This window comes from Dinghuibacter silviterrae, from assembly GCF_004366355.1.
Lineage (GTDB): Bacteria > Bacteroidota > Bacteroidia > Chitinophagales > Chitinophagaceae > Dinghuibacter > Dinghuibacter silviterrae.
This window is the reverse complement of record NZ_SODV01000001.1, coordinates 1,261,928-1,377,270: the sequence shown is the minus strand read 5'-3', so window position 1 is coordinate 1,377,270 and position 115,343 is coordinate 1,261,928. Positions and strand designations below refer to the sequence as shown.

Sequence of the window (115,343 nt, the reverse complement as noted above, 5' to 3'; positions counted from 1 at the left end):
CCCTGCGAACGGGTTGTACCGTCACCGCGGTCGCCTTTGACGACTCGGGCTTTATGATCGAAGCCGGTGGAGAAACCACCAGGGCGCTGGCGGCCGTCGGCAGCTTTGGCAAACGCAGTAACCTCGACGTCCGGATGCAACGGCCTTTTGTACAGCGCAAGGACCGGCGGCTCGACAATTTTATCGGGGTGAAATACCACATACGTGTGGATCTTCCCCCCGGTCAGATCGCCCTTCATAATTTCCGGGACGGCTATTGCGGTGTATCCGCCGTCGAAAACGGCCTACACTGTTTATGCTACCTGACCACCGCGGCCAACCTCAAACGGGGCGGCGGGTCCATCCGTCAGATGGAGGAAAACATCCTATGCGCCAATCCCCACCTCCGCGCCCTTTTCACAAAAGCGCATTTTGAATGGGACAAACCCGTGACCATCGCCCAGATCAGCTTTGCTCCAAAGGATCCCGTAGAAGGACACCTACTCATGGTGGGTGACGCGGCGGGGCTGATATCCCCCCTTTGCGGAAACGGGATGAGCATGGCCTTCCGGGCGGGACAGCTCGCCGAAGCCGTCCTGATCCCTTTTTTAAGGGGTGACATTACCCGCGCGGAAATGGAGAAACAATACCGCCTGGCATGGAATATGCACTTCTCCAACCGGTTAAAGGCTGGTCGTCTTATCCAGTCGCTTTTCGGCAAACCCTGGACGACCAAATTATTTTTAAAAGTATTAAAGCCTTTTCCGATATTAACGAGGGGAATTATACGCAAAACGCATGGAAACGCGTTTTAGCCGATACTATACTTGGATGCGCTCATGAAGAAATTACTGGTGGTCATGCTGGGAATGTCGGCCCTATCCCATGCCCTGGCCCAAAACTATCAGGCTTTGCACGGGTCTCCCTATTCCGGGAGCTTGAGCAATGACTACAATCCGGCCGCCATTCTTAATTCCCCGTATACCTGGGACCTTACGCTTTTGGGTGTGCAGGGGAAGTTCCTGACCAACTCCTTCAACGTCACCAACGCATCCCTGCTCCATATACCGGATACCTTTGTCGTCAAGGTCCACAGCGGCACTTTTTCACGGAATTTTATGGGCTCGGTGGACCTTCACCTGTTGAACGGTCGTATATCCATCAACCGGCGCTCCGCATTCGGGTTTGGGCTAAACATGCGTAATTATGTACGGGTCAGTACCAGTTCCTTTAATTATAACGACAGCACCAAAAAAACGGGGAGCTTTTTTACCGCCAACGAAGGCAACCTTCCCTTAAGCGCCAACGTGGTCCAGTCCAGCTGGCTGGAGGGCTACCTTACCTACGCCCACGTGTTGTACGAGGACGACGGTGCCCGTTTGCAGATCGGGGGTACCCTGAACATCACCCGTTCCTTATCAGGGGGATATGCTTTTGCATCCAGCGGCACCTATATCCCTGATGCCAGCGGCGGTTACCAGATCACCAATATTGCCGCCCAATACGGTTATTCCTCCAACTACAACAACTGGAAAAACGGCAGTCCGGCGACCGACGAAATAAAAGAGGCCGTCAAGAGGGGCCGCATGGGCGCCTCCGTAAGCATAGGCGGCGAATACGTTCAAAAGAGCGGAGAAGACTGGGGCAAAGAAGAAAAATCGGGGACAGACGCCTACATCTGGAAACTAGGCGTCGCGCTGCTCGACATGGGCACCAACCAATACACCTACGGGAACGCAAGCGCCGTCTTCTCCGGGATCAAGGGCGTCGTTACCGACTCGATGCTCAACACCACCTTTGGCAAAATCCAGTCTGTCCCGCAGTTCTCCGACTCTGTCCGGGCCAAGGTCGCCAACTTCAACTATATCGGCGGCCGTTTCAACATCGCGACGCCCGCCCGCCTGGTCGTCAACCTGGACGAGCGATTCAGCGGCTACTGGGCCGTCGACGGCGAACTGTCCATCAACATGACGGGTATCCACTCCACTCTTGCCAGCGTCCAGGAGCTCAACCTGCTGACCATTACGCCGCGCTGGGAGAAATCCAGTCTCGGCGCTTACCTCCCCATCGAGGTGACCGACCAGGGTCACTTCTGGGTCGGCGGTGCGATCAAGGCCGGTCCGGTTCTGCTGGGCTTTCACAACCTCGCGTGGCTGGTGTCCAAAAAAGCTATGCCTAACGGGGGCGGGTATCTCGCCATCATCATCCACCCGGGCGCCCACGAAGGGGATGGGCTGGCGTGCCCAAGAGTCAAATTCTGACCTTTTATTTGTCGTATCTTTGCCCTATGGCGAAGAAAACATTGGTCATCGGCGCCTCGGACAATCCCACCCGGTACAGCTACCTGGCGGTTCATAAGCTGGTGGAACACGGGCAACCCGTGGTCGCGCTGGGGAAACACACGGGGACCGTCTCCGGCGTACCCATCGTGACAGAAAGACCGGCCGACAATGACTTCGACACGGTCACCCTTTACCTCAACCCCGAGCATCAAAAAGAGTACTACGACTATGTACTTTCGCTGAAGCCGAAACGTCTTATCTTCAACCCCGGCGCCGAGAACGAACCGTTCGCTGAAATGGCCGCCGCTGCCGGGATTCAGCCCATGGAGGCGTGCACGTTAGTGCTCCTCAGCACCGGGCAGTTTTAGCCCGTGTCATATTACCATTCCGTTAAAGTGAGGCTGGCGTTAGTTTTTTCCGTAAATTGGGGAAACCCATTAATACTATGAAGTGGCGCAGATTTAATGGAGAACCCATTCATCTGCCCATCAAAGAGGAAGTCGCAGGCGCTATTATCCGCGAAACGAAGAAGGGCTATCACCTGAAAGTTTGTATCGGCACGGACTCACAAGTAAAGGGTATTGAAACGGAATTTGCAACCGTCATCGTTTTCCTCCGCGAAGGGCATGGTGGATTTATGTTCATCCACAACGAAAAAACCAAGCAGTCGTTTACCATCCGGGAGCGCATGCTGGTGGAAGTGGCCAAAAGTATCGAGATTGCTTACGAGCTTTGTGACCTGTTCAATCAGTTCGATGTTGACATGGAAGTGCATGCAGACATCAACACCAATCCCCACTTTAAAAGCAACGAAGCACTCCGGGAAGCCATGGGCTACATCCTGGGGATGGGTTTTGCCTTCAAGGCCAAACCCGAGGCTTTTGCCAGCAGCAGTTGCGCGAACAAGATCGTGAACTAGCGCGCCGCCCATCTGAGCAGCGTCGCGCCTACGATACCGGCCGTTTCCGTACGCAGCCGCGTATCGCCCAGTGTCACGGGGATCCAACCCCGGGAGAGGGCTTCTGTCACTTCATTCGGGGTGAAATCGCCCTCGGGGCCGATGAGCAATGTGGCCGCCTTATCGTCGGCGGTCCCTGCTGCGGTGCTTTCAGCGGCCTGACCTACGTCGGCGCCCGCGCCCGTGGCGCCTCCAAGCGCCAGCGTCCGCTTCTCCCCTTCCTCACAATGCGCGATATACCGAACGCCGCCCGCCGTAGCCAGCACGCCGCTGAACACCTGCGGCTCCCGCAATTCCGGCAGCCACACCTGTTGCGACTGGAGCATCGCCGACACCAGGATGTGTTCCAGCCGGTCCAGCCGGAGCGCGCTGCGTTCCGTGCGCTCGCACAACAGCGGGATGATTCCCGCCACCCCGATCTCCGTTGCTTTTTCCAGGAACCATTCGAAGCGGCTGGTGTTTTTTACCGGGGATATACCTATATATACATCGGGCCCCGTACGGGGATGCTGCACGGGGGCCTCCAGTGCTACTGAAGAGCGGCGTTTGTCCGCCTCCAGGAGCCTGGCCTCCACGCGAAGACCCCGGCCATCAGTGAGGATGAGACGGTCGCCTGTGCGCATCCGCAGGACCTGTACGCAATGACGGCTGGTGGGCTCGTCCAGGTCGGTCACGCGGTTCGTAGCGGTCAGACCGGGGGCATAAAAAAAGGGCAATGACATTAGAAAGGCGGTTCTGCATCGAAGCCGTCGTCAAACTGGGGATCGTTCATCCGGCTGCCTTTTTGGATATACAGTTTGGCGCCGCCGTCTCCCCCGCCGGCCCCGGGGCCCAGGGGTTTCCAGCCGCCACCGCCGCCGGAGGGCGGAAGACCCGGACCGAAGTCGCTGGACTCGTCCTCGACAAATTTCTGGATGTGCAGCAGCGCGCGGAGCTTGATCGTCTCCAGGGAACCGTTACGGTGTTTGGCGATGCGGACGTGGGTTTCCCCCTTGTTGCTCTCGCCCATTTCGTTGGCCGTAATATCGTAGTATTCAGGACGGTAAAGGAACATGACCATGTCCGCGTCCTGTTCGATGGCGCCGGATTCCCGAAGGTCGCTCAGCTGGGGCATTTTGTTGCCGTCCTTCCGTTTTTCCACTTCGCGACTCAACTGGGACAGGGCAATGACGGGGATGTTGAGTTCTTTTGCCAACCCCTTGAGGTCCCGGGAGATGCGGCTGATTTCCTGTTCCCGGTTCATGTTCCGGTTCTCGCCCCCCCCGCTCATGAGCTGGAGGTAGTCGATGATGATCATCCCGAGGTTGTGCTTGTTTTTTAGACGGCGGCACTTGGCCCTGAGCTCGAAGATGTTCAGGGCGGCCGAGTCGTCGATAAAGATAGGGGCGTTGGCCAGGCGTTGGATACCCTTAGCGTACAACTGCTTCATCTCATGCTCCTCCAGCTTGCCCCGGGAAATCTTTTCCAGCCAGATTTCGGACTCCGCGGCCAGAATACGCTGGACGATCTGACCGGCACTCATTTCCAGGCTAAAGAACGCCACCGGCGTCGGCCGGGTCGGGTTCAGGGCGGCCGTCCGGATCAGGTTCAACGCGAAGGCGGTTTTACCCACGGCAGGACGGGCGGCGAGGATGATCAGGTCGGTGTTTTGCCATCCGTAGGTGACCTTGTCCAGGCTCGGGAAGCCGCTCGGGATCCCGGTGATGTCCTCTTTACGGTTGCGCATATCCTCGATCCGCTGGATGGTCTTGACCAGGACGGTGTCGATGGTATCGAAGTTCTTGCGAAGGTGGCTGTTGGTGATCTCGAAAAGTTTGCTTTCCGCGTCGTCCAAAAGGTCAAACACGTCGGTGGAATCCTCATAGGCCTCCCCGATGATCTCCCCGCTTACCCGGATCAGCTCCCGTTGGATGAATTTTTGCAAAATAATCCGCGCGTGCGCCTCGATGTTGGCTGCAGACACCACGGAATTGGTCAGCCGGGTCACATAATAAGGTCCGCCGACCATTTCCAGCTCTTCCCGGAACCGAAGCTCTTCCACCACGGTCAGCAGGTCGATGGGCAATCCTTTTTGGGCCAGCCCCTGCATCGCCCGGAAGATGCGCTGGTGGGCGTCCACATAAAAACACTCCCCTTTAAGGATTTCTATGACCACGTCGAACGCCGATTTCTCCAGCATGATTGCTCCCAACACTGCCTCTTCTAAATCTTTTGCCTGAGGAGGGACCTTTCCATACACCATGGTGGTTAGGTCTAGGGCCGGCTTTCTCCGGGGCTTCCGGTCCTTGTTGAGGTTAGTGAGGTCCATCGTGCGACAGTTCGGTTTTATTGTAGAGATTGAAGAGTAAAAGTCCGCTTCCGCCGGTCACGCCAATGTTACCGCAATGTTAAGTGACCGGGCAGGGGAGGTCGAAGGTAAAGGCAAAAAACTCGATGGGAAAATTAAATTCGATTCAAAGTATCGCACAAGCGTTCCCCACGTTATCCACCGGAATACCCAGCTTGTTCACGGAATACCCCCTGTTTATCCCCAAAATAAAGATTTTTTCCGCGCCAGGCCCAGAGATTTTCACACCGTTTGTGCAAAAAAAAAGAGGCCCATTTCTGATCCGAAAAGGGCCTCTTCTGCGGGGATTTCACGTATCCTGATCCGTGAGTTTGTTTACAATTAGTTCATACAGGTAACAATTCCTTCACATTGCTTTGCGGGCACGTGGTTGCCGCGGAGGCGCCCATCGTCCCATCGCAACGGCGGCTGTCACGGAGGCGCCCGCGCGGCAGCGGCGACCGCTAGTTCCCGCGGCCCCTTCCCCGGCTCGTGTCCATCGCCTGCCGGCCATTATTGCCACCGGGTTTGAACCGGCCCTGACCGGCCCCCTGACCAGGCGCGGTGCGCGGCTGCGGCTGGGGCTGCGGTTGCTGGCGCGCGCCCTGCGGATTCTGTTGGTTGGGCTGCGGCTGATTTTGAGCGGGTTGCGCCTGCGTTTGCGCTGGACGCCGGAACGCAGGTTGCGGCTGATTTTGAGCGGGTTGCTGCTGCGGCTGCGTTTGTGTGGGCTGCGGACGGTTAGGAAAGCCTTGCAAGTGAGGGGGCTGGTTTTGAGCTGGCTGGGCTTGGTTCTGCGGCTGCCCCTGGTAGCGGTTCGGCTGTGCCGGCTGCCCCTGGCTCTGCGGCTGCCCTTGATTCTGCGGCTGCCCCTGGTAGCGATTCGGCTGTGCCGGTTGCCCCTGGCTCTGCGGCTGCCCTTGATTCTGCGGCTGCCCCTGGTAGCGGTTCGGCTGCGCCGGCTGACCCTGGTTCTGCGGTTGCGCCGCAGGCTGCCCCTGGATCCGGTTGGGCGCCCCGTTAGGATTGCCGTTCCCGGCACCGCGGAAGGGCGTCACCCGGGTGGGTGCGGGAGCCGGGGCCGTCGTGGCCTGGTTGGCAGGCACCGATCTAACCGGCGGCCGGTACATGGTCACCTGGTTGTTGTTGACCTGCGCGGAACCCGGGGTGGCGCTTTCGCGGAAGGTCACGGGGCGGATCGTGGTATGGGTGACCGCCTCTACTTCAGCGCGGGGCGGGCCCGAAACATATACGTTCCGGTTATTGATGACCGTATTGTTATATGTATTGTTATTGTTGATGGTCGTGTTGTTGGTCACCCGGTTATTAATGACCGTATAGTTGTTGATCACCGTCGTTTTATTGATGATCGTCACGTTGTTGGTCTCGTTCACCGCATAGGTATTGATGCGGGGGCTGGCCACATATTGACGGGGCACGAAACACCATGTGCGGGGCGGCGGGTTATAGGCGACGATGGACACGCTCACCCCAACGGTGGGTCCGAGCGGCGCCCATCCATAATAATCGGGGCTCGTTCTCCAGGAAACCCAGGCGGGGGCCCATTCGTAGCCAGGGACCCAGCACCATCCGTAGTTGTCGTCAAAGAACCAGCGGCCATAGTGGAAGGGCGCCCAGCCCCAGGAATAATCACTGACCCAGGTCCAACCCTGGTCGGAATAGACCCAGCGGCCGTCCGTGCTATAAGGCTTGAAATCGGGGCCGGCATTGGGGATCCAGACATAGCCGACATTGGGATAGTCGGTCCATTGGCCATAAGGGCTGAGGGCGTCATAAAAGGTTTGATAGGTGATCGCGGGTGGTGGCGCGGGCTCAGGCTCGGGGGGAGGAGCAGGAGCAGGGGCGGGCGCGGGGGTATCGGTCTGCACGTATACGTGGGTAGGGCCACAGGCTGCCAGAAGGGATACCAGGCCTAGCAAGGAGAGCGTTCGTTTCATAAAAGATCGATAATAGTGTTATGTAATGGACTGGTACAATTGCGCCAGGTAAAACCATTCGCATGCAATTAACGTTATCTTTGCCGCATGACAATCTCCTATCACTGGCTGCACGACTATCTGCCCGTCCGGATTGACCCTGAAAGGCTATCGAATATACTGACTTCCATCGGACTAGAAGTAGAATCCCTGCACCTTTATGAAGAGGTGCCGGGGAACCTGGGGGGATTGATCACGGGCAAGGTGCTGGCGTGTGATCCGCACCCGAACGCGGATAAGTTAAAAGTGACGCAGGTCGATACGGGGTCGGGCGACCCGCTACAGATCGTGTGCGGTGCGTCGAACGTGGCGAAGGGCCAGGCCGTGGTGGTAGCGCTTCCGGGGGTAACCATCCACCCGGTCAAGGGGGAGCCGCTGACCCTGAAGGTGACCAAGATCCGGGGCGTCGAGAGCCACGGGATGCTTTGTGCGGAAGACGAGATCGGGTGGGGGGAAAGCCACGCCGGAATCATGGTGCTTCCGGAAAATACGGTCCCTGGCACGCCCCTGGCGCAACTCCTGGAACCTTATACCGATTGGGTATATGAGATCGGGCTGACGCCCAACCGGATGGACGCTATGAGCCATTTGGGCACCGCCAGGGATGTCTGCGCCTACCTGACGCACCACGAAGGGAAGCCGCATACCATAAAGTCGCCCTTTACCGGCGACTTCAAGCCGGACGATCAAAGCCAGCCGATAGCCGTGAACGTCGAGAACACGGATGCCTGCCGCCGTTATTCAGGCGTTAGCCTGAAAGGCCTCCAGTTCGGGCCAGCGCCGAAATGGATGCGCGACCGGTTGAAAGCCATAGGGGTACGGCCCATTAGCAATATCGTCGACATTACAAACTATATCCTCCACGAGACGGGGCAACCCCTCCATGCTTTCGACCGCGCCCACTTAAAAGGGGGCAAAATCATCGTGAAAAACCTGCCCGAAGGCACCCCTTTTACCACCCTCGACGGGAAGGAACGGAAACTCAGCGCAGAGGACCTCATGATCTGTGACGCAGAAGGTGGCGTGTGCATAGCCGGTGTTTACGGCGGCCTGGACAGCGGTGTCAGCGACCAGACAAAGGACATCTTCCTGGAGAGCGCCTGGTTCGATCCGGCAACCATAAGAAAAACCTCTTTCCGTCACGGTTTACGAACGGACGCCGCCCTCCGGTTCGAAAAGGGGGTGGATATCAGCAATACGAAAGTGGTCCTTCAAAGAGCCGCCCAGTTGATAAAGGAGGTCGCCAACGGAAAAATTAGTTCGAACGTCATCGACATCTATCCAAAGATCCCCGCGCCCGTTGTGGTTACCCTGGACTACAGTTACCTGCACAAGCTCAGCGGGAAGGCCTATCCCAAAACCACCGCGGCGGACATTTTAAAAGCCCTGGGTTTCAAAGTCGAACAGGAAACCGGCAACAGCATCACCGTGGCGGTGCCCACCAGCAAAACCGACATCCGTCTTCCCGCCGACCTGGTGGAGGAAATCATGCGGATAGACGGCCTGGACAATATAGAGATCCCTGCCGGGATCACCATTACACCGGCGGTGGAAGCCGACCGGGCCGTAGCCGCCCTTAAGGAAAAGGCCGCAGGTTTCCTGGTCGGGCTTGGTTTTAACGAGATCATGACCAACTCGATCTCCAACAGTGCCTGGTACGGGGGCTATGACGACAAAGTCGCCCTCCTGAACAGCCTCAGCTCCGAGCTGGACGTGATGCGCCCCTCCATGCTGGAGACCGGTCTGGAAGTCCTGGCGTATAACCTGAACCGTAAGAACCTTTCGCTAAAGATGTTCGAGTTTGGGAAAACGTATGGTCACGACCGGGAGGGAAAGGGGAAAACGCCGTTCAGGGAGAACGACCATCTTTGTCTATACCTGACGGGGGCCGCCGGGGAGGATACCTGGCACCACAAAGCCACGCCGGTAGATCTTTATTATGCCAAAGGCGCTACGGAAGCCCTGCTAAAGTTGTGCGGCATAGCCGCTACCGGGCAAGCGGCGGGCGAGGCGGGAGCGGGCACCGGTATCGTCTACCTGCACAACGGCCACCCGGTAGCCCGGACCAGCCAGGTCCCTGCAAAAACCGCCGATCGATTCGGTATTCGCCAGCCCGTCTTCTTCGTAGACATTGACTGGGGACAGGTCACGGCCCTCTATAACCGCCAACCCGTCAAATACCGGGAAGTCGCCCGCTTCCCCTCCGTTCAGCGGGACCTCGCCATGGTCATGGACGAAGGGATCGCCTACGACCGGATCAAAGCCGCCGCCTTCGGGGGAAAGTTGAAGAAACTCCGGTCGGTGGATCTGTTTGACGTTTTCCGGAGCGATAAGATCGGGGCCGGCAAAAAATCCGTGGCCCTGGCCTTCACCTTCCAGGACGAAGAAAAGACCTTGACCGATAAGGAAATCGACGCGATGATGCAGCAGCTGGCGCAGACATTTTCAAAGGAGCTGGGCGCCGAGGTGCGCAAATAGCGCCGCGGCCTACAAACAAAAACGCATGTCTGAGACGCAGGAACATATCGAACGCCTCCGCCAGAAAATCGGCCTTTTGCTCCGGCAATGGCAGACCTTGCGCAAGGACAACGAGCGGCTCCAAAAGGAGAACACCCTGTTGCGCCAGCAGGAGTTGGCCTACCAGGAGACCATCGCCCGCCTGGACCACCAGGTAGAGGCGTTGAAAGTGTCCGGAACGGACGTCCTGAGCGAAACAGACAAAAAGGGGCTGGAAAAGAAGATCAACGGCTACATCCGCGAGATCGACCGCTGTATCGCCCTTTTAACCGAATAGCTATGCCCGCAGAACTCATCCCTGTCAATATCGTCTTAGGCGACAGGACCTACCGGATCAAAATCGCGACCGGGGACGAAGAGCACGTCCGCCGGACGATCAAGATCATCAACGAAAAGATCCTGGAGTTCAAAACCCAGTTTGCGGGCCAGGACATGCAGGACTATGTCGCCATGGTCCTGGTGTGGTATGCCACCCAAGTGGGGGGCGCAGCCCCCGCGTCCATGGTGGAAAGCACGGTCATCAAAGAGCTGGCGATACTGGAAGAACAACTCGACCGGGCCATTGCCCAGGGAGAATCCGTGCTGCCGGAGGTCAACCCGAGGCGGCAGCCTCCGGAATAGGCACGGGGCCGCGACGCCGGAATAAGCACGGGGCCGCGAATAAACGGCGCACGCGCGCCAAACTAGCCGGTTTTTCTATACCTTCGCAACTTACCCGCCCGGTTTGGCAGCAGCGTGTCTGCAACACCCGCGCGCGTGTTGGATTGTGAACCATTAAAAGAGGAAAAACATGGAATCTTCCCTACTCGTTTCTATCATATTAGGCATCGTTGGACTGGCAGCAGGGGTCATCGCAGGTAAATTTATTTTTGCAAAAAATACCCAAAGCAGGATTGACGAAGCGGACAAACAAGCCCAAAAGATCCTGAACGACGCCAAGACCAATGCGGAGACCATCAAACGGGAAAAACAGCTGGAGGCCAAAGAACGTTTCGTCCAACTAAAGGCGGAACACGACAAAGAGGTCCTGCAGCGCAACCAAAAGCTATCCGAGTCGGAAAACCGGATCCGGCAGAAAGAACAGGCCCTGGACCAGAAAACCGCCGGCCTGGACAAACAGTCCAAAGAAAACGACGCCATCAAGGAAAACCTCAACAAGCAGATCGAGGTCGTCAACCACAAACGCTCCGAGCTGGAAAAACACCAGGAGGAGCACATCCGCCGGCTTGAAAAGATCGCCGCCCTGACCGCGGACGAGGCCAAGGCTCAGTTGATCGAGTCGCTAAAGAACGAGGCCCAGACGCAAGCCCTGTCGCTCCAGCAGGAAATCATCGACGAGGCCAAGCAAAAAGCCAACAAGGAAGCCCGCAAGATCATCATACAAACCATCCAGCGGACGGCCGCGGAACAAACCATCGAGAACGCCATCACGGTCTTTAACCTGGAAACAGACGAGATCAAGGGGCAGATTATCGGTCGCGAGGGCCGGAACATCCGGGCCATCGAAGCGGCCACGGGGGTCGACCTGATCGTGGACGACACCCCCGAGGCCATCGTCCTGTCGTCTTTCGACCCGCTGCGCCGGGAAATCGCCCGTTTGTCGCTGCAACGCCTGGTGACGGACGGCCGTATCCACCCCGCCCGTATCGAGGAAGTGGTCGAAAAAACCCGTAAGCAGATAGAGGAACAGGTCATGGAGATCGGGGAACGGACCGTCATCGAACTGGGGATCCACGGGCTACACAAGGAGCTCGTCCGGATCGTGGGGAAGATGCGCTTCCGCTCGTCTTATGGTCAGAACTTATTGATGCACAGCCGGGAAGTAGCCAATCTTTGCTCCATCATGGCGTCCGAGCTGGGGATGAACCCCAAGCTGGCGAAAAGGGCCGGGTTGCTGCACGACATCGGCAAAGTACCGGACGAAGAAACCGAGCTGAGCCACGCCCTCTTAGGCGCCCGCCTGGCCGAAAAATACGGGGAAAACCCCGCCGTGGTCAATGCCATCGGCGCCCACCACGATGAAATGGAGATGCAATATGTCATTTCCCCCATCGTCCAGGCCTGTGACGCCATCAGCGGCGCCCGCCCAGGCGCCCGGCGTGAAATCATGCAGCAGTACCTGCAACGGATCAAGGACCTGGAAAACCTGGCCATGGGCTATACCGGTGTGGAAAAGGCGTACGCCATCCAGGCCGGCCGCGAGCTCCGGGTGATCGTGGAGGCCGACAAGATCTCCGACGGGGACAGCGACAAGCTTTCCTTCGAGATCGCCCAGAAGATCCAGACCGAGATGACCTACCCGGGTCAGATCAAGGTCACTGTTATTCGCGAAAAAAGAGCCGTCAATGTAGCGCGGTAATCATTTTTCCGTTACCTTTGCACTCCTTAAATTTTTGAATCATGAACGCCGTAGCATTTGTCCACGAGCAGTTGACCCCCAAAAAGGAGTTCCCGAAGTTTAAAGCCGGGGACAACGTTACCGTCAATTATAAGATCATCGAAGGCAATAAAGAGCGTATCCAGAGCTTCAAAGGAGACGTGATCAAACGCCAGGGTACTGGTTTTACCGCTTCCTTTACCGTCCGCAAGATTTCCGACGGTGTAGGCGTGGAAAGGCTGTTCCCCATATATTCCCCCAACATCGAGTCCATCCTCGTCCACAAGGTCGGTAAGGTCCGTCGTGCCAAGCTCTTCTACCAACGCGAACGCAGCGGTAAGAGCGCCCGCATTAGGGAAAAGCGCAAAGTATAATTCATTCACTAACACCAAGATTACAGGATTTGTGCGTTTGGTGTTGTTTTGTATGTACCTTTAGCTTTCAATCTTAAAAAGAAAAACCATGGGCGATTTATTTGCACCGCAGCACTTGCTCCTGATCATGTTGATCCTCCTGTTGCTGTTCGGTGGTAAGAAAATCCCTGAGCTGATGCGTGGCTTAGGCAAGGGGATTCGGGAGTTCAAAGATGCAAAAGACAATGTGCGTAAGGAATTCGAAGACCATCTTCGTGACGAGCCCACGGCGAAGGCTACTCCCCAGGCACCGAAATCCATCGATTCTCCCTCGAACTAATTTTCACGAAGTATACGTGATAGACCCCGCAGTGAAACTCCCTGCGGGGTTTTGTTTTATTTGCAATATTTTTGGCCCTCAGTTTTGGTTTCATGAAACTATTTAGAAGCAAGTCACGAGAGGACAGCGGAGCCGAGATGTCCTTCGTAGAGCATCTGGAAGAATTGAGGAGTCATCTTTTTAAGTCGGCTGTCGCGGTCCTTATCGGGAGCGTCGTCGTCGGGATCTACAGCAAATTCATTTTCCGGCACATATTGATGGGGCCCGCCCACGCGGATTTCCCCACCTACGCCATTCTTTGCAAGCTCAGTCAGCACCTGGGTCTGGGGTCGAAGCTGTGCATGGACGAGCTGACCATCAAGATGCAAAGCAATACCGTGGCGGGACAGTTCGGCGTCTATTTCAACGTGATCATCATCGGCGGGTTTATCCTTGCCTTTCCCTACGTCTTCTACCAGTTTTGGAAATTCTTCCGGCCGGCCCTTACCAAAAGGGAGTTGAGAAGCACAAGGGGGGTGATCTTCTGGGTGTCCTTCCTGTTTTTCCTGGGCGTCTTTTTCGGATATTTCGTCATCGCCCCGTACACGGTGAGTTTTTTCTCCAAATTCCAGGTGGACGAAACCATCACCAATTTCTGGACGATCTCCAGTTATTTCGGTACCCTTGCCCCCATCATCCTGGGAGCGGGTCTGGCCTTCCAACTGCCGCTGGTCTTATTTTTCCTTGCCAAAGCGGGGATCGTCAGCTCGGCCTTTCTAAAACGCAGCCGTAAATACGCCATCATCATCATCCTGGTCCTCTGCGGCATCATCACACCCCCGGACATGTTGAGCCAGATCGTGTGCAGCGTCCCCCTGATCCTTTTGTACGAGGTGGGACTTATCCTGACCAAACGGGTGGAAAAACGGGAGGCTAAACAGGAAATTGCCGAATGGAGCTGATGTTTTCCTTTACGACCATAGAAAATTACCACGCCTTCCTAAAGGAGACACCCGACGGGTGTCTCCAGGCGGTGCGTTATTATCTTGCCCGGATCGCGGACCACGCCTCCCTCAATGCCTACCTCGAAGTGTTCTCAGAAGAGGCGGAGGCAAGGGCAGCCGAACTGGACAAAGCCCGCCAGGCAGGCGCCCCCATGGAGGCCCTTCATGGGGTCGTGATCGCCCTCAAGGACGTCATCGCCTATAAGGGGCACACGCTCTCCGCCGGTTCGAAAATGCTGGAGGGCTTTACGTCCCTTTTTAACGCCACCGCCGTCGATCGGCTCCTGGCGGAGGGCGCCATCATTATCGGCCGCAACAACTGCGACGAGTTTGCCATGGGGTCTACCAACGAAAACTCCGCTTATGGCCTCGTCCGGAACGCCCTGGACCCCAACCGGGTGCCGGGGGGATCTTCGGGAGGGTCCGCGGTCGCTGTCCAGGCCGACCTTTGTATGCTCTCGCTGGGGAGCGATACCGGGGGCTCGGTCCGGCAACCCGCCGATTTTTGCGGTATTATAGGATACAAGCCTACGTATGGCGCCATATCCCGTTACGGGTTGGTCGCCTATGGCTCCAGCCTCGACCAGATCGGCATCTTTGGCAAGGTTATTGAAGATGTCGCCCGAGTTTTGGCCGTCATTGGCGGCCCGGATGACTATGACAGTACAGCACTTAGTAACAAGCTGGCAATCAATATTCCATCACTCGATCCATCCAATATCCGCCCTCCCAGGGTGGCCTACTTCCGGGAAGCCATAGCGCATCCCAGCCTGGACCCAGAAATCCGGTATACCTTACAAAAGTTCATTGACACATTGCAGCAAGACGGAGCTGTGGTGGAAGCGGTACCATTCGACCTGCTGGACTTTATCGTCCCGGCCTATTACGTACTCTCCACCGCCGAAGCTTCCTCCAACCTTTCCCGCTACGACGGGGTCAAATACGGCCATCAAAGCCAGACCCCGCCGGAATCCCTGGACGCCTTTTATAAGGCGAACCGGAGCAGCGGTTTTGGACGGGAGGTCCAACGACGCATCCTTCTGGGCACCTTCGTACTCAGCGCCGGTTACTACGACGCTTACTTTACCAAGGCCCAACAAGTGCGTAAATTGCTGGTGGACAAGACGAATGAGGTATTTCAAGGATACGATGCCCTGATTCTCCCCACCGCACCGACCCCCGCCTTCCCCCTGGGATCCGGTTCGGACGACCCCATTGCCCTTTATCTGGCCGACATCTATACGGTGTTCGCCAACCTGACGGGGCTGCCGGGGATCTCCCTTCCCTTGTTCCAACATACAAACGGTATGCCGTTCGGACTCCAGGTGTTGTCCGATCGGGGTACAGATTCCGCCTTATTGCAATTGTCCTTCAATTGGTTATCCCGTTATCGGGCTTAGACTTGCAAGTATTGTAAAATATTTGTATGTTTGTGGGCTTGTTTCGGTATTATATGGCTTAAAACTTGGATAATGGTACGTATTGCATCGCTATGGGTGTGTGGCGTGATATCGTGTACGATGAGCGTGGCTGGTCCTGTTGGTAACCAACAAAATCCGTCCCTTTCTTCGGTCAAAGGCGTAAAAGATACGCCCGTAGCCGGAACCACCGCTACCCCCCCATCCGACCCCTATGGGTTCAAACCTCTGCTGGCAGACAACGTCGTTTCGGCGTCGGCTGCCGCCACCGCTGCCACGTCAACGGCAGCCCATTCCCTGACCTACACCGCCCAGGCACATGCCCTGGTCGCTGGTTATCAAAGGGAGTTCATCCGGTCAGACAAAGAGAAGCTCACCAATATGAAAAACTGGGGAGCCCCTTACTTCGCAAGGATCGAAAAGATCCTGGCTGACCACAACATGCCTAAACAGCTGGAATACCTGGCCGTCATCGAATCGGAGCTGAAACACTCAGCAACCTCCCGGGTCGGCGCCAAGGGTTACTGGCAATTCATGCCGGGTACTGCCCGCTTGTATGGGCTGACGGTCAACAGTCGCCGGGATGACCGGACCGACCTGGAGAAAAGCACCCGGGCCGCCGCCCGTTACCTCCAGGACATGTATGACGAGCTCCATGACTGGCTCTTGGTCATAGCCGCCTACGACGGGGGTACCGTCCGGATCCACAGCGCCATCCGCAAGGCTGGCAGCCGGGATTTCTTCGACATCCAGTATTATCTCCCCATGGAGTGCCGCAACCACGTCAAACGCTTCATCGCCACCAACTTCTTTATGGAAGATGTGCCGGCGACGGCAGCTGACCTGTTGCCCGGCGGGCCCCAGGAGCTGACCTCGGCGCTGACGGAGGAAGACCTGGAAAATACGGAGGTGGAGACCATCAGCGGCCACTACACGGCCGCCGCGATCGCCCACCACCTGTCGATCCCCCTGCCGGAATTCATCCGTCTGAATCCCAACTTCGACGCCCAGCTCACTGGAGCCGAAGAATGCTATAACCTCCGTCTTCCAAAGGATAAGATGACCCTCTTCAACGAAGAGAAAAAGGCCATCCTCAACGAGTCTGTAAAGGCTTTGCTGAACGAAGAAGAGGAAGAGCAAAAATAGGAGGCCTCTGCGGGCGCATGAATTCGAAACAAGCGGCGCCCATCATGCCGAAGCGCTGGAGAGTACGCTCTCCAGCGTTTTTTTTATGGCGCCAGCCTTGAGCAGGCATTCCTGATACTCCGCCTCCGGATCGGCGGCGGCCGTGATGGCTGACCCTACAGAAAAGGAAAGGTACTTTCCGGCCCGGTTGTACAGGAGGCTGCGGATCACCACCGCGAAGTCGAAATTCCCTTCCGGGTCGATATAACCTATGGCACCGGAGTACAATCCCCTTTTTGTCCGCTCGTACTGCTCTATGAGTTCCAGGACCCGCCTTTTAGGGGCCCCGGTCATCGAGCCCATGGGGAAGGTAGCTTTCAAAGCGTCGACCCAGATCCGGTCTTTGGCGAGGTCCCCTTCTATAGAGGAGATCATCTGGAACACCTGGGGAAAAGCATAAATCCCCCACAGTTCGTTAACCCGTACGCTTCCCTCCGCGCACACCCGGGATAGATCGTTCCGGACCAGGTCCACGATCATGACGTTTTCGCTTTTTTCTTTAGGGCTCGCCAACAGTGCATCCCTAAGCGCCTGGTCCTTCTCCGGGTCTTCGGGGGCCCGCGCCGCCGTGCCCTTGATCGGTTGGGATAGGAGATGCCCTTTTTCGTTTTGCAGGTATCGCTCCGGGCTGGCGCATAGCAGGAACCGGTCGCCCAGTTTGTAGTAAGCCGCATGGGGCTGTGGGGAGAGTGCGTCCAGCGCCTGAAAGGTTTGCAGCGGTTCGATGTCCACCCCTTCCATAAAGAATTCCTGGCAAAAGGTGACTTCGTAACAGTCGCCGCGGGCGATGTGACGCTGCAGGTGGTGGACGGTGTCCAGGTAGTCGTCGTGGGTGAAGCGGGCCTGCAGCGGCGGAGCCGCGGCGGCAGCGAGCGGCAACGGCCTGGTGCCGGCCGGCACTGCGCGCGGCGAGGCAGCCGCCTGTGGCGGTGCCACCGGCTCCGCGCAGATAGCCGCCCATATCGCCTCCGGCGACTCCCCGGGCAGCACGCCGATCTGTAGCCCCTCTGCGGACAGCAGAAACACATACCGCGGCACGAAGAAGCGCAGGTCGGGGAAACCAAGCGAATCGGGCAGGCCCGATGTGCGCTGCTCGGTCTCGTTTTTAAGGTCGTAGCCGAGGTGCCCAAATACCCAGTCCTTATGGTAACGGTGAAAAACTTCGAGGGCGGAAAACGCGCCGCCGGCGCCTACGGATATCGACGCCATTTCGCCGGCGCCGGCGAGGCATTCGAGGCGCCCGCCCGGCATGGCATACCCATGATTGTCCAAAAAGCAACAACTGCTGAACCGGTTGACCCAGCTCAGCAGTTGCTGCTTACAAGTAAGAATATCTTCTACAGGAAATGTAGTGAAGGTTCGCTTAGAAGTCATCCTCTTCTTCTTCAAAACCGGAGTCGTTGAAGAGGTCCATGTCTTTGAAGTCGTCATCGAATTTGAAGTCGTCATCCTCCTCTTCCTTGCCTTTACGGGCACCCGTTCCGGCAGTACCGCCGCCGGCGGAGGGGCCTTTCTTGGCCTTGGATTTGGGCAAGTCGAATTCTTCGAAGTCGGGATCGTAGTCGTCCTCTTCGTCTGCTTTTTCCCAATCATCCTCTTCCTCTTCTACATCCTCGTCGTCATCGTCATCGTCGTCGTCTGACTTGGACTTGGAGGTAGCGGCGGATTTGGTCGCGGCTTTTTTCTTGGGCGTAGCCTCGTCCTGGTCCAGATCGTCATCCTCGTCGTCGTCGTCTTCCTCCTCCTTTGCCTTAGGTTTGGGGGTCGCTTTTTTGGACGCTTCGGGAGCACTGCTTTTTGGTTTTTTTTCAGGGCTCTTTTTGTCCTTATCAGATTTTGCAGCCATAGTCTAACAGGATTGTCGTTGTAAAATTTCTTCGAGTTTTTTAATTGTCCAAATTTTTTTTAGCCCCTTTTACAACCCGCAACCGTTAAGGGACGGATATGATCTGATCCCTTCCGGGACCGTTTGAAATGTACTTCACTTTAGCGCCCACGGCATTATCAATATACTGAATATATGAACGCAGCGCACCCGGCAAAGATGTAAAATCTTTGCAATTTTCAATAGAGGAATTCCACCCATTTATCTGTTTGTACACGGGGGAAATCGATAACCGGGTCATCTGGAAGGGGATGCGGTCCACCTCCTTTCCATCCACCTCGTATTTTTCGCAGGCATAAATATCGGCGAAAGGGTCGAGTACGTCCGTTTTGGTCATCACCAGCTGGGTGACGCCGTTCACCATACAGGCAAAGCGCAGGGCGACCAGGTCGATCCACCCGCAACGGCGGGGCCGGCCGGTGGTCGCACCAAATTCGTTACCGACGGCGCGAAGACGCTCCCCGGTCTGATCCATGAGCTCGGTGGGGAAGGGGCCGCTGCCGACGCGTGTGCAGTAGGCCTTTGTAACCCCGATGACTTCCCGGATCGTTTGCGGCGCCACGCCAAGACCGGTGCAAACACCGGCGGAAATCGTGTTGGAAGAAGTGACAAATGGGAAAGTTCCGAAGTCCACATCCAGCATGCTCCCCTGGGCGCCTTCGGCCAGGATGCGCTGACCTGCCCGGACGCGTTCGTTGATAAAGTATTCGCCGTTGACGATATTGAGCTGTTTCAGGAATTCCACAGCGTCGAAGAATTCTTCCTCCCATTCCGAGATGTCCTCGTTGAAGTGGAGGCTGTCCAGCATCTTCTGGTGCTTCAGGCGCAGCTTGATGTACTGGGTGGTAAAGGATTTATCCAGGAGGTCGCCCACCCGCAGGCCATTACGGCCGGTTTTGTCCATATAGGCGGGGCCGATCCCTTTGAGGGTGGACCCGATCTTGTCGTTGCCCTTGGAGAGTTCGCTGGCTTTGTCAAGGGCCCGGTGGGTCGGCAGGATCAGATGGGTCCGTTCGCTGATGAAGAGGTTCTTGCGGACATCTACGCCAAAATCAGCCACCGTCTGGCACTCCTTACGCAGGGTGACCGGGTCGAGCACCACCCCGCTCCCGATCAGGTTGACCGTTTTCTCGTGGAATACACCCGAAGGGATCTGGTGCAGTACCACTTTCCTGTCCCCGACATACAAGGTGTGACCGGCGTTGGGTCCACCCTGGAAGCGTGCGATAACATCGTATTGGGGCGCAAAATAATCAACGATCTTGCCTTTTCCCTCGTCGCCCCATTGGAGGCCCAGGATAACATCAACCATGATAGCGTTATTTTTCTAACAAAGAAGGGGCAAAACTCGCCCTATATTGGGTTCGCCCCAAATTTTTTTGGTGCCCTAGACCGAATCGGTGTCGTAGCGCTCAACGGACTGGATCCCGGTCAGCGCCTTGAGGCGCACCACCAGCTCGTCTAACTCCTCTTTGTCATGGACATACAAGCGTATGTTTCCCCTGAAGATCCCTTCTTCCGCTTCGATCGTGAGCGCGCTGATGTTGATCCGCATTTCACCGGAGATGAGGTTGGTGATCTTGTTGATGACCCCTACGTCGTCCAGACCGACGATCCTGATCCCGGTGAGGAAGGATATCTCCTTGTTCTTTGCCCACTTGGTCTTGACCACGCGGTGCCCGTAGTGAGACAGCAGCCGGGCGGCATTGGGGCAGTTGGTCCGGTGGATCTTGAGTCCCTCGGTGGCCGTTATAAACCCGAACACGTCGTCCCCGGGGATCGGTTTACAGCAATTGGCCAGCGTATAGAGGATCTTGTCGCTGCTTTCGCCGAAGATAATCAGCTCCGAATCCTTGCCGCCGGAATGCTCTTTGACCGGCACTTCTACCGGTTTTACGGGGCGGGGCGGCTCCAGCCTGTCCCCCAACACCTGGAATTCCGCCAGGTCCTTAAGGTCGATCGTCTTGATCGCGATCTTATAGAACAGGTCGAGCTGGGAATTGGTTTTGTAAAATGACACCAGTTCGTCCACGTTGTGTACGTTGAACGCAACGCCCATCTGCTCCAGCTTGCGTTGCAGGAGGTACTTGCCCTCGTCGGCGATCTTGCGCTTCTCCTCCTTCAGGCTGTCCTTGATCTTCGACTTGGCCTTGGCCGTAACCACGATGTTCAGCCAGTCCTCGTTGGGCCGTTGTTTGGAGGAAGTGATGATCTCGATCTGGTCCCCGCTGCGCAGCTTATGACCGATGGGCACCAACTTGTGGTTCACCTTGGCGCCGATACACCGGCTCCCGATATCGGAGTGCACCGCAAAAGCAAAATCCAGCGCCGTCGCCCCTTTGGGCAGCATCTTGACGTCCCCCTTCGGGGTATAGACATAGATCTCCTCCGTCAAAAATGACGTCTTGAACTCCTGGAGGAAATCAATGGAGTTGGTATCCTGGTTCGAAAGCACCTCCCGGATCTGGGAAAACCATTGGTCGAAACGGCTTTCGTCCCCGGCACCCTCCTTATACTTATAGTGGGCCGCCAATCCTTTTTCCGCAATCTCGTTCATGCGTTTGGTACGGATCTGTACCTCCACCCACTTCCCCTGGGGACCCATAACGGTGGTGTGCAGGGCCTCATACCCGTTGCTTTTGGGGTTGCTCAGCCAGTCCCTCAGGCGCTCCGGGGAAGGGTTGTACATGTCCGTGATCAGCGAATAGACCTTCCAGCACTCCTCTTTCTCCCGCTCCAGCGTTGGGTTGAGGATGATCCGGATGGCAAAAAGGTCATACACCTCGTCAAAGGTCACGTCCTTTTTACGCATCTTGTTCCAGATGGAGTGGATGGATTTGGGCCGTCCGTAAATCTCGAAGTCCACCACGCCGGCCTGTTCCAGCTTTTCCTTGATCGGGCGGATAAACTCGTTGATGTACCGGGTCCGTTCCCGTTTGGTCTCCGATAGCTTGCGGGCGATCTCCCGGTAGGTATCGGGTTCCAGGAACTTCATCGACAGGTCCTCCATTTCGGTCTTGATGGCATACAACCCCATCCGGTGCGCCAGGGGCGCGTATACATACACCGTTTCGGAGGAAATTTTGAGCTGCTTCTCGCGCTTCATGCTGTCCAGGGTCCGCATGTTGTGGAGCCTGTCGGCCAGCTTGATGAGGATGACGCGAGGGTCGTCGGTCAGGGTCAGGAGGATCTTTTTGAAGTTCTCCGCCTGTTGGGTGGTATTGGTATCGACGACATTGGCGATCTTGGTGAGCCCGTCGATGATGCGGGCGATCTCACTGCCAAACTCGCGCTCCACGTCATCCAGCGTTACGTCCGTGTCCTCGACCGTATCGTGGAGAAGCGCACAAATGGTGGAACGCACCCCCAGCCCGATCTCTTCCACACAGATCATGGCAACGGCCAGGGGATGGGTAATATAAGGTTCACCGCTTTTGCGCCGCATAGTTTTGTGCGCTTCCGCAGCCATTTCAAAGGCATGGCGGACCAGTTCCTTGTCCCCCTTTTTGAGCTTGGTCTTCAAAGCCCTCAGGAGGGCGCGGTACTGACGGATAATTTCCTTCCTCTCCTGCGCCTCAGTAAGATTATACTTTGGTAACGTAACAATACTATCCATACTCCCCAAATTTACTTATCTTGCGAGCATCCCCCAAAACAACCCAATGTAGACCCCTTATTTTCATTCCCGTTCCTGTGAAAAGGGATTCAAGTCCCACTGCTTACCGGCTAACTTACTAAATGGCTAATGATGTTAAAAGTGCTCTGTTTAGCGATGGGGATGTCGCTTCTTGTATCAACTGCTTATGCTCAATCCCACCTTGGAATAGAAGGAGCGTGCATAGCCGGGAACTTACCGGGGAACTCCGCCGGAGGTCCCTCTGAAATCCTAAGTCAGACAAGAGGCCCGCGCCTGGCCCCGGGCGGCGGGATTTGGGCCGACTTTCGATGGAGCGATTATATTGATTTCCAACCACATATTAATATCACCCCCAAGGGAGCCGAAATCTGGCAAAATGGCCAGAACACCGGGCACGTCCATGTGACATACCTGGACGTTCCCCTCCGGCTGATGTACCGGGTACCTGTGGGCTACGACGACTTTTTTTTCGGGGGGGGCGTCTATGGCGCCCTTGGGCTCCGGGGGACCTACCAGGTCTCCACCAACACCCTGCCCATGCACGACCTGGGCGGGGACATCCAGTTCAATGACCCCGACGGTATCACCGGACTCCACATGAAACCCTGGGATGCCGGGTATACCGCCGCCCTTTCGTATCAATTCTCCTTTGGCCTGACCCTTCACCTCGATTACGAACACGGGTTTGTCAACATCGCCCCCGAAGGCACTGGCCGGATACAAAACCAAGGGCTTAGCCTTGGTATAGGGTATCTTTTTCACTATAATACCCGCGATTAGTTGTACTTTTGACCCCCGCCAGCGGATGTGGCGAAACTGGCAGACGCGTCAGACTTAGGATCTGATGCCGCAAGGCTTGGGGGTTCGAGTCCCTTCATCCGCACAAAAAGGGGGTTTTCCCCCTTTTGGCATTTCGGGAGTTTGTGTACTTTACCGTCAAACCCGCTTGCCTCATGAAGCTACTGATCGCCAGTCTGCTTACCTTCTCTATTCTGGGCATCACGACTACTGCCGCGGCTCAGCCGCAGCAAGACGATATCCTCTTAAAAGTGAACGGCAGTCTTACGGACATGGAGATTGCCCTGGACGGCCGGGACTTCCAGGGCGATTCGGCCAGGATCAACCATGTTAAAAGGGACGAAGCCTCCATCAACACCCTCCTGAGAAACCTGGTCATCGCCCTCAGGAATGAAAACAATACAGAAGCCCCCCTCCGTTCCGACCAATACCTCGGCTTACACAACTACCGGGACCTGTTTGAACTGGTGGCGGAGACAGCCAGCCTGGACTCCATTGCCGATATTCTGACGTTTGTAAAAAAAGACCTCGCCTTAAAATTTCCCCGTCAATTGGGTTCTTCAACCGGCGCCGCGGATGTGTACGTCAATGTACAGGTCCGTGTATTCGACGAGGCCAGCATGAAGGAACTTCCGGGATATATACCCTTTGTCAAGCCCGAATGGTCGGTCAACCCGGAGCAGCAGCAACAGTTCAACCCTACCCTGAATGCCTTCAAGGACCTGCTTCCCGGCCAAAAGCTGTTTTGGATCACCAAGGACGGCGTCCGTATCCAGGAGAAGAAGCAAAGCGTCGACATCGACGGCGCGCATACGGTTGACTTTGTCGTTAAAACGGGAAACAAATGAAGGTGGTGTCTTTTTTAAAAGAAAAATGGAACCTGTTGGTCAGCGTAAGCGCTATGATCGTGGTGCTGCTGACCAAGGTCATCGTTCCGCCGCACATAGACCTGGAGGCGACCATTGGTGCGACGGATAACATGTATCTCGCCCGGATTGTCGTTATAGCCGCCCTGTTGTTGACCATGTACCCGTTCGCCCTGTTTAACCAAAAGAAGCACGGCTGGTTCTGGTGGGTGGGCGCAGTGGCCTGTCTGATGGCAGCGGTAATCCTTTATGGGGCGTACATCCGGTTTTCCGACAGGACAACGGGCTATCTCGAAGAAGGCAAACAGCGGGAAGTTGTCGGCAACCACCTTTATCCCGGGGTCCTGAAGACACTGGATTCCATTAAGCTCGCGGAGCACCTGGATACCGTTACCAACGATGACATCGTGGAAAATCTGGGCGCACCGAAGGATAACTATCCGCCATCGGAAATCGAGCACAATTCCAACAGACTGGTCATGCTGTTTGCCCTGGATATCCTGTTTGTGGCGCTCTTTATTGTCTTTTGCTGTCAGGCGCTTTTTTGTTCATCCTCCAAAAAATGACCATGTCCTCCGTAAGGATCGCTTTGTTGCTGCTGCTGCTCGCCCATGGTTTCCGGGCTTTGGCCCAGTCCGACCCCATGGACAAACTCGTGTCCATAAATGCCCAACGGGTGCTGAGCATCGCAGGCTTGTCTGTGCCCGTCTCGCTCATGAACATACCCGTCGATATTTCCAAACCCGGCGACGGCATCTTGATCAGCAGACCGAAATTAAACACATTGCTGGCGGACAGTACGACAGCCCCCTTCTGCGGGTTGATCATCCAGTTCCTGGTCGCTCACGAATTGGCCCACCAGATTCAATTCAAACACTACAGGGATGAAATGGCGGGTGCCGTGTCCTGCGAACTCAGGAGGCTTTACGAATGCCAGGCCGATATACTGGCCGGGGTATATGTCTCGGAGTTGTATGACCTTCCGGACTCTGTCCAGGCCGATGCCAGGCTACACCCCGGCGTATTACACGCCCTGGAATTCGTCTACAGCATAGGGGACGAAGAACAAAGTGAAAGCATGCACCCCTCTTTTTCGGAGCGCCGTACGGCCTTCAGGCTGGGGCTTGCCTATCCCCTGGAGAGGGGCCGCGAGGACAGCATCACCTGGAGCCTTCGCATGGCAAAATACATCATCCACTACCCGGGTAAAGTCACCGGGAACGTCCTCTTCAGCCCCGTATATTGGAACGCCAACAACGACAACACAGTCCGCTGGGATACCAGCCGGCTGGTACACAAGGTATATTATCAGTTGGGCTCGTTCAAAAACGTCAATCCATTCCCCATCGACCTGTTTCTTCAATGTAAGCTCGTCGGCCAATACAGGGACGTTATGCAGCAGGACCCCAAAAAAATCCTGTTGCAGGGCAGCAGCACGAGCCAGGTCTTTCACCTGGCCCCGGGGGATAGTGTATTCGTTACCGGATCCTTGGACTGGGCCAGCGTCGCCACCGAAGAATTCATGCCCAGATTTATCGCTCCTCCCCGCCCGGAAGCGCTCTTTTCCGCTCAGCCGTCGGACGGCAGGGCCATCCCATCCGATGAGGGCTGCCCCGCAACCGGTTTTGGCTCCAGGGACACAGCAGCCCTTTCGGAAGACCTCGCGATAGACCTGGCCGATGCGCTGCGTGAGTCCCGGCACCTCTTCCAAGGTATAGAAACGGGGATGGGCAAATCCAGTTCCGATGGCAGCATCGAATACGATACGTATATGCACTTTTTTGAAAACGCCCTTGTGTGGCAGTACCCGTCCGAACACAAGGCGTCGCTTTATATTACCCTGTACGACGGTAAGGACAGCCTGGCCGCCAGAGACGCCTTTGCCAGGGGCGATAGTGCATGGAAGCAGTTGCGGTCATCTACCGGCTTATCCATCGAGGACGACTACTGGAAGAGGTACGACGACGGTCCCGATAGTTCCACGGATGCATCCATCAAGCGTGGCCAGGTCTATCATATCGTGGGGGACGACATATTGGTCAGTATCGACCATCTTCATGAGACCTGGCTCCTCCAGGGGACGGACCATAAGACCGGGGCCGAATGGAGACTGACCTACGAACGCATGCCCTTGCCAAAAAACCGTACGGTCCGTTATTCCGTCGACATCATTGTGGATTCCCCTAACCCGTAAATATCCATCGATGCTTATCCGACGCCTGCTGATCATACCCGCCGTCATGCTTGCTTCCGCGGCATTTGGCCAACAGGGGTCATGGACGTCGCTGGTAAAAATCGAGTCCGGCCGGCTTTTTGACTGGACCGGGCTACACCCGGCCCTGTTGTTTGCGGACAATGCGACGAATATTTCCACGCCGGACCACCAGATTATCCTGGGGGAAACCTACTTCCGGAAAAACGCGGAGACGATGGATCCCGACCAGTTCCTTTTTGTCCTCCGGTACATTGTGTCCCATGAGCTGGGCCACCAGATTCAGTTCAATACCTACGGAGCCGGTATGGTGCAGGCGTCCTGTGAATTGAAAAGACTGTACGAATGCCAGGCGGATATCCTCAGCGGCATGCTGTTGGGAAGGATGTACGACCTGTCCGATACGATGGCGGAGACCCGCGACTTCCGCATCATCACCAGAGGCCTGGCCTACATCTACGACAACGGGGACGACGAGGACGGACTGGCCTTGCACCCTACACCGATGCAACGCCGGGCCGCCTTCCGGTATGGCCTCGGTTACCGCCCGGCCAACCTCAACCGGCTGCTGATCGAAGAGCGCCCCTCCTGTCTGCCGCGGACGGCCGACTCCGTGGCCTGGAGCCTGGAAATCGCCAAGCTGATCATGCACTATCCTTTGGTCAATACCCAGTCTATCCTCCGCACAGATGCCTCCATCGATTGGGATACGAGCGTACGGCGCCCCTTCACCGTTATCAGCGAGGACTACGTAAACACCGGGTCCAAACCGCTCCGAATGACAATTTTGTATCAAGTCTCCGGAAGTCCATCCTATCACAACCGGCAGTGGAAGGATACGAATTTTTTTCAACCGCTTTTGTCCGGCCCTACGGTCTGCGCCTCGGCCATTCTACAGCCGGGGGAAAAGCACACCTTCGAAGCGAGGCTCAACTGGAGAACCGTCAGCACCACCCGGTATTTTCCCTACGCTATTCTTCCCAACGCCGAGGAGGCCCTCTTTAATGCAACGGACATCGGTGGGGAGACTGTCCTGGACCAGGGTCGTGACAAATGCCTGGGCAATTTTGCCGGCCTGGATAGTGAGAACCGGTCGGGAAGAGATGACACGACATTCAGGATCGACCTGGGAAATGCCATGAATACGCTGATCGAGGGCGACTGGGCCGCCCTGGAGGCCGGATTCGGTGAGGATTTATTCAATGATAAATTAATCACCTACAGATCCACCCTGAAATTCCCCTTTTCAACCGGGACTACCCTGTTTATCAATAAAGGGGTCCGCAGCGGCATCGAAGGATGGTTGTCCATCGATTTTTACGACGACCGCGACGTGGGCTATGCCTATCAGAAATATGATAAGATCGCCGGCTTGCTCCAGGAGCACTTTGGACAGAACATATCATGGGACACGGTCGGGGAAAACGAAGACACCAAAAAGGGCCTCCTGGGGACGTATAAAAATGCGATCATTGTCGACCTGGCGTTGCGTGTCCGGCAAGACACCTGTTCACTCAATCTGCTTCTTAGCCGCAAGCGGCGCATCCTCCCCAGGTATTCTCCCCCCATAACCGGTCAGGAGGGGGTAACGGATACGTGGCTTCAAAGCCTTATTTCCGGCACGTACGACTCAACGGTCAGCCTTCCTTCATTTGTTTATTATAAAGAAAGTAGCAACGAGAGGGGCTTCTTTTTGTGTAAGAATGCGGACCCGGGCGCAACGATCCGCAAATGCGATACGATCGAGTCCAGGATCGAAAAGCTGTTGGCCGGCCGCGGCATCACCGACAGCGTCAGCCTGGTGCAGATCAAAGACTCCGCCCATGAGTACAAAATATACTATGCCGGTAACCACAATCCGTACCACCCCAACGTGGTGTTGCGGGTATTCTTTCCCGATACCTCCATGAAATACGCCTTCATATCGCTTGATTTTTACCCAGTCCCCAAGCCCACCGACACTTATTAAATATATACTATATGAAAAAGATCGTTTTGCTCCTCTGTTTGGCCGGCCTTGAATACACCTCCGCCGTCGCCCAGTATCCACCGCCCCAATATGTCGGCATCCCCAGAAATGTCTTTAATTTCTATGCCGCCAGACAAGTCGAGGACGAATGGTGCTGGGCCGCGTCTATTCAAATGATACTCAACTACTATGGCGTTTCTATTACCCAGGCGGACATCGCCGCGCGGACCTTCGGCCTGGACGAAAACGGAAATATCGTCAATTCGGGGGCGTCGCCGGACGTCATCAACGCCAACCTGAATAACTGGAGCATCGACCACCAAGGCCGCCGTTATGTCGTCCGGTCGTCCTACGTCCCGGGAGCGCCCGCCCCATCGGACCTGTTGGGTTGGTTGTCCAACAGGAGACCCCTGCTCATCACCTATGCCAATGAAACCACTTCGGGTCACGCCATCGTGCTCACCGGCTGCAGCTTCTATCCCACCGTGGCGGGCCCCAACATCCAATCGCTCATATTCAGGGACCCCTGGCCAAGCGACGAAAATGTCGCCAATGCCGGGCGGGTGGAGTACCCGGCCCCTTTCGCCCAGGACATTACCGGGTGCTGGTTCGTGACGGTCAGTTATTACTAAAAGCTGGAATCCGGCAAAAACCCCTACCTTTGTGCCCCAGTTTTAAAAAATATGGCTACAATAACGCGCGAGAACATCGGTTTGCTGAATGACAAACTGACCGTCAAAGTGGAAAAGGAAGACTACCTTTCTTCGTTTGAAAAAACACTGAAGCAGTATAGCAAATCGGCAAACATACCCGGCTTTCGCAAGGGGATGGTTCCGGCCGGTGTGATCAAAAGGATGCATGGCCCCGCGATCTTCAAGGACGAGGTGGTCAAGTCCGTCGAAAAGGAATTGGGGCGTTTCATCTCGGAAGAAAAGCCCGATATTTTTGCCCAGCCGCTTCCGCTGGAAACGGACGTGCCTTCCCTCGACATGAACCAGCCCGCCGGATATACGTTCCAGTTTGAAATCGGGCTCAAGCCGAACCCGTCGATCGACCTGGGCAGCATCAAGGCGACCCGCTACGAGATCAACGTCACCGACGAGATGATCGAGGCGGAAGTCGACCGGCTCCGGAACCGTTTTGGCAAGGTGACCGATAAAGAAGAGGCAGATACGGAAGAAGACATCCTTACCCTGACCTTTGTGGAAAGCGATGCCGAAGGCAACCCGCTGGAAGACGCGCCCTCCAAGACGAACTCTCTCCTGGTAAAATATTTTGCCGACACCACCCAGGCGCTGGGCAAACGCGCAGGCGACAAAATGGTGCTGCAACTGGGCAAGGCTTTCGAGGACAAGGAAAGGGAATGGCTGGTCAAGGACCTCAACCTGAACCCTGACGACCCTGCAGAGCTGGAACGCTTTTTCGCCGTCACGGTCGACAAGGTGGGCCTGCTCCAAAAGCGCGACCTGGGTGAAGAATTCTATAACGAAGTGTATCCCGGGCAAGGCATTGCGACCGAAGCCGCCTTCCGCGAAAAGATCGTTTCCGAGATCCGCCTGTACTGGGAAAGGCAAACCAAAGATTTCCTCCACCACGAGCTGTACCACCAGCTCCTGGACAAGACCCACTTCGACCTCCCGGAAGCCTTCCTGAAACGCTGGCTCCAGGTGGGCGGTGAAAAACCGAAAACCGCCGATGAAGTGGAGGAAGAGTTCCCGACCTTCCGCTCCCAACTGCGCTGGACCCTGATCAGCGACCAGTTGATCCGTCAAAACCAACTGGACGTAACCCCGGATGAGCTGCGGGAATACATGCGCCAGCAGGTCCTCGGGTACTTCGGCCAGATGAACCTGGGGGACGGCAATACCGAATGGATCGACAGCTATGTCGACCGGATGACCAAGGACGAGCAGCAGGTCGAAAGCGCCTACCGCCGGATCGTCACCGAAAAGATGTTCAACTGGGCGGAAGACAAGGTAAGCGTTTCCCCCAAGGCGATCTCCTTTGAGGAGTTTTCGGAGATGCAGCATGCGCATAGCCACGAGCACTAGGCAGCGCCTCATATAACTAAAGGGCAGCCCCGATGGGCTGCCTTTTTTTGTGGCCCGCCGGCCGGTGCGGCGCCATTTTGGCGGATTTTAACCTTAGCACAGATTTTGGGCTCAAGAGCCTATATTTGATGAACTTTAACTTGACAAGCGTATGGACTTTGGTAAAGAATTCGACCGGTACGCAGTAAAACACCAGGGCATCTCCAGTGCCACCCTGCACAACTACCGGACACATTTTCCGACAAACCTTACCCCTTATATCATAGAGGAAAGGCCCCTGAATGTAGCCTCCATGGACGTTTTCTCCCGGTTGATGATGGACCGCATCATCTTCTTAGGCGAAGGCATCAATGACTACGTAGCCAATATCGTGACCGCGCAGCTGTTGTTCCTGGACTCCACCGACCGGAGCCGGGACATCCAGATGTACATCAATAGCCCCGGCGGGGCCGTGTATGCCGGTCTTGGTATTTATGACACGATGCAATTCGTCACCCCGGACGTAGCCACCATTTGTACGGGTATTGCGGCGTCGATGGCCGCGGTGCTGATGCTGGCCGGTGTTTCGGGTAAGCGCTCTGCACTCAAACACTCCCGGATCATGCTCCACCAACCTTCGGCGGGCGCGGGCGGACAGGCTTCGGACATCGAGATCACCGTCAACGAGGTGCGTAAGATCAAACAGGAGCTGTACGAAGTGATCGCCTACCACACCAACCAGGACGTGGAAAAGATCGCCAAGGACTGCGACCGCGACTACTGGATGAGCGCACAGGAGGCAAAAGCCTATGGGATCGTGGACGAGGTGCTTTTCGTGAACCCCAAAAAACCGAAAAAAGATGCTTAGGTACAGACTCCCGATACGACTGGACGACGAAGAAGAAAACCCGAAGGAGATCGAGAACCCCATGGAGAAGATGGTCTCCTCCTGGCAGTTCGACAAGAAATTTATCGAGCAGCGCAAAATATTCCTGTGGGGTGTCGTCGATGACAAAAGTGCTAAGGACATCACTGCCAGGTTGTTGTACCTGGATGCCCTGGACCCCAAAAAGGAGATCCAGTTTTACATCAACAGCCCCGGCGGTATGGTGACCAGCGGTATGGTGATCTATGACACCATGCAGATGATCTCCTCGCCCGTCAGCACGATTTGTATGGGGATGGCCGCTTCGATGGGGTCCATCCTCCTGAGCGGGGGCAAAAAAGGCCGCCGCTTTATCTTCCCGCACGGGGAAGTCATGATCCACCAGCCTAGCGGTGGGGGTCAGGGTACGTCCGCCGACCTGGAAATCATGGCCGAACAGATGCGGAAGACAAAGCTGCTGGGGGCCGAAATCCTGGCCAAAAACTGTGGAAAAACCACCGAACAGATCCTAAAGGACTTCGACCGCGACTACTGGATGGACGCCAAGGAGTCGGTCGCCTACGGGATCGTCGACGGGACCATGGAAAAATTATAGGGAGAAGCCAACGGCAACAGGCCGTTCAGCGTATTTAACTAAAGAAAAACCGCTCCACGGGGCGGTTTTTCGTACTTTTACAGACGGAATTATTTCCTCACTTATCTTAGGAAAACATGGCAAAGCAACCCACCCTACACTGCTCCTTTTGCGGGCGCAGCAGGGACGAAGTGAAGATCTTGATCGCCGGGCAGGAAGCGCACATCTGCGAGAATTGCGTAGACCATGCCCAGGAGATCATTTCCCAGGAATTGTTGATCCGGAATGACCAATACCCCTCCAACTACAAATTGTCCGTCAAAAAACCCGCGGAGCTAAAGCGTTTCCTGGACGAATATGTCATTGGCCAGGACGAAGCCAAAAAAGTGCTCGCCGTAGCTGTGTACAACCACTACAAACGGTTGAACCAGGGGCAAAAGGTGGAGAACGACGTGGAGATCGAGAAGAGCAATATTGTCATGGTGGGCGAAACAGGTACGGGTAAGACCCTCCTGGCCAAAACCATCGCAAAGCTGCTCAACGTCCCCTTCACCATCGTCGACGCGACGGTCTTTACGGAAGCGGGGTATGTGGGCGAGGACGTGGAAAGCATCCTGACCCGTTTGCTCCAGGTGTGTAACTACGACGTACCGGCTGCAGAGAAAGGCATCGTATACATCGACGAGATCGACAAGATCGCGCGCAAGGGGGACAATCCCTCCATCACCCGGGACGTCAGCGGTGAAGGCGTACAACAGGGTTTGCTCAAACTCCTGGAAGGGACAGAGGTCCTGGTACCCCCGCAAGGCGGACGCAAACACCCTGAGCAAAAGCTCATCAAGGTCAATACCCAGAACATTCTCTTTATCTGCGGGGGGGCCTTCGACGGCATCGACAAGGTCATCGCGCGACGCATCAATACCCATGCCATCGGGTTCAACGTCAATAAGGAAATGCAAGAGCACCAGCGCAGGAACCTGCTGCAGTTCGTCAACGCGCAAGACCTCAAAGGGTTCGGGCTCATCCCCGAGCTGCTGGGCCGTTTGCCCGTGGTCACCTACCTCACCCCCCTGGACGCAACGACCCTGCGCTCCATCCTCGTAGAGCCGAAAAACGCGTTGATGAAACAGTACAAAAAGCTGTTCGAGATGGAAGGCATAGACCTGGTCGTAGAAGAAGACGTCCTCGACTTCATGGTCTCAAAGGCCATCGAGTACAAACTCGGCGCCCGCGGCCTGCGGAGCATCTGCGAGGGGATCCTCACCGACGCCATGTTCGAGTTGCCGGGCACATCGGAGACGCGCTTCAACCTGACGCTGGAATATGCACAGCACAAGTTTGAAAAGAACGGAAGGAATTTCCTGAAAGTCGCGTAATTTGGCAACAAACACCTCTTATGCAAGAACTCATTGATCGCCTCACGGAAAAGGCCGGCATCACCGCCGAACAAGCCCAGCATGCCCTCGAAGTCGTGAAGGACTTCGTCAAGGAAAAGTTCCCCATGCTCGAAGGAGCCGTGGAGAACATCTTCAATGAAGGCAAGGCCAAGGGGGAAGACCTTTTGGACGGGCTGAAGGATAAGATGGGCAGCTTTTTTAGTTAAAAGGGGGCTCACGCCCCCTTTTTTATTTCGCGCGCTATCACAATCTTCTGTATCTCCGATGTGCCCTCGCCTATCGTGCACAACTTACTGTCGCGATAAAATTTCTCCACCGGAAAGTCTTTGGTGTACCCATACCCCCCGAATATCTGCACTGCATCGGTGGCCACCCGGACACACACCTCGCTGGCGTAATACTTCGCCATAGCCGCCTCCTTTGTCATCGGCAGACCGCGATCCTTGAGGGAAGCCGCCTGCAGTGTCAGGAGCTCGGCGGCGGCAATCTCCGTAGCCATGTCGGCCAGCTTGAAAGAGATCGCCTGGAAAGATGAGATGGGTTTGCCAAACTGGTGGCGCTCGGAAGCATACTTGACCGAGGCTTCGTAGGCCCCCTTGGCAATGCCGAGGGAGAGCGCCGCAATGGAAATGCGCCCCCCGTCCAGCACCTTCATCGCCTGGTAGAAGCCTTCGCCGACGCCGCCAAGCCTTTGTGTATCGGGAATCCGGCAATTGTCAAAAATCATTTCGGCGGTTTCGGAGGCGCGCATCCCCAGCTTGTTTTCCTTTTTCCCACCGGAAAAACCCTTTGTCCCGCGTTCGACGACAAAGGCGGTGCTGTTTTCGCGAGCCCCGGGTTCACCGGTTCTGGCAATGACGACCGCCACGTGTCCGCTGGCGCCGTGGGTGATCCAGCACTTGGTCCCGTTCAGGACCCAGTCGTTCCCTTCCCGGACAGCGGTGCACCGCATATTCCCGGCGTCGCTGCCGGTTCCCGGTTCGGTCAGCCCCCAGGCGCCCAGCCACTGGCCGCTGGCGAGCAAGGGGAGGTAGCGTTTCTTTTGCTCCTCGCTGCCAAAAAGATTGATGTGGCCGGTACATAATGAATTGTGGGCCGCCAGGCTTAGCCCGATCGAGCCGCAGACCTTGGCGATCTCCTGTATGACCGCTACATAATCGACATACGTCAGACCGGCGCCCCCATAGGCTTCGGACACGGTGACGCCCATCAGCCCCAGCGCACCGAGCGCGGGGAAAAGGTCCTTTGGAAAGGTCTGTGCCTCGTCCCATTCCATGACGTGGGGCAGGATACGGGTCCGCGCGAAATCCCTGGCGCTTTGCGCCACTTGAAGCGTCCATTCGGGTGTTGAGAAGTCCATACCCCCAAATTACTAACATTTGTTAGTGTCACCAAATTTTGTGGATAAAATCCGCTACGCGGCCCTACAGGGCAATTTGTAACCCGTCATACGCCAGTGCCCGCCCCGGCGGTAACTCCGCGGATACCTCCGCATGTAGTCCTAACTGATGGCTGATGTGCGTGAAATAGGCCTGTTCAACGCCAAGCTCGTCGGCCAGGTGGATCGCTTCGGCAAGGGTAAAATGGGAGATGTGGCTTTCGCGGCGAAGGGCATTCAGGACGAGCACCTTGCTCCCGCGGATCTTCTCGCGTTCGGCCTCTTCGATGCGGTTCGCATCGGTGATGTACGTGAAATCGCCAATGCGGAAACCGTAGACGGGCATCTTGTAGTGCCAGACCTGGATAGGGATAAAGGTGAGCTCCCGGACGTCGAAGGGCCGGTCGTCGATGGTATGGAGGATGATCTCGGGAACACCGGGATACCGTTTATCGGCAAACGCATAGGCGAACTCCCGTTTTAGGGTTTCCTCCGTCATGGCGTTGGCATAGACGTGCATGGGTGCATGCATAAAAAAGTTGAAGGCCCGCACGTCGTCCAGACCGGCGATGTGGTCTTTGTGGGGATGGGTAAACACGACGGCGTTCAGCGAAGTCAACCCGATCCGGAGCATCTGCGTGCGAAAATCCGGGGTCGTGTCGATGACGATCGAGGTGTCTTCCGTCTGGAGCAGGATGCTGCTCCGGAGCCGCTTGTCCATCGGATCGGGGGAATGGCAGACGTTGCAGGGGCAGGCGATCATCGGCACACCCGTGGAGGTGCCCGTACCGAGAAAAGTAACCGTCATTGCTCCGCGTGCTTGGTCATGACCTCGTCGTACATCTTCTGGCTATCGGTGGTGAGCAGTTCGTACGTGATGGTCAGTTGGGGGATGAGTTCGATCAGGGTATTGATCTTTCCTTCGACGTCGAGGAATTTGTTCAGCACCACCACCCTTTTTTGCTCCAGGATGCAATACCCGCTTTGGAAATTGCCCCGTTCATAGCGCAGGATGTAGGACGCTTCGTCCAGGATCTTTTCTATCCGGTTCAAGGTCGCCTGATTGTACCGCATGCTACAAAATTAAGGATTATTGGGCTTGCTGGACATCCGCACCACCGGCACGATCATTTCCTCCAGGCTGACCCCGCCGTGTTGGAAGGTGTTGCGGTAGTAATTGGCGTAGTGGTTATAGTTGTTGGGGTAGCACAGAAAGCTGTCTTCCCGGGCAAAAATATAGGATGAGTTGAGGTTGGGGGCGGGCAGCCCGGCTTCCCGGGGGTCCTTGAAAGCCAGCACTTCCTTCGGGTCGTAGTTGAGGTTCCGCCCGTGTTTGTACCGGAGGTTGGTCGTCGTCTGCCGGTCCCCCACGACCTTGACGGGGGTTTTCACCCGGACGCTGCCGTGGTCGGTCGCCAGGATGAGGTGGTATTTCCGGTCGGCGATCTTTTTCAGCGCCTGGTAAAGGGGGGAATGCTCGAACCAACTGGCCGTGATCGAGCGGTAGGAAACTTCGTCCGCCGCCAGTTCCTTTAGCACCTCCATTTCCGTCCGGGCATGGCTTAGCATGTCAACGAAGTTGTAGATCACGATGCTGAGCGGATATTGGAGCAGGTTGTGGATATTGTCCACGAGGCGTTGCCCGTCCTGGTAGTGCAGCACCTTGGTATAGCTGAAGCGGATATCTTCCCGCCGGAGGGCCTTTAGTTGCAACCGGAACAGCTCTTCTTCATAGGCGTTTTTGGAACCCTCGTCTTCCTCGCTTTTCCAAAGGGAGGGATGGCGCTTCTCGATGTCCACCGGCAACAGACCGGCAAAAATGGCGTTCCGCGCATATTGGGTGGCGGTGGGCAGGATGGAATAGAAAGTATCTTCCTCTACCAGCCGGAGGATCTCTGCAAAAAAGGGCTGGAGCACCTTCCACTGATCGTAGCGCAGGTTGTCGATGAGCACCAGGAGGGTGGGGGTTTCCTTGTCGAGGTGCGGCAGGACCTTCCGGCGGATCAGGTTATGACTCATGACGGGCCCATCCTCTCGCCCCTTGATCCAGGAGAGGTAGTTCCGGGTGATGTATTTGGAAAACTCCGTATTCGCTTCCTGCTTTTGGGTCTGAAAAACCTCCTGCATCTCCGGGCTGTCGCTTTTCTTCATCTCCAGCTCCCAAAAGGTGAGCTTTTTGTAGATCTCCATCCACTCGTTGTAGTCAGGATTGCTGTTGAGCGCGATAAAAAGATTCCGGAATTGCTGTTGATAGGCCGCGGTGGTTTTCTCCGCCACCAGGCGTTTGTTGTCGAGGATCTTCTTCAGGCTTAGCAGCACCTGGTTGGGGTTCACGGGTTTGATCAGGTAGTCGCTGATCTGGGAACCGATGGCCTCGTCCATGACGTTCTCGGTCTCGTTCTTGGTGATCATCACGACGGGAATGTGCCGGTTGACTTCCTTTATTTTAGAGAGGGTTTCCAGACCGGTGATCCCCGGCATGCTCTCGTCGAGCAAAACGACGTCGGGCGTATTTTCTTTTACGAAGTCGATGGCGTCGAAGCCGTTGGTGAGCGTGTGGACCAGGTAACCCTTATTTTCCAGGAATAATTTTTGAGACTGTAAGCTTTCTATTTCATCGTCCACCCAAAGTATGGTCGCTATCATACGATCAATCTACAATTTAAAATCTGCATGGGGAAATATAATTTACCTTTACCGGATGCGGAAAATCATCAACGACCCCGTCTACGGTTTTATTACCATCGATCACCCGTTGATCTTTTCCATCCTCAATCATCCCTGGTACCAACGACTCCGGCGGATACAGCAAATGGCCCTGGCGAGCCTGGTGTATCCGGGAGCGGTGCACACCCGCTTTCACCATTCATTGGGCGCTTACCACCTGATGCATTGCGCCCTTACGGAACTCCGCAACAAAGGCGTGGACATCAGTCCGGAAGAGGAGCTCGCGGCAAAGGTGGGTATCTTGCTGCACGACATCGGCCACGGTCCGTTCAGCCACGCCCTGGAACACGTCCTGATCGAGGGCGCCAGCCATGAATCCATTTCCCGGATGATCATGCAACGGCTGAACGAGGATTTTAACGGTTCTTTAGATTTAACCATTTTAATTTTCAACGGTCAATACCCGAAGCGTTTTTTGCACCAGCTGATCTCCGGGCAACTGGATGTGGATAGAATGGACTATTTGACAAGGGACAGTTTTTTCACCGGGGTATCGGAAGGGGTGATCGGGTACGATCGTATCCTCAAGATGCTCACGGTCCACGAGGGAGAGCTGATGGTGGAGGAAAAAGGAATCTATTCGATCGAAAAGTTCCTGGTGGCGCGCCGGTTGATGTACTGGCAGGTTTACCTGCACAAGACCGTCCTCAGCGCAGAGCAGATGTTGGTCAGGATCCTGACCCGGGCCAAAGAGCTGGTGGCGTCGGGGGCACTCCGGCCCGATCCGGAGGTCCCGTTGTATGGTTTCCTGGAGGGTATGAAAACGTTGGACCTCGACCGGTTTTGCCGGTTGGATGACTCGGATGTGGAAGGGTTGTTAAAACGCTGGCGGTTTCACCCGGACAGGGTCCTATCCACCCTGTCCAGTTGGCTGATTGACAGGCGTTTATTAAAGATCCGGCTGGGCGCGTCGCCGTATGGCGTCACCGAGTTGGGTGAGATGAAGGAGGCGGTGGCACGGAACTTGGGCATCACCGAAAGGGAGGCGGGTTTCTTTGTTTTTGAGGGGACGGCGTCCAACAGCACCTATGACGCCCGGGATGAAATGATCCGGGTCCTTTTTAAGACCGGAGAGGTCAGGGACATCTCAGGAGTCGACAACGCCCTTATTCATCAAACTTTAGCAACCCCTGTAAAAAAATTCTACTTTTGCTACCCAAGATGACGGGCTGGAGGACCAGTCCCCCCAAAATGGACGCTTCAAATAAATTTAGAATATTTACGTTATTTTAGAATCAAATCCGATCGCGAGGATAAACACGGAACTATGCAATTTTCAGCTGCGCAGATCGCGCTCCTCATACAGGGTAAAATTGACGGCAATCCCGATGCCGTGGTGGAATCTTTCGGCAAGATCGAAGAAGCCCGGAGCGGGCAGCTGACCTTCCTGGCGAATCCGAAATACGAGGACTACCTATATACCACCGAAGCGTCCGTGGTGATCATCAACGCCGCGCAGGAACTCCGCCAGATCGTAAAATCGACGCTGATCCGGGTACCGGATGCGTACTCCGCCTTTGCCACCCTGCTGGCCAAATACCAGGAGATCCAGAACCAACAGATGGTCGGCATACAACAACCGAGCTTTATTTCCGACAAGGCCACCCTCGGCATGCACGTGTTCGTCGGTGCTTTTTCCTATATCTCCGACCACGTTACCATCGGGAAGAATGTAAAAATCTATCCCCATGTATTTTTGGGTCAGGGGGTCATCATCGGGGACAACACGATCCTCTACCCCGGCGTCCGGATCTATCATGGTTGTAAGGTGGGGGAAAACGTCACCATCCATGCCGGCACGGTGATCGGCGGGGACGGTTTCGGTTTCGCCCCCCAGGCGGACGGTACGTTCAAAAAAGTACCCCAGATCGGGAATGTGGTCATAGAAGATAATGTCGAAATCGGCTCGAACGCCACCATCGACCGCGCCACCATCGGCAGCACCATCATCCACCGGGGCGCCAAGCTGGACAACCTCATCCAGATCGCCCACAACGCGGAGATCGGGGAAAATACGGTCATCGCCGCCCAAACCGGCGTATCCGGAAGCACCAAGATCGGCAAGAACGTAATGATGGGTGGACAGGCCGGTATCGTAGGCCATATCACCATCGCCGACGGGACCCGCATCAATGCCCAAAGCGGGGTCACGAAGTCGGTCAAATCCCCCAATTCCGCCATCTCCGGGTCACCCGCGTTCGACTACACGAGCACCCTCCGGAGCCAGGCCATCTTCCGGAACCTGCCGGAACTGGAAAAACGGATTGCCGACCTGGAGCACGCGCTCAGGCAACTCCTGGCGGAAAAAGAAAGTATCTCTTGAATCCCCGGAGATTAGCCAGTTTTTCCTACTTTCGTGCCCATGGAAAGCACGAACGGGGCTAGTCAGCACTTTCAGCACACGATTAAAGAGAGGATTACCATTTCAGGCGTAGGCATTCATACAGGGAAATTTGTTAATATGACCCTTGTTCCTGCTGATCCGGGCCATGGCGTGGTTTTTAAACGGACGGACCTCCCGGGGGGCCCCACGGTAAAGGCGGATTGTGATTATGTCGTCGATACGACCCGTTGCACGGCTTTGGAACACAACGGGGCACGGGTATCTACCGTGGAACACCTGATGGCGGCCCTTTTTGGGACACAGGTGGACAACGTCCTGGTGGAGCTCGACGGACCGGAAATTCCCATCCTGGACGGGAGCGCCAAGCCGTTTGTGGAAGCGCTGGAACTGGTGGGGCTGGAAAAACAAAATGCACGCAAAGTCTACTACTCGATCGAGAATAATATTTCATTCGTAGACGACCAGAAGAAGGTAGAGATGGTGGCTATGCCCTACAACGAATTCAGGGTAAACGCCCTGATCGACTTCAATAGCCCCGTCCTGGGGACCCAGCACGCCGCCCTCAGGCACGTGGGCGATTTCAATACCGAGATCGCACCCTGCCGCACTTTCTCTTTTTTCCATGAACTCGAATTCCTTTTTGAAAATAACCTGATCAAGGGAGGAGACATCAACAACGCCATCGTTGTGGTGGATCGTCCTGTCACCCCCGGCCAACTGGAAAAGCTGGCCAAGGTATTCAACAGGGAAAGCATTTCGGTCAACAGCGGGGGCTACCTCAACAACCTGGAACTCCGCTTCCCGACGGAACCCGCCCGGCACAAGCTCCTCGACGTCGTGGGCGACCTGGCCCTGGTGGGTTTCCCCTTCAAGGCCCACATCATCGCCAACCGGCCCGGGCACTCTTCCAACGTGGCTTTTGCCAGGAAGATCAAGGAGCACATCAAGAAAAACAAATTCAAGGCGGGTATTCCCTCCTATGACCCCAATAAAACCCCGGTGTTCGACATCCACCGGATCGAAAAAATATTACCCCACCGCTACCCTTTTCTGCTGATCGACAAGGTCATAGAGATGACGTCCCAGCACGTGATCGCCGTCAAGAACGTGACCTACAACGAGGCCTTCTTCCAGGGGCATTTCCCCGGCAACTGCGTGGTGCCGGGCGTTTTGCAAGTGGAAGCCCTGGCCCAGGCCGGGGGCATACTGGCCATCCCGAAAGACAATCCCGAAGACCACTATGAAACCTACTTTCTAAAAATCGACAACTGCCGCTTCAAACAAAAGGTCGTTCCCGGGGACACGATGATCCTCAAGATGGAACTGACCGCACCTATTCGGCGCGGCATTTGCGAGATGAAAGGAACCATTTACGTGGGCAACAAGGTGGTCACCGAAGCAGACCTGGTAGCTCAAATTGTAAAAAGTACAAAGTAACATGATCAGCCCGTTAGCCCAAGTACACCCCAATGCGAAAATAAGCCCGAACGTAAAGATCGATGCGTTTGCGGTAGTGGAAGAGAACGTTGAAATCGGGGAAGGTAGTCATATCATGTCGCACGCCATCATCATGGATGGCGCGCGGATCGGCAAGGATTGCAAGATATTCCCCGGGGCGGTGATCAGCGCCGTGCCCCAGGACCTCAAATTTGTCGGCGAAGAAACCCTGGCCATCATTGGCGACCATACGACCATCCGGGAGTGCGTGACCATCAACCGGGGCACCGTCGACAAGTGGAAAACCGTGGTCGGCAGCCACTGCCTGCTCATGGCCTACGTGCACGTCGCCCACGACTGTATCATCGGCAACCACGTCATCCTTGTCAACGGCGTTACCCTGGCCGGACACATCACGGTGGACGACTACGCCATCATCAACGGCCTGACCGGCGTACAACAATTCATCCACATCGGCGCGCATTCTTACATCGGTGGGCAAAGCTCCATCCGCAAGGACGTGCCGCCTTTCGTCAAGGCCGCCCGCGAGCCCCTCAGCTATGCCGGCATCAACAAGGTAGGCCTCGTCCGCCGCGGCTTCAGCAAGGAAGCCCTGGAAGAAATATCCAACATTTACCACATCCTTTTCATACAAGGGCATACAACATCCACCGCCCTGAGCGTCATCAAAGAAAGAATCCCCGACACCCCCATCCGGGCAAACATCATTTCCTTCATCGAAAACTCGAAAGCCGGCATCATCCGACGGTATATCAAAGAGAGCGCCGATGAGGATATCACTCTCTGATATAGGAAAACGCTACAACCGCGACTGGATCTTCCGCCGGTGCACCTATACCTTTTCCCCCGGCGTCGCCTACGCCATCACCGGGCCAAACGGCTCGGGTAAGTCGACGTTGCTCCAGATCCTGGCGGGGGTGCTCGTGCCCAGCGAAGGGACCATCTTATGGGAGGTGGCTGCGCCAGACGGCAGCCCTTCTCCGCCCGCCGCCGTCGCGCCCGACCGCGTCTTCGAGCACATCGCGCTGGCGGCCCCCTACCTGGAGGTGATCGAGGAAATGACCCTGATCGAATTCCTGACGTTCCATGGCGGCTTTAAATCCTGGCGCCCGGGTGTGACGCCTTCTTTGATCATTACCGAGCTTGGGCTGGAGGCGGCGCGGGACAAACAGATACGCTATTTCTCCAGCGGCATGAAGCAGCGCGTCAAGCTCGCCCAGGCGATCTTCTCCGACACGTTCGCGCTGTTGCTCGACGAGCCTTGCACCAACTTCGACCAGGCGGGGTACGACTTATACCACCGGCTGATCGCAACCCACGGGGCGGGGCGTACGATTATCGTCAGCAGCAACGATCCGGATGAATACGATTTCTGCACGCAGGTGATGTCGATCGCCGGGTTCAAGACTAGCGCTGGCTCGCGATGAGCAGGTTCAGGTCGGTGTACTTGAGGTCAAACCTTTGGCTGAGATGAAAATTCGTCAGCGACCCCTTGAACAGATAAATCCCGCTGCGGATCGACACCTTGTGCCAGACGAGGCTTTCGAATCCCCCGCTCTCCGCCGCTTCCAATAACAAGGGCATGAGGACGTTGGAAATCGCCTGGCTGGCCGTACGGGCAAAGCCGGACGGGATATTGGGGACGCAATAGTGGATGACCCCGTGTTTGATAAAGATCGGGCTTTCCAGGGAAGTGATCTCGGAGGTTTCGAAACAGCCGCCGCGGTCGATGCTCACGTCGACGACGACACTGCCCTGGCGCATCTGCGAGACCATTTCCTCGGTGACGACGATGGGCGTCCTGCCCCCACCGGAGGACAACGCCCCTACCGCCACGTCGCAGGTTTTGAGCTGTTTGGCAAGGATTTTTGGTTCGATCACGGAGGTAAAAAGCCGGGACCCGATATTGTTCTGCAGCCGTTTGAGGCGGTAGATGCTGTTGTCAAAAATCTTTACGCTGCTTCCCATGGCCATGGCCGTACGGGCCGCAAATTCCCCTACGATGCCCGCGCCTAAGATGATGACCTTTGTCGGCGGGATACCGGAAATCCCTCCCAAGAGCACGCCCTTGCCGTTGTTGGCATTGCTGAGGTACTGCCCGGCGATGAGCATCACGGCACTCCCGGCGATCTCGCTCATGGAGCGGACAATGGGATAGTTGCCGGAGTCGTCTTTGAGGTTCTCGAAAGAAAGGGCGGTGATGCGTTTGGCCATCATCTTTTCGAGGATCTCACACTTCATGACGGCCAGGTGGATGGGAGAAATGATGACCTGGCCGGCTTTGAGGCATTCCAGTTCGGGTTCGCCGACGGGGGCGCTTTTGATGAGCACGTCGCTTTGATAAACTTCCTTTTTGTCATACGCGATCTTCGCCCCCGCGTCGCTGTATTCCATGTCGGAATAGTGGGCGCCTTCGGCAGCCTTGTATTCCATGACGACCTTGTGTCCGTTGGACACCAGGACGCTCACGGCCTCCGGTGTCAGGGGAACACGGTTTTCATTGAACCAGTTTTCCTTGGGTATACCAATATGCAAGGAGGTTCCCTTGGGTTTGACGTCCAGGGTTTCCTCCAGGGTTTCGTAGGTGAATGAAGTCGCCAAAAAGGGCTTCTTGACAGGCATAGTCGTGCAACGATTAAATGGGATGGTAAATATACAAAATGCGCGTCAGACCTTCAACCGCCGTGTTTCGGGGTCCACCACCTCCAGCCAGGCGTGGACGGTTCCCTCCGGGAGCAGGCCGGGCGCCCGCTCCGGCCACTCCACCAAACACGTCTTCCCCGAATACAGGTATTCCTCCATCCCCGCCTGTAACGCCTCTTCCTCCCCCTTTAACCGGTACCAGTCCATGTGATAGATCCCCTCACCTGCCCGGGTCCGGTATTCGTTGACCAGGGCAAAGGTCGGACTGGACACATGGCCATCCACCCCCAGGGCTTCGCAAAAGGCATGGGTGAACGTTGTCTTACCGGCCCCCATCTCGCCGTGCAGGGCGATGACGCAAGGCACGCCGACCGTGTCGAGTAAGCGGGAAGCCGCCTGGGGTAATTCCTCCAGGGAATAGACTATATCCATCCCACAAAGATGGTAACTTTATGCCGATGAACGTCACCGCCTTTATGATCGCCTTTGACGATCAATACCAGGAGCTTATCTTTCCCGTTGCCCCCCAGGAGCTGCGCGCCGGCGACCTGGTGTTGCTGAAAGCGGGTGAGGTCGTACCCGCGGATTGCAAGCTGCTCACGGGAGAGATCCTGGTCGGGGAAACCGTCCGGACCCCTCCCCAGGTCGTGGAAAAAGGGGGATTGATACAAAGCGGGACCGCCAAAGCCTATGTCTACGCCGCTTGATGTCCTGAAAACGTATTGGGGTTTCGAGGGCTTCCGCCCCCTCCAGGAGGAAGTCATCACACCGCTGCTGGAAGGCAAGGACGTCCTTGCCCTGCTGGCGACAGGGAGCGGCAAGTCTCTTTGTTACCAGGTACCGGCGCTTTGTTTGCCCGGTCTTTGCCTGGTCGTCAGTCCCCTGATCGCCCTCATGAAAGACCAGGTGGACGCCCTCCTGGAGAGGGGGATCCCGGCGGGCGCCCTCTACACGGGTATGACCTGGCAGGAAAGCGAAGCCCTTCTCCAGCGCGCCCTGAGGGGACAGATCAAGCTGTTGTACGTCTCCCCCGAACGCCTGGAAACCCAGGCGCTGGCCAGCTACCTGCCCGGTCTGGATATCCGCCTGGTGGCCGTCGACGAAGCGCACTGCGTATCGGAGTGGGGACACGACTTCAGACCGGCTTACCGCAGGATCGCCGACATCAGGGAAGCGCTCCCCGGTGTTCCTTTTCTCGCCCTGACCGCCACGGCTACGCCCGAGGTCAAGACGGATATTGTCCAACAACTGGAACTGCGGTTCGCCGAAATCATCGAAGGACCGCTGCTGCGGCCCCGGCTGTCGCTACAGGTGCGGTCTTCCGGAGACAAAACCGGGGAACTGTTGCGTTTCCTGTCCGCCACCCCCGGGACCGGCATCGTCTATTGCCGGAACCGCCGGACCACCGAAGACCTCGCGTCCTTTCTACGGTCGCGGGCGGTTAGCGCCGCCCCTTACCATGGCGGTATGGGCCCGGAAGCAAGGTCAGCCGCCCAGGACGACTGGATGTCGGGACACACAAGAATCATGGTCGCTACCAATGCTTTCGGGATGGGGATCGACAAACCCGACGTCCGCTGTGTCGCCCACTTCGATGCCCCGGATTGTATCGAAAATTATTACCAGGAAGCGGGCCGCGCGGGCAGGGATGGCCACCCGGCCGTGGCACTCCTGTTATATGGAGCCTCCGACCTGCGTACGCTCGAAGCCTTGCCGGGTCAGCGCTTTCCGCCGGAAGAAGCGGTCCGGGAGGTCTACCGGGACCTGGTACACTACCTGCAGATCCCCGCCGAAAGCGGAGACATGGAGTGGTACGACTTTTCACTGGATACATTTCTCCAGCGCTTCAAACGGGGCGCCGGTCTTACCCTGAACGCCCTGAAGGTGCTGGAACAGGAAGAGCTCCTGCTATATGCCGACCGCGTCCGCCGGCCGGCGCTTTGCGAGTTCAGCCTGGCGGCCAGGGCCCTCGAAGGGTTGGAAGACCCGCTGATCGACACGATGCTCCGGAACTACCCGGGGATCCTGCACTATCCCACCCGCATATCCGAACACCGTCTGGCACGGCTCACCCGCCAGGATGAGGCCATGGTGACCCAGCGGCTTCAGGGGCTGGACCGCGCCGGCATCCTATCCTATACCCCCGCGGTCAACGGTCCCCAGGTCCGGCTGCTCCAGCCCAGGGTTCGCATGGAAGACCTCCGGATCGACAGCCGGCGTCTGGAAACGCTCAGGCAGACGTATGCCCGGCGGTTGTCCAGGATGGCGGCATACCTGCAGCAAGAGGGCGAATGCAGGGCGCAGTGGATCAATGATTATTTTGGTTTACCAAAGGGCCCCAGGTGCGGAATATGCGACCAGTGTGGTCTTATAGTTCCTCCTCCCGCTCCAGCATGAGGATGGCCCCCTGGGGCACGATGAAATATTTTTCCCCGTCATACACCACCTCCGTGGCACCGTTCACGAGGAAGATGGCAAGGTCGCCTTCCCGCGCCTGCAGCGGCACATACTTGACTTGTTCTTCTTCCCCTTTCCAGGGCTCGTTCTCCACCGGCATGGGAATGGCATAGCCCGGACCGGTTTTGATCACATAGCCTTGTTGTACTTTTTCCTTTTCCTGTACCCCAGGTGGGAGATACAAACCGCTTTCCGTGCGTTCGTCGGGCTTGGTGGGCCGGATCAACACCCGGTCTCCTATTACGATGAGCGTCTTTAGTGTCATAGCCAACAAAAATACGGCGGCCGCGCGTTTTCTCAGAAAAACGGAATAATTTTAAGATACTTTAAATCAGAAGTATATGGATGCTACAAGACCCAAGATCTTACTCGTGGAAGATGACAACAACTTAGGAATGGTTTTGAAGAATTACCTGGAGCTGAACGATTACGACGTGACGCTGGAACGGGACGGCATTTTGGGGCTGGCGGCTTTCCGTAGGGAAAAGTTCGAGCTGTGTCTCCTGGATGTGATGATGCCAAACATGGACGGCTTTACGCTCGCAGAGGAGATCAGGGACGTCGACCCGGATATTCCTCTTTTTTTCCTCAGCGCAAAAACGATGAAGGAAGACATCATCAATGGCTATAAGCTGGGCGCCGACGACTACATCACAAAACCCTTCGACAGCGAAGTGCTGCTCCTGAAGATAAAAGCCATCCTGAAGCGGAACGAGGAAATGAATAAGACGGGCGAGGTGACCGAGTATGACCTGGGCCGTTACCATTTCAACCCCAAGCTCCGCGAACTGTCGATCAACGGCAAGACGCAAACGCTCTCTCCCAAAGAAAACGAGCTGTTGAAAATGCTGTCGGAATTCAAGAACGACCTGCTACCCCGCGAACAGGCCCTGAAACGGATCTGGGGCAGCGACACCTATTTCAACGGCCGGAGCATGGACGTGTACATTGCCAAGCTGCGGAAATACCTCAAGGAAGACGAGACCATCGAGATCGTGAACATTCACGGGAACGGCTTCCGGCTCGTCGTACCGGCCTGAGAAAAGGTCTCGTTGCACGCGGCAATATAGTCCAGCACTGCCTTCCGGCCAGTCCGTTTTACGGCGGAGGTAACAAAGTGCGGGGGTAAGAATTCCCATTCCTTGCGCATCTCGTTGAGGAACGCCCGGACGTTGGCGGCTACTTCTTTTTGCGTGCTTTTATCCGACTTTGTAAAAATCAAGGCAAAAGGAACTTCCCATTCGCCCAGACGCGCGATGAACTCCAGGTCGATGGCCTGGGGTTCATGGCGGCTGTCTATAAGAACGAACAGCGCGCCCAGGGTCTCCCGTTTACGAACGTATTCCTCGATCATCTTTTCCCACTGCTTCCGCTGGCTCTGCGACACCTTTGCAAAACCATACCCCGGGAGATCCACCATGTACCAGTTGGCGTATGGAGGAGTGCTTTGCACGGTGAAGTGATTGATCAACCGGGTTTTCCCGGGGCTGGAACTGATCTTTGCCAGGTTCTCCCGGTTGCACAACAGGTTCAGCACAGAAGACTTCCCCACATTGCTTCGGCCGATAAAGGCATACTCCGGCCGGTCCGGTTTCGGGCAGTCTGCCAGCGTGGGGCTGGAGATCAGATAGTCCGCTTTCACTATTTCCATAGTGCAATTTACTGTAATTTCGCGCCATGACATCCTACAGGCATGACCGGGTCGTCCCCTACGATGATTCAAGGTTGAGTAAGACAGCGCAGGTGGCCTCCATGTTTGATGACATTGCGTCCCGGTACGACTTCCTGAACCGTTTTTTGTCAGGAGGGATCGACCTCTGGTGGCGGAAAAAGGCGATCCGTGAGCTCAGGGGCTGTGCCCGGGGCCATTTTCTCGACGTCGCCACCGGCACAGGGGACATGGCGGTCATGACCTACCGCCGCCTCGCTCCCCGGCAGATCACCGGTATCGACATATCCGAGGGCATGCTGGAACTGGGCAGACGCAAGATCGAACGCCAGCAGCTCACCGGCCATATCACGCTCAGCCCCGGTGACAGCGGACATATCCCTTTCCCGGACGATTCCTTTGACGCCGCGACGGTAGCCTTCGGTGTCCGGAACTTCGAATACCTGGACCAGGGCCTGGCCGAGATCCGGAGGGTGCTCCGTCCCGGCGGCAAGCTGGTCGTCCTGGAATTCTCCCAACCCAAAGGGCTGACCGGCAAGCTGTACCGCTGGTATATGCGGCGGATCTGTCCCCTGCTCGTCTCCCTTGTCAGCCGGAACCGGAAAGCGTACCTGTACTTAGGGGATTCCATACAGGCCTTTCCCGAAGGCGACCGCTTCGTGTCCGTCCTGGACAAGGTCGGGTTCCGCGAAACCCGCGCGCGAGCCATGACCTTTGGCATTTGCAGCATTTATATCGGGCTGAAATGACAATAAACCGTCCGTCCGGACGTTTGGATAAGATGCCTTTTATGCTTCGGAATATCCTATTGACCACCCTGGGCTGCTTGTGCATCTGGAACGGGCTTCACGCCCAGCTTTTCGAGCCCAATATGCCGGATCACGATTCCAAACCCTACTATTTCGGGATCACCCTTTCCTATAATACCGCCCACTTCAAGGCCGCCTCTTCTCCCCGAATGATGAATTACGACAGCGTCCTCCTTGCCCAAGCCAAAAGCGTGGGTGGGTTCGGCCTGGGTCTGCTGGGGACGCTCAAACTCATCCCGCACTTTGAGCTGCGTTTCAACCCTCAGCTTATTTTTGCCAACAGGGATATTGCCTACCACATCAAATACCCGGTCTATCCCGAGGACAGCACGTCCATCAAACAGGTGCAGTCCGCCCTTTTGTCCTTCCCCCTTGACCTCAAGTTCCTCTCGGACCGGATCGGAAACTTCCGGGTCTATACCTTCGTGGGTCTCAAATGGGACTATGACCTGGCCAGCAACTCGGCCAACCGCAAGGTGGAAGACCTCGTCAAAGTCAAACCCAGCGACGCCGGCTTCAACCTCGGCTTCGGCGTCAACTTCTTTTTCCCCAGCTTCATCTTCTCCCCCGAAATCCGCTTCACCAACGGGTTCGGGAACGTCCTCTCCCAAGACCCCACGAATAAATACTCCAACGTGATCGAGTCCCTCAAGACGCGCATGGTCATGTTCTGCATTCATCTCGAAGGGTAAGATTCCGGTTCCTCCCGGTTTCTCGCGACCCCTTCCCATCGAACCTTTACCGTATTTCGGCACCTGTCGCCCTTTCGCACACCTGGCGCCCCGCCCCTAGGCGCGTGCGCCAGCCCGAGGGGGGGTATGTCCATTTACCTCTTTTCCTCAGGTAACCTAAACGTTTTGAGATCGTTCGAATCACCTGAGGAAAAGAGGTAAATGGACATACCCCCCCTCGGGCTGGCGCGGAGTGTTTAGGGGCAGAGGGTAGAGGTCTCGAAGCACCAGTGTCCTGGAGGGCATTTTATATTATCTTGCAGGGCATGGAGAAATACCTAATCAAGAACATTCAGATCGTCAATGAAGGGAAAATCGTCGCGGGTGATGTGTTGATCGAAGGGGACCGGATTGCGAAGATTGCGCCGGGCATACAGACGACGGGCGCGGTAACCGAAATAGACGGAAGCGGGAAGCATCTCCTTCCGGGGGTGATCGACGACCAGGTGCACTTCAGGGAACCGGGTCTCACGCATAAGGCGACGATATACACGGAATCGAGGGCCGCGGTGGCCGGGGGGATCACCAGTTTTATGGAGATGCCCAATACGATACCGAACGCGTTGACGCAGGAGTTGCTGGAGGATAAGTATGCGCTGGGGGCGGCCCATTCGCTGGCGAACTATTCTTTTTTCATGGGCGTCAGCAACGACAACGCAGACGAAGTTCTCCGGACCAACGACAAGCGCCGCGACGTTTGCGGGATCAAGATATTTATGGGGTCGTCTACCGGGAATATGCTGGTGGACAATTACCTGACGTTGGACAAGCTGTTCAGGGAAAGTGAAGTGCTCATTGCGACGCATTGCGAGGACGAGAAGATCATTCGCGAGAATTATGCGCGGATTTCCGCCGAAAAGGAAGGTCATTTGGACGCGGCGGACCATCCGCGGATCAGGGATGAGGAAGCGTGTTTTTCCTCCTCCTTTACGGCGGTTCAGTTTGCAAAAAAATACACCAGCCGGTTGCACATCCTGCACATCAGCACGGCCCGGGAGCTCCAGTTGTTTACCAACATGATACCCCTGGCGGAAAAGCGGATCACGGCGGAGGTTTGCGTACACCACCTTCACTTCAGCGCGGACGACTATGCGCGCCTGGGCTACCAGATCAAGTGCAACCCGGCCATCAAGGCGCCCCACAACAGGGAGGCGCTGTGGGAGGCCCTCTTGGACGACCGCCTGGACGTCATCGCCACGGACCACGCCCCGCATACCTGGGCGGAGAAACAACCACCTTACGAAAAGGCCCATTCGGGGCTGCCCCTGGTCCAGCATTCCCTGCCCCTGATGCTCCATGAACACAAGGCGGGTAAGATCAGTCTCGAAACGATCGCCCGCAAAATGAGCCACGCGGTGGCCGACTGCTTCCAGATCGCGGAGCGAGGCTATATCCGGGAAGGGTATAAGGCCGACCTGGTCATCGTCGACCTGGCCGGCACCACACCGGTGCATAAGGACAATATCCTGTACAAATGCGGCTGGAGTCCCCTGGAAGGAGAGACCCTGGGGGGGGCCGTTAGCCAAACTTTTGTTAATGGGCGTCTGATCTATGACAATTTTTATGGAAAAATGCTCCTCCATGACTCTTATAGAGGGGAGCGGTTGTCGTTCTCCCGCTAAAACAGACGCCAATGGAAATCGATGCCACGACCTACAAGGATCTTTCCGTTTTCAGCACCGATGGGGAAGATTCCGTTTTTCAAAAAATCAACTTCACCCGCACCACCGGGGGAAGGGACGAACTGGAGAACCTCCTCCGCCATCCCCACCACGACCTGGACAATATCCAGGCTACGCAGGACACCCTTCGCTGGATCCTGGAAAGGGAAGACGCCTGGCCTGCCGTTATCACCAACGGCACCCTGATGGTCATCGAGAAGTACTACACCTATAATTTCGACACAATTCCGCACTCCAGCTCCCCCGTGGATGCGCTGGCCTACAAGCTTTTTCACGGACCGGACTATTCCATGGTACGCTACTCGGCGGGGCACTTCCTGGATTTTTTCCGGGGCGTCGACCACCTCCTCGGGACCTTTTCCGGCGACGCTGCGCCCCGGTTGTTCCGCGAACTCCTGGCAGAGGTCAGGCACCGCCTCGACCACGAGGACATCCACAAGGCACTCGCTGCGGGGAGCGTGGAGAATATGAACCGGCAGGACGTCCTGTCCTTCGGGCACTTCCTGCTGTACCGGTACAAACACCAGATGCTGGACCTGCTCCGTTTATACCACCGCCTGGACGCATACTACGGTATGGCCAAGGCGGTCCGGGTGCTGGGGCTTCACTTCCCGCAGGTCCGCCGCCAGGACACCCCGGTCGTCAAGGCGCGCGGGTTGTTCCACCTCCTCCTCGCGAGCCCGGTGCCGTACGACTTTCAGCTGGACCAGGCCAACAACTTTCTTTTTCTTACGGGTGCCAATATGGGGGGGAAAAGTACGTTTATCCGTGCCATCGGCATTAGCGTCTACCTGGCGCACCTGGGTATGGGCGTCCCGGCCGAGGCCATGGAGTTGTCCCTTTTCGACGGGTTGTTGAGCAACATCCAGGTGCAAGACAATATCCTCAAGGGCGAAAGCTATTTCTTCAACGAGGTCCAGCGCATCAAGAATACGGTACTCAAGGTCTCCGACGGCAAAAAGTGGCTCATCCTCATCGACGAGCTGTTCAAGGGCACCAACATCGAGGACGCCATGAACTGTTCCACTGCAGTGATCAAGGGACTTGTCAAGGTCGACACCTCCCTTTTCGTCCTGTCGACTCACCTGTACGAAATCGGCGCTACGCTGGCGGTTTACCCCAACATCGCCTTCCGCTTTTTCGAAACCGAGGTCAACGGGGACCAGCTTCATTTCAGTTACCGGCTAAAGGAAGGGATCAGCAACGACCGGATCGGCTACCTCATCCTTAAACGCGAAAAGGTGACCGCGCTACTGGAAGCATTGCCCGGCAAACCCCCTTCCGATGGATAACGCTGCCATCATATTTGTACTTTTTATCCGCGCAGGGTTTGCCTTTTCGGCCGTGGTCCTGTTGCTGTCTTACTGGTGGGTACCCCGTTTGCGCCCCTCCGTGCCGGCGTTGTCCCAGGCGGCTTGCGGGCTGGTCGGATTTTATGCATTGTGCGCCGCCATGCTGGGCGCCGTGTCGCTCGTCCGGGCACACGCGTTACCCTGGACCTTCGTCTGGAAACAACTCGTGCCGCTCCTGGCGATCGCCGTTCTTTACCTGACCATCCGGAAACGCCCCTTATGGCTGTTGATTCCGTTTGCCCTCCTGATCAATATCTCCCTTTTCCGTACCGCATTTTCCGGGCAGCCGGAGGGCAACGACCAACTGCTCCTGCAACTTTGGTCCGTAAAGCCGTATATCCTGCTGCTCATGGGTCTCCTCTACCTCCTCCTGGTTTTTGTCTTTTATCTCTTAGGTATCTGGCTCCGGCGGATACTACAAGAGGGTGAGGCTAAGTAAAACCCAGTCTATGCTGGTCAGATTATATGGTTGTGCCGTATACGGCATGGACGCGCGCATGATCACCGTGGAGGTGAACGTGAGCGCCGGGCTGCACTATTTCATCGTGGGGCTGGCGGACGGCGCCGTCCGGGAAAGCCTGCGCCGCGTGGAGTCCGCCCTCAAAAGCAACGAATGGCACATGCCCCGCACAAAGATCGTGGTCAACCTGGCTCCCGCGGGGTTCCGCAAATCGGGGACCGCCTTCGACCTGCCTATCGCCCTGGGCGTGTTGGGCGCCAGCGGGCAACTGGACCCCGGTTTCTCTTTGGATGACTACGCGATGATGGGGGAGCTGGCACTCGACGGTTCGGTGCGGCCTATCCATGGGGCGCTGTTGATCGCCGAGCAAACAGCCCGGGCAGGGTTGAAAGGACTCATCGTCCCTGCTGAAAATGCGGCCGAGGCGTCGCTGGCGGATGGTCTTCCGGTTTTTGGCGTTCGGCATATCCGTGAGGTGGTGGAGGTGTTTCGGGACGGCGCGGCGTCGTCACACCGGGTGAAGACCCCCGGCAGGGCGCCAGACACCGCCGGGTCGATCGTTGCCACCCGCGCCCCGCGGTTTGACCGCGCCTTCGGCCCCCTCGACTTTTGTCATGTCAGGGGTCAGCACCTGGCCAAGCGTGCCCTGGAGATTGCCGCCGCCGGCAGTCACAACGTTTTGCTCGTCGGCCCGCCCGGCACGGGCAAAACCATGCTGGCCCAACTGCTGCCCGGTATCCTCCCGCCGCTCACCAGGGAGGAGGCCATCGAGGTCACCCGTGTCCACAGCGTGGCAGGAAGGATCCCCGCGGGTGTTTCCATGGTGACCCAACGCCCCTTTCGTTCGCCCCACCACAGTTCCAGCGCCACATCCCTGGTGGGAGGCGGAAAACCGCCCGGACCGGGTGAAATATCCCTGGCCCACAACGGGGTCCTCTTTCTGGATGAACTCCCTGAATTTCCCCGGATGGCCCTCGAATACCTCCGTCAGCCCCTGGAGGACCGCGTCGTACACATATCAAGGGTAAGCGGAAACCTGGACTTCCCCGCCTCTTTCATGCTCGTGGCTGCTATGAATCCCTGCCCCTGCGGCTATCATACCCATCCATACAAGCCCTGCACCTGCCCCGATACGGCTATCCGCCGGTACTGGCAACGGGTGTCCGGGCCGCTGCTCGACAGGATTGATCTACAGGTGGGCGTGGGCCCCATGGGGTTTGAGGAGCTGGAGTGGAAGGAAGCGGGCGGCGACCCGCCGCGCCCGGACGACGGGGGGCAGGTGGCGCAGGGCTTCTACGCCGGCGACACCTCCGCTACGGTGCGCGCCCGCGTCTGCGCCGCGCGGGCGATTCAAGCACAGCGTTTTGCCGCCCACCCCGGCGTCTACGGGAACGCCCACATGAACGCCGCCCTTGTGCAACGGTATTGCCCCGTGCCGGAAGGAGCAGGGAAGCTGCTACGCGGCGCCATGGAACGACTGCACCTGTCGGCGAGGGCCTACGACCGCGTGCGGAAAATCGCCCGGACCATCGCCGACTTAGGCGGGGAGCGGACCCTGAGACCCGAGCATATCGCGGAGGCGCTCCAGTACCGGGGTCTGGACAAAGACGGCCCGCCGTAGAAAAATCCTACCTTTGCACCCATGCAAGTGAGTGGTTTTACCTTCGTGCGCAACGCCGTCAAATTCGGATACCCTGTTGTTGAATCCATCCGGTCCATTCTCCCCATTGTCGATGAATTTGTGGTTTGCGTAGGCAACTCGGAAGACGAAACGGAAGCCCTGATCCGCTCCATCGACTCCCCGAAAATCCGGATCGTCCCGTCGGTGTGGGATGAAGCGCTGAGGGAAGGCGGGAAGGTCCTCGCGGTGGAAACGGACAAGGCCTTTGCCGCCATTTCCCCGCAAAGCGACTGGGCATTTTATCTTCAGGCGGACGAGGTGGTGCACGAACAATACCTCGATGCCATCCGGCAGACGATGGAACGCTACCGGGACGATCCAAAGGTGGAGGGCCTGCTTTTCCGGTACGAACACTTTTTCGGGAGCTACCGTTTTGTAGGGGACAGCCGGCGTTGGTACAGCCGCGAAATCCGCGTCGTCCGGAACGACAAAAATATCCACTCTTTCAAGGATGCCCAGGGTTTCCGGGTGGTGGATCCCGCCACGGGCGCGCTGCGCAAGCTAAAGGTCAAACCGGTGGATGCGTTTATCTATCACTACGGATGGGTTAAGGATCCCCGGGAGCACGAGAAAAAGCTCCGCTATTTCCCTTCCCTTTGGCGAAACGACAAAGACATGGCGACCTGGACCCAGGCGCTGCCTACGGGCGCGGACGAATACCTGCACAAAGACATCGACTCCCTTGCCCATTTCCGGGGAACACATCCCGCGGTGATGGAAAACCGGGTGTCCGCGGAAGACTGGGTGTTTGACTTCGATACCCGGCAGAAAAAATTCAAAAAGACAAAGGACCGCATACTGTACTGGCTGGAACAAAAAACCGGGAAACGGCTTTTCGAATATAGAAACTATGATTTGTTATGAAACTGTTGCTCTTTTATTTAAAACCCTATAAATGGATCGTGCTGCTGGCGTTGGGGCTGGCGGCCATCAACCAGGCGTTTTCAATGCTGGACCCCATCTACCTGGGGAAAATCATCGATATGTTCGCCAACCATCCGCACAACTTCAACGCCGGCAAAGACTATAAAAACTTCGTGCCCGGCGCCCCGCGGTCGGCAGCCCAATATGCTTTGGGTGTCGCAAAATACCTCGGCATCCTGATCGGCGTGGCCATGGTGTCCCGGATCGCCAAAGCCTTCCAGGATTATTACAGCCAGGTGATCGTCCAGAAATTTGGCGCCACCATCTTCACCGACGGGTTGAAGCGGTCCATGGCGCTTCCCTTTAACGAGTTCGAAGACCAGCGGAGCGGGGAAACGCTGTCCACCCTGACCAAGGTAAGGGCCGATACGGAGAAGTTTATCCTGTCTTTTGTCAACGTACTGTTTGGCATCCTCGTGGGGGTGGTCTTCGTGTGCATCTATTCCTTTGTTCTCCACTGGTCCATCGTACCCATGTATGTGGGCGGCATGTTGATCCTGTCCTGGATGACCAGCGTCCTGAGCCGCAGGATCAAAGGCATACAAAAGAAAATTGTCGCCGAAACCAACGCCCTGGCGGGAAGCACCACCGAATCCCTTCGGAACATCGAGCTGGTCAAAAGCCTGGGGTTGACCAACCAGGAGATCAAACGGCTCAATCAGAACACCTTCAAGATCCTCGGCCTGGAGCTCAAAAAAGTCAAGAACATCCGGCCCCTGAACTTTGCACAGGGCACGTTTGTCAACTTCCTCCGGCAGTCCATCATGTTCCTGTTGTTGTGGCTGGTTTTCCAAAGCCATATCACCGCGGGCCAGGTGATGACCATGCTGTTTTATTCGTTCTTTATCTTCGGCCCGTTACAGGACCTGGGGAACATCATTTTGTCCTACCGGGAAGCGGAGGCGTCGCTCAAAAACTTTCACGACCTGATGCAAAAACCGGTGGAGGAAGAACCCCTGCACCCTATACACCTGGGGGCCATCCAGACACTGTCCTTCGAAAACGTCGGTTTCCAGCACCGGAGCGCCTCGCAAAAGGCCGTCCAGGACATCAGCTTCAAGGCGGACAAGGGCGAGACCATTGCCTTCGTCGGGCCTTCCGGTTCGGGTAAAACCACGCTCATGAAGTTGCTGGTCGGGCTGTACCAGCCGCAAGACGGGCGCATCACCTACAACCATATCGACGGCAAGGATATTCACCTCGACGACCTTCGCAACCAGATCGGCTTCGTGACCCAGGATACCCAACTTTTTTCGGGCAGCATCCGGGAAAACCTGTTGTTCGTCGCCCCCAACGCCACGGACGCGGAATTGATGGAAGCCCTGCACAAAGCGTCCTGCGACCGGCTGCTCGCCAGGGCCGACAAAGGGATTGAAACAGTCATCGGAGAGGGCGGGATGAAGGTGTCCGGTGGGGAAAAACAACGCCTGTCGATTGCCCGGGCGCTCCTGCGTAAACCGGCCCTGCTGATCTTCGACGAAGCCACCTCCGCCCTGGATTCCATCACCGAAGAATCCATCACCGCCACCATCCGGGAAATTTCCGCGGAAGGCGGCCAGATCTGTGTCCTCATCGCCCACCGGCTGTCGACCATCATGCACGCCGACCGGATCTACGTGCTTGAACAAGGCGAGGTCGTAGAGACGGGTTCGCACGAATCCCTTCTGGAGCTGAAAGGACTGTATTACGCGATGTGGAGACAACAGATCGGCGAAAGGAAAAAAACCATTACCCCGGCTTTAAGTGCTAATTGATATGAGTACGCAAGAACCCCGCCCCAACTATCTCTGGAGCATGCTGAACATGCGGTGCCCCCGGTGCCGCCGTGGCAGGTTGTTCAAGGACTACAGCGCCTACAACCTCAAACACACCACCGACATGAACGAAGAATGCCCCGTGTGCAAACAGCCCACGGAGCTGGAACCTGGTTTCTATTACGGGACCGGGTATGTCAGCTACGCCCTGTCCGTGGCCCTGATCGTGGCCTGGTTCGTAGCCTGGTGGGTCCTCATCGGTTTTTCCTCCGAGGACAACCGCATCTTCTGGTGCCTGGGATCGTGCATCGGGTTCCTGTTCCTGTTACAGCCCTGGCTGATGCGCCTGAGCAGGACGGTGTACCTGTGGTTTTTTGTACGCTATGATCCCCATTACAGGGAGCACCCCGTGAAAAAGTACGGGTAGTAAGCAGCGCGTTGCCTGCGGAGCCGCTAGTTCAGCAACTCGATGATGCCCGCAATCCCCTGCCCGCCACCGACGCAGGCGGTCACCATCCCATATTTTTTCTTCAGACGGCGCAGCTCGTGCATCATCTGGATGGTGAGCTTCGTCCCTGTGCAACCCAAGGGATGCCCCAGGGCAATGGCGCCCCCATTGATGTTGACGATGTCGGGGTTCATCCCCAATTCACGGATGACCGCGAGGGACTGGCTGGCAAAAGCCTCGTTGAGCTCCACGAGGTCGATCTGGCTGAGGGACATCCCGGCCTGTTTGAGGGCGCGGGGAACTGCTGCCACCGGACCTATCCCCATGATGCGGGGGTGTACACCGGCCGAAGCGCAGGATACGAGACGGGCAAGGGGAGTGATCCCTAGTTCCTTGACCATCTTTTCCCCCATGACCACGACAAAGGCGGCCCCGTCGCTGGTTTGGGAGGAGTTCCCTGCCGTGACCGACCCACCCGCCGCAAAGACGGGTTTGAGTTTGCCCAGGGCTTCCAGGGAAGTGTCTGCCCGGACCCCTTCATCCGTATCGACGACGTAGGTTTTCTTTTGCCTCTTGCCGGAAGGATCTACGAACGTATCCTCCACATTAATCGGGAGTATACCCGGCTTGAAATAGCCTTCTTTTATGGCCACCTGGGCCCTTTGATGAGAACGCAGGGCAAACTGGTCCTGGTCCTCCCGGGAGACGTTAAATTCCTTGGCGACCGCTTCGGCCGTCAGCCCCATGCTCAGGTAGTAGTCCGGCGTAGTCGACGCCACCGACCAGGCGGGAACCGTTTTCCAGCCGGAGGTCGGCACAAGGCTCATGCTCTCCGTTCCTCCCGCGATGATGCATTCCGCCTGCCCGCTCCGGATCTTGGCCGTGGCGATGGCAATGGTCTCCAAACCGGAGGCGCAATACCGGTTGACCGTCATCCCCGGAACGTCGATCCCCAACGCCCTTACCGAGATCATCCTGCCGATCTGTAAGCCTTGCTCCGCTTCCGGGACGGCGTTCCCTACGATCAGGTCGTCCACCCGTTGCTTTTCCAGTTGGGGAAGGGAAGCCAACACCCCGTTGATCACCTCTACGGCGAGGTCGTCCGGCCTGAAAAACCGCAGCCCCCCGCGTTTGGACTTGCCTACAGCCGTCCTGTATCCTGCTACGATAAAAGCGTCTTGCATAACCATGTCGATTAGTCAACTCAAACCTACAAAATTTCCGACTATCTTCGTTCCCTCATGATGTACGCACTGCTCCGACGGATTTTGTTCAACTTTTCCACCGAATCCGTCCATCATTTTGCCATGGACGTCCTCAGGGCGGCCGACGGCATTCCTCCTGTGCATACCTGGCTGAGCCGCGCTTTTGCCGCCGAACTCCCCCGCACCGCCTGGGGGCTTACCTTCCGCAATCCCGTCGGCCTGGGCGCGGGTTTTGACAAAAACGCCGTCTATCTTTCCGAACTCGACGCACTGGGGTTTGGTTTTGTCGAGATCGGTACGGTCACCCCCCGGCCCCAACCCGGCAACGACAAGCCCCGGTTGTTCCGGCTGCCGCCGGACAAAGCCCTGATCAACCGCATGGGTTTTAACAACGAAGGCGCCGAAGCCGCCGCCGACCGGGTGCGTGCCTGGCGGGAGCGGGGCGGAGGAACGGGGCATAACGCCCTCATCGTAGGCGGCAACATCGGCAAAAACAAGGACACCCCCAACGAGGACGCGGAGAAGGACTACACGCTTTGCTTCAAGGCCCTTCAGGACTGCGTGGACTACTTCGTCGTCAACGTCAGCTCTCCCAACACACCCGGTCTCCGGGCCCTCCAGGAGAAGGATGCCCTGCTCCGTATCCTTGGCAACGTCCAGGAACTCAACCAGGGCCTCGCCCAACCCCGCCCGCTGCTGCTCAAGATCGCCCCCGACCTTACCGAAGGCCAGCTCGACGACATCATCGACCTGGCCAACACCGTCCGGCTCAGCGGGCTAGTCGCCACCAATACCACCATCAGCCGCGAAGGGCTGAGCACTCCTTCCGCCACCGTGACCTCCATCGGCGCCGGCGGCCTGAGCGGCGCTCCTTTACGCGCGCGCTCCACCGAAGTGATCCGGCACATCCGCGAACGCTCCGGCGGCGACCTCCCGATCATCGGGTCCGGGGGCGTATTCACCGCCGGAGATGCCCGGGAAAAATTCGACGCGGGCGCCCTGCTCGTCCAGGTGTGGACGGGATTTATCTACGAGGGACCGGGGATTGTGAAAAAAATCTGCAAGGGGCTTTAGAACAACGTAGGCTCTCCGCCACGGGACCCCATCTTCCTGCCCATGTGCTCATACGCCTTTTCGGTGGCCTCACGGCCGCGGGGCGTGCGTTTGATAAATCCCTCCTGGATAAGAAAGGGCTCATACACTTCTTCGAGTGTGCCGGGTTCTTCGCCCACCGCCGTGGCGATGGTGGTCAAACCGACAGGACCGCCCTTGAATTTGTCGATGATGGCGCCTAAGATGCGGTTGTCCATTTCATCGAGACCGTGTTCATCCACGTTAAGGGCGCGGAGACTGTGTTGGGTGATCGCCAGGTCGATGACACCGTTGCCCAGCACCTGGGCAAAGTCGCGGACGCGGCGGAGCAGGCCGTTGGCGATACGGGGCGTACCCCGGCTGCGACGGGCGATCTCCTGGGAGGCGTCGGAAGTGATGCGGGTATTCAGGATGGCCGCGGAGCGGGCCACGATTTTTTGTAGGGTAGCTGCGTCGTAGTATTCGAGCCGGGACTTGATCCCGAACCGCGAGAGCAGGGGCGCCGTCAAAAGACCGCTCCGGGTCGTGGCGCCGACAAGGGTAAAAGGGTTGAGGCTGATCTGGATGCTTTTCGCATTGGGTCCCGAGTCGATGAGGATGTCGATACGGTAGTCTTCCATGGCTGCGTAGAGGTATTCCTCCACCACGGTCGACAAACGGTGGATCTCGTCTATAAACAACACACCGTTGGGTTCCAGGCTGGTCAAAAGACCCGCCAGGTCGCCGGGTTTTTCGATCACGGGTCCGGAGGTCTCCTTAATTCCGACACCCAGCTCGGCGGCAACGATCCGGCTCAGGGTGGTTTTGCCAAGACCCGGAGGGCCATGGAAAAGAACGTGATCCAGCGCTTCTCCCCGCTTCTTGGCGGCCTTGATAAACACCTTCAGGTTTTCCACGATCTGGGCCTGCCCGGAAAATTCTTCCATTTCCCGGGGCCGGATATTGTTCTCGAACTCGCGATCCGCCGCGCCCTGGTGTTCCTGTCCGCCTTGTAAGTGGGGGTTGCTCATATCCGGTACAAACCTAAGGCTTTATCTTTAGGGACACAAACAGCAACAAAGATGAATTACACACTACTCGGACGAAGCGGGTTAAAGGTCTCCGAGCTTTGTCTCGGCGCGATGGGTTTTGGCACGGAGAACGGCTGGGGCGCGGACAAGGCCACCAGCTTCCGGATACTGGAAGACTTTGCCTCCGCGGGCGGGAACTTTATCGACACCGCCAACCGCTACAAAGACGGCAGCAGCGAGAAGTACATCGGGGAGTTCATGGGCACCCGCGACCGGGATTTTTTTGTGGTGGCGTCCAAGTATTCGCTCTTCGATAACCAAACCAATCCCAACGCTTCCGGGAATAACCGGAAAAACATGATGCGCAGTGTCGAAGGAAGCCTCCGCCGTTTGCAAACGGACTTTATCGACGTCCTTTACCTGCACATCTGGGACCTGCTGACCCCCATCGAGGAGGTCTTCCGGGGTTTGGACGACCTGGTGCGCCAGGGCAAGATCCGGTACGCCGCGATCAGCGATACGCCGGCCTGGGTAGTGGCCCAGGGCAATACACTCGCGGCTTGTATGGGTTGGTCGCCCCTCATTGCCCTGCAGGTGGAGTATAGCCTGTTGCAACGCACGCCGGAGCGCGAATTGATCCCCATGGCGCGTCACTTCGGATTGACCCTGACACCCTGGGCACCACTGGCGGGCGGTGCGCTCAGCGGCAAATACCTCCGGGGCGAAAAGGGCCGGATCAAACCCGAAAGCAAACGCCTGGACGCCCGCAGCCAGGCCATCACGGAAACCGTCGTGGACGTGGCCCGGGAGCTGGGCGTCGCCCCCGCACACGTGGCGCTGCAATGGACGCGGTCGGGTTCCTTTCACTGCATCCCCATCGTCGGCGCGACCCGGCCGGAACAACTGGCCGAGAACCTCCGCGTCGTCGACGTCCGGCTCACGCCGGAGCAGTTGGAACGCCTGGACAACGTCAGCGCCATAGACCTGGGTTTCCCCGGGGAATTTTTTAAGGAAGAAGGCGTACGAACAGGGAACTACGGTGGATTTTACGATCGCATAAACGTCAACAGACCCACGGGGTTCGGGCAGTTGCGTAGGTAGGACTCCCGCTCCGAATAGCGGCATACACCGGGGTAGTCGCCCTTCATGCCCTGTAGGTCAAGGATCACCTGCAGGTGCAGGTGGGGCGGCCACCAGCCGTTTTCCGCGGGTTCGCCGAAGGCGGCCAGTTCCGCGCCCGCGGTGAAAACGTCGTCTTCGCGCTTGCCCTCCAGCGATGCTTTGCTCAGGTGGCCATACAGCGAATACCAATGTGCGCCGGGCGACCCCTGCCCGGGCGACCCATATTCCAGCAATCCGTGTTCCAGGATGATCGTACCGCCGTAATCGCCCCGGGCGCCGTTCCACGCGAGGCTATGGATGCGGCCCGCGACAGGCACATATACGGGTGTGCCCGCGGGGCCCCAGATATCGATGCCAAGATGAAAACGGCGTGGCTCGGCTGCCGCGGCGCCGTCGCGGAGCGCCTCGTCAAAGAGCGGGCTGATCCCATATATTTTTCTTAGCTCCCCATACCCCCCCACCAGATACCGCGCCCCGCTACGGACACGGGTTTCTTCGATAAAAGCATTGAACTTATCCAGATCGTCATATACCGAATCCGTAAGATCCACATTGGCCGCGGAAAGATCAAGCGGAGAAATACGATCGACACCCGGATGAAAAGGTACCACCGGCTGAAACCCAGCCTCCAGTGCACGTTGGAATGTTTCGAGCGGTTTTGGATTCATGGTCCGGGGGTGTATATTTATGTCCTTCGGTGCAACATTACTAAAAACTACATCATGAAGAAAATCTGGTTGCTGACCTTGGGTCTCAGCGCGAGTACCTCCCTACTTCAAGCACAAAACCCACCGCTATGGCTGCGTTACCCCGCCATCTCCCCGGATGGAAAAACGATCGCCTTCGGGTATAAGGGTGACATCTACCGCGTGGATGCGGCGGGCGGCGTAGCGACGCCGTTGACGATCCACGAAGCCCACGATATGATGCCCGTCTGGAGCCATGACGGCAAAACCATTGCTTTTGCATCGGACCGCTATGGCAACTTCGACGTTTTTGTCATGCCCGCCACGGGGGGTACACCGGTACGCCTCACCTACAATAGCGCAAACGACTATCCTTATGATTTCTCCCCGGATGATAAAACGGTCATCTTTGGCAGCGGGCGTAACGCCCCGGCCCAAAGCGTACGCTACCCGACCGGGCTTTTCAAAAACCTGTATAAGGTGTCCGTCGGGGGCGGAAGACCCGTCCTGGTGAGCGCCGCAGGTATTGAAAACGCGCACTACAACAGCAAGGGCACGGCCATCGTCTTCCAGGATACCAAAGGATATGAAGACGAATGGCGCAAACACCACACCTCGGCGGTCACCAAAGACATCTGGGTCTTTGACATCGGGAGCGGCAAGTATACGCGGGTTACGTCATTTCCGGGTGAAGACCGCGAACCGGTATGGGGCGGGGATGACCAAAGCGTGTATTATCTCAGCGAGCAAAACGGCAACCAAAACCTTTTTAAGACCACCACCGGCGGCGGCACCCCCGTTCAGCTGACGACCTTTAAAGACAACCCGGTGCGGCACCTGAGCCGGTCCCAGGACAACACCCTTTGTTTCACCTGGAACGGGGAGATCTATACGATGAAGGAAGGCGGTCAGCCCGCCAAAGTCGCCATCCGTATCGAGAACGACGGCCGGGCGGGGGTGGAAAAGAACCTGCCCATCAACGGCAACATCACCGAATTCACGGTCAGCCCCAATGGCAAGGAAATTGCTTTTGTGTGCAGGGGAGAAGTCTTTGTGACCAGTGTGGAAGGCACACAAACCAAACGCATCACCCGCACTCCCCAACAGGAGCGCATGGTCGAGTGGGCCCCGGACGGCCGCAGCCTGGTGTATGCCACCGAAAGAGGAGACAGTTGGGATATTTACAAAGCCTCGATCGTACGCGCCGAAGAACCTTATTTCTATGCCTCCACGCTGATCAAGGAAGAGCCGTTGATCGCCACGGCCGCGGAGGAATACCAACCGAAATACTCTCCCGACGGTAAGGAGATCGCCTATATCGAAGAGCGCAATGTCCTCAAGGTGTACAACCTCGCCAGCAAGCAATCCCGCACCCTTCTCCCCGAAGGCCACAACTATTCCTACGCAGACGGAGATTGGGATTTTCAGTGGAGCCCGGACAACAAGTGGATCATCACGGAGGACCAACGCGGTCATTTTTTCAGCAGCCACGCGGCCTTGATCAAGGCGGACGGGTCCGGCACCATCCAGTACCCGGTCAACAGCGGGTTCGGCGAGGGCAACGCCAAGTGGGGCATGGGCGGAAAAGTAATGACCTGGACCAGTGGCCGGGAAGGCCGCAAATCGCTGGCCAACCAAGGCAGCCGGGAGCAGGATGTCTACGTTGTCTTTTTCGATAAGAATGCCTACGACCGTTTCCAGCTAAGCAAGGACGACTACGCCCTTCTTCAGGAGAAAGAAGGGAAGGATAAGAAAGACACGTCTGCTAAAACAAAGGACCTCGTCCTCGACCTAACGGACCTGGATAGCCGCAAGGTCCGCCTTACGATCAACAGCTCCTCCTTAGCAGACTACGCGTTGAATGCCGACGGCAGCAAGCTTTTTTACCTGTCGGCTTTCGAGAAGGGGTTTGACCTTTGGGTCACCGAGCCCCGAACACACGACACCCACATCCTGGCCAAGCTCAGCGGTGACGGGAGCTCGATAGAACTGAGCAAGGACGGCAAAAGTCTTTTCCTCAGCAACCACGGTGGCCTGGCCAAAATCGACGTCGATGGCGGGAAAGTAACCCCCATCGGGATCAACGGCGTGATGGACCTCGACGCCGCGGCGGAAAGGGCCTACATCTTCGAACACGCCTGGAGACAGGTGACGAAAAAGCTGTACGACCCCACCATCCACGGGATCGATTGGGCTGGCTACAAAGCCACCTATGCGCGCTTCTTACCTTACATCAGCGACAACTACGACTTCCAGGAACTCCTCAGCGAAATGCTGGGCGAGCTCAATTCATCGCATACCGGCGGCCGTTATGGCCCCAACCCGGCCAACCCCGACCGGACCGCCAGTCTCGGCCTTTTGTACGACGAAACCTATACCGGTAACGGGCTGAAGATCTCCGACGTGATCGAAGGCGGACCTGTAGACAAGAACGCCTCCAAAATCAAAGCCGGGGACATCCTGGAAAAGATCAACGGCAACGCGATCACCGACAACGAGGACTGGGCAAAATGGCTCAACCTCGCCGAGGGCGACAACACCCTCTTAAGCATCTACGACCCCGCCACCGGCACCCGCTGGGACGAAAGCATCCGCCCGATCGGCCGGGGCGCGGAAGGCGCCTTGTTGTACAAACGCTGGGTAAAAAAGATGGACGCCATGGTCAACAAGCTCAGCGGGGGCAAGATTGGCTATGTACACGTACAGGCCATGAACGACGCCAGCTTCCGCGAAACCTACGACGTGGTCATGGGGAAAAACTTTGACAAGCAGGCCCTGATCGTGGACACCCGTTTTAACGGAGGCGGCTGGTTACACGACGACCTGAGTACCTTCCTCAGCGGCAAACACTACCTGTCCTTTGCCCCCCAGGGTCACCTGCTGGAAGGCGGAGAACCCATGGCCCGCTGGCAAAAACCGTCGTGCGTGCTGATGAGCGAAAGCAACTACAGCGACGCCTTTATTTTCCCCTACGCTTATAAGGAGCAGGGCATCGGCAAACTCATCGGGATGCCTGTGGCCGGCACCGGTACCGCCGTTTGGTGGGAGCAGCAGATCGATCCCACGATGGTTTTCGGTATACCGATGATTGCCACCATCGGGAAGGAAAACCGGCCGACCGAAAACCTGCAGGTGGAACCGGATATACGGGTGCCCCTGCCGTATGAGGATTTCCTGTCGGGTAAGGATACCCAGTTGGAGGCGGCGGTGCAGGAAATGCTCAAGGAGACCGGGAACTAGACCGGACACCTGCCGTATCAAAAGCGGACGGTTGCCCGGCCTGCCGGAAGTACAAGCCCATGGCTTTTAGCCGCTTGTGCTTCCGGCATTTTTTTGGCGCCAGGACAGGTATGCTCCGCAACTACCTCAAACTCGCCTGGCGCAACCTCCTGCGCAACCGGACCTCCTCCCTGATCAATATCGGGGGCCTCGCGGCCGGGATGGCCGTCGCCATCCTCATCGGGCTTTGGATCAGGGACGAGTTGTCCTTCGATACCTATCACGCGAACTACGACCGCATCGGGCAGTTGAAGACCCACAACGGGACGGACCTGAACAGCACGTACGATTACCTTCCGCTCCCCCTGGCGGACGCGGTCCGGACGACCTATGCGTCCGACTTCGACGCCGTGGTCCTCTCTTCGGGAAGCGACGACCACATCCTGAGCGCGGGGGATAAAAAATTTACCCAAAGCGGCGCCTATATGCAACCCGCGGCGCCGGACATGCTCACTTTGCACATGCGCGAGGGGTCCCGGCGCGGGTTGTCCGACCCACATTCCATCCTCCTGTCGGGCGGGGCTGCCGAGCGCCTTTTCGGCCAGGAAAGCGCCCTGGGTAAAACTGTGACCATCGACAACACCAGTACCGTCACCGTGACGGGTGTGTACGACGATCTCCCCGATAATTCCAGTTTTTATAACACCACCTTTATCGCGCCCTGGGACCTCCTGGTGTCCACCAACAACTTTGTTAAGGGTGACCTGGGGAACTGGAACGACAATTCTTTTCACATCTATGTCCTGCTATCGCCGCATACGAGCTTTGCCACGGCGTCCGCCCATATCCGCAACATCGAATATCCACACCTGGACGCCGGGAGAAGGGCCAACGACCCCGCCATCTTTGTACACCCCATGAGCCACTGGCACCTACACAATTATTTCGAGCACCGCGTGGAAGTCACCAGCGAGGCCATGAAGTTCGTGTGGTTCTACGGTTGCATCGGTGTGTTCGTACTCCTGCTGGCGTGCATCAATTTCATGAACCTGAGCACCGCCCGGTCCGAAAAACGGGCAAAGGAGGTCGGCATCCGCAAAACGATCGGTTCCGGGAGACCGGCGCTGGTCCGCCAGTTCCTCAGCGAGTCCGTCCTCCTGGCCAGTCTCGCCTGGCTGGCCGCCCTTGTTCTTGTGCAGCTCATCCTGCCCTGGTTCGACGAGGTGTCGGGGAAGAAGATCCCCATGCCCTGGAGCGACCCCTGGTTCTGGGCTGCGGGCGCCGTTTTCGTCCTGTTTACGGGGGTGGCGGCCGGCAGCTACCCGGCCTTATACCTGTCGTCCTTCCGGCCGATCCGCGTGCTCAGGAACCGTTCCTCCAGCCTGCCCCGCAAGGTCCTCGTCGTCTTCCAGTTCACGATTTCGATCGCCCTCGTTATCGGGACGCTCATCGTCTACCACCAGGTACAATATGCCCGGAACCGGCCTGTGGGCTATGATCGCCAGGGACTCCTCCAACTCCCCATGACCACACCCGACTTCAACGGGATATTCGACCGTCTTTCCACCGAACTCGATGCCACCGGCGTCGTGAGCAACGTGGCCGAATCCTCCCTCCCCGTTACCTCCACCTGGTCCAATACCGGAGGGGTTACATGGAAAGGAATGGACCCGAATATGGACGTCGACTTCGCCGTCGTCCGGGTATCCCCGGAATACGGAAAAACCGTCGGCTTCCAGCTCGTGGAAGGCCGCGACTTTTCCCGGTCATTTCCCACCGACTCCACCGGCTTTATCATCAACGAAACCGCGGCCCGGTACATGGGGCTCACCCGCGCCACCGGCACCACGGTACACTGGTCCATCCCCGACGATCATTTTGATAAGAACTTTCACATCATAGGCGTCGTCAAGGACATGGTCATGAACTCGCCCTTCCAAAAAGTAAAACAAACCCTTTATTGGATGGGTGGCGCCCCCAGTTGGATCACGCTTCGCATCCGTCCCGACGTCCCCGCAGGCGTGGCCCTCCCCAAGATCGCCGCGGTGTTCAAACACCTCGTCCCCTCGGCGCCCTTCGACTACGACTTCACCGACGAAGCCTACGCCGCCAAATTTCAGGCGGAAGAACGTGTGGGTAAGCTGGCCGCCTTCTTTGCCCTCCTCGCCGTATTGATCAGTTGCCTGGGCCTGTTCGGGTTGGCCTCTTACACGGCCGAACAGCGCACGAAAGAGATCGGCATCCGCAAAGTCCTCGGCGCTTCCGTCGTCCGCCTTTGGGGGCTGCTGACGGGTGACTTTGTCAAGCTGGTGGTCATCTCCTGCCTGGTGGCAGTGCCGTTGTCTACGTACTTTATGCGCACCTGGCTCGCGCAATACGACTACCGCGTCTCCGTGTCCTGGTGGATCCTCGGCCTGGCGGCCGGCGGGGCGCTCATGGTCACGGTGTGCACGGTGAGCTTTCAGGCGATCCGTGCGGCGCTGGCGAATCCGGTGAAGAGTTTGAAGACGGAGTAAACCGTCATTTAAAAAAGTTCTCTAATAGAAAACTTTTTAGTATTTTTGGGATGTGTTCAACATCATTGCCCGAAAGACCCTATTGGAGTTTTGCAGGAAATATCCGGACGCTGCCTTTGCTTTACAGGAATGGTATCACGACCTATTGCTAGGGAACTACAAAAGCTTCAATGAATTAAAAAGGGACTATCCAACCGCCAGCCTGGTAGGAGATGATAGGGTCGTGTTTAATATCTGCGGTAACAAATACCGGCTGGTTGTCCGGATGGTGTTTGAATATAAAGCAATACAAATCAAATGGTTCGGTCCGCATTCTGCATACGATAAAGTGGACGTGCGCACCGTGACCTACAAAGCAAAATAATAATGACGCTCAAGCCTATAAAAACAAAGAAAGACTACGAAGCCTACCTGGAGTGGGTCGACAGCCTTTTTGAAAAAAAAGTAAAGCCCAATTCACCGGAGGGCGAAACCCTTCAGGTAGCTCTACTGCTGATCAAGCATTACGAAGACCAGCACTACCCAATTCCTTACCCCGATCCTATTGACGCGATTAAAGCTAAAATGCAGGAGAAGGGGTTGCGGAACAAAGACCTCGTCGGCAAGGTGGGGTCAAAGGGGTATATCTCCGCCGTCCTCAACAAAAGAAAACCGTTGACGCTGGAGTTGGCAAAAATCTTTCGAAGAGAACTTGGCGTTTCAGCGGAAGTCTTGTTGTCTTAAAAGAGGGCGCCCTTTTTTACATCACCACATTAATCATCTTCCCCGGCACATACACCACCTTCTTGTGGGGCTTCCCGTCGAGCCATTTCTGGACGATGTCGTTGGCCAGCACCATGCGTTCGACGTCCGCGGTGGACGCATCGAGGGCGATGTCCATTTCGGTACGGGTCTTGCCGTTGATGGCGATGGGATAGACCTTGGATGACTCGACAAGGTACTTGGGCTCGAACACGGGGTATGGAGCGTCCAGGATGGACGTCCTGTAGCCCAGTTGGTGCCAGAGTTCCTCAGAAACGTGAGGTGCGTAGGGCGTGAGCAGGATCAGCAGCGGGCCCAGGATGGCCTTTTTGTGGCAATCCAGGTCGGCGAGTTCGCCGGTGCAGATCATAAAGGCGCTGACCGCGGTATTGAAAGAAAAACGCTCGGTATCCTCCTCGATCTTTTTGATGGCCTTGTGGAGGACCTTGCGTTCCGCGTCAGTCGGGGTGGCGTCGTTCCAGACGGCGCCTTTTTGCTCGTCAAAGAACAAACGCCAGAGCTTGCGCAGGAAGCGGTGGACGCCTTCGATGCCCTTGGTGTCCCAGGGTTTGCTTTGCTCAACGGGGCCGAGGAACATTTCGTACATGCGGAAGGTGTCGGCGCCGTAGCGTTCCACCAACACATTCGGGTTAACGGTGTTGAAAAGGCGCTTACTCATTTTTTCCACTTCGGTTCCGCAGATATAACGGCCGTCTTCGAGAATAAAGTCAGCGTTGGCATATTCCTTACGCCAGGCGCGGAACGCCTCCAGATCGAGCTCAAGCCCGTCAACGATATTGACGTCTACATGCAATGCGTCGGTTTCATAAGCGCCGCGCAGGCCGGCGGAAACAAACTGGCCGGTTTCGCGGACCCGGTATACGAGCCGGCTGCTCCCCTGTATCATCCCCTGATTCACCAGCCGCTTAAACGGCTCGTCAAAGCCGATGTGTTCGAGGTCGAACAGGACCTTTGTCCACATACGGCTGTAGAGGAGGTGTCCGACGGCGTGTTCGGTGCCGCCTATATAGAGGTCGACCTGGTTCCAGTAGTCGCTGACGCGCCGGTCGCAAAAGGCAGTATTATTCCCAGGGTCCATATACCGCAGGAAGTACCAACTGCTGCCGGCATACCCGGGCATGGTGTTGGTCTCCAGGTGACGGGCGGTCCAGGCGGGAATGTTGGCCAGGGGGCCTTCGCCCTCTGGGCCGGGGCCATATTTCTCGATGTGGGGCAGTTCGAGGGGGAGTTCCGAAACGGGCAACGGTGAAGCAATCCCGTCCGACCAGACGATCGGGAACGGTTCGCCCCAGTAGCGTTGGCGGCTGAAGGCGGCGTCGCGCATCTTAAAGTTCACCTTGCGGCGGCCGATCTTCATGGATTCCAGACGGTCGATGACGACACCGATGGCATCGCGCATGACCTGCCCGTCCAGAAACCCGCTGTTGGAAAGAACGGCGTCTTTGGTGGGGTTGGCGGCCTCACCGGTATAATGGGAGCCGATGATGTTGGTAATGGGGAGGCCGAAATGCTGCGCGAACTTGAAGTCGCGCTCGTCCCCGCAGGGCACGGCCATGATGGCGCCGGTGCCGTAACCCGCCAGGACGTATTCGGAGATCCAGACGGGGATGCGGCGATCCGGGTCGAAGGGGTGGACAGCGTAAGCCCCGGTAAAGCAACCGGTAATTTTTTTCTCGGCCATGCGTTCCCGTTCGCTCCGGCTTTTCACGTAGGTGACATATTCGGAAACGGCAGCGGCCTGATCAGAGGAAACAATGCGCTGGATGAGCTCATGCTCAGGTGCCAGGACCAGGAAGTCGACCCCAAAGATGGTATCGGGGCGGGTGGTATAGACTTCGATGCGATCGGAGGCGTCAAAAAGCGCAAAGTGCAGGTTCGCGCCATAGCTCTTGCCAATCCAGTTGGTCTGCATCTCTTTCATGGCATCGCTAAAGGCGATGCGTTCGAGCCCTTCCAGGAGGCGGTCGGCGTATTCGGTGATCCGGAGGTACCACTGACGGAGCTTTTTCTTGACAACGGGATATCCCCCGCGTTCGCTCAGGCCGTTGATCACCTCGTCGTTGGCCAGGACGGTGCCCAGGGCCTCGCACCAGTTGACCTCTCCGTAACCGCAATAGGCGAGGCGGTATTGCATCAGGATGTCGGCCTTTTCACGAGGTGTGAAGCCGGCCCAGGCAACCGAGTCGAACCGGAGCGCTTCGTTCCCCGGACAGGGCGCGCCCTCGTTCCCTTCCAGGACAAAGGCGGCTTCGAGAACGCTGATGGGGCGGGCCTTCCCTGCTTTGCGGTCAAAATAGCTGTTGAACAGCTCCAGGAAGATCCACTGGGTCCATTTATAGTAAGAAGGTTCGCTGGTCCGGAGCTCCCGGCTCCAGTCGAAGCAAAAACCGATGTTATCGAGCTGTTCGCGGAAGGAACGGATATTGGCGTCCGTGGTCACGGCGGGGTGTTGACCGGTCTCCAGGGCGTATTGCTCCGCGGGCAGGCCGAAGGCGTCATACCCCATGGGATGCAGCACGTTAAAGCCTTTGAGCCGTTTGTAGCGGGCGTATATATCCGAGGCGATGTAACCGAGGGGATGCCCTACGTGAAGACCGGCCCCGCTGGGATAGGGGAACATGTCCAGGACGTAGTATTTGGGTTTGGAAAAGTCATTTTCCACCTTGTAAGCGCCTGACTGCGTCCATTCGCGTTGCCATCTCTTTTCGATGTCTCTGAAGTTATATTCCATAGTAATATTTTGGGGCGCTGGTTCGTTAGAAGGAGAACAAAAGTACGTAAACAAGCTAAAATCTATATTTTTGAGGACATGACCACCGCTACTACGAGCAAGTTTTCCGCCAAGCGCTCCAAGCCCTCTTATTTTTTTTCGATCCTGGGCGTAGCCCTTGTATTGTTCATTATAGGGATCCTGGGGTGGATCGTCATCAACGCCGGCAAGCTGGAAGAGTACCTTAGGGGTAATGTGGAGATCCAGGCCTTTATCCGGGAAAATACCCCCCAACGGGAAGTGGACAGCCTGAAGGCCTATATCGCCGCGCAGCCCTATACGCGCCAGGTCGAATACGTGTCGAAGGATATGGCCAAGGAGCGCTTTGTCAAAGACGGGAACGACGACTGGTCAAGGGTTCTGGACTACAACCCCCTCCCGGCCAGCCTGGATTTCAAGGTCGCGGGCGAATATGTCAACCAGGACAGTCTATCGGCCATCACCCGGGACATCCAGCAACACCTCATCATCAGCGAGGTCAAGTACCCGGTGGCCGTAGTCGACAACCTCAACCGGAACGTCCGCAAGGCCGAGCTCATCCTCCTGGTGATCGTCATCCTGCTGGGCATCGTCGCCATCGTGCTGATCGATACGACCATCAAACTATTTATGTTTAGCAACCGGTTCCTGATCAAAACCATGCAAATGGTGGGGGCCACCCGGGTCTTTATCGCCCGTCCGTTCAGCCTGAAAGCGGTCCTTAATGGGCTGATCAGCTCCGTCCTGGCCATCATGGCAATCGTCGCCCTGATTTTCTGGGCCGAACAGGCGCTACCAGACCTCAAAGCATTGAGAGACAACATATTGCTGGGTGCTCTTTTTGGATCCATGCTCGTGATCGGGGTCAGCATCACCTACCTCAGCACCTACCGGTCTGTGGTAAAATATTTAAAAATGAAGCTCGACGACTTGTACTAGAGCCGAAAAGTTTACATTTGACGCCTTAAAGCATTGACCCCATGGCCAAACAAGCCGAAAACGTGAAAAAAGAGACCGTTGCCGCCAAACGTACCTCCACCCTTTTCGAAGCCGACAACATCAAATGGATGATCATCGGGGGCGTCGTCCTCGTCCTGGGTCTTCTCCTGATGGCCGGTGGCAAGTCCAAGGATCCTAACGTCTTCGACCCCCACGAGGTGTACAGCATCCGCCGGGTGACGATTGCGCCGCTCCTGGTCGTCGGCGGCCTGATCATCGAGATCTATGCCATCATGAAAAGGCCAAAGGCGAAGGCATGAGCATCCTCCACGTTATCATCCTTTCCATCGTTGAAGGGCTGACTGAATTCCTCCCGGTTTCTTCCACCGGGCACATGATCGTCACCAGCTCCCTCCTCGGGCTGGAGAAAACGGACTTCCTGGAATTGTTCGAAATCTGCATCCAATTGGGCGCCATCCTGGCGGTGGTTGTGCTATACTGGAAGAAATTCTTCGACTTCGCCCGCTGGCGTTTTTACGGCAAGCTCCTGATCGCACTGATTCCCGCCCTTGTATTGGGCGTTATTTTTGCCCATAAAATCAAGGAGCTTTTGAAGATGCCTGCCGTCGTGGGGGTCAGCTTTCTGGTGGGCGGGATTGTCCTTCTTTTTATCGACAACGTTTTCAAAAATCCCGTCATCGACGAAGAAGAAGGGATCAGCTATCCAAAAGCCTTTATCATCGGGATCTGGCAGTGTCTGGCCATGATCCCCGGGGTCAGCCGGAGCGCCGCCTCCATCATCGGGGGGATGCAGCAAAAGCTCACCCGCCGGGCGGCCGCCGAATTTTCCTTTTTCCTGGCCGTGCCCACGATGTGCGCCGCCACCGCCAAGGACCTCTGGGACTACCACAAGGCACACGGCGCCCTGGCTTCGGGCGAAATCAAATACCTGGCCTTAGGAAACGTCATCGCTTTCGTGGTGGCCATCCTGGCAATGAAGTTTTTCGTCGACTACCTGAAAAAACACGGTTTCAAGCTTTTCGGTTATTACCGCATCCTGGCGGGGATCATCGTGCTGCTCCTCGTCTGGAAGGGCATCCTTCAGTAAACCACCCCCACTATGCCGACGGCCTCCAAAAAGGTAATCAACGGTTGGGCCATGTACGACTGGGCAAATTCTTCGTATGCCCTGGTCGTTACATCCACTATTTTCCCTACTTATTATTCGGCGGTGGCGCCGGAACACATCGAGCTCTTCGGACGGTCTTTCGGGCGCGCGGCCATGGCGAGTTACGCCATTTCGCTGTCCTACCTGATCATCGCTTTCCTGTCGCCCATCCTGAGCTCCATCGCGGACTATAAGGGCAACAAAAAGAGCTTTATGAAGTTCTTTTGTTACATGGGGTCCCTGGCATGTATCTGCCTTGTATTTATGGACAAACACCACGTGCTCCTGGGGTTGTTCTTTTCCGTCATAGCATCCGTCGGCTTTTCCGGCAGCATCGTCTTTTACAACGCCTATCTCCCCGAGATTGCGGCGGAAGAGGACCAGGACCGCGTCAGCGCCAAGGGTTTTGCGCTCGGCTATGTGGGGAGCGTGTTGTTGATGATTGCCTGTCTCGCGGTTATCGAATGCAACGACAACCTCCACTGGGGTCTGGGCGCCTGGCCGGCGCGGCTTTCTTTCCCCGCGGTGGGTTTTTGGTGGGCCGGTTTTGCCCAACTAACCTTCAGGATCCTCCCTCCCAGCAAGGCTTCCGAACAACACCCGGAACACTCTATCCTGACCAACGGATTTTATGAATTGGGCAAAGTGTGGAACCAGTTGGTCCACTACCCCACGCTCAAACGCTACCTGCGCAGTTTTTTCTTTTACAATATGGGCGTGCAGACCGTGATGATGATGGCGACCTATTTTGCCTCGGAAGAGCTAAAGCTGCCCGACGCTTCCCTGATCATGTCCATCCTGATCATCCAGCTCGTGGCGATCGGGGGCGCCTACCTGTTCTCCCTGCTCAGCGCCCGGACAGGGAACATTTTTGTCTTGGGCGTGCTGATCGTCATCTGGATCGGGATCTGTGTTTTTGCCTATTATACCCGCACCCCCATGGAATTCTATATCCTGGCGTTCTTCGTCGGTATGGTCATGGGGGGCATCCAATCCATGTCCAGGTCCACCTATTCGAAGCTCCTGCCCGAGACAAAGGATACCGCCTCTTACTTCAGTTTTTACGACGTTTGTGACAAGATCGGAACGGTGATCGGCACGGCCTCCTTCGGTTACGTCGCGGAATCGGTAGGCGGCATGCGCAATTCCGTCCTGGCGCTGATGGGCTATTTCATCATCGGGTTCGTCCTGCTGTTGTTTGTGCGGGTAACGCCCAAAACGCAAACCTATGCGACTGTACACGCTTGATACGGGCTTTTTCAAACTGGACGGGGGCGCCATGTTTGGCGTGGTACCCAAAACGATCTGGAACAAGACCAACCCTGCAGACACCAACAACCTGTGCACCTGGGCCATGCGCTGCCTGCTGGTGGAAGAAGGTGACCGGCTGATCGTTATTGACACGGGCATAGGGACAAAACAGGACGAGCGTTTTTTTTCCCACTACTATCTGCATGGGGACGCCACGCTGGAAAAAAGCCTGGCCGCCCATGGTTTCACACCCAACGACGTCACCGACGTTTTCCTGACGCACCTGCACTTCGACCATTGCGGGGGCGCGGTGCTGCCCGGAGGGAAACTGGCTTTTCCAAAGGCCACCTATTGGAGTAACGAAACGCATTGGAACTGGGCCGTGCATCCCAATGACCGGGAGAAGGCCTCTTTCCTGCGCGAGAATATCCTCCCTATACAAGAGAGCGGGCAGTTGCGGTTCCTGGACGCGGGCGCGCCCTTCCAGGTCCGCCTGGTGGGCGGCCACACCGCCGCCATGATGCTGCCGCAGATCGAATACAAAGGCCGGACGCTCGTCTATATGGCCGACCTGTTGCCTTCCGTTGGCCACCTCCCGCTGCCGTACGTGATGGCGTACGATATGTTCCCCCTGACGACACTTCAGGAGAAAAAGGCGTTCCTGGAGGAAGCCGTGGAGAACCAATACATCCTGTATTTCGAGCACGATCCCGTAAATGAATGCTGTACGCTCGGGCGCACCGAGAAGGGAATCCGCGCAGTGGAGACCTTCGCGCTAAAAGATCTTTAGCGCACGCTGATCAACGACGACAACCTATATCGCAGGCTTCGGTACTTCGTCATATCCACCTTTACGCTCCCCACGCTGATGGGGCTTTCGATCCGGAGGGGGAGGTGGTTCCGGTCGTCGCTGACCCAAACGGTCATGCCTTCGCCGCCCTTGAACATCGTCCCCGCAATCAGTAACGGTTTGAACTTGATAGCGTGAAACTTACCGTACCGGGTGTTGACAATATCCTTCCCCATATAGCGGAGGTAAAGATTATACGTCTGGGAGTCCAGGAACATATAAAAAGGGATTTTGTCCCCGGGCTTATAGGCATCAAAGTCGATGTTCCGTGCGTAATAAATGGAACTCAGGACGTCCTGTATACAAGGCGGCGTCTTAAACAGACCTTTGGTCGTGGTGGCCGTGTTGGCGGTCTGGTTGAACGACACGTTCTCGTACACCTTATACCCGCCCTCGTCTACGTTCCGTATAAATTTGAGGGGCTTCAGGCTGCCGGTATCGATATAGGATTCATACCGGTCCCTGACCTTGAAGATCCCGTCGAAAAAGGAGTTGGTCTTCCCGTCGCCCACGGCATGGTATACGGAGTGGCCGTTCATTTCTTCGAGGCCCACGGAAAACACAGCGTCCCCACCCCATACGTATACCCCTGCAAAAGTATAATAGACGCTGAAGGTAACGGACTCCCCGGCGGAAAAAGCGGTATTGCGGATGCCGCAAAAGTCATCGCCCGCTTTCAAGGAAACGGTGATACCCAGCAAGGTCATCAAAAAACAGGTTCGGAGCCGCGTCATTAGTCTTTGATGATTTTGATCCCTAAAATAAGTAAACTACCCAGCAAGGCGGGGATAATCAAATTTATGATCCAAATGACAAATGACGCTGCCCATACCCCCAGGTAATTATTGTTAAATAATCCCAAAAGGGCGATGGCTGCCTCCCCCCGGATGATGGGTTCGGTAAGGGTAATGGTCGGGATGACCGCCAGGACCAGCATCAGTACGCTCACGGCCCAAAATCCCTGCCACCAGGTGACCTGTACGTCGAGCAACCGGAACATCAGGAAATACTGGGTGACAAAAACGGTGAACCGCACGGCCGACAACAGGACCATCTGCAATAAAAGGGGCCATTCATAATGGTCCAGGACCGCGATATACGGTTTGATGCGTCTCAAAGCGGGCACGGTTTCCAGGAGCCGGACCAGCCAGGACAGGCGGAAATAAAGGACGACCGTCACGATGCAAAAGGCCGAACAGCCGTAGGCCAGCACGTTCATCCAGAAGGGCGTCAGTCCCTGCCGGTCAAGGGTTCCCGTGGAAAAAGCCCTAAGCAGGTAGACCACCCCCACCACCCCCATGATCAGGGTAACGATCAATTGGCTCACGCTGGTGACCATGTTTAAGGAAATGGCCTTTAACCTGTTCTCGGGTTTCAGGTAGAGGATCCGCCCCCCATACTCCCCCACCCGGTTGGGGGTGTTGACGGCGATGGTGGCGCCCGTAAGGACCGAATAAAACGCCTTCCGGAAGCTGAGCGGTTCCAGGGCCCTCGTGAGCAACTGCCACTTTTTGGCTTCAATCCCCCAATTGACCAACATCAGCAACAAAACCACCACATACATGAGTAAACCATAGCCATGAAGGGAGTCCAGAATGCGCCGCCATTCGTCGTGAAGATGCGGCTGGCGGACGAGGTGTTTGTAGAAGGAAAAAGAGACCCATAGGAAGGCTACAGGGCCCAGGAAGTAGTTTAGGAATATTTTCAGCTTCCGGTTAACTGGCATAAATATTATTCAAACGTACGTATCTTTCGGGGAATGGAAACCATTATACTGGGCATCGACCCGGGAACCTTGGTCATGGGATACGGATTGGTGGCGGCCCAGGGCAAGAAAGTGCGACTATTGACCATGGACGTCTTAAAACTGTCCCCGAAGATGGACAGCTACGAACGCCTGCACCTCATCCATCAAAAAGTCAGCCTCCTCATCCAAACCTACCAGCCGACTGCCTTTGCCATCGAGGCGCCTTTTTTCGGGAAAAACGTACAAAGTATGCTCAAACTCGGCCGGGCACAGGGCGTAGCCATCGCTGCCGCCATGCACGCCGGGCTAACGGTACGGGAATACCCGCCCAAAACGGTCAAACAGGTGATCACCGGCAAAGGGAATGCCGATAAAGAACAAGTGCTGAAAATGCTCCAACATATTTTGGCCTTTGACGTCCGGCCCGAATACCTGGACGCCACGGACGGCCTGGCGGTCGCCCTTTGTCATCACTACCAGGCGAATGCCATCGAAGGCACGACGGGAGGAAGAAGGGCGGCGCAAAAGGCAAAGAATGGGTGGGCCGCCTTTATCGCGGACAACCCGGGACGGGTCGGCCGCTAATGCTACGCCAGCGCCTCCACAATCTTGGTTTGCGCGCGGCGCAGGTCCTCCGGTGTCACGGATAGTTTCCCCCTTGTAAAATTGAGGTCATCCGCGCTGTTGATGGGGATCAGGTGCAGGTGCGCATGGGGCACTTCCAGCCCCACGACACTCAGCCCGCAACGGTTGCAGGGAAAAACCTCCTCTATCGCCCGCGCGATGGGCTTTGCAAACAAAAGCATCCGGGAAAGGTAGTCGTCCGGCAGGTCGAACAGCTTGTCCACCTCTACTTTGGGGACCACCAATACGTGTCCCTCCACCAGGGGGAAGATGTCCAGAAATGCAAAGAAATGTTCGTTTTCCGCTACGGCATAGCTGGGAATCTCCCCTGCGATGATCTTGGAGAAAATGGTCATGTCTTAAATCCCGATGTGGTCGATCTTGAACTTCATGACGCCGTTGGGCGCGGTGACTTCTGCCACATCCCCCACGGCCTTGCCCAGCAACCCCTTCCCGATCGGGGAGGTCACGGAGATTTTACCGCTTTTAAGATCCGCTTCCTTTTCGGAAACGATCTGGTAGGTCACGGTCTTTTTAGTAGCCATATTGGTCATCGTCACCTTTGTCAGGATAGAGACCTTTGACGTATCGATGCTGTCGGCCTCGACCACTCGGGCATTGGCGATCGCGTTTTCCAGTTCGGCGATTTTTGCCTCATGCAACCCCTGGGCTTCTTTGGCCGCATCATATTCTGCATTTTCCCTGAGGTCACCTTTCTCCCTCGCCTCGGAAATCGCCCGGGCGATTTCCGCCCTTCCGGAAGTTTTGAGCTTTGTAAGCTCGTCCTTCATATTGACCAGCGTATTCTTGGTCAGATAGTTAATCCCACTCATAGTGTCCACTTTTTACAACGCCCCTTCTTGGTGGGGGGTGAAAAAAAATACAACGCCACTCGTTGGTGCAGCGTTGCATGTTCTGCAAATATACCGTTTTATCCAAGATACTCCAAAAACCTTACTAATCCAAATTCAATTTTTCCAGGATCACCCGGCTCATTTTGAAAAAGGATTCGTGGCTGTAACCCGCGATGTGCGGGGTTACGATCACATTAGGTTGGCTGGTTAACCATCGAAGTTGTTCTTTTTCAGCAGGAGAATAGGTCTCCAGGCGTTCATTTTCCAGGACGTCCAGGCCCGCACCGGCCACCCATCCTTCCTTGAGTGCCTCGATCAGTGCAGCCGTCCTCAGCACCTCCCCCCTGGACGTGTTCAGGATGTATGGTTTTTGCCCCAGCGACCGGAAAAGCGCCGTATCGGCCATATACCGGGTTTCCACGGTAAGGGGGACGTGGAAACTAAGGACGTCGGCATACCTGCAGACCTGCTCCAGGCTGGCCTCCCGGATATTGCCCCGGGCAAAACCCGCCTTAAATTTGTCGTATGCCAAAATGGTGACGTCGAAGCCTTCGAGCTTTTTCGCAAAGGCGGCACCCGTGTGGCCAAAACCGACGATACCAACGGTTTTTCCGCCCAATTCCCAACCCCGGTTGGGGTCCCTTTTCCAAAGCCCCTCCGCCACCTCATGGTGACTCCAGGTGATCCGGTTCATCAGACCCAGGAGCATCCCGAGGGCGTGTTCGCCCACAGCATCGCAGTTGCCCTCCGGACTACTGACGACCTGGATCCCCCGGGAATGGGCAAAATCCACGTCGATAAGCTCCATACCGCTTCCCAGGCGGCCGATCCAGCGTAAATCGGTCCCGGCTTCCAGGAGCGCCTGGTTGATGGGCACACGCGTGGACACCACCAACCCTTCCACACCGTGTATCGATTGCAATAGCTCGTCGTAACTGATGTCGGGCCGGTAGTCAACCTGGTACCCGTGCTGGGGCAGTTTTTCCCTGAGAATTTCGTGGCTTTTGGCAGTGATGATCACTTTTCGCATGGGCGCAAAATTAATGCGCGGGGATGGGTTATACGAAAAATATAACCCATCCCCGCGCATTCGCTAATGATGGGCCTTCGGCCGGCGGCCCTCCGGGCCGCCTAGGACATCCTCTTCGTAAGCGCCGCAAAGTCCTCGACGCTTAATTGTTCCGCCCTTTTGTCAAAAAGGGGATCCGCCAGGACATCCGGCGGAAACAGGCCCTTTACGGCGTTGCGCAACATCTTGCGGCGCTGGTTAAACGCCGTTTTGACCAGTCGCCTCAGGTGTTCTTCCGAGCGGAAAGCAGGGATCTGTGCGCGTGGCGTCAGGCGGATCACCGCGCTTTTTACTTTCGGGGGAGGTGTAAACGCCTGTTCCCCTACTTCGAAAAGATACTCCACCTGGAAAAAGGCTTGCACCAGCACACTCAGGATACCGTAGGTCTTCGACCCCTCCTTGGCCGCCACCCGTTGGGCGACTTCTTTTTGAAACATGCCCACCACCGTCTCGGTTTGATCCTTCCAATCCAGGACCCGGAAAAGGATCTGGGAACTTATGTTATACGGGAAGTTGCCCACGACCGTAAATGGTCCCTCCCAGGGCGCCGGGATGTCCAGGATGCTGCCCCGGATCAGTTTGCCCCGGATCGCCGGATACGTGTTCTCCAGGTAAACCGCCTTTTCCTCGTCCAGTTCCACTGCTTTGAAGTCAACATCCGGGAGCTGCAACAGGTATTTGGTGAGCGCGCCCCCGCCCGGGCCCACTTCCAGCAAACGCCCGAAGGGCCTTGCCTTCAGGGCTTCCACGATCCGCTGCGAAATGCCCTCATCCTTTAAAAAGTGCTGCCCCAGCGATTTTTTTAGGGTGTACATGGTCGTAAAAGTAAACCATCGCGCGGATATGCCTATTTTTACGCCAAATTACACCCGATGGCAGAATACAGGAAGCCCGTGATAGGGCTGAGTTCAGGAGATATAAACGGGATCGGACCCGAGCTCATCATCAAGACGCTCAGCGATGCGCGCGTACTGGATATTTTCACCCCGGTCGTCTTCCTGAGCGCCAAGGTCATCAACTTCTACCGCAAATCCATACCGGAAGTCAACTTCAACTTTCATAACCTCAAAGACCTCTCCCATCTCAATCCAAAGATGGTCAATGTCGTGAATTGCTGGGAAGAAGACGTCAACATCACCCCGGGACAGCTCACCGAGGCGGGCGGACGGTACGCCATCCGTTCCCTGAACGCTGCCGTCAAGGCCCTCCAGGAGCAAGGCATCGACGGTCTGGTGACGGCCCCCATCCACAAAAACAACGTCCAAACCCCGGAGTTCCCCTATACCGGGCATACGCCCTATCTCAAAGCCTGTTTCCAGGCGTCCGATTGCCTGATGTTCATGACGGCCCCCAACCTCCGGGTAGGTCTGGTCACCGAACACGTGCCCGTAAAGGACGTCGCCCAATACATCACCCGGGAAGCCATTTCCAGCAAGATCCAGATCATGCACGACTCCCTGCGCCGGGACTTCGGCATCGACAAACCCCGGATCGCCGTCCTGGGTCTGAATCCCCACGCCGGTGACGAAGGCCTCATCGGAAAGGAAGAGGAAACCATCATCAAACCCACCATCAAAGACCTCAAGCACCACAACCTGATGGTCTTCGGCCCCTATAGCGCCGACGCGTTCTTTGCCCGCGGCCAATACGAGAAGTTCGACGCCGTCCTGGCCATGTACCACGACCAGGGCCTGATCCCCTTCAAGTCCCTGGCCATCGGCGAGGGCGTGAACTTCACGGCCGGTCTCCGCGGAATCCGCACCTCCCCGGATCATGGCACGGCTTTCGATATTGCGGGGAAAAATAAGGCGGACTCCTCCTCCCTGCGCGCCGCCCTTTTCGCCTGCGTCGACATCATCCGCGCCCGCCGCGAGTATGCCGACAACCATCGGAATCCGCTCAAAAAGATTTCCGCGCAGGTGGTCGGCAACGCCGAAGACGAGCGCGGCGCCGAGGAATAAGCTTTTATTGGAAAATCCCCGCCGGTATCCCTTTGTTGATCGTGTAACGTGCGTAGGACAGCGTTATCTGGCCCTTGGCGTCTGACGGGGGCGGGGGAGCGTTTGTATTGCCATGCGGGTCATAGTCCAGGGACAGCCCCTTCGGTAGCTTATAACCGGAAGTATTGAAGATGAACACCGCCTTGTCGGGCAGCGCATAGCCGGCGTAGTGGCCGTAGTCGAGGTCGAGCTCGAAGGTACCGTTGTTGCGGGTGGTCGTAACCGCTTTGCGAACCAGGAGAGGGGCCTCGTCGATATAGAGCGTGGTGAGGACGACGTCGCCGCCTTCTTTTAGGGGCACCAGCTTGACGACGCGCTGGCCCTTGATGGTACCGGCGTCGATGGCGGCGTAGTTGCCGTCCTGAAGCAACGCATTCAGGCTGATGTTGAGCCCGCCTTTGGGGAGGATGGAAATGCCGCCCTGTTTGATGATCTTGAATTGATCGGGGCGCAGGAAATAGACTTTGACGTCGGAAGGAGGGACCTTCATAAAGGAGACGTCAATGACGAGCCGTGCATCGGCGGTGTAATCGCGGACCTGTTCGATCTTGGCGCGCACAGCGCGCAACAAAGCGTTGACGTCCTGGGAAGAGGCCGGGCGCGTAAAACCAAAGAGGGCAAATATGATCAAAAGCATGCGCATCAGCTAAGAATATCTTTTCGTGTAAAAACGATCCACGTCACGGCGCCAAACGCTAAGATATGTCCCAGGAGCACCGCTAAGGAACCCATAATATCGTGCCAGGGAACCGGGGTATAGAAAAAACCCTTCCAGCCGATCATGTGGGTGGTAAAAAGATAGGGTTTGAGCCGGTTGAAAAACGGGATGTCCATCGTGGACAGGATGGTCAGGACGATGACGGCGCTCACGGTGGAGACGATGGGGCCGATGGCGTTTTCTGCAAAGACACTGAACAGGAAGGCTAAGGAAGCGACGGCAGTCATGGCGACGATGGCAAAACCGAAAGCGGCGGCGTAGCGCCAGGGGACGTCGCCCGACAGGAGGAGGTCCATTTCCCGGTTGCGCATGATCATCAGATCCCCCACCCCGAAAATGAGGAGGGAACCCAGCAGGGCGAGGAGCGCCATCCAAAGCAAGAGGGTGACGGTATAGACGAAGGTGGCGGCGAACTTGGCAGCCAGGAGCTCGCCCCTGCCCATGGGCTTTGTCAGGAGCAGGCGGAGGGTCCCGGTATTGGCCTCGCCCGCGATCATGTCCCCCGCGACCAGCGCGATCAGCAGGGGCACCTGCATCAGGAAGGTCTGCAGGATCACAAAACACACGAGGTAGCCGTTCAGGATCTTTCCGCTGAGGTCGAAAGAGGCGGTCAGGGACTGCATCCCGAAACGGATGTAGTTTTCCCCGTCAGCATATAACCCCAGCTGGATCAGCCAGACCATGGCGGCGATGGCCAGGAAGCTGATGTACGTCCGGGGTTTGCGGTAGATCTTCCAGAGTTCAATGCGCAAAAGGGGCCACATGAGGTGCGGAAGCGGTTAATTGTAAGAAATAGTCCTCCAGCGAATGCCGGGGTTCGAGACGCGTTACACCCACGCCCCAGGCGACCAGGTCCGCATTGAGCTGCGGGATGCGGCTCCGGTGGATTTTTAGGACCAGGGGAGCGACACCGTGGATGGCACCCGCCCAGTCGGAGGCGTGTAACAGTTCCAGCGTTCTGGACATGTCCTCTGTTTCGAGGTGTACCAGCGTATCGGCGGGATTCAATAGTGTGTCGGCGGCGCCCTCCACCACCTTCCGGCCTTTGTCGATGATGAGCATGCGGGTCGCCAGGATCTGTATCTCGCTAAGTAAGTGAGACGACACGATCAGCGTTTTTTTCCGGTCGCGGCTGAGGGAAAGGATCAGGTTGCGCATGTCGGCGATGCCCTGGGGGTCCAGGCCGTTGGTCGGTTCATCGAGGATCAGCAGGGCGGGATCGTGGACAAGTGCCACGGCAAGACCCAGCCGTTGTTTCATACCCATGGAATACGTCCCGGTTTTGTCGTCGGCGCGGCCGGCGAGCCCGACGACTTCCAGGTGTTCCAAAAGGGCCGCCCTTTTCAGGGGTTTGCCGCTCAGCCGGGCGAACACCCGGAGGTTTTCCAGGCCGGTAAAAAAGGGATAAAGCTCCGGCTGTTCAATGACCGCGCCCACCTGCCGGAGGATCTGTTTGCGGTGGGTGGCAAGCGACAGGCCGAATAATTCGATGTCCCCGCCGCTGGGGCGGATCAGGGAAAGGAGCATCCGGAGGGTCGTGGACTTGCCGGCCCCGTTTTGTCCAAGGAAGCCGTAGACGTCTCCCTCCTCGACGGTGAAGGACAGGTCGTCTACCGCCGTGAGGGAATCAAAATGCTTGGAAAGGTGCCCGATGCGGGCGATGACCGCCATACAGACACAAAGATAGGGTTACTTGGGCAGGTATGTCTGCAACGCCTTTACGTATTCTTCGAACGCGGCAATCCCGGCAGGGGTGACCTTGCACATGGTCTGCGGATAGTTGTTTTTGAACTGTTTGACGATCTCGACATACCCCGCTTCCTTGAGCTTGTTCAGTTGAACGCTCAGGTTACCGGCGGTGGCGCTTGTTTTCTCCTTGAGGAAAGTAAACTCGGCCTCCTTCACGCCAATCAGGAGCGACATCACCGCGAGCCTTAGCTGCGAATGCAATATGGGGTCGAGTTCCTTAAAGTCCATGATCGGGAGCATAAGTTTTCCTGTACCGTGCCCGGAGCTGGTAGCCCGGGGAGATCCAGGCGATGAGCATGGCCACGCTAAGCATCAGGATCTGCCAATCCTGCGGAAGAAAGGCCGCCACGATCGCAAGTACCCAACATCCGATCCCGCCAAAGATAAGTGGTTTGAACTTAAGGACCGAGCCGCTGATAAAGGTCGGAACGCCATACAACAGAAGGAAAAGGGGATTGACCATGGCATAATAGTCCATCCCCTTTACCCTTTCAATATTCCCGATCACCCCGGCCATCAGGAACAAAGCGACCAGGAACGCCGTCCAGACGGAGGTCAGGATGCTGTCCGCATAAGTCTTCACCCTTCGCCGCTTTCGCTTCTGTATGGTGTATATCACCTGGTAGGCCAGGGCTACCCAGGTCAACCCCCACACGACGAAGTGCCACTGGGTGTGTACGACGCGCATGAGAATAAACTGGGTAACGCTACATAGAAACACCACCCAGCCCCATAAGAGATACAGGTGTCCGTCCTCCGAAAACTGGGTTTTGGCGGCATGGATCATCGACTCGATGATCCGTAGGCTTTCTTGTTCGGTGATGGGTCTTTCTTCCATAGTGCTTAATTACACAACGATAGGAAATATTCGGTCGCGTGCTGTCCCCAGCGCGGTGCGATGTCCGAGGCGGGTTTAAAGGTACCAAACATCGAGAGTGCTTTTTCAAATACGGGTTTGGCTACGGTCTTGCCTCCGCCGAACGCCTCAGGCGTATAGAACTTGGACTGCCCCTCCAGGTACACGGGCCGGGGATTGGTGGAGTCAAGTTGTTCCGATTTCCGGAGCGCTTCACCGGACGCAGCCCCATATTGCATATACCGGTTCTGTGGATCGACCATGAGATGGGCGGTGGCGATCATGCTCCGGACGACATACGTTTCCGAGGTGGGTTTGTCCAGCCCCTCCGCCTTGGAGATGAGGGTTTCGGCCTTATCGGCGATTTCGTCGGTCTTGGTCTTGTCGTCGCCTAAGAAGGTCGTCATGACCTGGCAATAGGCGGCATAATAGTAGGGGAGGCTCTGCGTCTTTTCCGCATCCCCGATGCGTTCGAAACGATGGGCCAGGTCGATCATGGTCGGCAGGCTGTGGGCCGTGTCCAGCATATCCACGCTTTGCTTCATGGCATCGTGGTATTTGGCGCTTTGGGCCTGGGCGCCGGCGGCCAGCAGCGTAACAGCGAAGGCGAAAAGGAGTTTCTGCATAATGATTGAATTTATAAATTATTGTTGATGGCGTCTTGTGTCCGGTCGGTTCCGAAGCTGATAAAACAGCCCAGGAATATAAACCGTCCCGCCGGCGGTTCGATGACCTGTTTGACCTGGTTGTTAAAAGAATAATTGTAGCCGTCGACCTCCTGGATGTTAAAGACATTGTTGACCGACAACACCCATACGGTAAAGTGGCGGCTGTTCGGCTTGCTCAGCGTGGGTATATAGTTGAAGCTAAGGCTGACGTTGTTGTAGGGAATGGTCCGTCCCTGGTCGGCGATGTAATAATCGGGTTTCCCGTAGTCCGAGATATTGTAATACGGACGGCCCGTGGCAAAGCTGTAAGAAACATTGAACCCGGTTTTCCATTTCTGGACAAACTTCTTCACCACGAGCGAAGCCGTGTGTCTGGCCGCAAAATTGGGTTCCATTTCGTAGGGGAAATTCAGGTAGTCGCGCTTTGTATCGAGGTAGGAGTAGGAGACCCAATAGTCGATCCCCTTAAAACTTTTTTTGTCCCGCCAAAATACCTCCACCCCTTTTGCATACCCGTAACCCGTCCCCACCGTGTCGGGGTACGTCTTGGTGAGGTTGTTGTATTTTTTATAGAAACCCTCCAGCCGGAAGGTATGGTCCAGGTTCATGATCTGGTAGTTGGCGATGTAGTGCGTCGCCTTCTGGTAGTCCTTGTCTGCACCAAAGAGCAGAAAGTTGTTGTCGGGTTTCTGATAAAAGACGCCGTAAGCCAGGGACACCTGCCCGGGTCCGATCTTATACGCCGCGGAGAGCCGGGGCGCCAGATCCGTCTTGGCCAGCAGGCTGGAATATTCGGCCCGTCCACCCAGCTTGAGGGCCAGCAAAGGTGTGATATAGATATCGGCTTCGGCAAAAGCAGCCGTATAGCTGTCCTTCCACCCGTTGGTGACCTGGGGGATGGTATCGTTGTAAAACTTGCTTTGGTAATACCCGTATTGGTATTCTCCACCCACGCGGATGGCGCTCAACCCGTGGAGCTTGTATTCGAGGATTCCTTTCCCCTGGCCCAGCTCGGCCAGGTTGTGGGCCCACAGGCTTTTGCCGTCGTAAGGATATTCGGAGACCTTGACCTGGGCGTTCTCTGCATTTTCCAGGACATTCTGGATCTTATCGAGGTTATTGCTGTAGGAGCCCGTCAGCGTCAACCGCCATTTCCCAAACTTCTGTTTCCAGGAAAGGTTGCCGAAAAAGTCGCCGTTCTGGAGCGAAAAAGCATTCTTTAGCGCGGGCGAATCGATGTCGGGCCGCCTCAACCCAAACTGGTTGCCCGAATAGTAGGCGTAAAACTTTAAGAGCCCGTCCTTTCCCGTCTTTATCCGGAAATTGCCTTCCACGGTCTGGACGACGGGGACCTGAAAATAGTCCGGTGTTTGCTTGATGACCTGGAAAGACGGCCAGAGGTTGACATAGCTGTAGTCTATCCCGACGCTGGACCGTTTGTTTTTGGCCAGTTGATCATAACCCGCGTTTAGCCCCACGGAGGACACGCCCAGGCTTCCCGTGCTTTTGTCCGGGAGGTCGGTCGATTCAAGGATAAGGGCCGAGGAAAGGGCCTGTCCGTATAGCGCGGAATATCCCCCGGAACTAAAGACCGTTCCCTGGAAAAGAGAGGGGGAGAACCTTCCCCGGGATGCGATGTCCTGCGTACCTGTATAAAAATAATTATTGACAAGGCTCCCGTCGATAAATACTTTCGTTTCTTCCGCCGTGCCGCCGCGCACAAACAATCCGGTCTGGTTCCCCACCTGCTGGGCGCCGGGAAGGGTTTTGATGGCGGAGGTGATATCGGCCGCCGCCCCGGCCGTGGTATAAATATCCGTAGAACTCAGGACGGTCCCCCTTTGCTTGTCTCCGGCGGCAAAGCTCCCCGCGGTGATGATCACGGCGCTCATCTCACTGACGTTGTCCGCCAATACCACGTCCTGGTGAACCGGAACGGTTCCCAGCGTCACGTATACATCAAAGTCCTTATAGCCGACGGCGGTCGCTTCCAAAATGACCTTGCCTTTTTCGGTGGTGGTAAAGGAAAACTGACCGGTCGAATCGGAGGTCGCCCCGTCGTAGCTGTCTTTAATCGTCAGGCTGGCCCCCACGACGGGTTTTTTCTTTTTATTGAGGACCCGTCCCGAAATCCGGACCTGCCCCCAGCTTTGGGAGGACAGGAGAAGCAAAAGGGAAAAGGTTAATAATCGTAACATATCTCGAAGATAAAGTAGTTTGTTTTATAAACCAAATGTTGGATAAAAAAACCGGCGACCCCAACAGGCCGCCGGTTACTTAGGCTTTGATTAGTAATTACTTCTGAATAATGATCTTTTTCTGTACCACCGCATCCTGGGTTTGGATCCGGAGGATGTAAGCACCGCTGGCAACATACTGCAACCCGTTGACGATGACGGTATTACCACCACGTACCAGGGTTTGGGCGCCGGTCGTCAGGATTTGTCCCTGCATGCTGATCAGCGTGTAGGAGAGCTCTTGTTCTTTGTCCGAGGTAATCGAAATGGTGAGCTGGGTGGACGCCGGGTTGGGGAAGACCACCAGGCCGCCCTGGTTGTCCAGGGGCTTGCTGATCACCACTATCGAGCTGGGTTTTTGGTCCCCGGTCTTGAAATGAAGGACAATCCTGTACGAAATGGTTTGGGTATGCAAAGAGGCGACGTTATCATTATAGCTGTAGTCCGCTATCCCGTTCATGCCGGTGGCGTTGACGGAATCGATCCGGGTAAAGGTGACACCATCCAATGAGCGTTCCACATAGAAGCCCACGAGGTTCTCGTTGTCGGTCACTTCCCAGGTCAGGGTCGATATACCGCCGGCGTAGCTGCCGTTGAAGTACACCAGGTCGGTGGGCAGGGTACAGGTAACCGTGATGGCCGTGGCCGCGCAGACGGTGTTGTTACAAGCACCCTCGGCTCTTACGAAGTAGGCGGTGGTGACGGTAGGCTCGACCGTAATGGACGGACCGGTGCCAATGGCGGTACCCACACCGCAACCGGCCGTGTACCAGACATACTGTCCTCCATCCCCTAGGAACCCACCGCTTTCAGTAAGGGTGATCGGGACCTCCGAGCATCCTTCCGTCGTCGACGGGCTGGCCGTTACCCCGGTGGGGGGCAGGGACGACGCCTTCAGGGAAATAAGGAATCCGGGGGAAAAGTAACTACAACCCGTCATCGAGTTCCCGACAGCGGCCACATTCACCCGGTAGTACCGGTTGGCGTTGGCGGCTTCGACGGGGTTGATGATCAGGGTATCGAGGGTGGAGGCGCCGACACCGGTGGGCATGGTCGTGGTCCAGGTGCCGCCCGGGATAGAGTCCTGCCACTGGAAGACCAATTGGTCGGTCCCGAATACGGACGTATCCACCAGCGACACACGGAGAACGGTGCTGGAGTCTTTACAACCGGCGTGCGCCCCGTCTACGCTGACTTCCGGCAAGGGGTCACACAAGCCGAAGGAGATGTCGTCCAGCGCAAAGTCACTCCCGCAACTGCCCCCGCCATTGTTGATGATCTGGAGGTAGACGGTACCCGTCGATTGCGTCGGCAGGGGTTCACGCATCCCGTAAGAAGTCCAGGTATGGCTCCAGACAGGCCCTGTGGAAAGGTTGGCGACAACGATATTGGCGTTCGAGTCAAAGAGCTGGAACGTCAGGTTCGGCGGCTGGTATCCACCGACGGCATTACAGAAGGATATCCTGCTGGTATCGTCGACATTGGCGACGTAGGCGTTGAATGAGTATTTCAGGTTGGCACACAAACCGGACACCTTTTCCTGGAAGACGGTGTTCGGACCAAGGGTCGGGCTACTGACGACCATCATGTCTCCTGATCCCGTGGTATGGTCCGTAAGCGATATATAATTGCTTGTGTTACCGTTATTGGCGTTGTTGGTGAGCGTATACGTATTGACGCCCATCGGAGCGGAGGTCGTCCCTGTATACCATGAGGACTCCGTGGATTGAGGAAGCGTTGACGTCAGGCTGCTGCTCCCCGATCCGAAGTTCTCCTGGAAGACCACCGTAGGCAGGGTCGTACAAGGCGCCGAGGTGGGGGTAATACCGATGAGGAAAGGGGTAGGTATGTCTTCCCCGGGATCGTCCGGTTTACCGCTGCCGTCCGGGTTGGGGTTGGACCCGTTGGTGGAGGTGTCTGTCAGCCGGTCCCCGCCCAGACCCACACCATAGCCGATGGCCGAGTTATAGTAGATGGTCCCGGATTGGATATTATCCAGCGTAACGGTGATCTGGACGGTAAAGTCGTCGTTGGCTACGGGATAGTTGGGCAGGGTTCCCCCGGAAACCAGGAGGCTGTCGTTGGTCGTCCCGTTATAGCTTGTGTTGAGGGCCAGCCCGGTGGGAACGGACCCTACAAAGGCGGTAGATACGTTTTTGACGTTGGCGGCGCCGTGTATGTTCCCCAGGTTGTCGTACGCCTGGATATAGGACACGGGGTAGTTCCCGTAGTTCTGTATGAAAACGTCATACACCACGGTATATTCGTTGGCGGTCCCGGTCGACGTTACCGACACCAGGGATTTGGCGGCGCCGACCCCGCTGGTGACGCTCGTAAGGTCCGTGGCGTTCAGGCCGCCGTTGCCGGTCGAATAGGTGATAGTGGTTGCAGCACTCGTGACCATATTGATGGACTCGTAGGGCGGGGTGCAACTGTAACCGGTCGAATAGTCCGCCGCCACCAGGGTGCCGCTGGCGTAGGCCAGGCCTACCACGTTATCCCCGGAGGGCACGCTCACCGGGCCTACGTAGGTTGCCCCCACGGAGGCCGCCGCATTGTTGGTATAGGCCGGGTAGTTGATCGTCAGTTCTTTATTATCCAGTACGGCAAATAATACTCCTGTGGGCGAGATGATAAAGTCCCCGTTTTGTGCATTGATAGCGGGCATGGAGGCGGGCAGGTTGACGGTTTCCGGCTGCTCGATCGTGACCGACGTCGTGGTGACAACGAAATCCTGCAATTGGAGGGTGTACGGCCCGTTACCAAGCTCGTTGATGACCCACATATTCCCGCTGTTGTCAAAGTTGGCGCCCACAATGTATTGGTTCTGGACTTCTATGATGGGGTTTAACGTAGTGGTCGGACAAGTCCCAACCTTCCAGGTGAATACATACGAATTGTATTGGTTTCCACCGCCCGGTAACGTACTATCCACCACCGTAATGAAATATACCTGCTGGTTGGCCGGGTTATACGCATAAGATGAGGAAAACATCTGGATAGGCCCGTTGTTCCAGGTCTGAGACCCGACCTGGTTGGCCCAGGAGGGGAATGTCGGATAACACGGACTGGATGGCCAGGAGGAATTGGCCAGGGTAAGGGAAGAAGGCGTGTATTTTAACGACACGAACCCATCCTTATAGGTATGGGAGGTATGTCCGCCGGCGGTGACGCAGGATACGTTGTCGCCTTCCCCCAACACATAGGAGACCGTGGCCGAGGTGGTCGTCTGTGCCACCGCGCCAAAGCCGGTGAGGATACCTATGAGGAGTAAAAAATGCCGCTTCATAAGGACTGGATTTAAAAAAGCACGAAAAGGAAAGGCCCTCAATAGAGCGTCTTATTTCCGGGATTCGTCGATAAGGAAAAAGGGACCGCTACCATGGAAAGGCGCGTGTGTCCAGGCATCCAGCCAAATAAAAAGGAGCGTAACCATGTTTTCATACATACGGATTTAGGGACGCGGCCACCTCCTTTGGGCAAAAGGCGCATAGCCACAGGGTACAATTCAGGCGAAAGGTACAAAAAAAAGCGAGCCCTGGATGGGACTCGCATTAATTTATTTTATTATTCAGTATTTGTACTAGACCTGTAGTAAATATACTACTTAAACTGGGGGATCAGGTGACGGGCCAATTCGACCATCTTCGCCACCCCGTCTTCCGGGAGGGCGCCTTTTTTGAACTGGGCCAGGACCTCGGGCAATTTGTTCTCCATTTCCAGGAGGAATTGCTCTTCAAATTCCTTTACGCGACGGACCGGCAATTCGCGGAGCAACCCCTGGGTACCCAGGTAGATGATGGCGACCTGCTTTTCCACCGAAAAAGGCTGGAACTGGCCTTGCTTAAGGATTTCCACGTTCCGGGCACCCTTGTCCAGGACGACTTTGGTGGCGGCGTCGAGGTCACCGCCGAACTTGGAGAAGGCCTCCATTTCGCGGTACAGCGCCTGGTCCAGCTTGAGGGTACCGGCGACCTTTTTCATCGACTTGATCTGGGCGTTCCCCCCTACGCGGCTCACGGAGATACCCACGTTGATGGCGGGCCGGATACCGGCGTTGAACAGGTTGGATTCCAGGAAGATCTGTCCGTCGGTGATGGAGATCACGTTCGTGGGGATGTAGGCGGATACGTCACCGGCCTGGGTTTCGATCACCGGCAGGGCGGTCAGGGAGCCCCCGCCTTTAACCAGGTGACGGATGCTTTCGGGCAGGTCGTTCATCTGGGAAGCGACCTGGTCGTTGGCGATGATCTTGGCGGCGCGCTCCAGCAGGCGGCTGTGGAGATAGAAGACGTCACCAGGATAAGCCTCACGTCCGGGCGGGCGGCGAAGCAGGAGGGACACTTCCCTATAGGCTACCGCCTGTTTGGAAAGGTCATCATAGATGATCAGGGCCGGACGGCCGGTATCCCGGAAGTATTCCCCGATCGCAGCACCGGCAAAGGGCGCGTAGAACTGCTGGGGAGCAGGGTCGGCGGCCGGTGCGGCGACGATGACGGTGTAGGCCATGGCGCCGTTTTCTTCCAGGGTCTTCATGACACCCGCGATGGTGGATGCCTTTTGACCGATGGCGACATAGATACAGTATACCGGTTGACCGGATTTATAAAATTCCTTCTGGTTGATGATCGTGTCAATAGCGATGGCGGTCTTGCCCGTCTGACGGTCGCCGATGATCAGTTCCCGCTGGCCGCGGCCGATGGGAATCATCGCGTCGATGGCCTTGATCCCCGTTTGGAGGGGTTCCTTTACGGGTTCGCGGTAGATAACCCCGGGGGCTTTGCGTTCCAGGGGCATTTCATACAGCTCACCGGCCACGGGGCCTTTCCCGTCGATCGGGTTACCCAGCGTATTGATGACGCGGCCCAGGAGACCATCCCCTACTTTGATAGAGGCGATCTTACCCGTCCGGCGGACCTTTCCGCCTTCGCGGATACCGGAAGACTCACCCATCAATACCACCCCGACGTTGTCTTCTTCGAGGTTCAGGGCGATGGCATTCACCCCGTTCTCGAAGGTGATCAGCTCCCCGGAGCGTACATTATTGAGACCATACACGCGGGCGATACCGTCACCCACCTGCAATACGGTCCCTATCTCTTCCAATTCTGCGCCCACGTTGACGTTGCTGAGCTGTTCGCGCAGGATCGCTGATATTTCGTCTGGTTTGATACCTACCATAGTAAAAGGCTATTTTGAAATTTTTGACACGTAAATGTTTTCTGTGAACTGTTTGCGGATGTCGCGCAGATCCCGGGCCACGCTGGCGTCGACCATCTTGCCGTCGAACTCCAGGGTGAAGCCCCCCACGAGGGCGTCGTCCACCGCGGTTTCGAGGACGATATTGTCCAAAGCCAGGTTGCTTTTCAACTTGTCCTTCAACGCCTGCTGTACACCTTCGCCCACGGGGGTAGCGGTGGTCAGCCGGACGACATGAATACCCTTGAGGGTGTTGTACTGCTCCAGGAATGCGTCTATGATTTCCGGGAAGTCGTTTTCCCGTCCCTTACGGACGAGAAGGTCGACGAACGCGCCGGTGAAAGCCCCCAGGTGCGCCCCGCCTACCTTGCGGAGGACGGCCAGCTTCTTGTCCCCGTGGATCACGGGGCTTTGGAGCATCAGGACCAGGTCCCGGCTTTCCCGGCAAACGGCCTGCCAGTACTCCATGTCTTCACGGACCTGCTCCAGGCTGTTCTTTTCCACGGCCAGGTCGATGAGGGATTGGGCGTATCGCGTCGCTACTCGTAAGCTCATTAGTTCAATTTAACATCCTTGGACAATTCCCTGATATAGTTCTCCTGTTCTCCTTTGGCAGCGAGCTCCCGGCGGAGGACCTTTTCGGCGACTTCGATCACGAGGTTACCGACCTGGTTCTTCACGTCCGTAATGGCCGCCTGTTTCTGTTGTTCCAGGGTCACCTGTGCTTCCGCTATGATCTTGGAGGCTTCGGCCTTGGCCTTGTCCTTTGCTTCTTGTACAATCTTGTCCCGGGTCTCCTTTGCTTCCTTCAGCATCAGGGACCTTTCTTCCCGGGCCTGGGCCATCAGGGCTTCATTCTCGTTTTTGAGCTGGGCCATCTCCGCCTTCACCTTGTCGGCGGTGGCGATGGAGTCGGCAATATGCTTTTCCCGTTCGCCAAGGCTTTTCATAATCGGTTTCCAGGCAAATTTCTTCAGGATCAAAAAGACGATCACGAAGGCGAGCAGGTTCCAAACGAAAAGGCCAAGGCCGGGTGTTAAGAGCGGTGGCAACATATATTCAATTTAAACTTTTTTTAAAATTTTACTGCACCTTCCGCCCTGTGCTTCGGGTGCAGTAATACTGTGCGCGGCCTATTTGGACAGTACCGCCAGCAGACCGGCGATCACCGCAAACAGGGCAACCCCTTCGATCAGGGCCGCCGTCAGGATCATGTTGGCGCGAATGTCGCCACTGGCTTCCGGCTGACGGGCGATGGATTCAACAGCGCCCTTACCGATCAGACCGATACCGATACCGGCACCGATAGCGGCGAGGCCTGCACCAACGGCACCCCCGAATTGAGCCATCCCTGTGGCCGCTTGTAACATTGTGTTCAACATACTACTTGATTTTATATATAAAAATGATCGATGTTATACGATGAGGGGATCGTCGTGTCCGCCATGGTCGTGTTCCCCTTCATTGGCCTGGCCGATAAAGACGGCCGTCAGCGTGGCGAAGATAAAGGACTGGATAAAGGCAACGAGAATCTCGATGAAGTAGATAAAGACGCAGAAAAGGATGGATACGGGCGAAAAACCCCAACCGGCCACCTGGCTCATCTCCCCAAAAATGAAGATCATCGAGATAAAACTCAGGATGACGATGTGTCCCGCCGCCATGTTGGCGAAAAGACGGATCATCAGGGCCGCCGGCTTGACGACCAGGTTCGACACGATCTCCACCGGGATCAGGATGACCTTGACAAAGAAGGGGACTCCGGGAGGCCAGAACATGTGTCCCCAGTAGTGCCGGTTGCTGGAGAAAATGATCGCGATAAACGACACCAGCGCCAGCGACATCGTCACGGCGATGTTCCCGGTGACATTGGCCGAGCCCGGGAACAAGCCCAACAGCGTATTGACCAGGATAAAGAAAAAGATGGTCAGCAGCAGCGGCATAAACTTGTTGGCGTTCGTACCTAAATTGGGCACGGCTACTTCATCCCGGATAAAGAGGATGATCGGCTCCAGGAAATTCTCCTTACCACTCGGCGCCGTCTTAAATCCTTTCCGCTTGTAGGTCCTGCCGACCGAAACCATCAGCCAGACGAAAAGAATCATCGCAAACATCATCTGGGCGACCGCACGGGTGATGGACAGGTCATAGACCTTTATAGCGTTGTCCACGGTACCGTCCTCCTTTACGGGGACGATCCTGGAATCGTCCAGCTTATACCCCTGGTAAGCCTCTCCTTCCACGATGTGGGCGGAAGAAAAAACGCTCAGGCCGCGCTGGGGTGAATACAGGATGACCGGCAGGGGAAGGGAATACTTCGTCCCACTTATAGTAAAAAAATGAAATTCATAGCCGTCGGCGATGTGGTGGAGGATCTCCTTACCCGCATCAAAATGCTCCGGTTTATCGTTCCCGGGCGCTGCAATCGACGTATTATAAAATAAAGTAATTATTAGGCTGAAAACCGCTACCAATAAAGATTTGAAGGTCCTTGATCCCATACCGGAGGTCAAATTTGGCGCAAAGATAAGTGTACTAAGTCAAATAACTCATCTGAGGGACACATTTTCCTTCTCAAACTGCAGGCGGTGCAGCCGGGCGTAAAATCCCCCTTTTTCCATAAGCGCTTCGTGGGAACCCATTTCCCGGATCACCCCCTTGTCGAGGACGATGATCTTGTCCGCTTTCCGGATGGTAAACAGCCGGTGGGCGATCACAATGGACGTCCGGCCCGCGATCAGCGTGTCTATGGCCCGCTGTATCAGCGCCTCCGACTCCGTATCCACCGAGGAAGTCGCCTCGTCCAGGATGAGGATGGCGGGGTCGTACAGGAGCGCCCTCAGGAAAGACAACAGTTGCCGCTGGCCCAGGGAAAGGGTATTTCCCCGTTCCATCACGTTATAGTCATAGTTTCCCGGGAGCTGCATAATAAAGTCATGGACCCCGATCAACTGCGCGGCGGCGACCACCTGTTCCCTGGAGATGTCCGGGTTGCGAAGCGTCACATTATCCAGGATAGACCCGCTGAAAAGAAAAACGTCCTGCAGGACGATCCCGATCCGCGAACGAAGGGCCTCCAGTCTATAGTCTTCTATAGCCACATCGTCGACGAGGATACGCCCCTTCTGGATGGTATACAGCCGGTTCAACAAGCTGATAATGGAGGTCTTGCCACTGCCCGTATGCCCTACAATGGCCACCGTCTCCCCTGCCTCCACGGCAAAGTCGATGTCTTTGAGCACGTATTGTTCACCGGTATAGGCAAACCAGACATGGTCGAAGCGGATCCGGCCCGCCAGGGTAGCAGGCGCATAGGTCCCGGTGTCCGGGAGGGTGTCGGGGTTGTCCAGCACCCGGAAGACGCGCTCGCTGGAGATCATCCCCATCTGGAGGACATTGAACTTATCGGCAATGACCCGCAAGGGCCGGAAGAGCAGGTTCAGGAGCAAAATAAAGGCGACGATCTGGCCGGCCAGCCGCTGTTTGTCCGGGAAAAGCGGGTCCAGTGCCTGGTGGGCACCGAACCATACCAGCAATCCCAGGGACAACGCCAGGATAATTTCCACCACCGGGAAAAAGATCGAATAGGCGAAGATGGACCGGATGTTGGCGTTCCGGTGTTCCTTGTTGATCTTCTTGAACCGGGCGTATTCCCTGTCTTCGGCCGCAAAGGCCTGCACCACCTGTATCCCGGTGAGGTGTTCCTGGACAAAGGCGTTGAGGGCGGCCACGGCGTTCCGGACACGGATAAAGGAACGGTTGACGCTCTCTTTGAAGTAATATGTGGCCACGATCAAGACGGGAAAAGGAATCAGGCAGACCAGCGTGAGCCTCCAGTTCATCCAGCACATCGATATAAGCACCGCCACGATGGACAACAGGTCCGCGACGATGGGGATAAGCCCTTCCGCAAAAATATCATTGATGGTTTCGATGTCGTTGATGGTGCGGGTGGTCAGCGTACCGATGGGCGTGGTGTCGAACTGCGCCAGGTTGAGCCGGAGGATCTTGTCGAAGATGGTCACCCGCAGGTCCTTGACCACCGACTGGCCCAGCCAGGCCGTGATAAAGGTGAAATAAAAACGCAGTGCCGTTTCCAGGATGATCAAACCGACCTGCCACCCCGTGATCACGATCAGGGCCCTGACCAGGTCGTGCTGGATATAGTCGTTGACCGTCACCTCGATCAGGTAGGGCCGCAGGGGTGCAATCGCCGCCAGGGCGATGGCCAGGAAGATGGAGAAATAAAACCGCTTTCGATAAGGTTTTACGAAGCTAAAAACCCGGGACAAGGCCTTTATATCAAAAGCCTTTTTAGTTTTCTTCATCCGTTCCCATTTTGATCTTGTATGCCTTGATGAACAAGGCCCCTAGGTTCTTGTGGGGAGGAATGTAGTCGCTGAACCGGTCCATCGCCTGGGCGTTCCCTTTGAACTCCCGGGCCAGCGCGTTCCAAAGGGCGATCCATTCGACGTCTTTTCCCGCCAGCAGCTCGCTGTTCAGGGCCTTGATGATGGGCTCGTTTACGGTTTGCGTACCCGTTTGTTTGGAGGAAATGATGTGCGCGTCCGGGCAGACTTCCAATACGTCGTGGAGGTTCTTATACCCTCCGCAGGAGCCTAAGATAATGATCCTCGCCGACGGGGCAATCTGCGGGATGGTGTACTTCACGTGGTAGCTGTGCCCGCGGTGGATCACCACCGTAGGGTGCAGGTTCTCCTTATCCAGGTAGTCGCAAAGATCCTTCTGGGCCGCCGCATCCTGGTCGGAGATGTTGTCCAGCGGGAGGTTGGCAAAGATCCAGACCGGCTTGCCGTGTATGGATTTGATCGTGATCCATTCTTTGGTGCGGCTGATCCTCCACTCCTTCGGACTAAACAGGCTCATAAAATCCGCATAAGACTGAAGGCCGTCTTTGTCCCCGTAGAAAAAGACCTGCTCCACCACCCTTCCGCTGTCGTCCACCAGGCTCTTGTGGTCCACCCTATAAATCGGCGGAATGCCGACCTCCTTGGTGAGGTCGATATGGCTGTTGGAATCCGCCGCCGCGAAAATGGTTTTGAGCAGGTAATAGATGACCTCCCCGCGTTTGTTGTGTTCCGCCAGGCAGCGGTCATAATTGGTATTGACCTCGTTCAACAGAAAATCCCGGAGGTTCGGGTCGTTGATGCTCGCGTAGGAATCCGCCACGTCCACCGCGTCTTCCAGACTGTTGTCCGCGGTCCGGTCCAGTCCGCGGGCAAAGGCCGCCATGAGCGGCATCGCATGCCCGTCGTCCATCGACCGGAGGAAGTCCCCCAGCGTGTTATAGCTCGCCGCCATCTTGATAAACTTCTTGAACTTGTCGAACCAGACGTTGAGCAGCAGTGAGTCCCCCTTGTGGGAGGGGATCTTCTCCATCATTTTTTTGTAACAATACACGTAGCTGGAGGTAAAGATGTCCTCTTCCCCCAACACCATGAGGTAATACAGCTCCTCGGGGGTCAACGGTTGCAGACACTTAAACCGGACCGGGTCGGGGGATTCGTGGAGCTCGTTGATCGTATTGACAAACACGCTCAGGGCTTTTGTCTGAAGCATGTCCGTCAGGTTGTGCATCCCCATGGGGGTATCCCTGAGCGGAAGCCGGCGGGCATAATCGATCTCCGTCTTTACCAGGAGTTTATAGTACAGGACGTCGTTGCCGAGCGTTTTGCCGATGTCATCCGTTGTCTGTTTTCCGCTGAGAAGGTCGTCGATAAAAGGGAAAAGCAGTTGGCCGTCCTTGGTGTCACTCATCTGAACAATCACCTTTACCTTCGGATCCTCGTTCCGGCGGATCAGGTTGGCCGTGGGCGAGCCCAGGGCCTGGGCATAAGAATACAACTCCTGTGGCCGTTTGACCGCCACCACGGCGATCAGGCTGTCCGCAAAGGGTTCGTCCTTGTACGGCAGGATGTTGGGCAGGATATACGACGTATGGAGGCCGCAATACTTGAGAAACAATACTTTGCCTGCTGCTTTTGCCCCCGGGTTGTCATTGAATATGTCCACCAGTATGGCCCCTACGTCATAGGGCATCTCCTGGATGAGGTCTTCAATGCTGCCCCCCTTGATATCCATATCCATGACCTTCTGAAAGTCCCTGACCAAGGCCGCCGTCAGTTCCGGGCTGAATTTATGTTCCCTCCACCGGTTCTGGAAATCCTTCACCAGGTCTTCGAGGTCCCGGAGATACTTGATCTTCTCGTTGGTCCCGGGGATGCGCATGTCGGCTTCGATCCGCCACTGGAGCCAGTCGACCTGTTTGAAAATGGCGTCCGACGCCTGTTTGTTGATGGCGGGGCTGGGAGAAATATGGAGAAGCGTGTCCCTTTTGCCGTCCATGAGGTCAGCCTTCACCTGTTCGTCATCGATTCGATCGTGGAAGATCTGACGGTTCAGGGGGATGCGGATCTTGGTGGTGTCGTTTTGCCCGTGTGCATACGCACAAAAACTCACGGAAATCATTAAGGCAGCGATATATAGTCCCTTCATCGACGGCAATTTTTCACATGTAAGTACCAGCAAAAATACAACCAATTGAGGAGACGCCCACTCACTGGTCTTTGCGGCCTGATCGCATGAAAATATTTAATAATATTAGTTAACAATTTTATAATATAGGTTTAACAGGGTCGCTGTAGTTTTGCTTTAACAAAAACCGTTGGATGGATACGAAGGGAAAAAAGATCCTTATTGCCGATGATGAACCGGATATTCTCGAAATCCTGCAGTACAACCTGGCCGCCGAAGGCTACCAGGTCATTACCGCGAAGGACGGAGACGAGGCTATTGAAAAGGCCAGGGCCTTTCACCCCGAACTGATCGTGCTGGACATCATGATGCCCAAGAAAAACGGCATCGAAGTATGTAATATCCTGCGCATGCAGCCCGCCTTTGGCGAAACCCTGATTATTTTCCTGACCGCGCTCAGCGACGAAAAGAACCAGATCCATGGTTTGGAAACCGGGGCGGACGACTACGTTTCCAAACCTATTAGCCCCAAAGTATTGATCTCCAGGGTAAATGCGCTTTTCCGCCGGACCAGGCGCCGGCCCACCGAGGGCGTTGCCGCCCCCTTGCCCGGGAACACCATACAGGTGGGTGACCTGATGATCGACAAGGAAAAGTTCCTGGTCAACTATCAACAAAAGGACATTACCCTCGCCAAAAAGGAATTCGAGCTGCTGGCCCTGCTGGCCTCGCGTCCCGGCCGTGTTTTTCTCCGCAACGAAATCCTGAGCCAGGTCTGGGGAACGGACGTGATCGTCGGCGACCGCACCATCGACGTCCATATCCGGAAGATCCGGCAAAAGCTCGAAGTGGATTGCATCACGACCGTGAAGGGAGTCGGGTATAAATTCGAGCTTTAAGCCGAACTTTATCCCATGTTCAAGACGAAGAACCTTACGCCTCAGCAGATCGCCCTTTTTAACGCGGGCGTTATCTCCGTCCTGGTTGCCCTGGCGTTCCTTATTATACATCATACCTGGTGGAGCGCCCTCATCAGCCTGGTACTCACCTTTGGTGTTTCTTACAACCTCATCTTTTACAGCCTCCAGAACTTTATTTACCGGAAGGTCAAGTTGATCTACAAGTTCATTTACCAAACGAAGGCCAGCAAAAGGGAAGAATTCTACTATAAGAACATCCTCCCCCAAAAGACCATAGAGGAGGTCAGTGAAGACGTGGAAAAATGGGCCCTTCAGCGCAGGGCCGAGATCGAAGTCCTCAAACAAAACGAAAACTTCCGGAAGGAGTTCCTCCAGAACCTCTCCCATGAGCTCAAAACGCCCATCTTTGCCATCCAGGGGTACATCGACACCCTTTTGAACGGGGCCATGAACAATCCGGAGGTCCACAAAAAGTTCCTGGAAAACGCCTCCAAAAACGTCGACCGCCTGGTCAACCTCGTCGACGACCTCGACGAAATATCAAAGCTCGAAAGCGGTCATCAGCAACTCAACAAGGAAACCTTTGCCATCCAGGAGCTTATCCGGGAGGTGTACGACTCCCTTTCCCTGAGGGCCAGCGACAAACAGATTAAGGCCTCCATCAAAAAAGGGTGCGAAGCCCCGCTGACGGTCCTGGCCGATAAGGAAAAAATCCGCCAGGTCCTCATCAACCTCGTCGACAACGCCATCAAGTATGGCCGGACCTCCGGCTCCATCATCGCCAGCATTTACAAAACCGACGGCAAACACGCCCTCGTGGAAATTTCGGACGACGGCATCGGCATCGCCGAAGAACACTTGAACCGGATCTTCGAACGCTTCTACCGCACCGACGCCGCCCGCAGCCGCAAACAAGGCGGGAGCGGCCTCGGGCTGGCCATCTGCAAACACATCGTGGAAGCCCATGGGCAGGTGATCCATGTGCGCAGCAAACCCGACATCGGGACGACCTTTGGGTTTACCCTCGAAATGGCAAAATAGCGGCTACCGCAGCCCCTGACTTTCCAGGTACTTGATCAAGTCCGCCGGGTGATCCGTCAACAGCGCCCTGACACCCTCTTTTATCGGAATATCCCAAAGGGCCGGCGTTTCGTTGGGGCCTTCGACGTCCGGAAATACCCAATGCCCCGTCTGCGTAGCCAGGGTCACCATGTCTGCCGTGTATTGGCTGTAATCGCCGTCCAAAATTTCCACAGGCGTCTTGCTCAAAAATCCGTTTAGCGAAGCGGTGTCCTTTACATACCCGGGCAGGCTCACCATCAGCGGCATGTCAGGGGCCACCTGGCGCCATTTATAAAACTGCTGGACGGCATTAATATACACCACGACGTGTTTCTCCATTCCGGCTTCCACGATCATTTTATACGCCACGGCCGGCTCGGCGTTTTTAAAGTCGAGGTAGATGTTGATCTTCCCTTTGGCCAAAGCCAGTACTTCCCGAAAGGTAGGGACCGGGAACGAACCCCATTCCGGGTGCGCCCTGTCCGTCACCTGTAGTGCACGGATCGTATCGAACGGCAGGTCTTTTACAAGCCCCTTCCCGTTGGTCATCCGGTTGAGGGAGGCGTCGTGCATGATCACCAGTTGGCTGTCCACCGTCGTTCTCAGGTCGATCTCGATAAAGTCCGCGCCGTCCGCAATAGCGTTCGTAAACGCAGCCAGTGTGTTTTCGGGGGCGTGGGTATGGTCACCCCGGTGGCACGCAACGATAAAACGGTGATCCTTCTCAGGCAATGGCGCGAGGTGCTGGGCCATCGCCGTGGCGGCCGCCAGGCACGTGATCATTGCCCCGGCGGCGAGTTTGCATAGTATAGGCATGTCGCTTGTTTTTGTACAAAAAAGGAAAGACGAAGCATTGCCTGCCTCGTCTTCCTTATGGTTTCAGTGTTGATGAACTATTGGAGCAACCACATGGTCTGGTTCAGGTCGTCCGCCGTGAATTTCTGGTTCGCGACAGCAGCCTTCCAATTGGTGGCGTTTTGGGTTTGCTCGGACACCGGGTATGCCCAGCGCTTCGGGATGACCCCGTTGTTACCGACACCGGTACCACCCTGGAAGGCGGGTACGCCGGTACGGCGGTAGTTGAAGTACCCTTCCCAACCCGAGTTCTCGAAGCACGCGATGTACTTCTGGAGCACGATCTGGCCGATGGCCGTAGCCTGGTTGGCAGACAGTTGGACAGCCGGCTGAGCATAGTAGGTCGCCCAGTTGAAGGTGAATGCATACGGCTGGACCTGGGTAACGGAGTTCGCTCCGGGAGGGAGGAAGTGCGCCGTAAAGCTGGTCTGCGTTACGTCAATCCCGTAGAAGCTCATAGACTCGGTGATCCCTTTTTGGTACCAGGTGGCTGCGGTCCCGCTGATCCAGCCGCGTTCGGTGGCTTCGGCGATGTTGAACAGCATTTCCTTGTACCCCACGAGGACGTCCGGGTCGCCCGTAAAGTTGGAATAATAACGATAGCGGCCGATAAAGGAATAAAGACCCGCGCTGGCGTTGGCGTACATATTCCCGATCGCTTCCCCTGTGCTGGCGCCCACAAAATACTGATACTGGCAGGGGTTTTTATCCCCGTTCACCACCGCCCAGGCGGGGTCGCAGGTCATAAACACCCGGGGATCGCTGATCGTGGTCAGGGCGTTGACATACGTATAAGACATATTGAACCGGCCGGCGATCGACCCGAAGTTGCTCGGGTTAAACGGATACGTGCTGAACGTATTCGAGCCACCGGGGTTGTACGTGAATTCGAAGTCATCCGCCTGGCTACCGAACAAAGGATATTTCGTCGGGTTGTTGATGATGTTCGCGAACTGCGTGGGCACATTCAGATTGGCGTCGGTGGCCTGGTTGCTCAGCGCGATCAACACCCGGAGTTTAAAGGCATTTACCGTTTTCTGCCAGGCGGAAAGGTTGCCCGCAAAGTAAATGTCCTGGTTGGACTGAAGCGAATTGTCGTTCGCGGCGATTAGGGTCGCCAGGTCCGTATTAGCCGTATCCAGTTGGTTGAGGATGTATTCAAATACCTGCTCCTGCGGGGTATAGGAAGGAGTAGTGGTCGTCCCCAGGGCTTCGGTTTGCGGAACATCTCCGAACATGGACGTCAGGTTGTAATAGTAATACGCCTTGATGAAACGGCCGAGCGCCTCATAGGGGTTGACAGCCGCGCCACCCCGGACCGTGACTTCCTTCTCCATCTGGTTGACGTTCTTCATCACCAGGTAGGGATCAAAGGACCCGTTCGCCCAGGAATAGATGTTGTTCCCGTAGTAGTTATAGTTCTGGCAATGGTATTGGTTCCAGTCTTGCACCTGGTCCCAGCTATCCACGCCGCCCAGGCTGCCCTGGCTACCCGAACCGGACATGTCCATGAGGACGGTCCCAAGGATCAGCCCCGGGGGCACGCTGGTGGGGTTGTTGGGGTCAGCCTGTTTGTCGGTAATCTGTTTATTACAAGAAACCGTCAGGGCCACTCCCACGCACATCAGCAGTATATTTTTGACTTGTTTCATATCTTTTTCTTTGAGGGATTAGAAGTTCGCGTTGAGGTTGAAACCGTAGCTGCGGACCGTCGGTGTCTGGAGACCGGAGCCGGCATCCTGGGTGTACTGGTCAACGTCCAGGTCCTTATAGCGGTTGGGGAAGAAATAGAGCAGGTTCCGGCCCACCAGGGATACGCTGGCACCCTGGAGGATATTTTTCCGGCCGAAGAAACGCTCGGGGAGCTTGTACGTGATCACCACTTCCCTCAATTTGACGTTGGTCTTTTTGATGATGTTCAGGTCGGCGATCGAAGCCGCGTCGTATACAAAAGGCTGTACCAGGCTCTTGGAGGCATTGGTCGTCTCGGTCAGCGCCTTCATATTCGTGATCTTGCCGGTAATGGGATCCAGCGCAATGGCTGCCCCGGTCAGGTTAACCCCGGTCCCGACATAAGAAGGAATGTTGGCTTCGTCGTTCGGCCTGGCCAGGCCGATCGCGCCGGTAGCTGCTTCGATATGACGACCGCCCTGCAGGGTTTTCACCCGGACGTAGTCCTCGATCACGCCACCCACCAAACCGTCGAACTGGAAGCGCAGCGAAAAGTTCTTATAGCTGAAGGTATTCACCAGGCCCCACTGCCAATCCGGGTCGGAGTGACCAAAGATTTTTTGAGCAGAGCTGCCGAGGTCGGAGTAACGGACATACACACCGGAGGCAGGGTCGATCACCAGCTTCCCATCGGTCGCGCGTACAAAGCCATTCCCGTAGACCAGGTCAACCCGGGTCCCGTTGTGCTGCCAGCTGTCCGGGTTGGCATCACTTACCCACTTACGGACGTAGGTGGAGAAGTTGGCCGTTACGCTCCAGCTAAGACCCCTCGGGTTGACGATGGGCTTGCCATTCAGCACGGCTTCCCAACCATCGTTCGTGTAAATACCCCCGTTCGTTACGTAAGAAGAATAACCAGAGGCATCAGATACTCCCTGGTTGACGATCCCCTCGTTGTGGTAGTGATAACGGGTCAGGTCGAGGCCGATCCTGTTGTTCAGGAAGCGAAGGTCAAGACCGAATTCCGTCGCCTTCCGCTCAGACGTGTGGATGGAATTGCTCACCAGCTGGTCGCTGTATTTTGCGCTGTTCTGATTGGTATAGGTCGGATTCAGCGTATAGGTCTGGCCAAACTGGTAAGTAGGCCCACCATAGGGCGAGTACCAGGTGTACCCATAATTGGAAGCCGGCGTAGAGCTTACGTTCGGCGAGAACAGCGGTGTGGTACCCCCGTCCTTGCTTTCCGCATAAGATCCCCTGAGCTTGAAGAAAGATATGATCTTCGGCATCTTCACATAGTCCGATACGACGGTAGCCAGGTTGAACGAAGGATAATAATAGGCGTCCGAATTCGAAGGCAAAGAGGACGATTTGTCCACGCGACCCGTAACGTTTGCCGTCAAATAAGACTTATACCCCAGGTCGACGGAATAGTAGGCGCTCAACACCAACATGCTCGAATGGAAGCTGCTCCCTGTAAGGGCGCCCAGGGAGTTCGAGAACGAATAGATCCCCGGAACGTTCAGGTAGTTGGTGGATTCGAAATTGGAATTGAACGAGAAGTTCCTGGTCGTAGCACCACCCACGGCCTGGAGGTCGAGGAACCCGGCCAGGTTGTCTTTGTGGTAACGGACCTGCAGGTCTTCATTATTCTCGAAAAGGCTCCTCCGGTCTTCCCGGTAGTCCCCCTGGCGAAGCGGCCGTCCGTAGACACCCGCGGAATAGGGCAGCTTTTCGGAGTTGAACATGTCATACGCCGTAAGGCTGGGGCGGAACTGCACGTCGAGGCTCGGGCTGATCTTGTAGTTCAGCGACACATAGCCGTACTCATTGTTCTGATAGTGACCCCGCAGCCATTCGTAGGACATGAACCAGGGGTTGTTATAGCGATAGTATTCTTCGTAGTTCTGTTCGATCCCCACCTTGCCCGGCTGCCAGTAGTTCCGGATATTGGGCTGGTTCACACTCCAGTCCGCACCACCCCAGATGATGATGTTGTAGATGATACTGTTGGGGCCGTAGTTCACGTCCGGTACGTTGGGCGATGATTGGCGGCTATAGTTGATGTACGCCGTGGCGGTAAAGTTTTTCGTGAAACGCTCTACGACGCTCGCCGTAAAGTTGCCGTTGTTCAGCTGGGTGTTGGGTACGATCCCTTTTTGGTACGTGTTCCCAATGGACAGGCGGATGTCCGTCTTGTCGGTAGAGGATGAAATCGCAACGCTGTTGGAGGACAGCAGACCCGGCTGGATAAAGTGTTTCAGGTTATCCTTCCCCCTGGCCGTCCAGGCCGTGGGCGCTACGTGCCCGGTATAGGTGCTGCCGTCTGCAAAGGTTGTCGTATAATTCTGGCTGGCGTTATACTGCCCGTCGAACTGCGGCAGCAACTGCCCCCGGAACTGGGGGCCCCAAACGTCATAGTCATAGTCGTTGATACCAACCCCGATCGCCCCGCTTCCGAAGTAAGACGAAGGGCTGGAACCACCACCCCCGAACGCATACTTCCCGTTGTCACCGGGGCCATACGTATCCTGGTATTTGGGCAGCGCGATAAAACCCTTTTCGATCTGCGTGCTCGAATTGATCGTCACGTTAAAACCACGCTTATCCTTCGTCCCCTTTTTGGTGTTGATGATGATGGCGCCGCTCTTCCCCTGGAAACCATACAAAGCTGCCGCATTCGGCCCTTTCAGTACCGTATACGACTCGATGTCGTCGGCATTGATATTATAGGTATCAGAGCTGATGGGTACCCCATCCACTACGAACACCGGTGATTCACCATTCTCGCCGCGCATGACGACAGCCGCAGGGTGCCCGATCTCCTGGTTGATATTGACTTCAAGACCCGCGGAATTCCCCTTCAGGGAATTGATGGGGTCCGCTTCCCTGGCCTGGGTCATCGCGGAAGCGTCTATCGTCTGGATCGCATAACCCAGACGTTTCGATTCCTTTTTAATACCGGTTGCCGTCACCACCACTTCATTCAGGTTACGCTGGTCCGTCACCGCATTGACGACCACCATCGCACCCTTGACCGTAACCTCTTGCTTCTGAATCCCAATTCCCGTCAGCACCAGCACATCCCCTTCTTTGGCCTTGATGGTAAACGTCCCATCCAGGGCCGAGGAAGTCCCGATTTTTGTCCCTTTGACCATCAAGGTCGCACCTGCTACAGGCGTCTGGTCCGTAGAGGAGATAACCTTCCCCGTGATCGTCTCTTTCTGGGCCCAGACGAACACCGGGAATAACAATACCATTAAAAATGCTTTGATTGGTGGAGTAATGACTTTACTCATAAAACAGAAGGTTTTTGTAGAATTGAAGAAGTCTAGTGAAATGAGATCGCAATATTAGAAGGTCTCCCGAAGGTTTACGCCTAATAAACATTAAGTTTACATTAGGCAAACTTTAAATTTTCATTAACAGAGCCTTCTGTCATCGCAAATAATTGGCCTTCAGACAAAAGCGACGCCTTTGCTGTCTCTGTGCGATACAATCGTTTGTAGGGTATTAAAGAGGGGTCAAAAGAGGAGCGTAAAGATAATCGCCTCCTTTCGCAGGCTATAGTTATCCACCTTAAGGAAACATTAAGTTTATCTTTCCTAAACATTAAGCCTCCTTCTGAGACAATTTGCCCCGCAGCACCCAATGCGGCCGCAGGCCGCGAGCACACCGAGGCGCCGGGAGCGCAGTCACCCAGTTCCGGGCGCCCCGGCACACGACGTCGCTCCGCGACGCCGCGACGCGGGGTCCGGGGCGGAGCCCCGAAGGGGGTTCCAGGGGCGCAGCCCCTGAAGGGGGAGTACCGAGGGGGCGAAGCCCCTTCGGTCGCAACGCAAAGGAAGGCTTGTATTTTGCGCCTGGGCGCGCTAAATTCTATAGCACGCCCAGGCGCAAAATACAAGCGCCCCGTAGAAACGGGGCGCGCAGACATGAGAAAATCTAACGTATGAGTAATTTATATAAGTAAATTATTATAACTGTAGTAAAAAAGGTATGATGTTGTTTTTGTTATGCGATCACAAAGCTGCTCTAATCGTTTAAAGGCATTCTTAACGGAATATGATGGAATTGTTATGAAGCCTTCTGATTTATTTCCATTGCTAAGGTAGACAACCCGGATAAAATAAAATGCTAATTTTTTAGCAAAATGGCTGGTTTTTTTTGCGGAAAGGTGTAACCAGCCGGTCATAAGGCCATTTTGCCCTCCTTCCAAAATTCCCGCCGGGTGGGCCGGTAAAGCGAAGGGAAGCGGATGCGGAAATTGGGAGGAACGGTTGGGGATACCCCAAAATGCAACCGCTCCGTAGGAATACGGGGCGGGCATGAGGATACTTGCTTAAGGAAAACTATGAACGGTTATAGGGACCTGTGTAGTGGGGTAGGATATGGGATTTCGACGGGATGGATGAAAGACCAACAAAAGAAGACATATTATATTACCGCAAGTTGAACGGTGAATTAAATAATTGTAAAAGAATGCCGGGCGGGTCCGATGTCAAAAGGCTATTTTTGCGCAAAATTGGCTCGACATGGGGTTAAATTCGTTTGCGAAAATATTCATGCCCAAAGACAAGGTTTTTTACAATTTATTCGAGGAGGTAGCGCACAACGTGCAAAAAATGGGGGAGAAGCTGGTGGTGACGGTCGGCGAACCTGACTTCGAGGTACGCCAGGGCCACATCAGGGACCTGGAGGATATGGAGCACGTGAACGATGAATTTACCCACCGGATCTTTACGGAACTTGGGCGGAACTTTATTACGCCTTTTGACCGGGAGGACATCCATTACCTGGCGACTGCCCTGGATGACGTAGCCGACAATATTTACTCTTCCGCCAAAAAGATCAACTTTTACCGGGTGGACCCGGGGGATCCGGGGATCAAAAAGCTGGCGGGTTTGATCGACCAGGGTTGTCAGGAGATCAAAAATGCCCTCCTGGAGCTCCGGAATATGAAAAACCTGCGCAAGATCACGGACGCTCTTGTCCGGATCAACAGCCTGGAAAACCAGGCGGATGATGTATACGATACCAGCATACAACGGCTCTTTGCCACCGAAAATGACGCCAAGGAGGTGATCAAGAAAAGAGACATATTCCAGGTGCTTGAAATAGCCACCGATAAATGTGAGGACGTAGCCAACGTGATAGAATCCATCATCGTCAAATACGCATAGACCGGCAATGACATTATTGATCTTCATTATCGCGCTGGCGGTCATCTTCGATTTTATCAATGGCTTCCACGACTCCGCCAATTCCATCGCCACTATTGTTTCCACCAAGGTCCTGACACCGTTCCAGGCCGTCGTCTGGGCAGCGCTGTTCAATTTCCTGGCCTATTTTATCTTCCGCGAACATAAGGTGGCCAACACCATCGCCAAAACCATTTACGAGCAATACATCGACCTCCATGTTATCTTAGCCGGCATCATCAGCGCCATCATCTGGAACCTGCTGACCTGGTGGTACGGGATCCCTTCCAGTTCTTCCCATACGCTGATCGGCGGTTTTATCGGGGCGGCCGTCGCCAAGGTGGGCTCCTGGCAGGTCATCGTGATGTCGAACCTGTACAAGACGGTGCTTTTTATCTTCCTGTCGCCTGTCATTGGTATGGTGCTGGCCTTTATCATTACCCTGGCGATTGTGTGGATCAGCCGGAAGGCCAATCCATATAAGGCGGACCGCTGGTTCCGAAGACTCCAGTTGGCGTCTTCGGCGGCTTTCAGCCTTGGCCACGGGGGGAATGACGCACAAAAGGTCATGGGGCTGATCGGTGTCGCCCTGGCTTATCACAACGGTACGAAGTTCGACATCGCCCACCTGCCGCATTGGGTGCCCATCGTATGTTATTCCGCCATCGCCTTGGGTACGATGAGTGGGGGGTGGAAGATCGTCAAGACCATGGGTACCCGGATCACCAAGGTAACGCCCCTGGAAGGAGTGTCCGCCGAAACCGCCGGCGCCGCCACGCTCATCCTCACCGAGCGGTTGGGTATCCCCGTCAGCACGACCCACACCATTGCCGGCGCGATCATGGGCGTAGGCGCCACCAAGCGGCTGAGCGCGGTACGCTGGGGCGTGACGGTAAACCTCCTGTGGGCCTGGGTGCTGACCATCCCCGTGAGCGCGCTGATGGCGTCGGGCATCTATTTCGTACTGCACCTGTTTTTCTAGGGCCAATGCCGCAACTTTAAGTATCTTGTCCCCCCAAATGAATCGTTTATGAAGGGGATCATTTTAGCCGGAGGCTCAGGAACAAGACTCCATCCCATCACCTACGCCATCAGCAAGCAGATCATGCCGATCTACGACAAGCCGATGATTTATTACCCCTTGTCGACCCTGATGCTTGCCGGGATACGGGAGATCCTGATCATCTCGACCCCTCATGACTTACCCATGTTTAAACGGCTGCTGGGGGACGGCCATAGCCTGGGGCTATCTTTTTCCTACGCAGAACAGGCGGTGCCCAATGGCCTGGCGCAAGCCTTTGTCATCGGTAAATCCTTTATCGGCGATGATAAGGTAGCCCTCGTGTTAGGGGATAATATTTTTTACGGAGCGGGACTGGGGAAACTGCTGGCGGGGAACACCAATCCCGATGGAGGAATCATATACGCTTACCACGTGAGCGATCCGGAACGGTACGGGGTCGTTGCTTTTGACGACAAGATGAAGGCTGTTTCCATCGAGGAAAAGCCCAAACAACCCAAGAGCAATTTTGCGGTACCCGGTCTTTATTTCTATGACAACGAGGTCGTTTCGATCGCTGAAAACCTGAAGCCTTCGGCCCGCGGAGAATACGAAATTACGGACGTCAACAAAGTCTACCTGGAACGGGGCCGGTTAAAGGTGTCGATCCTGGACCGGGGCACCGCCTGGCTGGACACCGGGACCTTTGATTCACTGATGCAGGCGTCGCAGTTCGTCCAGGTCATCGAACAACGGCAGGGGATCAAGATCGCGTGTATAGAGGAGATCGCTTACCACAAGGGCTTCATCACCAAGGATCAGTTGGTTACCATCGCACAGCCCCTGTTGAAGAGCGGTTACGGGCAATACCTCATGGGGCTCCTGGAGAAATAACGTATCTTCGACCATAAATTACGTATCTGGTTATGCAAAAAATCCTAGTCACAGGGGGATGCGGCTACATCGGAGCGCACACGATCGTCGACCTTATCGAAAACGGGTATGATGTCGTATCCGTCGACAACAACTCCCGGTCGACGCCCCAACTGCTCGCGGGCATTGAGAAGATCACCGGCAAAAAGGTCAAGAATTACAAGGTCGACCTTTGCAGCTATGACGATACGGTAGCGGTTTTTCAGGAAAACCGGGACATCACCGCCATCATCCATTTCGCTGCCTACAAAGCCGTCGGAGAATCGGTTGCGGAGCCCCTGGCGTATTATGAGAATAACCTCCAGTCTTTGGTTAACCTGCTGAAGTGTACCAAGGAATTCCAGATACCGCACTTCGTGTTTTCGTCTTCGTGCACCGTGTACGGGAACCCCGACCACATCCCTGTGACGGAGGAAACGCCTCAAAAGCCCGCGGAATCTCCCTACGGGGCCACCAAGCAGATGGGGGAACGGATCATCGAGGATTTTGCAAAGACAGGTACGATCAAGTCGATCCTGCTCCGGTATTTCAATCCCGTGGGCGCCCACCCTTCCATAGCCATCGGGGAGCTGCCGCTGGGCAAGCCCGCAAACCTCGTCCCGGCCATCACCCAGACCGCCATCGGGAAGATCCCGTCCATGCAGGTGTATGGGACGGACTACGATACCCGGGACGGTAGCTGTCTGCGTGACTTTATCCATGTGAGTGACATTGCCCATGCCCACACACTTGCCGTGAACTATATGCTGGCAGGGAAAAATGAGCAACCCGTAGAGGTATTCAACCTGGGTACCGGCAACGGGGTCACCGTCCTGGAAGCCATCAAGGCTTTTGAAAAAGTCAGCGGTGTAAAGCTCAATTATACCCTGGGCCCCCGTCGTCCGGGAGACGTCATCGCCATATACGCCAACAACGACAAGGCCGTTACAGGGCTGGGCTGGGTCATCCAGTATAACCTGGAAGACATGATGCGGACCGCCTGGGCGTGGGAATTGAAGCTAAAAGAAGACAAAACCCTCCACACCAGCCAGAATTTCCAGCTCAACTAGCGACAATTGTGCTTCGTTTAACGTAGGTTTGCGAAGCAAAAACCTTGAACTGCGCATGCTAAAGGATATACAGGTACTCAACGAAAAAGATACCCGGTCGGGTTTCGGAGAAGGGATTCTCGAACTCGGACGGAAGAACCCCAACGTCGTTGCCCTGACGGCCGACCTGCTGGGTTCCATGAAGCTCCAGGCCTTTATAAAGGAATTCCCCGAACGTTTCATACAGGTTGGTATCGCCGAAGCCAATATGATCGGTATCGCCGCCGGTTTGACGATTGGTGGCAAAATCCCTTTTACCACTACTTTTGCCAACTTCAGTACGGGCCGTGTGTATGACCAGATCCGCCAGTCTGTTGCCTATTCCGGCAAGAATGTAAAGATATGCGCTTCCCACGCGGGGCTTACCCTTGGGGAAGACGGGGCGACCCACCAGATCCTGGAAGACATCGGGATGATGAAAATGCTCCCCGGCATGACGGTGATCGTTCCCTGTGACTTCAACCAGACCAAGGCGGCCACCATCGCCATCGCCGACTACGAAGGCCCGGTATATTTGCGTTTTGGCCGTCCGAAATGGCCCAACTTCACCCCGGTAGACCAGCCGTTTGAAATCGGCAAGGCCCAGGTGTTGTCCGAAGGCAAGGACATTTCCATCTTCGCCTGCGGTCACCTGGTCTGGAAAGCCATCGAAGCCGGACGGATCCTGGAGCAAAAAGGGATCAGCGTGGAGCTGATCAACATCCACACGATCAAACCCCTGGACGTGGAAGCGGTAAGGGGCTCCATAGAAAAGACCGGGTGCGCCGTTACCGCAGAGGAGCACAACATCATCGGCGGTCTCGGGGACAGCATCGCCCAGGTCGCCGCCCGCCACTTCCCGGTTCCCATCGAGTATGTGGGTACAAATGACACCTTTGGGGAAAGCGGTACACCGGAAGACCTGCTGATTAAATATGGTCTCGACACGGTGAACATCGTCGCCGCCGCCGAAAAGGCCCTGATCCGGAAGAAGAAGTAAAACTACATTAAGTATATATTAAAAGAGACCGCTATTTAGGCGGTCTTTTTGCGTCCGATTAAACTTGTTTTTCCCAACTCTATCCAATTGATAATCGGAGATATTGGATATATTAGCAAGGACTAAACCGCATGCATGGCCACCATCGCCGATGACAAAGAACTTTTGCTGCAATTCAAGGCTCCTTCTACCAAAGAGGCGGCGTTTACACAGATTGTGCGGAAGTATCAGGAAAAATTGTACTGGCACATCCGCCGTATCGTTGTCGACCATGATGACGCCAACGACGTTCTCCAGAACGTCTGTATAAAAGTTTGGAAAAGCCTTGACAACTTTCGAGAAGACAGCCAGTTATATACCTGGTTGTACCGGATAGCGACGAATGAGAGTTTGACCTTTTTGGAACAACAGAAGAAGCGGGCGGGGGTGTCGTTCAGTGATGTGGAGACGGGTTTGAGTAATAAGTTAAAGGCCGACCGGTATTTCGACCCGGGGAAGCTGGAGTGGAAGCTCCAACTGGCCATTCAGACCTTGCCGGAAAAACAGCGCCTTGTCTTTAACTTAAGGTATTATGACGAAATGCCTTATGAAGAAATGAGCCGGGTCCTTGAGACGTCCGAAGGGGCACTCAAGGCCAGCTATCACCACGCCGTCAAGAAAATTGAAGAGTTTATGCTCAACCATTAAACTTTTCTAATATCCAGGAGTCATAATTCGTTGTATGGTACATAGTGAGGACATAGGACGTGAATTGAGGGGGATTTCCAAGGTGGTCGCGGAGGTATCCGCGGTCTATCCTTTGGCTGTCCCGGAAGGATTCTTCGAACACTTCCCCGAAAAGGCGCTGGCGCTTGTCCGGCACCTGGACGGGGAGATGGGAGAAGAAGCGGTTCCTATGCTGCCTACCGGTCTGAAGGACCGGCATCCCTTTGAAGCCCCGCCGCCCGGCTATTTTGAGGGTTTTGCGGACAAAATGCTTCGTTTAATCCGTGAGGAAGAGACGGAGACACCGCACACCCTGGAACACCTCCGCGATCAACCGACCTATCGCATCCCGGAGGGATATTTTGATGGTTTACCACAGCGCATGCTGGCCCTGGCAAAGGCAGCGGCGCCCGCAAATGTCGATGAAGAGCTACAGGAGCTGTCTCCGTGGCTGGCATCTTTGCCGAGAACCTATCCGGGCACCGTACCGGCCGGTTATTTCGAGCAGTTTTCACCGGCTTCGCAGATCGCCGCGGCGATGACCGCCAAGGTCGTGCCGCTGAGTGTACGTACCTTGTCCGTACGCCAGTTTCTGGCGGCAGCCGTCACCGTTGGTGTCATATTGATGAGTGCCGTGTGGGGTTATCATATATACCAA

The 115,343-nt window shown here is 56.1% G+C and carries 106 protein-coding genes and 1 tRNA gene (2 of these 107 running past the window's edge); 64 read left to right on the top strand and 43 right to left on the bottom strand.

The window, feature by feature from the left end; translation table 11 throughout:
* The 4 genes from EDB95_RS06125 to EDB95_RS06110 form a co-directional block, all read left to right on the top strand.
* Positions 1-794 carry the 3' portion of an NAD(P)/FAD-dependent oxidoreductase gene (locus EDB95_RS06125; RefSeq protein WP_211352052.1) on the top strand. Its footprint begins 328 nt before the window's first position, so only the last 794 of its 1,122 coding nucleotides appear in the window; its start codon lies beyond the left edge, outside the window; its stop codon occupies positions 792-794.
* Between the two features lie 24 nt (positions 795-818).
* Complete coding sequence (locus tag EDB95_RS06120) at positions 819-2,240, top strand: hypothetical protein (protein ID WP_133991599.1); 1,422 nt, start codon at positions 819-821, stop codon at positions 2,238-2,240.
* A 26-nt stretch (positions 2,241-2,266) separates the two neighbouring features.
* A complete protein-coding gene (locus EDB95_RS06115; protein WP_133991597.1) occupies positions 2,267-2,629 on the top strand; it encodes a CoA-binding protein in 363 nt (120 codons plus the stop codon).
* A gap of 77 nt (positions 2,630-2,706) precedes the next feature.
* On the top strand, positions 2,707-3,180 hold the full coding sequence (locus EDB95_RS06110) for a ribonuclease H-like YkuK family protein (RefSeq protein WP_133991595.1): 474 nt from the start codon (positions 2,707-2,709) through the stop codon (positions 3,178-3,180).
* On the opposite strand, the gene EDB95_RS06105 is transcribed toward EDB95_RS06110, so the two are convergent.
* The 3 genes from EDB95_RS06105 to EDB95_RS27850 form a co-directional block, all read right to left on the bottom strand.
* Positions 3,177-3,941, bottom strand: coding sequence for an RsmE family RNA methyltransferase (locus tag EDB95_RS06105; RefSeq protein WP_133991593.1), 765 nt, complete (start codon positions 3,939-3,941; stop codon positions 3,177-3,179). The genes EDB95_RS06110 and EDB95_RS06105 overlap by 4 nt on opposite strands.
* Entirely contained in the window at positions 3,941-5,527 is a 1,587-nt protein-coding gene (gene dnaB / locus EDB95_RS06100) for a replicative DNA helicase (RefSeq protein ID WP_133991592.1), read from the bottom strand. The genes EDB95_RS06105 and dnaB overlap by 1 nt, the downstream gene beginning before the upstream one ends.
* Positions 5,528-6,009: 482 nt before the next feature.
* Positions 6,010-7,503, bottom strand: a complete 1,494-nt coding sequence (locus EDB95_RS27850; RefSeq protein ID WP_133991590.1) for a DUF6600 domain-containing protein — start codon at positions 7,501-7,503, stop codon at positions 6,010-6,012.
* 87 nt (positions 7,504-7,590) lie between these two features.
* Between EDB95_RS27850 and pheT the strand changes: the two genes are divergently transcribed.
* The 9 genes from pheT to EDB95_RS06050 all read left to right on the top strand — a co-directional run bounded on the left by pheT (position 7,591) and on the right by EDB95_RS06050 (position 16,676).
* Positions 7,591-10,020: a phenylalanine--tRNA ligase subunit beta gene (gene pheT / locus EDB95_RS06090; protein ID WP_133991588.1), complete on the top strand. Its 2,430-nt coding sequence runs from the start codon at positions 7,591-7,593 to the stop codon at positions 10,018-10,020.
* A 25-nt stretch (positions 10,021-10,045) separates the two neighbouring features.
* Complete coding sequence (locus EDB95_RS06085) at positions 10,046-10,336, top strand: hypothetical protein (protein WP_133991586.1); 291 nt, start codon at positions 10,046-10,048, stop codon at positions 10,334-10,336.
* 2 nt (positions 10,337-10,338) lie between these two features.
* Positions 10,339-10,680 carry a cell division protein ZapA gene (locus EDB95_RS06080; RefSeq protein WP_133991584.1) on the top strand — a complete coding sequence of 114 codons (342 nt, stop codon included), beginning with the start codon at positions 10,339-10,341 and terminating at the stop codon, positions 10,678-10,680.
* Positions 10,681-10,849: 169 nt separating this feature from the next.
* Positions 10,850-12,418 carry a ribonuclease Y gene (gene rny / locus EDB95_RS06075; protein WP_133991583.1) on the top strand — a complete coding sequence of 523 codons (1,569 nt, stop codon included), beginning with the start codon at positions 10,850-10,852 and terminating at the stop codon, positions 12,416-12,418.
* Positions 12,419-12,459: 41 nt separating this feature from the next.
* Positions 12,460-12,810, top strand: coding sequence for a 50S ribosomal protein L19 (gene rplS / locus EDB95_RS06070; RefSeq protein WP_133991581.1), 351 nt, complete (start codon positions 12,460-12,462; stop codon positions 12,808-12,810).
* 88 nt (positions 12,811-12,898) lie between these two features.
* The gene (locus EDB95_RS06065) at positions 12,899-13,129 is read left to right on the top strand and encodes a Sec-independent protein translocase subunit TatA/TatB (protein ID WP_133991579.1); all 231 of its coding nucleotides are present in this window, start codon (positions 12,899-12,901) and stop codon (positions 13,127-13,129) included.
* 92 nt (positions 13,130-13,221) lie between these two features.
* Entirely contained in the window at positions 13,222-14,070 is an 849-nt protein-coding gene (gene tatC, locus EDB95_RS06060) for a twin-arginine translocase subunit TatC (RefSeq protein ID WP_133991577.1), read from the top strand.
* The gene (gene gatA, locus EDB95_RS06055; RefSeq protein ID WP_246073541.1) at positions 14,061-15,512 is read left to right on the top strand and encodes an Asp-tRNA(Asn)/Glu-tRNA(Gln) amidotransferase subunit GatA; all 1,452 of its coding nucleotides are present in this window, start codon (positions 14,061-14,063) and stop codon (positions 15,510-15,512) included. The genes tatC and gatA overlap by 10 nt, the downstream gene beginning before the upstream one ends.
* A 72-nt stretch (positions 15,513-15,584) precedes the next feature.
* Entirely contained in the window at positions 15,585-16,676 is a 1,092-nt protein-coding gene (locus tag EDB95_RS06050; protein WP_133991575.1) for a lytic transglycosylase domain-containing protein, read from the top strand.
* A gap of 42 nt (positions 16,677-16,718) precedes the next feature.
* Here the strand turns inward: EDB95_RS06050 and EDB95_RS06045 are convergent, their stop codons facing one another.
* The 4 genes from EDB95_RS06045 to EDB95_RS06030 all read right to left on the bottom strand — a co-directional run bounded on the left by EDB95_RS06045 (position 16,719) and on the right by EDB95_RS06030 (position 22,216).
* Positions 16,719-18,089: an anthranilate synthase component I family protein gene (locus tag EDB95_RS06045; RefSeq protein ID WP_133991573.1), complete on the bottom strand. Its 1,371-nt coding sequence runs from the start codon at positions 18,087-18,089 to the stop codon at positions 16,719-16,721.
* The gene (locus EDB95_RS27220; RefSeq protein ID WP_162852493.1) at positions 18,079-18,561 is read right to left on the bottom strand and encodes a hypothetical protein; all 483 of its coding nucleotides are present in this window, start codon (positions 18,559-18,561) and stop codon (positions 18,079-18,081) included. The genes EDB95_RS06045 and EDB95_RS27220 overlap by 11 nt, the downstream gene beginning before the upstream one ends.
* Before the next feature lie 85 nt (positions 18,562-18,646).
* Entirely contained in the window at positions 18,647-19,912 is a 1,266-nt protein-coding gene (locus EDB95_RS06035; protein ID WP_133991571.1) for an adenylosuccinate synthase, read from the bottom strand.
* A gap of 75 nt (positions 19,913-19,987) precedes the next feature.
* Positions 19,988-22,216, bottom strand: coding sequence for a RelA/SpoT family protein (locus EDB95_RS06030; RefSeq protein WP_133991569.1), 2,229 nt, complete (start codon positions 22,214-22,216; stop codon positions 19,988-19,990).
* 129 nt (positions 22,217-22,345) lie between these two features.
* Here EDB95_RS06030 and EDB95_RS06025 point away from each other — a divergent pair, with 129 nt between their 5' ends.
* From EDB95_RS06025 to EDB95_RS05970, 12 genes are all read left to right on the top strand, one after another.
* Entirely contained in the window at positions 22,346-23,017 is a 672-nt protein-coding gene (locus EDB95_RS06025; RefSeq protein WP_133991567.1) for a porin family protein, read from the top strand.
* A 21-nt stretch (positions 23,018-23,038) separates the two neighbouring features.
* Positions 23,039-23,120 (top strand) — tRNA-Leu (locus EDB95_RS06020).
* 70 nt (positions 23,121-23,190) lie between these two features.
* Positions 23,191-23,883 (top strand): hypothetical protein, encoded by a 693-nt coding sequence (locus tag EDB95_RS06015; RefSeq protein WP_133991565.1) that lies wholly within the window; start codon positions 23,191-23,193, stop codon positions 23,881-23,883.
* Complete coding sequence (locus EDB95_RS06010) at positions 23,880-24,467, top strand: hypothetical protein (protein WP_133991563.1); 588 nt, start codon at positions 23,880-23,882, stop codon at positions 24,465-24,467. Before EDB95_RS06015 ends, EDB95_RS06010 begins: the two co-directional genes overlap by 4 nt.
* Positions 24,468-24,469: 2 nt before the next feature.
* Positions 24,470-26,095: a hypothetical protein gene (locus tag EDB95_RS06005; protein ID WP_133991561.1), complete on the top strand. Its 1,626-nt coding sequence runs from the start codon at positions 24,470-24,472 to the stop codon at positions 26,093-26,095.
* A gap of 10 nt (positions 26,096-26,105) precedes the next feature.
* A complete protein-coding gene (locus EDB95_RS06000; RefSeq protein ID WP_133991559.1) occupies positions 26,106-28,082 on the top strand; it encodes a hypothetical protein in 1,977 nt (658 codons plus the stop codon).
* 11 nt (positions 28,083-28,093) lie between these two features.
* Positions 28,094-28,714: a papain-like cysteine protease family protein gene (locus EDB95_RS05995; RefSeq protein ID WP_133991557.1), complete on the top strand. Its 621-nt coding sequence runs from the start codon at positions 28,094-28,096 to the stop codon at positions 28,712-28,714.
* A 51-nt stretch (positions 28,715-28,765) separates the two neighbouring features.
* Complete coding sequence (locus tag EDB95_RS05990; protein ID WP_133991555.1) at positions 28,766-30,133, top strand: trigger factor; 1,368 nt, start codon at positions 28,766-28,768, stop codon at positions 30,131-30,133.
* A 151-nt stretch (positions 30,134-30,284) separates the two neighbouring features.
* Positions 30,285-30,980, top strand: a complete 696-nt coding sequence (locus tag EDB95_RS05985; protein WP_133991553.1) for a ClpP family protease — start codon at positions 30,285-30,287, stop codon at positions 30,978-30,980.
* A complete protein-coding gene (locus tag EDB95_RS05980) occupies positions 30,973-31,593 on the top strand; it encodes a ClpP family protease (RefSeq protein ID WP_133991551.1) in 621 nt (206 codons plus the stop codon). The genes EDB95_RS05985 and EDB95_RS05980 overlap by 8 nt, the downstream gene beginning before the upstream one ends.
* Before the next feature lie 116 nt (positions 31,594-31,709).
* The gene (gene clpX / locus EDB95_RS05975; RefSeq protein ID WP_133991549.1) at positions 31,710-32,948 is read left to right on the top strand and encodes an ATP-dependent Clp protease ATP-binding subunit ClpX; all 1,239 of its coding nucleotides are present in this window, start codon (positions 31,710-31,712) and stop codon (positions 32,946-32,948) included.
* Between the two features lie 20 nt (positions 32,949-32,968).
* Complete coding sequence (locus EDB95_RS05970; protein ID WP_133991547.1) at positions 32,969-33,175, top strand: hypothetical protein; 207 nt, start codon at positions 32,969-32,971, stop codon at positions 33,173-33,175.
* 8 nt (positions 33,176-33,183) lie between these two features.
* On the opposite strand, the gene EDB95_RS05965 is transcribed toward EDB95_RS05970, so the two are convergent.
* From EDB95_RS05965 to porX, 4 genes are all read right to left on the bottom strand, one after another.
* Positions 33,184-34,329 carry an acyl-CoA dehydrogenase family protein gene (locus EDB95_RS05965; RefSeq protein WP_133991545.1) on the bottom strand — a complete coding sequence of 382 codons (1,146 nt, stop codon included), beginning with the start codon at positions 34,327-34,329 and terminating at the stop codon, positions 33,184-33,186.
* A 64-nt stretch (positions 34,330-34,393) separates the two neighbouring features.
* Positions 34,394-35,155: an MBL fold metallo-hydrolase gene (locus EDB95_RS05960; protein WP_133991543.1), complete on the bottom strand. Its 762-nt coding sequence runs from the start codon at positions 35,153-35,155 to the stop codon at positions 34,394-34,396.
* On the bottom strand, positions 35,152-35,421 hold the full coding sequence (locus EDB95_RS05955) for a hypothetical protein (RefSeq protein ID WP_133991541.1): 270 nt from the start codon (positions 35,419-35,421) through the stop codon (positions 35,152-35,154). The genes EDB95_RS05960 and EDB95_RS05955 overlap by 4 nt, the downstream gene beginning before the upstream one ends.
* 9 nt (positions 35,422-35,430) lie before the next feature.
* Positions 35,431-36,993, bottom strand: a complete 1,563-nt coding sequence (gene porX, locus EDB95_RS05950; protein ID WP_133991539.1) for a T9SS response regulator signal transducer PorX — start codon at positions 36,991-36,993, stop codon at positions 35,431-35,433.
* A gap of 55 nt (positions 36,994-37,048) precedes the next feature.
* Here porX and EDB95_RS05945 point away from each other — a divergent pair, with 55 nt between their 5' ends.
* From EDB95_RS05945 to EDB95_RS05925, 5 genes are all read left to right on the top strand, one after another.
* On the top strand, positions 37,049-38,239 hold the full coding sequence (locus tag EDB95_RS05945) for an HD domain-containing protein (protein ID WP_133991537.1): 1,191 nt from the start codon (positions 37,049-37,051) through the stop codon (positions 38,237-38,239).
* Between the two features lie 102 nt (positions 38,240-38,341).
* Positions 38,342-39,397, top strand: coding sequence for a UDP-3-O-(3-hydroxymyristoyl)glucosamine N-acyltransferase (lpxD, locus tag EDB95_RS05940; RefSeq protein ID WP_133991535.1), 1,056 nt, complete (start codon positions 38,342-38,344; stop codon positions 39,395-39,397).
* 39 nt (positions 39,398-39,436) lie between these two features.
* A complete protein-coding gene (locus EDB95_RS05935; RefSeq protein WP_133991533.1) occupies positions 39,437-40,855 on the top strand; it encodes a bifunctional UDP-3-O-[3-hydroxymyristoyl] N-acetylglucosamine deacetylase/3-hydroxyacyl-ACP dehydratase in 1,419 nt (472 codons plus the stop codon).
* A gap of 1 nt (position 40,856) precedes the next feature.
* Positions 40,857-41,663, top strand: a complete 807-nt coding sequence (gene lpxA, locus EDB95_RS05930; protein ID WP_133991531.1) for an acyl-ACP--UDP-N-acetylglucosamine O-acyltransferase — start codon at positions 40,857-40,859, stop codon at positions 41,661-41,663.
* Positions 41,644-42,303 carry an ABC transporter ATP-binding protein gene (locus EDB95_RS05925; RefSeq protein WP_133991529.1) on the top strand — a complete coding sequence of 220 codons (660 nt, stop codon included), beginning with the start codon at positions 41,644-41,646 and terminating at the stop codon, positions 42,301-42,303. The genes lpxA and EDB95_RS05925 overlap by 20 nt, the downstream gene beginning before the upstream one ends.
* On the opposite strand, the gene EDB95_RS05920 is transcribed toward EDB95_RS05925, so the two are convergent.
* Both EDB95_RS05920 and tsaE read right to left on the bottom strand, forming a co-directional pair.
* Positions 42,284-43,498 carry an alanine dehydrogenase gene (locus EDB95_RS05920; RefSeq protein WP_133991527.1) on the bottom strand — a complete coding sequence of 405 codons (1,215 nt, stop codon included), beginning with the start codon at positions 43,496-43,498 and terminating at the stop codon, positions 42,284-42,286. The genes EDB95_RS05925 and EDB95_RS05920 overlap by 20 nt on opposite strands.
* Positions 43,499-43,543: 45 nt before the next feature.
* Positions 43,544-43,951: a tRNA (adenosine(37)-N6)-threonylcarbamoyltransferase complex ATPase subunit type 1 TsaE gene (gene tsaE / locus EDB95_RS05915; RefSeq protein ID WP_133991525.1), complete on the bottom strand. Its 408-nt coding sequence runs from the start codon at positions 43,949-43,951 to the stop codon at positions 43,544-43,546.
* A 26-nt stretch (positions 43,952-43,977) separates the two neighbouring features.
* Between tsaE and EDB95_RS05910 the strand changes: the two genes are divergently transcribed.
* A complete protein-coding gene (locus EDB95_RS05910; protein WP_162852491.1) occupies positions 43,978-44,226 on the top strand; it encodes a P-type ATPase in 249 nt (82 codons plus the stop codon).
* Positions 44,210-45,916, top strand: coding sequence for a RecQ family ATP-dependent DNA helicase (locus EDB95_RS05905; RefSeq protein WP_133991521.1), 1,707 nt, complete (start codon positions 44,210-44,212; stop codon positions 45,914-45,916). The genes EDB95_RS05910 and EDB95_RS05905 overlap by 17 nt, the downstream gene beginning before the upstream one ends.
* Here EDB95_RS05905 and EDB95_RS05900 read toward each other — a convergent pair.
* The gene (locus tag EDB95_RS05900) at positions 45,888-46,241 is read right to left on the bottom strand and encodes a co-chaperone GroES (protein WP_133991519.1); all 354 of its coding nucleotides are present in this window, start codon (positions 46,239-46,241) and stop codon (positions 45,888-45,890) included. The two genes, EDB95_RS05905 and EDB95_RS05900, sit on opposite strands and share 29 nt — an antisense overlap.
* 76 nt (positions 46,242-46,317) lie before the next feature.
* Here EDB95_RS05900 and EDB95_RS05895 point away from each other — a divergent pair, with 76 nt between their 5' ends.
* The gene (locus EDB95_RS05895) at positions 46,318-47,016 is read left to right on the top strand and encodes a response regulator transcription factor (RefSeq protein ID WP_133991517.1); all 699 of its coding nucleotides are present in this window, start codon (positions 46,318-46,320) and stop codon (positions 47,014-47,016) included.
* On the opposite strand, the gene yihA is transcribed toward EDB95_RS05895, so the two are convergent.
* On the bottom strand, positions 46,980-47,627 hold the full coding sequence (yihA, locus tag EDB95_RS05890; protein ID WP_133991515.1) for a ribosome biogenesis GTP-binding protein YihA/YsxC: 648 nt from the start codon (positions 47,625-47,627) through the stop codon (positions 46,980-46,982). The genes EDB95_RS05895 and yihA overlap by 37 nt on opposite strands.
* A gap of 26 nt (positions 47,628-47,653) precedes the next feature.
* Here yihA and ubiE point away from each other — a divergent pair, with 26 nt between their 5' ends.
* From ubiE to EDB95_RS05845, 9 genes are all read left to right on the top strand, one after another.
* Positions 47,654-48,394, top strand: coding sequence for a bifunctional demethylmenaquinone methyltransferase/2-methoxy-6-polyprenyl-1,4-benzoquinol methylase UbiE (ubiE, locus tag EDB95_RS05885; RefSeq protein WP_133991513.1), 741 nt, complete (start codon positions 47,654-47,656; stop codon positions 48,392-48,394).
* 41 nt (positions 48,395-48,435) lie between these two features.
* Entirely contained in the window at positions 48,436-49,146 is a 711-nt protein-coding gene (gene porT, locus EDB95_RS05880) for a type IX secretion/gliding motility protein PorT/SprT (protein WP_133991511.1), read from the top strand.
* Between the two features lie 305 nt (positions 49,147-49,451).
* Entirely contained in the window at positions 49,452-50,807 is a 1,356-nt protein-coding gene (locus tag EDB95_RS05875) for a dihydroorotase (RefSeq protein ID WP_133991509.1), read from the top strand.
* A gap of 11 nt (positions 50,808-50,818) precedes the next feature.
* Positions 50,819-52,159 (top strand): MutS-related protein, encoded by a 1,341-nt coding sequence (locus EDB95_RS05870; protein ID WP_133991507.1) that lies wholly within the window; start codon positions 50,819-50,821, stop codon positions 52,157-52,159.
* Positions 52,152-52,658 carry a hypothetical protein gene (locus EDB95_RS05865; RefSeq protein WP_133991505.1) on the top strand — a complete coding sequence of 169 codons (507 nt, stop codon included), beginning with the start codon at positions 52,152-52,154 and terminating at the stop codon, positions 52,656-52,658. The genes EDB95_RS05870 and EDB95_RS05865 overlap by 8 nt, the downstream gene beginning before the upstream one ends.
* Positions 52,659-52,668: 10 nt before the next feature.
* Positions 52,669-54,300 carry a YifB family Mg chelatase-like AAA ATPase gene (locus EDB95_RS05860; RefSeq protein ID WP_133991503.1) on the top strand — a complete coding sequence of 544 codons (1,632 nt, stop codon included), beginning with the start codon at positions 52,669-52,671 and terminating at the stop codon, positions 54,298-54,300.
* A 21-nt stretch (positions 54,301-54,321) separates the two neighbouring features.
* Positions 54,322-55,224 carry a glycosyltransferase family protein gene (locus EDB95_RS05855; protein WP_133991501.1) on the top strand — a complete coding sequence of 301 codons (903 nt, stop codon included), beginning with the start codon at positions 54,322-54,324 and terminating at the stop codon, positions 55,222-55,224.
* On the top strand, positions 55,221-57,038 hold the full coding sequence (locus EDB95_RS05850; RefSeq protein ID WP_133991499.1) for an ABC transporter ATP-binding protein: 1,818 nt from the start codon (positions 55,221-55,223) through the stop codon (positions 57,036-57,038). The genes EDB95_RS05855 and EDB95_RS05850 overlap by 4 nt, the downstream gene beginning before the upstream one ends.
* Before the next feature lies 1 nt (position 57,039).
* Positions 57,040-57,465: a DUF983 domain-containing protein gene (locus EDB95_RS05845; RefSeq protein ID WP_133991497.1), complete on the top strand. Its 426-nt coding sequence runs from the start codon at positions 57,040-57,042 to the stop codon at positions 57,463-57,465.
* 26 nt (positions 57,466-57,491) lie between these two features.
* Here EDB95_RS05845 and EDB95_RS05840 read toward each other — a convergent pair whose 3' ends face one another.
* Positions 57,492-58,670 carry a thiolase family protein gene (locus tag EDB95_RS05840; RefSeq protein ID WP_133991495.1) on the bottom strand — a complete coding sequence of 393 codons (1,179 nt, stop codon included), beginning with the start codon at positions 58,668-58,670 and terminating at the stop codon, positions 57,492-57,494.
* 57 nt (positions 58,671-58,727) lie between these two features.
* Here EDB95_RS05840 and EDB95_RS05835 point away from each other — a divergent pair, with 57 nt between their 5' ends.
* Complete coding sequence (locus EDB95_RS05835; protein ID WP_246073540.1) at positions 58,728-59,765, top strand: quinone-dependent dihydroorotate dehydrogenase; 1,038 nt, start codon at positions 58,728-58,730, stop codon at positions 59,763-59,765.
* Here EDB95_RS05835 and ruvB read toward each other — a convergent pair.
* Complete coding sequence (gene ruvB, locus EDB95_RS05830; RefSeq protein ID WP_133991493.1) at positions 59,762-60,793, bottom strand: Holliday junction branch migration DNA helicase RuvB; 1,032 nt, start codon at positions 60,791-60,793, stop codon at positions 59,762-59,764. The genes EDB95_RS05835 and ruvB overlap by 4 nt on opposite strands.
* Before the next feature lie 51 nt (positions 60,794-60,844).
* Here ruvB and EDB95_RS05825 point away from each other — a divergent pair, with 51 nt between their 5' ends.
* Positions 60,845-61,894 carry an aldo/keto reductase gene (locus EDB95_RS05825; RefSeq protein WP_133991491.1) on the top strand — a complete coding sequence of 350 codons (1,050 nt, stop codon included), beginning with the start codon at positions 60,845-60,847 and terminating at the stop codon, positions 61,892-61,894.
* Here EDB95_RS05825 and EDB95_RS05820 read toward each other — a convergent pair.
* Positions 61,840-62,583 carry a peptidoglycan DD-metalloendopeptidase family protein gene (locus EDB95_RS05820; protein WP_133991489.1) on the bottom strand — a complete coding sequence of 248 codons (744 nt, stop codon included), beginning with the start codon at positions 62,581-62,583 and terminating at the stop codon, positions 61,840-61,842. The two genes, EDB95_RS05825 and EDB95_RS05820, sit on opposite strands and share 55 nt — an antisense overlap.
* A gap of 54 nt (positions 62,584-62,637) precedes the next feature.
* Between EDB95_RS05820 and EDB95_RS05815 the strand changes: the two genes are divergently transcribed.
* The 4 genes from EDB95_RS05815 to EDB95_RS05800 are packed head-to-tail and all read left to right on the top strand — an operon-like array spanning position 62,638 to position 69,059.
* Positions 62,638-65,841 carry a S41 family peptidase gene (locus EDB95_RS05815; protein WP_133991487.1) on the top strand — a complete coding sequence of 1,068 codons (3,204 nt, stop codon included), beginning with the start codon at positions 62,638-62,640 and terminating at the stop codon, positions 65,839-65,841.
* 59 nt (positions 65,842-65,900) lie between these two features.
* Positions 65,901-68,336 carry an ABC transporter permease gene (locus EDB95_RS05810; protein WP_246073538.1) on the top strand — a complete coding sequence of 812 codons (2,436 nt, stop codon included), beginning with the start codon at positions 65,901-65,903 and terminating at the stop codon, positions 68,334-68,336.
* 52 nt (positions 68,337-68,388) lie between these two features.
* Positions 68,389-68,700, top strand: a complete 312-nt coding sequence (locus EDB95_RS05805) for a type II toxin-antitoxin system HigB family toxin (RefSeq protein ID WP_133991485.1) — start codon at positions 68,389-68,391, stop codon at positions 68,698-68,700.
* A gap of 2 nt (positions 68,701-68,702) precedes the next feature.
* Entirely contained in the window at positions 68,703-69,059 is a 357-nt protein-coding gene (locus EDB95_RS05800; protein ID WP_133991483.1) for a helix-turn-helix domain-containing protein, read from the top strand.
* Positions 69,060-69,075: 16 nt separating this feature from the next.
* Here the strand turns inward: EDB95_RS05800 and leuS are convergent, their stop codons facing one another.
* Complete coding sequence (leuS, locus tag EDB95_RS05795) at positions 69,076-71,829, bottom strand: leucine--tRNA ligase (protein WP_133991481.1); 2,754 nt, start codon at positions 71,827-71,829, stop codon at positions 69,076-69,078.
* Between the two features lie 78 nt (positions 71,830-71,907).
* Here leuS and EDB95_RS05790 point away from each other — a divergent pair, with 78 nt between their 5' ends.
* Genes EDB95_RS05790 through EDB95_RS05770 form a run of 5 tightly spaced genes read left to right on the top strand, consistent with a single transcriptional unit; the run spans position 71,908 to position 75,995 of the window.
* Positions 71,908-72,786, top strand: coding sequence for a cell division protein FtsX (locus EDB95_RS05790; RefSeq protein ID WP_133991479.1), 879 nt, complete (start codon positions 71,908-71,910; stop codon positions 72,784-72,786).
* Between the two features lie 41 nt (positions 72,787-72,827).
* Positions 72,828-73,106 carry a DUF3098 domain-containing protein gene (locus EDB95_RS05785; protein ID WP_133991477.1) on the top strand — a complete coding sequence of 93 codons (279 nt, stop codon included), beginning with the start codon at positions 72,828-72,830 and terminating at the stop codon, positions 73,104-73,106.
* Complete coding sequence (locus tag EDB95_RS05780) at positions 73,103-73,894, top strand: undecaprenyl-diphosphate phosphatase (protein WP_133991475.1); 792 nt, start codon at positions 73,103-73,105, stop codon at positions 73,892-73,894. The genes EDB95_RS05785 and EDB95_RS05780 overlap by 4 nt, the downstream gene beginning before the upstream one ends.
* Positions 73,895-73,906: 12 nt before the next feature.
* Entirely contained in the window at positions 73,907-75,202 is a 1,296-nt protein-coding gene (locus tag EDB95_RS05775; protein WP_133991473.1) for an MFS transporter, read from the top strand.
* Positions 75,183-75,995: an MBL fold metallo-hydrolase gene (locus tag EDB95_RS05770; protein ID WP_133991471.1), complete on the top strand. Its 813-nt coding sequence runs from the start codon at positions 75,183-75,185 to the stop codon at positions 75,993-75,995. Before EDB95_RS05775 ends, EDB95_RS05770 begins: the two co-directional genes overlap by 20 nt.
* Here the strand turns inward: EDB95_RS05770 and EDB95_RS05765 are convergent.
* Both EDB95_RS05765 and EDB95_RS05760 read right to left on the bottom strand, forming a co-directional pair.
* Positions 75,992-76,789: a DUF3108 domain-containing protein gene (locus EDB95_RS05765; protein ID WP_246073536.1), complete on the bottom strand. Its 798-nt coding sequence runs from the start codon at positions 76,787-76,789 to the stop codon at positions 75,992-75,994. The genes EDB95_RS05770 and EDB95_RS05765 overlap by 4 nt on opposite strands.
* Positions 76,789-77,781: a lysylphosphatidylglycerol synthase domain-containing protein gene (locus EDB95_RS05760; protein ID WP_133991470.1), complete on the bottom strand. Its 993-nt coding sequence runs from the start codon at positions 77,779-77,781 to the stop codon at positions 76,789-76,791. Before EDB95_RS05760 ends, EDB95_RS05765 begins: the two co-directional genes overlap by 1 nt.
* A gap of 33 nt (positions 77,782-77,814) precedes the next feature.
* Here EDB95_RS05760 and ruvC point away from each other — a divergent pair, with 33 nt between their 5' ends.
* Entirely contained in the window at positions 77,815-78,387 is a 573-nt protein-coding gene (gene ruvC / locus EDB95_RS05755; RefSeq protein ID WP_133991468.1) for a crossover junction endodeoxyribonuclease RuvC, read from the top strand.
* Between the two features lie 2 nt (positions 78,388-78,389).
* Here ruvC and EDB95_RS05750 read toward each other — a convergent pair whose 3' ends face one another.
* From EDB95_RS05750 to rsmA, 4 genes are all read right to left on the bottom strand, one after another.
* Positions 78,390-78,782 (bottom strand): HIT family protein, encoded by a 393-nt coding sequence (locus EDB95_RS05750; protein WP_133991466.1) that lies wholly within the window; start codon positions 78,780-78,782, stop codon positions 78,390-78,392.
* Between the two features lie 3 nt (positions 78,783-78,785).
* A complete protein-coding gene (greA, locus tag EDB95_RS05745; protein ID WP_133991464.1) occupies positions 78,786-79,259 on the bottom strand; it encodes a transcription elongation factor GreA in 474 nt (157 codons plus the stop codon).
* Between the two features lie 124 nt (positions 79,260-79,383).
* Entirely contained in the window at positions 79,384-80,310 is a 927-nt protein-coding gene (locus tag EDB95_RS05740) for an NAD(P)-dependent oxidoreductase (RefSeq protein ID WP_133991462.1), read from the bottom strand.
* 101 nt (positions 80,311-80,411) lie between these two features.
* Positions 80,412-81,164, bottom strand: coding sequence for a 16S rRNA (adenine(1518)-N(6)/adenine(1519)-N(6))-dimethyltransferase RsmA (gene rsmA / locus EDB95_RS05735; RefSeq protein WP_133991460.1), 753 nt, complete (start codon positions 81,162-81,164; stop codon positions 80,412-80,414).
* Between the two features lie 57 nt (positions 81,165-81,221).
* Here rsmA and pdxA point away from each other — a divergent pair, with 57 nt between their 5' ends.
* Complete coding sequence (pdxA, locus tag EDB95_RS05730; RefSeq protein WP_133991458.1) at positions 81,222-82,310, top strand: 4-hydroxythreonine-4-phosphate dehydrogenase PdxA; 1,089 nt, start codon at positions 81,222-81,224, stop codon at positions 82,308-82,310.
* Between the two features lie 4 nt (positions 82,311-82,314).
* Here pdxA and EDB95_RS05725 read toward each other — a convergent pair whose 3' ends face one another.
* The 15 genes from EDB95_RS05725 to EDB95_RS05655 all read right to left on the bottom strand — a co-directional run bounded on the left by EDB95_RS05725 (position 82,315) and on the right by EDB95_RS05655 (position 100,292).
* Entirely contained in the window at positions 82,315-82,986 is a 672-nt protein-coding gene (locus tag EDB95_RS05725) for a LolA family protein (protein ID WP_246073533.1), read from the bottom strand.
* Positions 82,987-82,991: 5 nt separating this feature from the next.
* Positions 82,992-83,819 (bottom strand): ABC transporter permease, encoded by an 828-nt coding sequence (locus EDB95_RS05720; protein ID WP_246073532.1) that lies wholly within the window; start codon positions 83,817-83,819, stop codon positions 82,992-82,994.
* Positions 83,809-84,738 carry an ABC transporter ATP-binding protein gene (locus EDB95_RS05715; RefSeq protein WP_133991452.1) on the bottom strand — a complete coding sequence of 310 codons (930 nt, stop codon included), beginning with the start codon at positions 84,736-84,738 and terminating at the stop codon, positions 83,809-83,811. Before EDB95_RS05715 ends, EDB95_RS05720 begins: the two co-directional genes overlap by 11 nt.
* A gap of 18 nt (positions 84,739-84,756) precedes the next feature.
* On the bottom strand, positions 84,757-85,056 hold the full coding sequence (locus EDB95_RS05710; protein WP_246073530.1) for a winged helix-turn-helix domain-containing protein: 300 nt from the start codon (positions 85,054-85,056) through the stop codon (positions 84,757-84,759).
* The gene (locus tag EDB95_RS05705; RefSeq protein WP_133991450.1) at positions 85,034-85,654 is read right to left on the bottom strand and encodes a hypothetical protein; all 621 of its coding nucleotides are present in this window, start codon (positions 85,652-85,654) and stop codon (positions 85,034-85,036) included. The genes EDB95_RS05710 and EDB95_RS05705 overlap by 23 nt, the downstream gene beginning before the upstream one ends.
* Positions 85,655-85,659: 5 nt before the next feature.
* Entirely contained in the window at positions 85,660-86,298 is a 639-nt protein-coding gene (locus EDB95_RS05700) for a hypothetical protein (RefSeq protein WP_133991448.1), read from the bottom strand.
* Positions 86,299-86,309: 11 nt separating this feature from the next.
* Complete coding sequence (locus tag EDB95_RS05695; RefSeq protein WP_133991446.1) at positions 86,310-88,538, bottom strand: TonB-dependent receptor; 2,229 nt, start codon at positions 88,536-88,538, stop codon at positions 86,310-86,312.
* A gap of 97 nt (positions 88,539-88,635) precedes the next feature.
* Entirely contained in the window at positions 88,636-91,866 is a 3,231-nt protein-coding gene (locus tag EDB95_RS05690) for a T9SS type A sorting domain-containing protein (RefSeq protein WP_133991444.1), read from the bottom strand.
* 314 nt (positions 91,867-92,180) lie between these two features.
* Positions 92,181-93,758 (bottom strand): F0F1 ATP synthase subunit alpha, encoded by a 1,578-nt coding sequence (atpA, locus tag EDB95_RS05685; protein WP_133991442.1) that lies wholly within the window; start codon positions 93,756-93,758, stop codon positions 92,181-92,183.
* Positions 93,759-93,767: 9 nt separating this feature from the next.
* Entirely contained in the window at positions 93,768-94,331 is a 564-nt protein-coding gene (atpH, locus tag EDB95_RS05680; RefSeq protein WP_133991440.1) for an ATP synthase F1 subunit delta, read from the bottom strand.
* Complete coding sequence (atpF, locus tag EDB95_RS05675; protein ID WP_133991438.1) at positions 94,331-94,831, bottom strand: F0F1 ATP synthase subunit B; 501 nt, start codon at positions 94,829-94,831, stop codon at positions 94,331-94,333. Before atpF ends, atpH begins: the two co-directional genes overlap by 1 nt.
* A gap of 78 nt (positions 94,832-94,909) precedes the next feature.
* Positions 94,910-95,158, bottom strand: a complete 249-nt coding sequence (gene atpE, locus EDB95_RS05670) for an ATP synthase F0 subunit C (RefSeq protein WP_133991436.1) — start codon at positions 95,156-95,158, stop codon at positions 94,910-94,912.
* 33 nt (positions 95,159-95,191) lie between these two features.
* A complete protein-coding gene (atpB, locus tag EDB95_RS05665; protein ID WP_133991434.1) occupies positions 95,192-96,277 on the bottom strand; it encodes a F0F1 ATP synthase subunit A in 1,086 nt (361 codons plus the stop codon).
* 48 nt (positions 96,278-96,325) lie between these two features.
* A complete protein-coding gene (locus EDB95_RS05660; RefSeq protein ID WP_133991432.1) occupies positions 96,326-98,104 on the bottom strand; it encodes an ABC transporter ATP-binding protein in 1,779 nt (592 codons plus the stop codon).
* Entirely contained in the window at positions 98,091-100,292 is a 2,202-nt protein-coding gene (locus EDB95_RS05655) for a hypothetical protein (protein WP_133991430.1), read from the bottom strand. Before EDB95_RS05655 ends, EDB95_RS05660 begins: the two co-directional genes overlap by 14 nt.
* A gap of 173 nt (positions 100,293-100,465) precedes the next feature.
* Here EDB95_RS05655 and EDB95_RS05650 point away from each other — a divergent pair, with 173 nt between their 5' ends.
* Together EDB95_RS05650 and EDB95_RS05645 are read left to right on the top strand one after the other, a co-directional pair.
* Positions 100,466-101,170, top strand: coding sequence for a response regulator transcription factor (locus EDB95_RS05650; RefSeq protein WP_133991428.1), 705 nt, complete (start codon positions 100,466-100,468; stop codon positions 101,168-101,170).
* Between the two features lie 15 nt (positions 101,171-101,185).
* A complete protein-coding gene (locus tag EDB95_RS05645) occupies positions 101,186-102,232 on the top strand; it encodes a sensor histidine kinase (protein ID WP_133991426.1) in 1,047 nt (348 codons plus the stop codon).
* Positions 102,233-102,235: 3 nt separating this feature from the next.
* Here the strand turns inward: EDB95_RS05645 and EDB95_RS05640 are convergent, their stop codons facing one another.
* The 3 genes from EDB95_RS05640 to EDB95_RS05630 form a co-directional block, all read right to left on the bottom strand.
* Positions 102,236-103,069, bottom strand: a complete 834-nt coding sequence (locus tag EDB95_RS05640; RefSeq protein WP_133991424.1) for a glycerophosphodiester phosphodiesterase family protein — start codon at positions 103,067-103,069, stop codon at positions 102,236-102,238.
* A 77-nt stretch (positions 103,070-103,146) separates the two neighbouring features.
* Positions 103,147-104,760, bottom strand: a complete 1,614-nt coding sequence (locus tag EDB95_RS05635; RefSeq protein ID WP_133991422.1) for a SusD/RagB family nutrient-binding outer membrane lipoprotein — start codon at positions 104,758-104,760, stop codon at positions 103,147-103,149.
* A gap of 18 nt (positions 104,761-104,778) precedes the next feature.
* On the bottom strand, positions 104,779-108,039 hold the full coding sequence (locus tag EDB95_RS05630) for a SusC/RagA family TonB-linked outer membrane protein (RefSeq protein ID WP_162852490.1): 3,261 nt from the start codon (positions 108,037-108,039) through the stop codon (positions 104,779-104,781).
* A 1,275-nt stretch (positions 108,040-109,314) separates the two neighbouring features.
* Between EDB95_RS05630 and EDB95_RS05625 the strand changes: the two genes are divergently transcribed.
* The 7 genes from EDB95_RS05625 to EDB95_RS05595 form a co-directional block, all read left to right on the top strand.
* Positions 109,315-109,962 carry a DUF47 domain-containing protein gene (locus tag EDB95_RS05625; protein ID WP_133991418.1) on the top strand — a complete coding sequence of 216 codons (648 nt, stop codon included), beginning with the start codon at positions 109,315-109,317 and terminating at the stop codon, positions 109,960-109,962.
* Positions 109,963-109,969: 7 nt separating this feature from the next.
* Entirely contained in the window at positions 109,970-110,962 is a 993-nt protein-coding gene (locus EDB95_RS05620; protein ID WP_133991416.1) for an inorganic phosphate transporter, read from the top strand.
* Between the two features lie 48 nt (positions 110,963-111,010).
* Complete coding sequence (gene rfbA, locus EDB95_RS05615) at positions 111,011-111,874, top strand: glucose-1-phosphate thymidylyltransferase RfbA (protein ID WP_133991414.1); 864 nt, start codon at positions 111,011-111,013, stop codon at positions 111,872-111,874.
* Between the two features lie 32 nt (positions 111,875-111,906).
* Entirely contained in the window at positions 111,907-112,962 is a 1,056-nt protein-coding gene (galE, locus tag EDB95_RS05610) for a UDP-glucose 4-epimerase GalE (RefSeq protein ID WP_133991412.1), read from the top strand.
* 55 nt (positions 112,963-113,017) lie between these two features.
* Positions 113,018-113,980, top strand: coding sequence for a transketolase family protein (locus tag EDB95_RS05605; protein ID WP_133991410.1), 963 nt, complete (start codon positions 113,018-113,020; stop codon positions 113,978-113,980).
* A gap of 135 nt (positions 113,981-114,115) precedes the next feature.
* The gene (locus EDB95_RS05600; RefSeq protein WP_133991408.1) at positions 114,116-114,667 is read left to right on the top strand and encodes an RNA polymerase sigma factor; all 552 of its coding nucleotides are present in this window, start codon (positions 114,116-114,118) and stop codon (positions 114,665-114,667) included.
* 34 nt (positions 114,668-114,701) lie between these two features.
* A protein-coding gene (locus EDB95_RS05595) for a hypothetical protein (RefSeq protein ID WP_133991406.1) crosses the window boundary here: on the top strand, positions 114,702-115,343 show its 5' portion. Its footprint extends 219 nt past the window's final position; 642 of the gene's 861 nt are visible here — the first part of the coding sequence; its start codon is at positions 114,702-114,704; its stop codon lies off the right edge, out of view.

Bases quoted from the DNA above. Each gene is read 5' to 3' on its own strand.
- EDB95_RS06120 (WP_133991599.1), top strand. From the start codon at position 819: ATGAAGAAATTACTGGTGGTCATGCTGGGAATGTCGGCCCTATCCCAT.
- EDB95_RS06115 (WP_133991597.1), top strand. From the start codon at position 2,267: ATGGCGAAGAAAACATTGGTCATCGGCGCCTCGGACAATCCCACCCGG.
- EDB95_RS06110 (WP_133991595.1), top strand. From the start codon at position 2,707: ATGAAGTGGCGCAGATTTAATGGAGAACCCATTCATCTGCCCATCAAA.
- EDB95_RS06105 (WP_133991593.1), bottom strand. From the start codon at position 3,941: ATGTCATTGCCCTTTTTTTATGCCCCCGGTCTGACCGCTACGAACCGC.
- dnaB (WP_133991592.1), bottom strand. From the start codon at position 5,527: ATGGACCTCACTAACCTCAACAAGGACCGGAAGCCCCGGAGAAAGCCG.
- EDB95_RS27850 (WP_133991590.1), bottom strand. From the start codon at position 7,503: ATGAAACGAACGCTCTCCTTGCTAGGCCTGGTATCCCTTCTGGCAGCC.
- pheT (WP_133991588.1), top strand. From the start codon at position 7,591: ATGACAATCTCCTATCACTGGCTGCACGACTATCTGCCCGTCCGGATT.
- EDB95_RS06085 (WP_133991586.1), top strand. From the start codon at position 10,046: ATGTCTGAGACGCAGGAACATATCGAACGCCTCCGCCAGAAAATCGGC.
- EDB95_RS06080 (WP_133991584.1), top strand. From the start codon at position 10,339: ATGCCCGCAGAACTCATCCCTGTCAATATCGTCTTAGGCGACAGGACC.
- rny (WP_133991583.1), top strand. From the start codon at position 10,850: ATGGAATCTTCCCTACTCGTTTCTATCATATTAGGCATCGTTGGACTG.
- rplS (WP_133991581.1), top strand. From the start codon at position 12,460: ATGAACGCCGTAGCATTTGTCCACGAGCAGTTGACCCCCAAAAAGGAG.
- EDB95_RS06065 (WP_133991579.1), top strand. From the start codon at position 12,899: ATGGGCGATTTATTTGCACCGCAGCACTTGCTCCTGATCATGTTGATC.
- tatC (WP_133991577.1), top strand. From the start codon at position 13,222: ATGAAACTATTTAGAAGCAAGTCACGAGAGGACAGCGGAGCCGAGATG.
- gatA (WP_246073541.1), top strand. From the start codon at position 14,061: ATGGAGCTGATGTTTTCCTTTACGACCATAGAAAATTACCACGCCTTC.
- EDB95_RS06050 (WP_133991575.1), top strand. From the start codon at position 15,585: ATGGTACGTATTGCATCGCTATGGGTGTGTGGCGTGATATCGTGTACG.
- EDB95_RS06045 (WP_133991573.1), bottom strand. From the start codon at position 18,089: ATGACTTCTAAGCGAACCTTCACTACATTTCCTGTAGAAGATATTCTT.
- EDB95_RS27220 (WP_162852493.1), bottom strand. From the start codon at position 18,561: ATGGCTGCAAAATCTGATAAGGACAAAAAGAGCCCTGAAAAAAAACCA.
- EDB95_RS06035 (WP_133991571.1), bottom strand. From the start codon at position 19,912: ATGGTTGATGTTATCCTGGGCCTCCAATGGGGCGACGAGGGAAAAGGC.
- EDB95_RS06030 (WP_133991569.1), bottom strand. From the start codon at position 22,216: ATGGATAGTATTGTTACGTTACCAAAGTATAATCTTACTGAGGCGCAG.
- EDB95_RS06025 (WP_133991567.1), top strand. From the start codon at position 22,346: ATGATGTTAAAAGTGCTCTGTTTAGCGATGGGGATGTCGCTTCTTGTA.
- EDB95_RS06015 (WP_133991565.1), top strand. From the start codon at position 23,191: ATGAAGCTACTGATCGCCAGTCTGCTTACCTTCTCTATTCTGGGCATC.
- EDB95_RS06010 (WP_133991563.1), top strand. From the start codon at position 23,880: ATGAAGGTGGTGTCTTTTTTAAAAGAAAAATGGAACCTGTTGGTCAGC.
- EDB95_RS06005 (WP_133991561.1), top strand. From the start codon at position 24,470: ATGTCCTCCGTAAGGATCGCTTTGTTGCTGCTGCTGCTCGCCCATGGT.
- EDB95_RS06000 (WP_133991559.1), top strand. From the start codon at position 26,106: ATGCTTATCCGACGCCTGCTGATCATACCCGCCGTCATGCTTGCTTCC.
- EDB95_RS05995 (WP_133991557.1), top strand. From the start codon at position 28,094: ATGAAAAAGATCGTTTTGCTCCTCTGTTTGGCCGGCCTTGAATACACC.
- EDB95_RS05990 (WP_133991555.1), top strand. From the start codon at position 28,766: ATGGCTACAATAACGCGCGAGAACATCGGTTTGCTGAATGACAAACTG.
- EDB95_RS05985 (WP_133991553.1), top strand. From the start codon at position 30,285: ATGGACTTTGGTAAAGAATTCGACCGGTACGCAGTAAAACACCAGGGC.
- EDB95_RS05980 (WP_133991551.1), top strand. From the start codon at position 30,973: ATGCTTAGGTACAGACTCCCGATACGACTGGACGACGAAGAAGAAAAC.
- clpX (WP_133991549.1), top strand. From the start codon at position 31,710: ATGGCAAAGCAACCCACCCTACACTGCTCCTTTTGCGGGCGCAGCAGG.
- EDB95_RS05970 (WP_133991547.1), top strand. From the start codon at position 32,969: ATGCAAGAACTCATTGATCGCCTCACGGAAAAGGCCGGCATCACCGCC.
- EDB95_RS05965 (WP_133991545.1), bottom strand. From the start codon at position 34,329: ATGGACTTCTCAACACCCGAATGGACGCTTCAAGTGGCGCAAAGCGCC.
- EDB95_RS05960 (WP_133991543.1), bottom strand. From the start codon at position 35,155: ATGACGGTTACTTTTCTCGGTACGGGCACCTCCACGGGTGTGCCGATG.
- EDB95_RS05955 (WP_133991541.1), bottom strand. From the start codon at position 35,421: ATGCGGTACAATCAGGCGACCTTGAACCGGATAGAAAAGATCCTGGAC.
- porX (WP_133991539.1), bottom strand. From the start codon at position 36,993: ATGATAGCGACCATACTTTGGGTGGACGATGAAATAGAAAGCTTACAG.
- EDB95_RS05945 (WP_133991537.1), top strand. From the start codon at position 37,049: ATGCGGAAAATCATCAACGACCCCGTCTACGGTTTTATTACCATCGAT.
- lpxD (WP_133991535.1), top strand. From the start codon at position 38,342: ATGCAATTTTCAGCTGCGCAGATCGCGCTCCTCATACAGGGTAAAATT.
- EDB95_RS05935 (WP_133991533.1), top strand. From the start codon at position 39,437: ATGGAAAGCACGAACGGGGCTAGTCAGCACTTTCAGCACACGATTAAA.
- lpxA (WP_133991531.1), top strand. From the start codon at position 40,857: ATGATCAGCCCGTTAGCCCAAGTACACCCCAATGCGAAAATAAGCCCG.
- EDB95_RS05925 (WP_133991529.1), top strand. From the start codon at position 41,644: ATGAGGATATCACTCTCTGATATAGGAAAACGCTACAACCGCGACTGG.
- EDB95_RS05920 (WP_133991527.1), bottom strand. From the start codon at position 43,498: ATGCCTGTCAAGAAGCCCTTTTTGGCGACTTCATTCACCTACGAAACC.
- tsaE (WP_133991525.1), bottom strand. From the start codon at position 43,951: ATGGATATAGTCTATTCCCTGGAGGAATTACCCCAGGCGGCTTCCCGC.
- EDB95_RS05910 (WP_162852491.1), top strand. From the start codon at position 43,978: ATGAACGTCACCGCCTTTATGATCGCCTTTGACGATCAATACCAGGAG.
- EDB95_RS05905 (WP_133991521.1), top strand. From the start codon at position 44,210: ATGTCTACGCCGCTTGATGTCCTGAAAACGTATTGGGGTTTCGAGGGC.
- EDB95_RS05900 (WP_133991519.1), bottom strand. From the start codon at position 46,241: ATGACACTAAAGACGCTCATCGTAATAGGAGACCGGGTGTTGATCCGG.
- EDB95_RS05895 (WP_133991517.1), top strand. From the start codon at position 46,318: ATGGATGCTACAAGACCCAAGATCTTACTCGTGGAAGATGACAACAAC.
- yihA (WP_133991515.1), bottom strand. From the start codon at position 47,627: ATGGAAATAGTGAAAGCGGACTATCTGATCTCCAGCCCCACGCTGGCA.
- ubiE (WP_133991513.1), top strand. From the start codon at position 47,654: ATGACATCCTACAGGCATGACCGGGTCGTCCCCTACGATGATTCAAGG.
- porT (WP_133991511.1), top strand. From the start codon at position 48,436: ATGCTTCGGAATATCCTATTGACCACCCTGGGCTGCTTGTGCATCTGG.
- EDB95_RS05875 (WP_133991509.1), top strand. From the start codon at position 49,452: ATGGAGAAATACCTAATCAAGAACATTCAGATCGTCAATGAAGGGAAA.
- EDB95_RS05870 (WP_133991507.1), top strand. From the start codon at position 50,819: ATGGAAATCGATGCCACGACCTACAAGGATCTTTCCGTTTTCAGCACC.
- EDB95_RS05865 (WP_133991505.1), top strand. From the start codon at position 52,152: ATGGATAACGCTGCCATCATATTTGTACTTTTTATCCGCGCAGGGTTT.
- EDB95_RS05860 (WP_133991503.1), top strand. From the start codon at position 52,669: ATGCTGGTCAGATTATATGGTTGTGCCGTATACGGCATGGACGCGCGC.
- EDB95_RS05855 (WP_133991501.1), top strand. From the start codon at position 54,322: ATGCAAGTGAGTGGTTTTACCTTCGTGCGCAACGCCGTCAAATTCGGA.
- EDB95_RS05850 (WP_133991499.1), top strand. From the start codon at position 55,221: ATGAAACTGTTGCTCTTTTATTTAAAACCCTATAAATGGATCGTGCTG.
- EDB95_RS05845 (WP_133991497.1), top strand. From the start codon at position 57,040: ATGAGTACGCAAGAACCCCGCCCCAACTATCTCTGGAGCATGCTGAAC.
- EDB95_RS05840 (WP_133991495.1), bottom strand. From the start codon at position 58,670: ATGCAAGACGCTTTTATCGTAGCAGGATACAGGACGGCTGTAGGCAAG.
- EDB95_RS05835 (WP_246073540.1), top strand. From the start codon at position 58,728: ATGATGTACGCACTGCTCCGACGGATTTTGTTCAACTTTTCCACCGAA.
- ruvB (WP_133991493.1), bottom strand. From the start codon at position 60,793: ATGAGCAACCCCCACTTACAAGGCGGACAGGAACACCAGGGCGCGGCG.
- EDB95_RS05825 (WP_133991491.1), top strand. From the start codon at position 60,845: ATGAATTACACACTACTCGGACGAAGCGGGTTAAAGGTCTCCGAGCTT.
- EDB95_RS05820 (WP_133991489.1), bottom strand. From the start codon at position 62,583: ATGAATCCAAAACCGCTCGAAACATTCCAACGTGCACTGGAGGCTGGG.
- EDB95_RS05815 (WP_133991487.1), top strand. From the start codon at position 62,638: ATGAAGAAAATCTGGTTGCTGACCTTGGGTCTCAGCGCGAGTACCTCC.
- EDB95_RS05810 (WP_246073538.1), top strand. From the start codon at position 65,901: ATGGCTTTTAGCCGCTTGTGCTTCCGGCATTTTTTTGGCGCCAGGACA.
- EDB95_RS05800 (WP_133991483.1), top strand. From the start codon at position 68,703: ATGACGCTCAAGCCTATAAAAACAAAGAAAGACTACGAAGCCTACCTG.
- leuS (WP_133991481.1), bottom strand. From the start codon at position 71,829: ATGGAATATAACTTCAGAGACATCGAAAAGAGATGGCAACGCGAATGG.
- EDB95_RS05790 (WP_133991479.1), top strand. From the start codon at position 71,908: ATGACCACCGCTACTACGAGCAAGTTTTCCGCCAAGCGCTCCAAGCCC.
- EDB95_RS05785 (WP_133991477.1), top strand. From the start codon at position 72,828: ATGGCCAAACAAGCCGAAAACGTGAAAAAAGAGACCGTTGCCGCCAAA.
- EDB95_RS05780 (WP_133991475.1), top strand. From the start codon at position 73,103: ATGAGCATCCTCCACGTTATCATCCTTTCCATCGTTGAAGGGCTGACT.
- EDB95_RS05775 (WP_133991473.1), top strand. From the start codon at position 73,907: ATGCCGACGGCCTCCAAAAAGGTAATCAACGGTTGGGCCATGTACGAC.
- EDB95_RS05770 (WP_133991471.1), top strand. From the start codon at position 75,183: ATGCGACTGTACACGCTTGATACGGGCTTTTTCAAACTGGACGGGGGC.
- EDB95_RS05765 (WP_246073536.1), bottom strand. From the start codon at position 76,789: ATGACGCGGCTCCGAACCTGTTTTTTGATGACCTTGCTGGGTATCACC.
- EDB95_RS05760 (WP_133991470.1), bottom strand. From the start codon at position 77,781: ATGCCAGTTAACCGGAAGCTGAAAATATTCCTAAACTACTTCCTGGGC.
- ruvC (WP_133991468.1), top strand. From the start codon at position 77,815: ATGGAAACCATTATACTGGGCATCGACCCGGGAACCTTGGTCATGGGA.
- EDB95_RS05750 (WP_133991466.1), bottom strand. From the start codon at position 78,782: ATGACCATTTTCTCCAAGATCATCGCAGGGGAGATTCCCAGCTATGCC.
- greA (WP_133991464.1), bottom strand. From the start codon at position 79,259: ATGAGTGGGATTAACTATCTGACCAAGAATACGCTGGTCAATATGAAG.
- EDB95_RS05740 (WP_133991462.1), bottom strand. From the start codon at position 80,310: ATGCGAAAAGTGATCATCACTGCCAAAAGCCACGAAATTCTCAGGGAA.
- rsmA (WP_133991460.1), bottom strand. From the start codon at position 81,164: ATGTACACCCTAAAAAAATCGCTGGGGCAGCACTTTTTAAAGGATGAG.
- pdxA (WP_133991458.1), top strand. From the start codon at position 81,222: ATGGCAGAATACAGGAAGCCCGTGATAGGGCTGAGTTCAGGAGATATA.
- EDB95_RS05725 (WP_246073533.1), bottom strand. From the start codon at position 82,986: ATGCTTTTGATCATATTTGCCCTCTTTGGTTTTACGCGCCCGGCCTCT.
- EDB95_RS05715 (WP_133991452.1), bottom strand. From the start codon at position 84,738: ATGGCGGTCATCGCCCGCATCGGGCACCTTTCCAAGCATTTTGATTCC.
- EDB95_RS05710 (WP_246073530.1), bottom strand. From the start codon at position 85,056: ATGCTCCCGATCATGGACTTTAAGGAACTCGACCCCATATTGCATTCG.
- EDB95_RS05705 (WP_133991450.1), bottom strand. From the start codon at position 85,654: ATGGAAGAAAGACCCATCACCGAACAAGAAAGCCTACGGATCATCGAG.
- EDB95_RS05700 (WP_133991448.1), bottom strand. From the start codon at position 86,298: ATGCAGAAACTCCTTTTCGCCTTCGCTGTTACGCTGCTGGCCGCCGGC.
- EDB95_RS05695 (WP_133991446.1), bottom strand. From the start codon at position 88,538: ATGTTACGATTATTAACCTTTTCCCTTTTGCTTCTCCTGTCCTCCCAA.
- EDB95_RS05690 (WP_133991444.1), bottom strand. From the start codon at position 91,866: ATGAAGCGGCATTTTTTACTCCTCATAGGTATCCTCACCGGCTTTGGC.
- atpA (WP_133991442.1), bottom strand. From the start codon at position 93,758: ATGGTAGGTATCAAACCAGACGAAATATCAGCGATCCTGCGCGAACAG.
- atpH (WP_133991440.1), bottom strand. From the start codon at position 94,331: ATGAGCTTACGAGTAGCGACGCGATACGCCCAATCCCTCATCGACCTG.
- atpF (WP_133991438.1), bottom strand. From the start codon at position 94,831: ATGTTGCCACCGCTCTTAACACCCGGCCTTGGCCTTTTCGTTTGGAAC.
- atpE (WP_133991436.1), bottom strand. From the start codon at position 95,158: ATGTTGAACACAATGTTACAAGCGGCCACAGGGATGGCTCAATTCGGG.
- atpB (WP_133991434.1), bottom strand. From the start codon at position 96,277: ATGGGATCAAGGACCTTCAAATCTTTATTGGTAGCGGTTTTCAGCCTA.
- EDB95_RS05660 (WP_133991432.1), bottom strand. From the start codon at position 98,104: ATGAAGAAAACTAAAAAGGCTTTTGATATAAAGGCCTTGTCCCGGGTT.
- EDB95_RS05655 (WP_133991430.1), bottom strand. From the start codon at position 100,292: ATGAAGGGACTATATATCGCTGCCTTAATGATTTCCGTGAGTTTTTGT.
- EDB95_RS05650 (WP_133991428.1), top strand. From the start codon at position 100,466: ATGGATACGAAGGGAAAAAAGATCCTTATTGCCGATGATGAACCGGAT.
- EDB95_RS05645 (WP_133991426.1), top strand. From the start codon at position 101,186: ATGTTCAAGACGAAGAACCTTACGCCTCAGCAGATCGCCCTTTTTAAC.
- EDB95_RS05640 (WP_133991424.1), bottom strand. From the start codon at position 103,069: ATGCCTATACTATGCAAACTCGCCGCCGGGGCAATGATCACGTGCCTG.
- EDB95_RS05635 (WP_133991422.1), bottom strand. From the start codon at position 104,760: ATGAAACAAGTCAAAAATATACTGCTGATGTGCGTGGGAGTGGCCCTG.
- EDB95_RS05630 (WP_162852490.1), bottom strand. From the start codon at position 108,039: ATGGTATTGTTATTCCCGGTGTTCGTCTGGGCCCAGAAAGAGACGATC.
- EDB95_RS05625 (WP_133991418.1), top strand. From the start codon at position 109,315: ATGGGGTTAAATTCGTTTGCGAAAATATTCATGCCCAAAGACAAGGTT.
- EDB95_RS05620 (WP_133991416.1), top strand. From the start codon at position 109,970: ATGACATTATTGATCTTCATTATCGCGCTGGCGGTCATCTTCGATTTT.
- rfbA (WP_133991414.1), top strand. From the start codon at position 111,011: ATGAAGGGGATCATTTTAGCCGGAGGCTCAGGAACAAGACTCCATCCC.
- galE (WP_133991412.1), top strand. From the start codon at position 111,907: ATGCAAAAAATCCTAGTCACAGGGGGATGCGGCTACATCGGAGCGCAC.
- EDB95_RS05605 (WP_133991410.1), top strand. From the start codon at position 113,018: ATGCTAAAGGATATACAGGTACTCAACGAAAAAGATACCCGGTCGGGT.
- EDB95_RS05600 (WP_133991408.1), top strand. From the start codon at position 114,116: ATGGCCACCATCGCCGATGACAAAGAACTTTTGCTGCAATTCAAGGCT.